Annotated in this window: 110 protein-coding genes, 5 tRNA genes and 2 pseudogenes (2 of these 117 running past the window's edge); 70 read left to right on the forward strand and 47 right to left on the reverse strand. The window is 62.7% G+C overall.

All coding sequences use genetic code 11. The annotated features are described in order from the left end of the window. The 3 genes in view from secD to IM737_RS01395 are tightly spaced (at most 8 nt apart) and all read left to right on the forward strand, a layout consistent with a single transcriptional unit that may run on beyond the window. On the forward strand, positions 1-607 hold the final stretch of the coding sequence (secD, locus tag IM737_RS01385) for a protein translocase subunit SecD (protein ID WP_236897753.1). 1,943 nt of this gene lie to the left of the window's left edge; the window shows 607 of its 2,550 coding nt (coding positions 1,944-2,550); its start codon lies beyond the left edge, outside the window; its stop codon occupies positions 605-607. An 8-nt stretch (positions 608-615) separates the two neighbouring features. After that, the gene (locus tag IM737_RS01390) at positions 616-1,005 is read left to right on the forward strand and encodes an Mth938-like domain-containing protein (RefSeq protein WP_236897755.1); all 390 of its coding nucleotides are present in this window, start codon (positions 616-618) and stop codon (positions 1,003-1,005) included. After that, positions 1,006-1,851: a phytoene/squalene synthase family protein gene (locus IM737_RS01395; RefSeq protein WP_236897757.1), complete on the forward strand. Its 846-nt coding sequence runs from the start codon at positions 1,006-1,008 to the stop codon at positions 1,849-1,851. Here IM737_RS01395 and IM737_RS01400 read toward each other — a convergent pair. From IM737_RS01400 to IM737_RS01425, 6 genes are all read right to left on the reverse strand, one after another. Further along, positions 1,848-2,297: a YiiD C-terminal domain-containing protein gene (locus IM737_RS01400; protein WP_236897759.1), complete on the reverse strand. Its 450-nt coding sequence runs from the start codon at positions 2,295-2,297 to the stop codon at positions 1,848-1,850. The two genes, IM737_RS01395 and IM737_RS01400, sit on opposite strands and share 4 nt — an antisense overlap. After that, the gene (gene trmFO / locus IM737_RS01405; protein WP_236897761.1) at positions 2,294-3,676 is read right to left on the reverse strand and encodes a methylenetetrahydrofolate--tRNA-(uracil(54)-C(5))-methyltransferase (FADH(2)-oxidizing) TrmFO; all 1,383 of its coding nucleotides are present in this window, start codon (positions 3,674-3,676) and stop codon (positions 2,294-2,296) included. The genes IM737_RS01400 and trmFO overlap by 4 nt, the downstream gene beginning before the upstream one ends. Before the next feature lie 194 nt (positions 3,677-3,870). Further along, positions 3,871-4,020 (reverse strand): DUF1127 domain-containing protein, encoded by a 150-nt coding sequence (locus IM737_RS01410; RefSeq protein WP_074797262.1) that lies wholly within the window; start codon positions 4,018-4,020, stop codon positions 3,871-3,873. A 198-nt stretch (positions 4,021-4,218) separates the two neighbouring features. Further along, entirely contained in the window at positions 4,219-4,371 is a 153-nt protein-coding gene (locus IM737_RS01415; protein ID WP_236897763.1) for a hypothetical protein, read from the reverse strand. Between the two features lie 557 nt (positions 4,372-4,928). After that, complete coding sequence (uvrA, locus tag IM737_RS01420) at positions 4,929-7,826, reverse strand: excinuclease ABC subunit UvrA (RefSeq protein ID WP_236897765.1); 2,898 nt, start codon at positions 7,824-7,826, stop codon at positions 4,929-4,931. A 219-nt stretch (positions 7,827-8,045) separates the two neighbouring features. Further along, on the reverse strand, positions 8,046-8,690 hold the full coding sequence (locus IM737_RS01425; RefSeq protein ID WP_236897766.1) for a LysE family translocator: 645 nt from the start codon (positions 8,688-8,690) through the stop codon (positions 8,046-8,048). Positions 8,691-9,011: 321 nt separating this feature from the next. On the opposite strand from IM737_RS01425, the gene ssb reads away from it, so the two are divergent. Continuing rightward, entirely contained in the window at positions 9,012-9,542 is a 531-nt protein-coding gene (gene ssb / locus IM737_RS01430) for a single-stranded DNA-binding protein (RefSeq protein WP_236897767.1), read from the forward strand. Between the two features lie 185 nt (positions 9,543-9,727). Here the strand turns inward: ssb and IM737_RS01435 are convergent, their stop codons facing one another. The 4 genes from IM737_RS01435 to IM737_RS01450 all read right to left on the reverse strand — a co-directional run bounded on the left by IM737_RS01435 (position 9,728) and on the right by IM737_RS01450 (position 15,319). Beyond that, positions 9,728-10,765 carry a GGDEF domain-containing protein gene (locus IM737_RS01435; protein ID WP_236897768.1) on the reverse strand — a complete coding sequence of 346 codons (1,038 nt, stop codon included), beginning with the start codon at positions 10,763-10,765 and terminating at the stop codon, positions 9,728-9,730. Between the two features lie 415 nt (positions 10,766-11,180). Beyond that, a complete protein-coding gene (locus IM737_RS01440; protein WP_236897769.1) occupies positions 11,181-11,708 on the reverse strand; it encodes a hypothetical protein in 528 nt (175 codons plus the stop codon). Positions 11,709-11,888: 180 nt separating this feature from the next. After that, positions 11,889-14,288, reverse strand: coding sequence for an efflux RND transporter permease subunit (locus IM737_RS01445; RefSeq protein ID WP_236897770.1), 2,400 nt, complete (start codon positions 14,286-14,288; stop codon positions 11,889-11,891). A gap of 149 nt (positions 14,289-14,437) precedes the next feature. Next, a complete protein-coding gene (locus tag IM737_RS01450; protein WP_236897771.1) occupies positions 14,438-15,319 on the reverse strand; it encodes an NAD(P)H-binding protein in 882 nt (293 codons plus the stop codon). 149 nt (positions 15,320-15,468) lie between these two features. Between IM737_RS01450 and IM737_RS01455 the strand changes: the two genes are divergently transcribed. Continuing rightward, a complete protein-coding gene (locus IM737_RS01455) occupies positions 15,469-15,873 on the forward strand; it encodes a winged helix-turn-helix transcriptional regulator (protein ID WP_236897772.1) in 405 nt (134 codons plus the stop codon). Between the two features lie 21 nt (positions 15,874-15,894). Here IM737_RS01455 and IM737_RS01460 read toward each other — a convergent pair whose 3' ends face one another. Beyond that, complete coding sequence (locus tag IM737_RS01460) at positions 15,895-16,368, reverse strand: SRPBCC family protein (RefSeq protein ID WP_236897774.1); 474 nt, start codon at positions 16,366-16,368, stop codon at positions 15,895-15,897. Then, entirely contained in the window at positions 16,365-16,703 is a 339-nt protein-coding gene (locus tag IM737_RS01465) for an ArsR/SmtB family transcription factor (protein ID WP_236897775.1), read from the reverse strand. The genes IM737_RS01460 and IM737_RS01465 overlap by 4 nt, the downstream gene beginning before the upstream one ends. A gap of 108 nt (positions 16,704-16,811) precedes the next feature. Between IM737_RS01465 and IM737_RS01470 the strand changes: the two genes are divergently transcribed. Continuing rightward, complete coding sequence (locus IM737_RS01470; RefSeq protein WP_236897776.1) at positions 16,812-17,177, forward strand: bleomycin resistance protein; 366 nt, start codon at positions 16,812-16,814, stop codon at positions 17,175-17,177. A gap of 88 nt (positions 17,178-17,265) precedes the next feature. Then, on the forward strand, positions 17,266-20,031 hold the full coding sequence (gyrA, locus tag IM737_RS01475; protein ID WP_442874158.1) for a DNA gyrase subunit A: 2,766 nt from the start codon (positions 17,266-17,268) through the stop codon (positions 20,029-20,031). A 32-nt stretch (positions 20,032-20,063) separates the two neighbouring features. Here gyrA and IM737_RS01480 read toward each other — a convergent pair whose 3' ends face one another. Then, positions 20,064-20,561, reverse strand: a complete 498-nt coding sequence (locus IM737_RS01480; RefSeq protein WP_236897777.1) for a DUF805 domain-containing protein — start codon at positions 20,559-20,561, stop codon at positions 20,064-20,066. A 160-nt stretch (positions 20,562-20,721) separates the two neighbouring features. Between IM737_RS01480 and IM737_RS01485 the strand changes: the two genes are divergently transcribed. The 11 genes from IM737_RS01485 (at position 20,722) to map (ending at position 30,341) form a co-directional block, all read left to right on the forward strand. Continuing rightward, positions 20,722-21,339, forward strand: coding sequence for a LysE family translocator (locus tag IM737_RS01485; RefSeq protein WP_236897778.1), 618 nt, complete (start codon positions 20,722-20,724; stop codon positions 21,337-21,339). A gap of 114 nt (positions 21,340-21,453) precedes the next feature. Beyond that, on the forward strand, positions 21,454-21,948 hold the full coding sequence (gene coaD, locus IM737_RS01490) for a pantetheine-phosphate adenylyltransferase (protein WP_236897779.1): 495 nt from the start codon (positions 21,454-21,456) through the stop codon (positions 21,946-21,948). Next, positions 21,945-22,532, forward strand: a complete 588-nt coding sequence (locus tag IM737_RS01495; RefSeq protein WP_236897781.1) for a peptidylprolyl isomerase — start codon at positions 21,945-21,947, stop codon at positions 22,530-22,532. The genes coaD and IM737_RS01495 overlap by 4 nt, the downstream gene beginning before the upstream one ends. Before the next feature lie 204 nt (positions 22,533-22,736). Beyond that, the gene (locus IM737_RS01500; RefSeq protein WP_236897783.1) at positions 22,737-23,216 is read left to right on the forward strand and encodes a peptidylprolyl isomerase; all 480 of its coding nucleotides are present in this window, start codon (positions 22,737-22,739) and stop codon (positions 23,214-23,216) included. 129 nt (positions 23,217-23,345) lie between these two features. After that, a complete protein-coding gene (locus tag IM737_RS01505) occupies positions 23,346-23,738 on the forward strand; it encodes a hypothetical protein (RefSeq protein WP_236897784.1) in 393 nt (130 codons plus the stop codon). 101 nt (positions 23,739-23,839) lie between these two features. Continuing rightward, complete coding sequence (locus tag IM737_RS01510; protein WP_236899833.1) at positions 23,840-24,289, forward strand: DMT family transporter; 450 nt, start codon at positions 23,840-23,842, stop codon at positions 24,287-24,289. 100 nt (positions 24,290-24,389) lie between these two features. Beyond that, positions 24,390-25,475 carry a tRNA preQ1(34) S-adenosylmethionine ribosyltransferase-isomerase QueA gene (gene queA / locus IM737_RS01515; protein WP_236897785.1) on the forward strand — a complete coding sequence of 362 codons (1,086 nt, stop codon included), beginning with the start codon at positions 24,390-24,392 and terminating at the stop codon, positions 25,473-25,475. 43 nt (positions 25,476-25,518) lie between these two features. Further along, the gene (locus IM737_RS01520) at positions 25,519-26,748 is read left to right on the forward strand and encodes an MFS transporter (protein WP_236897786.1); all 1,230 of its coding nucleotides are present in this window, start codon (positions 25,519-25,521) and stop codon (positions 26,746-26,748) included. A 51-nt stretch (positions 26,749-26,799) separates the two neighbouring features. Continuing rightward, complete coding sequence (gene tgt, locus IM737_RS01525) at positions 26,800-27,939, forward strand: tRNA guanosine(34) transglycosylase Tgt (protein ID WP_236897787.1); 1,140 nt, start codon at positions 26,800-26,802, stop codon at positions 27,937-27,939. Between the two features lie 10 nt (positions 27,940-27,949). After that, on the forward strand, positions 27,950-29,581 hold the full coding sequence (gene pgi / locus IM737_RS01530; RefSeq protein WP_236897788.1) for a glucose-6-phosphate isomerase: 1,632 nt from the start codon (positions 27,950-27,952) through the stop codon (positions 29,579-29,581). 4 nt (positions 29,582-29,585) lie between these two features. Continuing rightward, positions 29,586-30,341 (forward strand): type I methionyl aminopeptidase, encoded by a 756-nt coding sequence (map, locus tag IM737_RS01535; protein WP_236897789.1) that lies wholly within the window; start codon positions 29,586-29,588, stop codon positions 30,339-30,341. A gap of 105 nt (positions 30,342-30,446) precedes the next feature. On the opposite strand, the gene IM737_RS01540 is transcribed toward map, so the two are convergent. From IM737_RS01540 to IM737_RS01550, 3 genes are all read right to left on the reverse strand, one after another. Continuing rightward, positions 30,447-30,974: a hypothetical protein gene (locus IM737_RS01540; RefSeq protein WP_236897791.1), complete on the reverse strand. Its 528-nt coding sequence runs from the start codon at positions 30,972-30,974 to the stop codon at positions 30,447-30,449. 31 nt (positions 30,975-31,005) lie between these two features. Continuing rightward, positions 31,006-31,080 (reverse strand) — tRNA-Lys (locus tag IM737_RS01545). 77 nt (positions 31,081-31,157) lie between these two features. After that, the gene (locus IM737_RS01550) at positions 31,158-31,946 is read right to left on the reverse strand and encodes a hypothetical protein (RefSeq protein WP_236897792.1); all 789 of its coding nucleotides are present in this window, start codon (positions 31,944-31,946) and stop codon (positions 31,158-31,160) included. Between the two features lie 145 nt (positions 31,947-32,091). Here IM737_RS01550 and glmU point away from each other — a divergent pair, with 145 nt between their 5' ends. Together glmU and glmS are read left to right on the forward strand one after the other, a co-directional pair. Then, positions 32,092-33,444: a bifunctional UDP-N-acetylglucosamine diphosphorylase/glucosamine-1-phosphate N-acetyltransferase GlmU gene (glmU, locus tag IM737_RS01555; RefSeq protein WP_236897793.1), complete on the forward strand. Its 1,353-nt coding sequence runs from the start codon at positions 32,092-32,094 to the stop codon at positions 33,442-33,444. A gap of 1 nt (position 33,445) precedes the next feature. After that, complete coding sequence (glmS, locus tag IM737_RS01560) at positions 33,446-35,272, forward strand: glutamine--fructose-6-phosphate transaminase (isomerizing) (protein WP_236897794.1); 1,827 nt, start codon at positions 33,446-33,448, stop codon at positions 35,270-35,272. 39 nt (positions 35,273-35,311) lie between these two features. Here glmS and recG read toward each other — a convergent pair whose 3' ends face one another. Beyond that, complete coding sequence (recG, locus tag IM737_RS01565) at positions 35,312-37,420, reverse strand: ATP-dependent DNA helicase RecG (protein ID WP_236897795.1); 2,109 nt, start codon at positions 37,418-37,420, stop codon at positions 35,312-35,314. A 143-nt stretch (positions 37,421-37,563) separates the two neighbouring features. Between recG and IM737_RS01570 the strand changes: the two genes are divergently transcribed. The 3 genes from IM737_RS01570 to IM737_RS01580 all read left to right on the forward strand — a co-directional run bounded on the left by IM737_RS01570 (position 37,564) and on the right by IM737_RS01580 (position 42,252). Further along, on the forward strand, positions 37,564-37,842 hold the full coding sequence (locus IM737_RS01570) for an FAD assembly factor SdhE (RefSeq protein WP_236897796.1): 279 nt from the start codon (positions 37,564-37,566) through the stop codon (positions 37,840-37,842). Continuing rightward, entirely contained in the window at positions 37,839-41,324 is a 3,486-nt protein-coding gene (mfd, locus tag IM737_RS01575) for a transcription-repair coupling factor (protein ID WP_236897797.1), read from the forward strand. Before IM737_RS01570 ends, mfd begins: the two co-directional genes overlap by 4 nt. A 145-nt stretch (positions 41,325-41,469) precedes the next feature. Next, a complete protein-coding gene (locus IM737_RS01580; protein ID WP_236897798.1) occupies positions 41,470-42,252 on the forward strand; it encodes an invasion associated locus B family protein in 783 nt (260 codons plus the stop codon). Positions 42,253-42,317: 65 nt separating this feature from the next. On the opposite strand, the gene IM737_RS01585 is transcribed toward IM737_RS01580, so the two are convergent. From IM737_RS01585 to IM737_RS01595, 3 genes are read right to left on the reverse strand one after another with little or no spacing between them, the layout of a single operon-like run. Then, entirely contained in the window at positions 42,318-43,481 is a 1,164-nt protein-coding gene (locus IM737_RS01585) for an FAD-dependent monooxygenase (protein ID WP_236897800.1), read from the reverse strand. Continuing rightward, positions 43,478-43,948, reverse strand: a complete 471-nt coding sequence (locus tag IM737_RS01590) for a DUF6691 family protein (protein WP_236897801.1) — start codon at positions 43,946-43,948, stop codon at positions 43,478-43,480. The genes IM737_RS01585 and IM737_RS01590 overlap by 4 nt, the downstream gene beginning before the upstream one ends. Further along, positions 43,948-44,400 (reverse strand): YeeE/YedE family protein, encoded by a 453-nt coding sequence (locus tag IM737_RS01595; protein WP_236897802.1) that lies wholly within the window; start codon positions 44,398-44,400, stop codon positions 43,948-43,950. Before IM737_RS01595 ends, IM737_RS01590 begins: the two co-directional genes overlap by 1 nt. Between IM737_RS01595 and IM737_RS01600 the strand changes: the two genes are divergently transcribed. The 10 genes from IM737_RS01600 (at position 44,387) to IM737_RS01645 (ending at position 50,818) form a co-directional block, all read left to right on the forward strand. Beyond that, the gene (locus tag IM737_RS01600) at positions 44,387-44,608 is read left to right on the forward strand and encodes a hypothetical protein (protein WP_236897803.1); all 222 of its coding nucleotides are present in this window, start codon (positions 44,387-44,389) and stop codon (positions 44,606-44,608) included. The genes IM737_RS01595 and IM737_RS01600 overlap by 14 nt on opposite strands. Then, complete coding sequence (locus IM737_RS01605) at positions 44,601-45,512, forward strand: TerC family protein (RefSeq protein WP_336886227.1); 912 nt, start codon at positions 44,601-44,603, stop codon at positions 45,510-45,512. Before IM737_RS01600 ends, IM737_RS01605 begins: the two co-directional genes overlap by 8 nt. 9 nt (positions 45,513-45,521) lie before the next feature. Then, complete coding sequence (locus IM737_RS01610) at positions 45,522-46,493, forward strand: quinone oxidoreductase family protein (RefSeq protein ID WP_236897804.1); 972 nt, start codon at positions 45,522-45,524, stop codon at positions 46,491-46,493. A 206-nt stretch (positions 46,494-46,699) separates the two neighbouring features. Beyond that, positions 46,700-46,789: transfer RNA gene (locus IM737_RS01615), tRNA-Ser, on the forward strand. A gap of 53 nt (positions 46,790-46,842) precedes the next feature. Further along, positions 46,843-47,709, forward strand: a complete 867-nt coding sequence (locus IM737_RS01620; protein WP_236897805.1) for a PhzF family phenazine biosynthesis protein — start codon at positions 46,843-46,845, stop codon at positions 47,707-47,709. A gap of 82 nt (positions 47,710-47,791) precedes the next feature. After that, complete coding sequence (locus IM737_RS01625; RefSeq protein ID WP_236897806.1) at positions 47,792-48,025, forward strand: hypothetical protein; 234 nt, start codon at positions 47,792-47,794, stop codon at positions 48,023-48,025. Between the two features lie 119 nt (positions 48,026-48,144). Further along, a complete protein-coding gene (locus IM737_RS01630; protein ID WP_236897807.1) occupies positions 48,145-48,321 on the forward strand; it encodes a hypothetical protein in 177 nt (58 codons plus the stop codon). 261 nt (positions 48,322-48,582) lie between these two features. Continuing rightward, positions 48,583-49,161 (forward strand): 5-oxoprolinase subunit B family protein, encoded by a 579-nt coding sequence (locus tag IM737_RS01635; RefSeq protein ID WP_236897808.1) that lies wholly within the window; start codon positions 48,583-48,585, stop codon positions 49,159-49,161. Further along, entirely contained in the window at positions 49,158-50,060 is a 903-nt protein-coding gene (locus IM737_RS01640) for a biotin-dependent carboxyltransferase family protein (protein WP_236897810.1), read from the forward strand. The genes IM737_RS01635 and IM737_RS01640 overlap by 4 nt, the downstream gene beginning before the upstream one ends. Beyond that, positions 50,057-50,818, forward strand: a complete 762-nt coding sequence (locus tag IM737_RS01645; protein ID WP_236897812.1) for a 5-oxoprolinase subunit PxpA — start codon at positions 50,057-50,059, stop codon at positions 50,816-50,818. Before IM737_RS01640 ends, IM737_RS01645 begins: the two co-directional genes overlap by 4 nt. A gap of 244 nt (positions 50,819-51,062) precedes the next feature. Here IM737_RS01645 and IM737_RS01650 read toward each other — a convergent pair whose 3' ends face one another. The 5 genes from IM737_RS01650 to IM737_RS01670 all read right to left on the reverse strand — a co-directional run bounded on the left by IM737_RS01650 (position 51,063) and on the right by IM737_RS01670 (position 56,267). Further along, positions 51,063-51,818: an ABC transporter ATP-binding protein gene (locus IM737_RS01650; RefSeq protein ID WP_236899834.1), complete on the reverse strand. Its 756-nt coding sequence runs from the start codon at positions 51,816-51,818 to the stop codon at positions 51,063-51,065. Positions 51,819-51,832: 14 nt separating this feature from the next. After that, on the reverse strand, positions 51,833-52,597 hold the full coding sequence (locus tag IM737_RS01655) for an ABC transporter ATP-binding protein (RefSeq protein ID WP_236897814.1): 765 nt from the start codon (positions 52,595-52,597) through the stop codon (positions 51,833-51,835). A gap of 9 nt (positions 52,598-52,606) precedes the next feature. Further along, complete coding sequence (locus IM737_RS01660; protein WP_236897816.1) at positions 52,607-53,746, reverse strand: branched-chain amino acid ABC transporter permease; 1,140 nt, start codon at positions 53,744-53,746, stop codon at positions 52,607-52,609. 1 nt (position 53,747) lies between these two features. Then, positions 53,748-54,779: a branched-chain amino acid ABC transporter permease gene (locus IM737_RS01665; protein WP_236897818.1), complete on the reverse strand. Its 1,032-nt coding sequence runs from the start codon at positions 54,777-54,779 to the stop codon at positions 53,748-53,750. 132 nt (positions 54,780-54,911) lie between these two features. Then, on the reverse strand, positions 54,912-56,267 hold the full coding sequence (locus IM737_RS01670) for a substrate-binding protein (protein ID WP_236897820.1): 1,356 nt from the start codon (positions 56,265-56,267) through the stop codon (positions 54,912-54,914). Between the two features lie 179 nt (positions 56,268-56,446). On the opposite strand from IM737_RS01670, the gene IM737_RS01675 reads away from it, so the two are divergent. From IM737_RS01675 to IM737_RS01690, 4 genes are read left to right on the forward strand one after another with little or no spacing between them, the layout of a single operon-like run. Then, positions 56,447-58,069, forward strand: coding sequence for an XRE family transcriptional regulator (locus IM737_RS01675; protein WP_236897822.1), 1,623 nt, complete (start codon positions 56,447-56,449; stop codon positions 58,067-58,069). A 59-nt stretch (positions 58,070-58,128) separates the two neighbouring features. Beyond that, on the forward strand, positions 58,129-58,512 hold the full coding sequence (locus IM737_RS01680) for a response regulator transcription factor (RefSeq protein ID WP_236897824.1): 384 nt from the start codon (positions 58,129-58,131) through the stop codon (positions 58,510-58,512). Next, positions 58,496-58,723, forward strand: coding sequence for a hypothetical protein (locus IM737_RS01685; protein WP_236897826.1), 228 nt, complete (start codon positions 58,496-58,498; stop codon positions 58,721-58,723). Before IM737_RS01680 ends, IM737_RS01685 begins: the two co-directional genes overlap by 17 nt. Next, positions 58,723-61,425: a sensor histidine kinase gene (locus tag IM737_RS01690; RefSeq protein WP_236897828.1), complete on the forward strand. Its 2,703-nt coding sequence runs from the start codon at positions 58,723-58,725 to the stop codon at positions 61,423-61,425. The genes IM737_RS01685 and IM737_RS01690 overlap by 1 nt, the downstream gene beginning before the upstream one ends. Here IM737_RS01690 and IM737_RS01695 read toward each other — a convergent pair whose 3' ends face one another. Beyond that, entirely contained in the window at positions 61,426-62,247 is an 822-nt protein-coding gene (locus tag IM737_RS01695; RefSeq protein ID WP_236897829.1) for an ion channel, read from the reverse strand. It abuts the gene before it with no gap. An 80-nt stretch (positions 62,248-62,327) separates the two neighbouring features. Between IM737_RS01695 and IM737_RS01700 the strand changes: the two genes are divergently transcribed. Further along, the gene (locus IM737_RS01700; RefSeq protein WP_236897830.1) at positions 62,328-62,828 is read left to right on the forward strand and encodes a DUF1993 domain-containing protein; all 501 of its coding nucleotides are present in this window, start codon (positions 62,328-62,330) and stop codon (positions 62,826-62,828) included. Between the two features lie 174 nt (positions 62,829-63,002). Here the strand turns inward: IM737_RS01700 and IM737_RS01705 are convergent, their stop codons facing one another. The 3 genes from IM737_RS01705 to parE all read right to left on the reverse strand — a co-directional run bounded on the left by IM737_RS01705 (position 63,003) and on the right by parE (position 68,293). Beyond that, complete coding sequence (locus tag IM737_RS01705; RefSeq protein WP_236897831.1) at positions 63,003-64,079, reverse strand: GGDEF domain-containing protein; 1,077 nt, start codon at positions 64,077-64,079, stop codon at positions 63,003-63,005. 147 nt (positions 64,080-64,226) lie between these two features. After that, positions 64,227-65,759, reverse strand: a complete 1,533-nt coding sequence (locus IM737_RS01710; RefSeq protein ID WP_236897832.1) for a DEAD/DEAH box helicase — start codon at positions 65,757-65,759, stop codon at positions 64,227-64,229. Positions 65,760-66,271: 512 nt separating this feature from the next. After that, positions 66,272-68,293, reverse strand: a complete 2,022-nt coding sequence (gene parE, locus IM737_RS01715; protein ID WP_236897833.1) for a DNA topoisomerase IV subunit B — start codon at positions 68,291-68,293, stop codon at positions 66,272-66,274. Between the two features lie 213 nt (positions 68,294-68,506). Here parE and IM737_RS01720 point away from each other — a divergent pair, with 213 nt between their 5' ends. The 6 genes from IM737_RS01720 to IM737_RS01745 all read left to right on the forward strand — a co-directional run bounded on the left by IM737_RS01720 (position 68,507) and on the right by IM737_RS01745 (position 72,978). Next, positions 68,507-68,935 (forward strand): hypothetical protein, encoded by a 429-nt coding sequence (locus IM737_RS01720; protein ID WP_236897834.1) that lies wholly within the window; start codon positions 68,507-68,509, stop codon positions 68,933-68,935. A gap of 29 nt (positions 68,936-68,964) precedes the next feature. Continuing rightward, on the forward strand, positions 68,965-69,285 hold the full coding sequence (locus tag IM737_RS01725) for a hypothetical protein (RefSeq protein ID WP_236897836.1): 321 nt from the start codon (positions 68,965-68,967) through the stop codon (positions 69,283-69,285). Positions 69,286-69,415: 130 nt separating this feature from the next. Continuing rightward, a complete protein-coding gene (locus IM737_RS01730; RefSeq protein WP_236897838.1) occupies positions 69,416-69,586 on the forward strand; it encodes a hypothetical protein in 171 nt (56 codons plus the stop codon). Positions 69,587-69,847: 261 nt separating this feature from the next. After that, entirely contained in the window at positions 69,848-71,368 is a 1,521-nt protein-coding gene (locus IM737_RS01735) for an ATP-binding cassette domain-containing protein (RefSeq protein WP_236897840.1), read from the forward strand. A gap of 132 nt (positions 71,369-71,500) precedes the next feature. Continuing rightward, positions 71,501-72,148 carry a PilZ domain-containing protein gene (locus tag IM737_RS01740; RefSeq protein ID WP_236897842.1) on the forward strand — a complete coding sequence of 216 codons (648 nt, stop codon included), beginning with the start codon at positions 71,501-71,503 and terminating at the stop codon, positions 72,146-72,148. Between the two features lie 137 nt (positions 72,149-72,285). Continuing rightward, positions 72,286-72,978, forward strand: coding sequence for a PilZ domain-containing protein (locus IM737_RS01745; protein ID WP_236897844.1), 693 nt, complete (start codon positions 72,286-72,288; stop codon positions 72,976-72,978). An 87-nt stretch (positions 72,979-73,065) separates the two neighbouring features. Here IM737_RS01745 and glnA read toward each other — a convergent pair whose 3' ends face one another. Next, complete coding sequence (glnA, locus tag IM737_RS01750) at positions 73,066-74,475, reverse strand: type I glutamate--ammonia ligase (protein WP_236897847.1); 1,410 nt, start codon at positions 74,473-74,475, stop codon at positions 73,066-73,068. A gap of 65 nt (positions 74,476-74,540) precedes the next feature. After that, entirely contained in the window at positions 74,541-74,879 is a 339-nt protein-coding gene (locus IM737_RS01755) for a P-II family nitrogen regulator (protein ID WP_035079039.1), read from the reverse strand. Positions 74,880-75,097: 218 nt separating this feature from the next. On the opposite strand from IM737_RS01755, the gene IM737_RS01760 reads away from it, so the two are divergent. Continuing rightward, a complete protein-coding gene (locus tag IM737_RS01760; RefSeq protein WP_236897848.1) occupies positions 75,098-75,454 on the forward strand; it encodes a nuclear transport factor 2 family protein in 357 nt (118 codons plus the stop codon). Between the two features lie 103 nt (positions 75,455-75,557). Here IM737_RS01760 and IM737_RS01765 read toward each other — a convergent pair whose 3' ends face one another. Further along, the gene (locus IM737_RS01765; protein WP_236897849.1) at positions 75,558-76,472 is read right to left on the reverse strand and encodes a DUF2971 domain-containing protein; all 915 of its coding nucleotides are present in this window, start codon (positions 76,470-76,472) and stop codon (positions 75,558-75,560) included. Positions 76,473-76,752: 280 nt separating this feature from the next. On the opposite strand from IM737_RS01765, the gene IM737_RS01770 reads away from it, so the two are divergent. The 3 genes from IM737_RS01770 to IM737_RS01780 all read left to right on the forward strand — a co-directional run bounded on the left by IM737_RS01770 (position 76,753) and on the right by IM737_RS01780 (position 80,033). Further along, a tRNA-Leu gene (locus IM737_RS01770) sits at positions 76,753-76,837 on the forward strand. 45 nt (positions 76,838-76,882) lie between these two features. Then, positions 76,883-78,262 carry a trigger factor gene (tig, locus tag IM737_RS01775; protein ID WP_236897850.1) on the forward strand — a complete coding sequence of 460 codons (1,380 nt, stop codon included), beginning with the start codon at positions 76,883-76,885 and terminating at the stop codon, positions 78,260-78,262. A gap of 298 nt (positions 78,263-78,560) precedes the next feature. Beyond that, the gene (locus IM737_RS01780; RefSeq protein ID WP_236897851.1) at positions 78,561-80,033 is read left to right on the forward strand and encodes an NAD(P)H-hydrate epimerase; all 1,473 of its coding nucleotides are present in this window, start codon (positions 78,561-78,563) and stop codon (positions 80,031-80,033) included. On the opposite strand, the gene IM737_RS01785 is transcribed toward IM737_RS01780, so the two are convergent. Then, the gene (locus IM737_RS01785) at positions 80,030-81,286 is read right to left on the reverse strand and encodes a cytochrome P450 (RefSeq protein WP_236897852.1); all 1,257 of its coding nucleotides are present in this window, start codon (positions 81,284-81,286) and stop codon (positions 80,030-80,032) included. The two genes, IM737_RS01780 and IM737_RS01785, sit on opposite strands and share 4 nt — an antisense overlap. Before the next feature lie 118 nt (positions 81,287-81,404). Here IM737_RS01785 and IM737_RS01790 point away from each other — a divergent pair, with 118 nt between their 5' ends. The 3 genes from IM737_RS01790 (at position 81,405) to clpX (ending at position 83,965) form a co-directional block, all read left to right on the forward strand. Next, positions 81,405-81,647, forward strand: a complete 243-nt coding sequence (locus IM737_RS01790; RefSeq protein ID WP_236897854.1) for a hypothetical protein — start codon at positions 81,405-81,407, stop codon at positions 81,645-81,647. A 238-nt stretch (positions 81,648-81,885) separates the two neighbouring features. Next, positions 81,886-82,515 carry an ATP-dependent Clp protease proteolytic subunit gene (locus IM737_RS01795; protein ID WP_236899835.1) on the forward strand — a complete coding sequence of 210 codons (630 nt, stop codon included), beginning with the start codon at positions 81,886-81,888 and terminating at the stop codon, positions 82,513-82,515. 172 nt (positions 82,516-82,687) lie between these two features. Next, a complete protein-coding gene (clpX, locus tag IM737_RS01800; RefSeq protein WP_236897855.1) occupies positions 82,688-83,965 on the forward strand; it encodes an ATP-dependent Clp protease ATP-binding subunit ClpX in 1,278 nt (425 codons plus the stop codon). Positions 83,966-84,223: 258 nt separating this feature from the next. On the opposite strand, the pseudogene IM737_RS01805 reads toward clpX, so the two are convergent. Further along, positions 84,224-84,348 (reverse strand): annotated as a pseudogene (locus IM737_RS01805) (citrate/2-methylcitrate synthase); the annotation flags it as partial. A 54-nt stretch (positions 84,349-84,402) separates the two neighbouring features. Between IM737_RS01805 and IM737_RS01810 the strand changes: the two are divergent. Further along, positions 84,403-84,810, forward strand: coding sequence for a DUF1801 domain-containing protein (locus IM737_RS01810; protein WP_236897857.1), 408 nt, complete (start codon positions 84,403-84,405; stop codon positions 84,808-84,810). A gap of 3 nt (positions 84,811-84,813) precedes the next feature. Here the strand turns inward: IM737_RS01810 and IM737_RS01815 are convergent, their stop codons facing one another. After that, positions 84,814-85,893 (reverse strand): citrate synthase/methylcitrate synthase, encoded by a 1,080-nt coding sequence (locus IM737_RS01815; RefSeq protein WP_236897859.1) that lies wholly within the window; start codon positions 85,891-85,893, stop codon positions 84,814-84,816. A gap of 83 nt (positions 85,894-85,976) precedes the next feature. Between IM737_RS01815 and IM737_RS01820 the strand changes: the two genes are divergently transcribed. Continuing rightward, positions 85,977-87,155: a citrate/2-methylcitrate synthase gene (locus IM737_RS01820; protein WP_236897861.1), complete on the forward strand. Its 1,179-nt coding sequence runs from the start codon at positions 85,977-85,979 to the stop codon at positions 87,153-87,155. On the opposite strand, the gene IM737_RS01825 is transcribed toward IM737_RS01820, so the two are convergent. Further along, on the reverse strand, positions 87,101-88,141 hold the full coding sequence (locus IM737_RS01825) for an ornithine cyclodeaminase (protein ID WP_236897863.1): 1,041 nt from the start codon (positions 88,139-88,141) through the stop codon (positions 87,101-87,103). The two genes, IM737_RS01820 and IM737_RS01825, sit on opposite strands and share 55 nt — an antisense overlap. Positions 88,142-88,152: 11 nt before the next feature. After that, a complete protein-coding gene (rocF, locus tag IM737_RS01830; protein ID WP_236897864.1) occupies positions 88,153-89,127 on the reverse strand; it encodes an arginase in 975 nt (324 codons plus the stop codon). A gap of 114 nt (positions 89,128-89,241) precedes the next feature. Here rocF and IM737_RS01835 point away from each other — a divergent pair, with 114 nt between their 5' ends. The 7 genes from IM737_RS01835 to IM737_RS01865 all read left to right on the forward strand — a co-directional run bounded on the left by IM737_RS01835 (position 89,242) and on the right by IM737_RS01865 (position 95,677). Further along, the gene (locus tag IM737_RS01835) at positions 89,242-89,673 is read left to right on the forward strand and encodes an Lrp/AsnC family transcriptional regulator (RefSeq protein ID WP_236897865.1); all 432 of its coding nucleotides are present in this window, start codon (positions 89,242-89,244) and stop codon (positions 89,671-89,673) included. A gap of 381 nt (positions 89,674-90,054) precedes the next feature. Next, on the forward strand, positions 90,055-92,493 hold the full coding sequence (lon, locus tag IM737_RS01840) for an endopeptidase La (RefSeq protein ID WP_236897866.1): 2,439 nt from the start codon (positions 90,055-90,057) through the stop codon (positions 92,491-92,493). 148 nt (positions 92,494-92,641) lie between these two features. After that, entirely contained in the window at positions 92,642-93,343 is a 702-nt protein-coding gene (locus IM737_RS01845; protein ID WP_236897867.1) for a C13 family peptidase, read from the forward strand. Positions 93,344-93,473: 130 nt separating this feature from the next. After that, a complete protein-coding gene (gene tet, locus IM737_RS01850; RefSeq protein ID WP_236897868.1) occupies positions 93,474-94,673 on the forward strand; it encodes a Tet(A)/Tet(B)/Tet(C) family tetracycline efflux MFS transporter in 1,200 nt (399 codons plus the stop codon). A 207-nt stretch (positions 94,674-94,880) separates the two neighbouring features. Further along, positions 94,881-95,153 (forward strand): HU family DNA-binding protein, encoded by a 273-nt coding sequence (locus IM737_RS01855; RefSeq protein WP_236897869.1) that lies wholly within the window; start codon positions 94,881-94,883, stop codon positions 95,151-95,153. A gap of 129 nt (positions 95,154-95,282) precedes the next feature. Continuing rightward, positions 95,283-95,358 (forward strand) — tRNA-Val (locus IM737_RS01860). Positions 95,359-95,600: 242 nt separating this feature from the next. After that, positions 95,601-95,677, forward strand: a tRNA-Asp gene (locus tag IM737_RS01865). A 482-nt stretch (positions 95,678-96,159) separates the two neighbouring features. On the opposite strand, the gene IM737_RS01870 is transcribed toward IM737_RS01865, so the two are convergent. Genes IM737_RS01870 through IM737_RS01910 form a run of 9 tightly spaced genes read right to left on the reverse strand, consistent with a single transcriptional unit; the run spans position 96,160 to position 104,822 of the window. Then, positions 96,160-97,098, reverse strand: coding sequence for an ABC transporter substrate-binding protein (locus IM737_RS01870; protein WP_236897870.1), 939 nt, complete (start codon positions 97,096-97,098; stop codon positions 96,160-96,162). A gap of 10 nt (positions 97,099-97,108) precedes the next feature. Continuing rightward, positions 97,109-98,059, reverse strand: coding sequence for a sucrase ferredoxin (locus IM737_RS01875; RefSeq protein WP_236897872.1), 951 nt, complete (start codon positions 98,057-98,059; stop codon positions 97,109-97,111). Positions 98,060-98,062: 3 nt separating this feature from the next. After that, positions 98,063-99,034, reverse strand: coding sequence for an ABC transporter substrate-binding protein (locus tag IM737_RS01880; protein WP_236897873.1), 972 nt, complete (start codon positions 99,032-99,034; stop codon positions 98,063-98,065). 40 nt (positions 99,035-99,074) lie between these two features. Then, positions 99,075-100,061 carry an ABC transporter substrate-binding protein gene (locus tag IM737_RS01885; RefSeq protein ID WP_236897875.1) on the reverse strand — a complete coding sequence of 329 codons (987 nt, stop codon included), beginning with the start codon at positions 100,059-100,061 and terminating at the stop codon, positions 99,075-99,077. Between the two features lie 12 nt (positions 100,062-100,073). Further along, positions 100,074-101,141 carry a FecCD family ABC transporter permease gene (locus IM737_RS01890; protein WP_236897877.1) on the reverse strand — a complete coding sequence of 356 codons (1,068 nt, stop codon included), beginning with the start codon at positions 101,139-101,141 and terminating at the stop codon, positions 100,074-100,076. After that, on the reverse strand, positions 101,141-102,163 hold the full coding sequence (locus IM737_RS01895) for a FecCD family ABC transporter permease (protein ID WP_236897879.1): 1,023 nt from the start codon (positions 102,161-102,163) through the stop codon (positions 101,141-101,143). Before IM737_RS01895 ends, IM737_RS01890 begins: the two co-directional genes overlap by 1 nt. After that, positions 102,160-102,966: an ABC transporter ATP-binding protein gene (locus IM737_RS01900; protein WP_236897881.1), complete on the reverse strand. Its 807-nt coding sequence runs from the start codon at positions 102,964-102,966 to the stop codon at positions 102,160-102,162. The genes IM737_RS01895 and IM737_RS01900 overlap by 4 nt, the downstream gene beginning before the upstream one ends. Before the next feature lie 16 nt (positions 102,967-102,982). Next, positions 102,983-103,891, reverse strand: coding sequence for an ABC transporter substrate-binding protein (locus IM737_RS01905; RefSeq protein ID WP_236897883.1), 909 nt, complete (start codon positions 103,889-103,891; stop codon positions 102,983-102,985). Between the two features lie 22 nt (positions 103,892-103,913). Then, positions 103,914-104,822, reverse strand: a complete 909-nt coding sequence (locus IM737_RS01910) for an ABC transporter substrate-binding protein (protein ID WP_236897885.1) — start codon at positions 104,820-104,822, stop codon at positions 103,914-103,916. A gap of 127 nt (positions 104,823-104,949) precedes the next feature. On the opposite strand from IM737_RS01910, the gene IM737_RS01915 reads away from it, so the two are divergent. From IM737_RS01915 to IM737_RS01925, 3 genes are read left to right on the forward strand one after another with little or no spacing between them, the layout of a single operon-like run. Continuing rightward, complete coding sequence (locus IM737_RS01915; protein ID WP_236897887.1) at positions 104,950-105,972, forward strand: FecCD family ABC transporter permease; 1,023 nt, start codon at positions 104,950-104,952, stop codon at positions 105,970-105,972. Beyond that, positions 105,969-107,009 carry a FecCD family ABC transporter permease gene (locus IM737_RS01920; protein ID WP_236897888.1) on the forward strand — a complete coding sequence of 347 codons (1,041 nt, stop codon included), beginning with the start codon at positions 105,969-105,971 and terminating at the stop codon, positions 107,007-107,009. Before IM737_RS01915 ends, IM737_RS01920 begins: the two co-directional genes overlap by 4 nt. Next, entirely contained in the window at positions 107,002-107,805 is an 804-nt protein-coding gene (locus tag IM737_RS01925) for an ABC transporter ATP-binding protein (protein WP_236897889.1), read from the forward strand. The genes IM737_RS01920 and IM737_RS01925 overlap by 8 nt, the downstream gene beginning before the upstream one ends. Here the strand turns inward: IM737_RS01925 and IM737_RS01930 are convergent. Next, positions 107,744-108,055: pseudogene (locus IM737_RS01930) on the reverse strand (ATP-binding cassette domain-containing protein); the annotation flags it as partial. The gene IM737_RS01925 and the pseudogene IM737_RS01930 sit on opposite strands and share 62 nt — an antisense overlap. 169 nt (positions 108,056-108,224) lie before the next feature. Here IM737_RS01930 and msrA point away from each other — a divergent pair. From msrA to IM737_RS01965, 7 genes are all read left to right on the forward strand, one after another. Then, a complete protein-coding gene (msrA, locus tag IM737_RS01935; RefSeq protein ID WP_236897890.1) occupies positions 108,225-108,956 on the forward strand; it encodes a peptide-methionine (S)-S-oxide reductase MsrA in 732 nt (243 codons plus the stop codon). Positions 108,957-109,214: 258 nt separating this feature from the next. Then, positions 109,215-109,760: an outer membrane protein gene (locus IM737_RS01940; RefSeq protein WP_236897891.1), complete on the forward strand. Its 546-nt coding sequence runs from the start codon at positions 109,215-109,217 to the stop codon at positions 109,758-109,760. A gap of 312 nt (positions 109,761-110,072) precedes the next feature. Beyond that, entirely contained in the window at positions 110,073-110,648 is a 576-nt protein-coding gene (locus tag IM737_RS01945) for an outer membrane protein (protein WP_236897892.1), read from the forward strand. A 401-nt stretch (positions 110,649-111,049) separates the two neighbouring features. Then, complete coding sequence (locus IM737_RS01950) at positions 111,050-111,415, forward strand: NADH-quinone oxidoreductase subunit A (protein WP_236897893.1); 366 nt, start codon at positions 111,050-111,052, stop codon at positions 111,413-111,415. Then, a complete protein-coding gene (locus tag IM737_RS01955; protein ID WP_236897894.1) occupies positions 111,406-111,984 on the forward strand; it encodes a NuoB/complex I 20 kDa subunit family protein in 579 nt (192 codons plus the stop codon). The genes IM737_RS01950 and IM737_RS01955 overlap by 10 nt, the downstream gene beginning before the upstream one ends. Before the next feature lie 12 nt (positions 111,985-111,996). Further along, positions 111,997-112,614, forward strand: a complete 618-nt coding sequence (locus tag IM737_RS01960; RefSeq protein ID WP_236897896.1) for an NADH-quinone oxidoreductase subunit C — start codon at positions 111,997-111,999, stop codon at positions 112,612-112,614. After that, positions 112,611-113,267 carry the 5' portion of an NADH-quinone oxidoreductase subunit D gene (locus IM737_RS01965; protein ID WP_236897898.1) on the forward strand. It continues 540 nt past the right edge of the window, so 657 of the gene's 1,197 nt are visible here — the first part of the coding sequence; its start codon is at positions 112,611-112,613; the stop codon falls past the right edge of the window. Before IM737_RS01960 ends, IM737_RS01965 begins: the two co-directional genes overlap by 4 nt.

The following is a 113,267-nucleotide window of genomic DNA, read 5'->3' on the forward strand; positions in this document are numbered from 1 at the left end:
TCTGGCGACCGAAAACTACACCGTTCGCAGCACCGAGGCTGTCAGCGGCACGGTGTCGGGCGAGTTGGCCTGGAAGGGCACGATTGCCGTTCTCGTCGCCCTGGGTGCCATCCTGATCTACATCTGGTTCCGTTTCGAATGGCAATTCGCCCTGGCGGCGATCGTGACGACCTCGCACGATATCATCATGACCATCGGCCTGTTCTCGATAACCGGGCTGGAGTTCAACCTGACATCGATCGCGGCTGTGCTGACTCTTGTGGGTCTGTCGCTGAACGAAACCGTCGTGGTGTCGGATCGCGTTCGAGAGAATCTGCGCAAGCATCGAAAGATGCCACTGCCTGAGCTCATCGACCTGTCGATCAACCAGACCATCGTGCGCACGTCGTTGACGCAATTTACCGTGTTCCTAGCCCTCATCCCGCTGGTGCTGTTCGGTGGCGAAGTTATCCGCAGCTTCACCATCGCCATGACATTCGGTTCGCTGGTCGGCATGTACTCGTCGATCATCATCAACGGCCCGATTCTGATCAATTTCGGCCTCAAGTCGAAGGCCGAGGACAAGGATGTTCCGGCCACCAAGACGGCTGACGGCGCCTCGGTCTGAGGCGCCGCATGACCAGCAACGACACCGGCCATTTCCCACAGCAGGTCGGCATCGACGCCTACGGCAATAGCGGCTTCCGCTTTGCCGAAATGTCGCATCGCGGCTCATTGCTGTGCCTGCCCACGGGCATGCATGCCTGGGCTGTGACGACACCGACCGAGATCACGCTGGAAAGTCTGGCCCCGGTTATTGCCGCCGCCGCTGATATCGACGTGCTGATGGTCGGGCTGGGCCATGACATCATTGGGCTCACACGCGACGTCCGGGAGGCGTTGCGGGCCAACGGGATCATCGTCGAAGCGATCACCACCGGCAGTGCCGTGCGGACCTACAATGTGCTGCTGGCAGAGCAGCGCGCGGTTGCCGCAGCGCTGATCGCGGTCGAGCGGGTTCGCTAGATGGCTGCCGAGAGTTTTGCCCATGCCGCCGAAGCCCTGCGCAAGGGCGACCGTGACCGCTACCTGTCGACCCTGGTGCTGAAGGGCGACGATCGCGACGCCGTCACCGCGCTCTATGCCTTCAATGCAGATGTCGCCTCGATCCGCGAGCGCGTCTCCGATCCGGCACCGGGCGAAATCCGCTTGCAATGGTGGAGCGACGCCCTGGACGGCGAGGGTCACGGCGTGGTGCGCCAGAATCCAGTGGCCGACGCGCTGCTCGATACCGTCGCGCGCTACAATATCCCGGCCGGCACCCTGCATCGCCTGATCGCCGCTCGCCGTTTCGATCTTTACGACGACCCGATGCCCGACCTCGAAACCTTCGAGGGCTATGCCGGCGAGACCACCTCGACGCTCTACCAACTGGCAGCAATGATCCTCAATGACGGGACTCAGGTGGAAACCGGCGATGCGGCAGGCCATCTTGGTGTCGCCCATGCCATGATTGGTCACATCAGGGCATTCGGCTATGTCTCCTCCCAAGGCCGTATCATGCTGCCCTGGTCGATTATGGCGGCCAACGGGGTGGTCGAGGGTAACATTTTTTCGGGACAGGCCAGCGAGGGGGTGGTCGAGGCCCTCGGGCAGGTCGCCGATCTGGCAGCCAGCCATCTGGCGAAAGCCGAATCCGCAATCGCCGCGCTCCCGGGCAAGCTCAGGCCGGCCTTCGCACCTATCGCAGTGCTGAAAGCACAACTGGCGCTCTATAAGGCGCGATCCTCCGGCCCCTTTGCCGTGGCGCCTGATGATGCCGACTGGCGCAAGATCGCCCGGCTGGCCTGGTGGACCTGGCGCAACCGCTAGGCGTGCGGCTCGGCAATGGTGACGAACTCTCCGGTTAGCCGCGCGGCCACCTGGCCGGCAAAGCTAAGCTCGGCAACGACAGTCAGGCGTGCCTTGCCACGGCGCGTGAGCATGTGGAGGAAGGCGGGCCAGTTTGCCTCATCTAGACGAGCGATGGCGGTGAAATCCCCCGCTATCGGAGCCAGGTAGTCGATCTGGCTGCGATGGATCACCAACTGGCAGGCAATCGCCTCCTGGTCCAGCCGCAGATGCAGCGCCGACCAGGCCGCAAGCACGCCCAGCGTCGAGACGCTGCCGCCGAAGGCGGTACCGTGGACGTTGATGTTGGGGCCGAGCGGCGCCGACAGTTCGACATGTCCCGGCGCCGAGGAAACGACCCGCACGGCCATGGCCCGCGACAGCGGGATATGGTCGTGCAGATAAGTTTCCAGCGCCGCCGGTGTCACGCCCAGGCCTGCAGGTCTTCGAGCGCGCGCGAGGTGATGGCGCGGCGCTTGGCGATGGTCTTGTCATTGCCGCGCCAGCGCGCGACGCCTTCGGGCCTGACGATCGCCACTTCCGGAAACAGTCCGAAATTGACGTTCATCGGCTGGAAGCTGCGCGCGCCGCTATAGCCCTCGGCTTCGATATGGCCGCCGGTGATGTGGGCCACCAGCGCACCGAGTGCGGTGGTGATCGGCGGTGTGACCAGCGTTTCGCCCCGCGCGTCCGCTGCAGCGAGGCGACCGGTGATCAGACCGATTGCGGCGCTCTCGACATAGCCCTCGACGCCGGTGACCTGGCCGGCAAAGCGGATGCGGGGATCGGCTTTCAGCTTGAGATCAGCCCCCAACACCTTGGGCGAGTTGATGAAGGTGTTGCGATGCAGCCCGCCAAGGCGGGCGAATTGTGCGTTCTCCAGTCCGGGGATCATGCGGAAGATGTCGGCCTGGATGCCGTAGCGCATTTTGGTCTGGAAGCCGACCATGTTCCACAGCGTGCCCAGCGCATTGTCCTGCCGGAGCTGCACGATGGCGTAGCATTTGACCGTTGGATTGCGAGGATTGGTCAGGCCCACCGGCTTCATCGGGCCGTGGCGCAGGGTCTCGACGCCGCGCTCCGCCATGACTTCGATGGGCAGGCAGCCGTCGAAGTAGGGGACGTGTTCCCAATCCTTGAATTCATGCAGCGGCGCGGTCTTTAGGGCCTCGACGAAGGCAAAATACTGGTCCTTGTCCATCGGACAGTTCAGATAGTCGGCGCCTGTGCCGCCCGGGCCGGCCTTGTCGTAGCGCGACTGGGCCCAGACGACGTCCATGTTGATGCTGTCCTTGTGGACGATCGGGGCGATGGCGTCGAAGAAGGCGAGGGCATCTTCGCCGGTCTTGGCCAGAATCGCTTCGGCCAAAGCAGGGGAGGTCAGCGGGCCGCTGGCGATGATGACGTTCTGCCAGTCCTGCGGCGGCCAGCCCGCGATCTCTTCGCGGATGACGGTGATATTGGCGTGATTATGGATGGCGCGGGTCACCTCGGCGGAGAAGCCGTGGCGATCCACGGCCAGCGCACCGCCGGCGGGCAGCTTGTGCAAATCGGCGGCGCGCATGATCAGCGAATTGCGGCGGCGCATTTCTTCGTGCAGCAGACCGACGGCATTCTGTTCGTGGTCGTCGGAGCGGAAGCTGTTGGAGCAGACCAGTTCGGCGAAGCTGTCGGTGCTATGCGCATCGGTGGCTTTGACGCCGCGCATTTCGTGGACAATGACCTTGGCGCCGGCTTCGGCGGCCTGCCACGCGGCCTCGGACCCGGCGAGTCCGCCGCCAATGATATGAATGGGTTGGTTTTGCATTGCTGGCAGATAGCAAGTGCCATAGGGCAACGCAACTGAAGAGGGGTTCAGGCTATCACGCGCTCAAGCTGTGGGGATAAGTTGTTGGCAATATGTGGCTTTGTGCACGTCTTGGGCAGAAAAGCAAAACAGCCGCATCTCGGAGAGAAGCGGCTGTTCGAAATGCTTGGGATGTAAGTTCAGTCGGGCAGAACTTACAGACCAGCAGCATGATCGCGGGCAATGCGATTGATGTCGGTACGCGAGATGCCGAGATCGTTCAGCTGACGATTGTCGAGAGCGGCGAGCTCACGAACGGTCTGCTGATAAGCTGCCCACTTCTTGAAAGTCTTGCGGATGTCCATTTGAAGTCTCCTTTTCGTTTACGAGCTTATATTTAGAGCAGTGCCGCCTAGATGAGCAGTGGGAGATTGGTCAAACGAGCTATGCGGTTTCTGCGGGGCTTTAACCAGGCTCGTTCATCTCTGGTTAAGCCATCCGGCAAAGCTAAGGCCGCCGGGTGGCGATCCGGCGGCCTCGGCAATTGCAGCGCGATGGGCGTGTCAGCGATCAAACAGCGACAGCGTCATCTTCCCGAAGTCGGGGCCGGAAATCCCCAGCAGATCGGCATCACGGGTCGGTGGCACGTTCATTCCCCGCGGCGTCTTCTTGATATCAACCAGGCGTCTCACACGCCAGACGGCACGCACGAACATCAGCGTAGTCCCTTCAGGCTGTTAACGGCGCTGCGAAGATGGGGTGATTTGAGCAGTAGCACCATGCCGCTAACGTCAATCGCTTTATGCGCAGGATGCATGGCGTTTTCACGATATCGTCGCATATCGGCCATTTGGGTGAGCGGAAGCGCCGCCTGTGATGCGGTTGTCGATGATGGGCTCATGCCAAGATGGCGGACCCCGAGACGGTTTTCGCCTCTGGTTAATTAGAGAATGAGACGGAAGCCGCCTCGGGGTGCCGGTTTTTGGAACGTTTCCGGCGGCGGGAGGTCATAGCCTCTCACGGCCGAAACGCGAACCTGTGGGTCAGACGAAGACCACACCCAGCTCACCCCGCCACTGTTCGCCTGCAGGCCGCCGCGTGGGGTGATGTGGAGGAGTGTACGGGAGGATTTGGCGGTGGGGAGAAGATGGATAAGTTAGGGCTCCGAGTGTGTCGCCCACCCCCCTCCCAACCTCCCCCTTGATGGCGGAGGATTGGGAGGGGGTGTGACTGGCCCGGATATGGCCCCCGTCACACCCAGTCGCGTCGAACGCTACTCCGCCGCCCGCGTCGCGAACATCGGTCGCCTTGCCATCACTTCCTTGAGATAGTGTCCGGTATGCGAGCGCGGGTTGGCTGCGACATCTTCCGGCGTACCGACAGCCACGATCTCGCCACCGCCGTCACCGCCCTCGGGGCCAAGATCGATGATCCAATCGGCGGTTTTGATCACCTCAAGATTGTGCTCGATGACGACGACGGTGTTACCGCCATCGACCAGTTCATGCAGCACCTCGAGCAGCTTGGCCACGTCGTGGAAATGCAGGCCCGTCGTCGGCTCGTCGAGCATGTAGAGTGTACGCCCGGTGGCGCGCTTGCTCAGCTCCTTGGAGAGCTTCACGCGCTGCGCCTCGCCGCCTGACAGCGTCGTAGCCGGCTGCCCAACCTTGACATAGCCCAGGCCCACACGCTGCAAGGTCGCGAACTTGTCGCGGATAACGGGCACGGCCGAGAAGAAATCGACACCCTCATCGATGGTCATGTCGAGAATGTCGGAGATAGATTTGCCCTTGAACTGCACTTCCAGCGTTTCGCGATTGTAGCGCTTGCCCTTGCAGACGTCGCAGGTGACGTAGACGTCGGGAAGAAAGTGCATCTCGATCTTGAGGACGCCATCGCCCTCGCACTTCTCGCAGCGACCGCCCTTGACGTTGAAGCTGAAACGGCCCGGGCCGTAGCCGCGCGTCTTGGCCTCCGGCAGGCCGGCAAACCACTCGCGCAGCGGCGTGAAGGCGCCGGTATAGGTTGCCGGATTGGAGCGCGGCGTGCGGCCGATCGGCGACTGGTCGATATCGATGACCTTGTCGAGGAATTCGAGCCCGGTCAGCGACTCGTGCGGGGCCGGGACGACGCGGGCACCATTCAGGCGACGGGCAATGGCCTGGTACATGGTGTCGATCATCAGCGTCGACTTGCCGCCGCCCGAAACGCCAGTGATGGCGACAAACAGCCCGAGCGGCACATCGACCGAGACATTCTTGAGATTGTTGCCGGTGGCGCCCTTCACAGAAAGCGCCTTGCCCGTCTTGCCCTCGCGGCGTTCGGCCGGCATGGCAATGCCCATACGGCCGGAGAGATATTTGCCGGTCAACGAGTCGGGGTGGTTGAGAATGTCCTGTGGCGTACCCTCGGCGACGATATGGCCGCCATGCACGCCAGCCCCCGGACCGATATCGACCACATAGTCGGCGGTCATAATGGCATCTTCGTCATGCTCGACCACGATCACCGTATTGCCGATGTCGCGCAGCCGCTGCAGCGTATCGAGCAGGCGGGCATTGTCGCGCTGGTGCAGGCCGATGGACGGCTCGTCGAGCACATAGAGCACGCCGGTCAGTCCCGAGCCGATCTGGCTGGCCAGCCGGATACGCTGGCTTTCGCCGCCCGACAGGGTGCCGGAATTGCGGGCCATGGTGAGATAGTCGAGGCCGACGTCGATGAGGAAGCGCAGGCGCTCGTTGATTTCCTTGAGGATGCGTTCGCCGATGGTCATCTGGTTCGGCGTCAGCTTGGCCGGCAGCGCTTCGAACCACGCCAGCGACGCGCGGATCGACTTCTCGGTGACCTGTCCGACATGCAGCCCGTCGATCTTCACCGCCAGCGATTCCGGCTTCAGCCGATAGCCGCCACAGGCCACGCAGGGCTTGGCCGACATGAACTTTTCGATCTCTTCGCGCATGCCAGCGCTCTCGGTTTCCTTGTAGCGGCGCTCAAGGTTGCCGATGACGCCCTCGAATGGCTTGGTGGTCTTGTACTGCCGCAGGCCATCGTCATAGACGAAGTTCACCGGCGTCTTACCGGTGCCGTAGAGCACGGCGTGCTGCACCTCGAAGGGGAGGTCGCTCCAGGCGGTACCGGTAGATGCACCATACTGCTTCACCACCGCCTGCAAGGTCTGCAGGTAATAGGGCGCTGATGTCTTGGACCAGGGCAGGATGGCGCCGTCACGGATCGAGAGGGTCGCATCGGGCACGATCTGGTCTGGATCGATCTTCTGCTCGGTGCCCAGACCATCGCAGACCGGGCAGGCGCCGAAGGGGTTGTTGAACGAAAACAGCCGCGGCTCGATCTCGGCAATGGTGAAGCCGGACACCGGGCAGGCGAACTTCTCCGAGAAGGTGATCTGGCGCGGCGTGCCATCCTCGTTCTTCTCGTCGGCGAATTCGATCAGCGCGATGCCTTCGGCCAGCTTCAGCGCCGTTTCGAAGCTTTCGGCCAGGCGGCCGGAAATATCTGGGCCGACGACGATGCGATCGACCACCACTTCGATATCGTGCTTGAGCTTCTTGTCTAGGGCAGGGGCATCCTCGATCTCATGATACTCGCCATCGATCTTGACGCGCTGAAAGCCCTTGCGCATCAGGTCGGCCAGTTCTTTCTTGTACTCGCCCTTGCGGCCACGCGCGATCGGCGCCAGCAGGTAGATGCGGGTCTCGGCCGGCAGTTCAAGGGTCTTGTCGACCATCTGGCTGACAGTCTGACTTTCGATGGGCAGGCCCGTGGCCGGCGAATAGGGCACGCCGACGCGGGCGAACAGCAAGCGCAAATAGTCGTAAATCTCGGTGACGGTGCCAACCGTCGAGCGCGGATTGCGCGAGGTGGTCTTCTGCTCGATGGAGATAGCGGGCGAGAGGCCCTCGATATGCTCGACATCGGGCTTCTGCATCATTTCGAGGAACTGGCGGGCATAGGCCGACAGCGACTCGACGTAGCGGCGCTGCCCCTCGGCATAGATGGTGTCGAAGGCGAGCGAGGATTTGCCCGAGCCGCTGAGGCCGGTCATGACGATGAGGCTGTCGCGCGGCAGCGTGATGTCGATGCCCTTGAGATTGTGCTCGCGGGCGCCGCGCACGATCAGTTCACGGTTCTGGCTGGGCTTTGGCGTCTTCATCATATCAGTCCATGGCTCGGTGCGCCCGATGGCGGCACGGCGGCAGAAAGTGCAGATTGCATAAGGGCTGGAGGCTCACACAAATAGGTCGGGCGAGCCCTTGCCGCAAGCAGGCCACGCGCATGGCCGCCCGGCGCTCGTGTCACCTTAGCGTGTCCGCCCGCCATTTCCAAAACACCAAACGCGCTTTGGAACATAAGTGGAACAATGCAGATTCGGTCAAGGGCCGACATGCTGGGTGATCCCGTGCCAGGCGGTGAACAGAGCCGCCGCGATGAACAATGCCCCAGCGCCTCGACCGATCCAAATGGTCGCCTGTGGGTTACCGATCAGCGCGTCGCGGCCTTTGCCAGCGGCCAGCGCCAGGCCGCCATAGATGACGAACTGCATGGTAACAGTCATGATGCCCATCACCAGCGCCTGCGACCAGATCGGTCCATATTCCGGGCGGATGAATTGGGGGAAGACGGCCAGCACAAAGAGATAGGCTTTTGGATTGAGCAGGCAGGTGACCAGCCCCTGGCGGAAGGCGACCCAGTCGGAACGGCTCTTGGTCTGGCCGATGCTGTCGACGGTGATGGAACTGCGCAACAGCGTCCAGCCGATCCAGGCCATATAGGCGGCTCCAACAAGGATCATCGCCTGGAACAGCATGGTGGGCAGCTGCGTCAGCACGCCCACAGCGATGGCGCCGAACAGGGTATGCACCGCGCCGCCCAGCATGATGCCGCCGACTGCGGCGAAGCCCGCCCGGCGGCCACCCGTCAGCGCGTTGGCGATGACGAAGAACATGTCCATGCCGGGCACAACGATGATGCCGAACAGCAGCACGAGATAGATCCACAATGCTTCGCTATAGCCCATACGTTCCGGTTCCTCGCGTGTACCGATGCTGTCGACCAGCCCTGCTGACAGGCGATGTCAGTAGAACCTGACGGGATCGTGATTGACACAGAACATAACATGAACATACAGTGGGTGACTTGAAGGCGCTGGCCGGCTTCTTAGGTGTTCAAAACGTGCTGATCCAACGCGCGCCCGGGTTCGGGACAGGCTAAGATGGGGCATCTCGACAAGGCCAATGCAAATGGTCCGCGCTGTGGGCGGGCAGGGGTCTTGCGCAACCGTAAGTAAGCGTCCCGCGACCCAAGGCAGACCGGGACTGAATCGAAAGGAATTTTCGCCATGGCAGGCAGTGTGAACAAGGTCATCCTGGTGGGCAATCTCGGGGCTGATCCCGAAGTGCGCAACCTTCCCAGCGGCGGCAAGGTGGTCAATCTCTCGATCGCCACCTCCGAAAACTGGAAAGACAAGAATACCGGCGAGCGCCGTGAAAAGACCGAGTGGCACCGTGTGGTGATCTTCTCGGAAGGGCTGGCACGGGTGGCCGAAAGCTATCTCAAGAAAGGTAGCAAGGTTTATCTGGAAGGGCAGTTGCAGACGCGCAAATGGCAGGATCAGTCCGGCCAGGACAAATACTCTACCGAGATCGTCCTGCAGGGGTTCAACTCCAACATGACGCTGCTCGACGGTCGCGGCGAGGGGCAGGGCGGCGGCGATAGCGACGGCGGCTTCCGCGGTGTCGATAATGGCGGTGGCGGCGGTTTCCGCGGCGCTCGCGACAATGGCGGTGGCGGCAATGGCGGCGGCCAGCGTCCCCGCGCCAACGCCCCGGCCTTCGAGCCCGGCGGCATGGACGACGATATCCCGTTCTAGGGAGTGGAAGAAGCGGGTCGCGAAAGCGGCCCGTTTGTTTGTGGAGGTTACGCTTCTTGCCACGCCCTCGTGGTTCGAGGCTCGCACCTCACCATGAGGACTACTGATACTCCGAACTATCAACAGCCCTCATGGTGAGGTGCGCTTCTTCAGCGCCTCGAAACCATGAGGGCGTGGCAATCAACCTAGGCCGACCGGAATACCCGGCTCGTGTTCCGCCCAGCGCCCTTGGCGGCGTATAGTGCCATGTCGGCCCGGCGGAACAGATCTTCGGACGTCCCGCCCGTGTTGTGGGCGACGCCAACTGAGGCGCCCAGCTCTATGCGGTGGCCGCCGTGCACCAGCGGTCGACCGATGGCATCGACGATAGTCTCGGCGAGCGTTTCGACATCGGACGGCATCAATCCGGCACCGGTCAGCACCGCGAATTCGTCGCCGCCGATGCGCGCCACCAGTTCGACATTGCCGCAGCACTGGGTCAGCCGCATCGCGGCCTCCTTGAGACACTCGTCGCCCAGGGCATGGCCATGCGTGTCGTTGACTTGCTTGAAGCCATCGAGGTCGATCAGCAGCAGGCCGCTGATGGCGCGGCCACGTAGCCGGCCATCGAGATCATCCAGATGGTTCTGGAACTGGCTGCGATTGGCGAGGCCTGTCATCACGTCGTTCTCGGCCAGGTAGCGAGTGCGATCCGCCAGCAGTTTTTCCTCGGTAATGTCCTGCTTCATGCCAAAAATGCGTACGGCTACGCCGTTCTCCGCCTCCACCGCCCCGGTCAGCCGCATCCAGCGGCGCTTGCCCTTGGTGGTGACGATCTCGGCGATGACGCTGAAATCGGTACAGGTGGCGATGGCGTGCGCGCGCGCCGCTTCCATGGCAATGCGGGATTGCTGCGCATAGCAGGCAAGGGTCGTTTGGCGGTCGATAGCGGAGCCGCGCGGGATTTCGAACAGGTCATAGACGCCATTGGTCCAAGTCAGGCTGCCGTCTGACAGATCGCATTCCCAGATGCCGATCTTGGCCGTGGCAGAGGCCCGGTCGAATTGCCGGCGCAGGTAGTCCGAGCGCGCCGCGTTCTGCGCAAGCCTGGATGACAAGCGGGCAATCGTCGAGCGGCTGGTGACATCGATGGCCAATGCGGCCAGTCGATGGGCCATGGCGGCGCTGCGCGAGCGCCGGTCGGCCAGGCTCAGCAGCAGCGGCGCGCCGTCGCTGCCCACCATCGGAATACCTGCATAAAATCGGGGTGAGTTTGGGGAGGGATCGTCGATGGCTGTGTCGGCGATGACGAGCGGTACTTGCTCCGCAACGGCCTTTGTCTGCCATTTGGACAGGTCCCAGTCTGAACCGCACGAAGCCACCAGGTGCTTACGGTCAGCGCTGTGCCGGGTAATCGCGGCGCTATCCACGCCGAGCAGTCGGCGCAGTCGGTCCAGCCCCGCCCAAGCAGGACTAGTCGCCGGGTTTTCGGCCGTGACCGGAACAGCACTGACCGTATTAATACCGAGGCTGCTCAAAACCGAAACTCGTGGTTGGCATCCCGGTTACGCTATCGCGCCCGCAGTTAACACTTTGTGTTTCCACAAAAAACAAGCGGACTGCCGCAGCCGTCCGCTAAAAACGTTTACGGCGCGCACGTTACTTGCTGAACGGCACTTCGGCGCGCAGGCTGTCGCCGCTGGCGATATAGACGACCTCGAAAACCACGCCGATAGCGTTGTTGTTGAGGCTGATCTGGGCGGAGATGTTCATCTCCTTGCCTTCTTCGTCCTTGTCGCGCTCGCGCAGGTTGAACACCAGGCCGCCGCCGCGCTTCTGACCCACGGCGAGGCCGGTGAAGGTCGCATTGGAGCTCATCGCGGCCTCGTAGCGGCCGCTGGCTTCGATATAGGCCATCGTTCCGGCAACCGACAGCTGCGTGCCCGCCAGGGTGCAGCGGCCGTTATAGTTCACCTTGTCCTGGTTGCCCTGGCTGAGCGTCAGCCGGCAAACCACGGTTTCGGAATTGGCGCCCACCAGCGTGCCGCGACCGCGCCACTCGCCGATATAGGATTGCAGCAGAGCGACTTCTGCCGGACCGGCGAAAGCCGGGGCGGTGGCCGCGCCACCAGTCAAGAGCAGACCTGCCAGCGCAATGGCGCGCGACAGGGGTGCGAAATAGGTCATTGCACTAAGCCTCCAGTAAAATCATGCCCCCCAGCAAATCCGATATCGTAATTCGATATCAAATCCATTTGGTTGCACAGCAACCATCTCGACAATGTGAACCGGAACACGCCGATTCACCGCAGAATCAGTCCCATCCATGTAAGCGGGCGCCGAGGCGCCTCGCAAGCAGGTGATCGATCAGGTCGCCCGCGGATCGGGGTGGCCGCCCTCGGTGCCGCCGTCGCCTGTCTGCGTGTCGCCCGTCGGATCGTCCGGCGTCGAATCGTGGTCGGCCGTACGCACCCGGATCCTGGCCAGCGGTTCGAAAAACTTGCCACCGGCCGCCAGCAGGGCCGGCAGGATGAACAGATCGCCGATAACGGCAAAGCCAAGGGTGGAAACGAACAGGGTACCGAACAAAGCCACCTGCGGCAGTTCGGAGAAGGTGACAATGATCACGCCCGAACAGAGGATGATAGTCGTGGCGACGATGGCGCCACCTATTCGGTCCAGGGTGTGCTTGACCGCCTCCATATGCGGCCGCCCCTCCTCGCGCCGCGAATGCAGATAGTGCGACAGGAAGTGGACCGTGTCGTCGACCGCGATACCAAAGGCGATGGTCAGCGCGATCACGGTGGTCAGTTGCAGTCCCTGACCGCTGAGGTAAAGCCACGCTATGGTGCCGAGCACTGGGAAGAGGTTGGGAATCGCCGAAGCCAGCGCCACCCGGAAGGACTGGAAGGCAAAGCCGATCAGGCCAATATTGAGCAGCACCGAAATCGTCAGGTCGAGCTGCAGGCCATAGACGATCTGGTCGGTCGCGAAGGTCGTGAGGATGCGGAAGCCGCCCACTTCAGCACCATCGATCCCTGCCGCCCGCATCTCTGCGGTGACATTCTCGACGAGCAGCTTGAGGTCTTCACTGTCGATGACGGTCGGCATGAAGCCAGTGACCAGCGCCTGGCTGCCATCGTCGGTGACGAAGCGCTTGCGCATGAACGGCCCTACAGCATCGAACACCTCTTCGCGGGTGAAGCCGCTCTCAGTGTAGTTGGTCAGCGCCGCCGCCGAGATGACTTTGTTCTCACCCAGATGCGACTCGAGGATGTCGTGCACCTTGCGGATGGTCTCGAAATCGGTCGGGCCGACATTGGGGTCGTTCTCGACCAGCGGCACGCGAATATAGATTGGCGCCACGCCGCCCACGCCGGAATCGATCTCCTCAGCCGCTGTCAGCGCTGTCGAGTCCTTGGCCACAAAATCCTCGAACGAGAAGTGCGGCTTGATCAGCAGGTAGGGCACAAACAGGGTGATAGTGACGGCGATGGCCAGCACCGACAGGGCCCGGCCGAAGCGGCTGGCGATGAACCAGGCCAGCGGCAGCGGTGCGGTCAGCACCAGGCTGGAGCGCTTGGGTGGCTTGAAGCCGAGACGAATGGCCAGCTTGAGCAGCAGCGGCAGGAACGTCATCAGGCAGACGAACAGCAGGAATGTGCCGATAGAGCCGGCCATCGAGAATTCACGCACACCTTGCCCAGGCGTCAGCCAGAGCGAGGCAAAGCTCACCAGCGTTGTCAGCATGGTGAGGGCGGCGGCAGGACCGACAAGCTTTACCGTGGCGTCGACCGCCTTGTTGGGCTCCATCCCGTCGCGCCAATAAGCCAGCCAGTTGAAGATAAAGAACATTGCTTCGGCAAAGGAAATCACCAGCACCAGCGTGGTCACGATGATGGTCAGGAACGAGAACGAGCCGAAGAACAGCAGGACCATCCCCATCGCCCACATCACCGCCAGGAACGGCGTAGCCGCCACGAGCAGGGCGCCGGTCAGCGAGCGGAGGGCCAGCAGCGCGATGATGGCGCCGAGGCCAAAGCCCCAGACGGTGAACTTGACCTGATCGTCGACCGCCGCATTCAGCATTTCGGAGGTCCATACCGGCGGGCCGGTCAGCTCGATGCTGACATCGGCGCTCTGGTAGGGCGCGATGGTGTCGCGCAGGCTGGCGATCATCGTCTTGGTGCCCTGTTCCTTCACCAGCTCCTGGTTGGGGAACATGATCAGCACCACGCCCGACAAATCCGGCGTGATGAGATTGCGCATCATCGGATCGTTCTGCTGTAGATCCGTCAGCGCCAGGGCCACCTGGGCGAAGTCGGTCATGCCTTCCGGCACGGCAGGCACCGAGCCGCCAGCGCCATCCGGCTTGCGCAAGGTGAACGGCGACATGGTGCCGACCGCGAACTCGTTGAGCTCCAGGTCGAAGGCAAGTTCGCGGATTTTCTCCAGCGTTTCCGGGTTGGTCAGCGTCGGCGACGTTACCAGCAGGTAGATGTCGTTTTCGAATGTTCCGAAGGTCTCGGCCAGTTTCTCGTATGCGTCGTAATGCTCACCGGAATGGGCATAGACCCGCAGCAGGTCACCATCGACATTGGCCTTGGGAATTTGCGTGAAGCACAGGATCGAAAAGGCAAGAACCGCGAGGGCTACGGCGCGCGGAAAACGCAGGGTGGTGAGGCCGATATATTCAAGGCCAAAGCCGATCGACCGATCATAGGCAAAACGCGACCAAGCACGCTGAAAGAAAGAACCACCAGACACTGCGACCCGACTCCGCGAATACGGCGACAAATTGGCGCGATTTCTACGGGTTTGTGAAGATCAGGTCCAGCGGTTGCAGGCGTTCCGATGCGTTTGTGGCAATATTGCCGGTATGTTTGGCTCCGTGCCGAAACACGGAGCCAATATCGTCATGCGCCCAGAGCGGCGCGGTTCTCGGTCAGGAAGTCGGCCAGCGTCTGTGGCTTGCGGCCCGAGAAGCGCTCGACGGTATCGGTGACGACACCATGGAAGCCAAGCACCGCGTCGACCTGGAACGCCACCAGCGCCGCCGCAAATCCTTCGGGCAGGCCCGCGCCAACCAGGCCCGCCGTCAGTTCGGGTGGGGTGATGGCGATGCTGTTGACCGGCTTGCCGGTGAGCTGCGAATAGAGCGCCGCGCGCTCGACATTGGTGACGGCGGCCGGACCGGTGACGTCCTCGATGGACTTGCCTTCTGCAGTGAGGAGAGCGCCGGCAGCAGTGCGCGCGGCGTCGGCACGGGTCACATAGGCGGTGCCACGATCGCCAATCAGGCCGAACAGCTGGCCTGTTGCGATCTCGTGCGCCGCGCCCATGAGATTGTTCTCGGCATACATGTGATCGCGCAGGATCGTAAAATCCAGCCCGCTTTGGGCTAGCGCCACCTCGGTCCAGTAATGCTCGATGCCAAGGCCCGCATCGGCATTGGGGCGGGCCGCCGGGGCGGAGGTGTAGACGATGTGCTTGACGCCGGCAGCTTTCGCCGCGGCGATGGCTGCCGTCTGCTGGGCAACGCGCTTGCCGATCCCATCGGTGCTGATGATCAGCACGCGGTCGACACCGGCGAAGGCGGCGGGCAGGCTTGCTGCATCGTCGAAATCAACCTTGCGCACAGTCACGCCGCGAGCGGCCAGATCGGCCAGCTTGGCTGGGTCGCGCGTGCCGGCGATGAGCTTAGTGGCCCCGCGTGCCAGCAGTTCCTCGACGGCGATGCGGCCGAAATTGCCGCCAGCGCCGGTAACCAGCAGGGTCTGATCCTTAAATGAAGCCATGACGAACTCTCCTATTGTTGCGCCGACCTCTCCTTGCAACAGATGCCGATGGAGAGTAAGTATCGAACGGAGAGTGCTATCTAGTCGAGCCCGCCGGCTTGCGAAAGGAGGCACTTTCGCCGCGTAACGTCACCTTGAGGTAACCGCCTATGTTGTCCATGTCCGAGGAAGCCGCCGTCTATGTCGAGCGCTGGAACAGTGCGCCCCAGGGCAATGTTGGCAACTGCCCGGTTCGCGGCGTGCTCGACAAGATCAGCGACAAATGGAGCATGCTGCTGGTGATGACGCTGGCCGGTGGCCCCAAGCGCTTCAACCAGTTGCGCCGGGAAGTCCCCGACATCTCGCAGAAAATGCTGACCCAGACCCTGCGCGACCTGCAGCGCGACGGCATGGTCGCGCGCCGCGTCTTCGACACCAAGCCCCCCTCGGTGGAATACCGTCTGACGCCCATGGGCGAATCCATCATCGTGCCGTTTGGTCATCTGATCCAGTGGGCCAGCGAGAACCATCAAACTATTGGGGCATCGCGCGTGGAGTTCGACGCGCCGGTTTGACCGGCCTTTTTGGGGTCGAACTCACCCCAGTTTCAGCCGATCCACAGTCTGCGTCCAGCCGCCCTCGATGCCCATGTCGAACCATTCCTTCGCCTTGGCGTCGCTGACATGGGGCGGGACCTCCAGGCGACAGACCATTTCCGTGCCTTCGGGCACGGCGTTGAACTCCAGTGTCACCAGTAGCGCGTCGTGCAGGCCCATCGACAGGTCGGGCCAGCCGCCGACCGCGCCGAAATTGAACACCAGTCGCCGGGGCGGCTCGATTTCGCGATAAATGCCGCCGGTGACATAGGATTTGTCTTCGCGCTCGACCATCAGCAGGCGCCAGGCGCCGCCGACGCGCAGGTCGACCTCGGGCTCCTGTTCGTCCGCCATGCCGGGATTGAAGAACCAGCCGAGCTGCTTGGGATCGGTCCAGGCGGCAAAGACGGCCTCGGGCGGCACCGGATAGGTCCGGGTCAGGGTGAAGCCGCGCTTCTGCATGGGCATATTCATTGTTCGTCTCCTTTGCTCTGCCGCATCGCTTCCAGGTGTTCACCCAATCGGTCGAAGCGTTCGCCGAAGAACTGGCGGTATTGATCGATCCATTGGTCGGCCACCTGCAGCGGCGCGACGTCCAGCCGACAGGGCCGGAACTGCGCCGTCCGCTCCTTGACCACCAGCCCGGCTTCCTCGAGCACCTTGAGATGTCGTGAGATCGTCGGCAGCGTTGTCTTGAACGGCTCGGCTAACTCGTTGACCGTGGCCGGGCCCGCGGTCAGCCGCATCAGGATGGCGCGGCGGGTCGGGTCGGCGAGGGCGGCGAAAGTAGTGGTCAGTTGATCTTGCATAATTGCTCAATGACGTAATTACGTATATATGCAATTAACGAGGTTGACTGGGGTTGTCAACCGGCAGGAGCGACTGCAAGTTTCACACTGCTGGAGATCGAGACAGAGATGACGGATCATGCGACGCCCAACCTTCCATCGCGCGATTTTGCGGTCACAGCGGCGTTCTATGCTGCGCTGGGATTTCGGGAGAGCTGGCGCGACGAGGGGTGGATGATCCTGCAGCGCGGGACCATTCAGCTCGAATTCTTTGCGTTCCCTGACCTCGATCCGGCCACCAGCAGCTTCGGCTCTTGCCTGCGGCTGGACAATCTCGACCAATTCTACGCCGCTTGCGTGGCTGCAGGCATACCTGAGACGCGAGAGGGCTGGCCGCGGTTACACTCACCTAAGACCGAAGCATGGGGCGGCCGCGTCGCCGCTTTGATCGATCCCGATTGCAGCTTGCTGCGGCTGATCCAGAACCCGTCCTAACTCTCCACAGCCTTGCTGTCCGGAAATTAGCAATTCCACCCGGAATCGCCTACATATCGAGCAGTTCGAACAACCAAGAATCACCCCAGTGACCGATACGCCTGACAACGGAACCGGCGCTCTGCCGCCATCCGACATTTCGCTGATTTCCATCACCGACGAAATGCGGAAGTCCTATCTCGATTATGCGATGAGCGTGATCGTGAGCCGAGCGCTGCCCGACGTGCGCGATGGCCTCAAGCCGGTGCACCGGCGTATTCTGTTCTCGATGAGCGAGAATGGCTACGAGTACAACAAGCCGTTCCGCAAGTCGGCGCGCGTGGTCGGCGACGTGATCGGTAAGTACCACCCGCATGGCGACAGCGCGGTTTACATGGCCTTGGTGCGTATGGCCCAGGACTTTTCGATGGGCGAGCTGCTGGTCGAAGGCCAAGGCAATTTCGGTTCGGTCGACGGCGATATGCCGGCGGCCATGCGTTATACCGAAGTGCGCATGCAGAAGATTACCAATTCCATGCTCGACGATCTCGACAAGGATACGGTGGATTTCCGCGACAACTATGACGGCTCCGAACACGAGCCGACGGTCATGCCGGCGCGCTTCCCCAACATGTTGGTCAATGGCGGCGGCGGTATCGCCGTGGGCATGGCGACCAACATCCCGACGCACAACCTGAGCGAGACGATCGACGCAGCCTTGCTGATGCTCGACAATCCGTCGGTGTTGACCGAGGAATTGCTCGAAGTCCTGCCCGGCCCCGATTTCCCGACGGGCGGCATCATTCTGGGCCGTCATGGCATCCGCTCAGCCTACGAGACCGGCCGCGGTTCCGTGCTGGTGCGTGGTCGGGTGGCGGTGGAAGAAATCCGCAAGGAGCGCGAGGCGCTCATCATCACCGAGCTGCCCTACCAAGTGAATAAGGCGGCGATGGTCGAAAAGATCGCCGAGCTGGTGCGCGAGAAGCGCATCGAAGGCATCGCCGACATGCGCGACGAGTCCTCCCGCGAGGGCATGCGCGTCGTCATCGAGATCAAGCGCGACGCGCTGGCCGATGTGGTGCTCAACCAGCTTTACCGCTTCACGGCGCTGCAATCGTCCTTCGGCTGCAATTTCGTGGCCCTCAATGGCGGCAAGCCGCAGTTGATGAACCTGCGCGAGATACTCGGCGCCTTCATCGATTTCCGTCACGAAGTGGTTACGCGGCGGGCTCGGTTCCTGCTGAACAAGGCCCGCGATCGCGCCCATATCCTGGTGGGTCTGGCCGTGGCCGTCGCCAATATCGACGAGGTCATCGCGCTGATCCGCACCGCGCCCGATCCGGCGACGGCGCGCGAGCAGTTGATGACCCGCCGCTGGCCAGCGCAGGACGTGGCACCACTGATCGCCCTGATCGACGATCCGCGCCACCGCATCAACGAAGACGGCACGTTCAACCTGTCCGAGGAACAGGCCCGCGCCATTCTCGAGCTGCGTCTGGCGCGCCTGACTGCGCTGGGTCGCGATGAAATCGGCGAAGAGCTCAATGGCCTCGGCGCCGAGATCGAGGACTATCTCGAAATCCTGCGCAGCCGCGAGCGCGTGGTCGAGATCATTCGCAACGAGTTGCTCGAGATCAAGGAACAGTTCGGCACACCGCGCCGCACCGAGATTTCCGATGTGGCTGGCGATTTCGAGGACGAGGACCTGATTGCCCGCGAAGACATGGTCGTGACCGTGTCGCACGAGGGCTACATTAAGCGCGTGCCGCTCTCGACCTACCGGGCGCAGAATCGCGGTGGCAAGGGCCGCTCGGGCATGGCGACGCGCGAGGAAGACTTCGTCACGCGGCTGTTCGTGGCCAATACGCATACGCCGGTGTTGTTCTTCACCGATCGCGGCATTGCCTACAAGCTCAAGGTCTGGCGCCTGCCGCTGGCCCAGGCCAATGCGCGCGGCAAGGCGCTGATCAATATCCTGCCGCTGGAGCAGGGCGAACGGCTGACCACCATCATGCCGATGCCCGAGGACGAAGCCAGCTGGGCCAGCCTCGACATCATGTTTGCCACGACGCGCGGCACCGTGCGCCGCAACTCGCTGGCCGACTTCGTCGAAGTGCGCCAGAACGGCAAGATCGCCATGAAGCTCGATGAGGGCGACCAGATCGTCGGCGTCGACACCGCGACTGTCAATGACGACGTGCTGCTGACCACCGCACTCGGCCAGGCGATCCGCTTCCGCACCGACGACGTTCGCCTGTTCAAGGGCCGCGATTCCATGGGCGTGCGCGGAATTCAGCTGGCCGAAGGCGACGTGGTTATTTCGATGGCCGTGATCAACCACTCCGACGCCACCGCAGAAGAACGTGCGGCCTATCTAAAGATGAGCCGTGCCGTGCGGGGCGAAGGCGCCGAGGAAGAGACTGGTTCGGACGAAGGCGACGTGGTCGCCGGTGACCTGCCGCAGGACCGCTATGCCCAGCTCGGCGCGACCGAGCAGTTTATCCTCACCATCTCGGAAAACGGCTACGGCAAGCGCACCTCCAGCCACGAATACCGCATCACCGGTCGAGGCGGCAAAGGCATCGTCGCCATGGCGGTCAACAAGCGCAACGGCAACCTGGTCGCCAGCTTCCCCGTGGAAGATACCGACCAGATCATGCTGATCAGCGATGGCGGCCAGACCATCCGCCTGCCGGTCGGTGGCGACAAGCCGATCCGCATCGTCTCGCGCGGCAGTCAGGGCGTTATCGTCTTTGACACGGCCGAGGACGAGAAGGTGGTTTCGGTGGAACACATCAGCGAGCCGGAAGGCGACGACGATCTGCCGGAGGCACCTGAGGCCCCAGCAGTGCCTGACGCACCGGTCACTGAGTAAGAAGAAGGGGCGCTGCGGCGCCCCTTACCTTTTTAGATGAACCTGCCTGTCGCGGGGCCAAGGGAATAGGCCGACGCCTGTGGCCGTGCGGCGGCATTGCCCATTCGGATATCGCGCGGAATTGTCGAGCGGCGGGGTGCGACTGGCGTCTTGTAGCGCGGCTCGTACGTGCTGGGCGCGGGACCGTCGTAGTAATTGGTGCCCGCCTCGGAGGCGCAACAGGCCCAATAGAGCAGCACCAATCCGCCCAGCGGCACGAAATGCAGCAGGTACCAGGCGCCGGACTTCCCGATATCGTGCAGGCGCCGCACCTGCACCGTGAGGCCCGGCACGATGTGCGCGAAGAGCGCAAACAAGGTCAGCGGCGCAGACAGGTGCTCGGGGTCTGAATAGCCGCCCATCCTGTAGTCGGCATAGATAGCTACGGCGAAAAGGGCGTAGCTGACAACGAAGAACATCCAATACTGCAAGCGCGTGCTGCGCCCAGAAAACTCGAAGTAGCGCAGCATGCCATCGAAGTATGAGCGCATCCGCGGCCCCGGTCAGGATGTGTCGACGCCAATCAATAGCCGCTAAGGCGTGTGCGTTCAGTGCGCGCAAACGATACAAGTTTAGCGATGCGGTACTGATCGTCTTTCCCTTGCCTTTGGCCGCAGGCGGTGGCTTGCTTGGTGTCCAAGGAGTCCCGCCATGATCGATCCTGTCATCATTGTCCCTTACCTGCTCGCCTGCCTGCTCTTTGCGGTCATCCCCGGGCCATCGGTCTCAGTCGTCATTGCCAACTCGCTTGCTGGCGGAACCAAGGCGGGTCTCTTCACCATTCTGGGGACAGCGCTGAGCATGATCTCGATGGTGTTTGTCGTCGCCATCGGCCTCGAAGCGGTGATGACCTTCGTCTCGGGCGCCTTTGAAATCATCAAGCTGATCGGCGCCGCCTATCTCATCTGGATCGGCTGGAAAATGTTCCGCTCCTCTGGTCGTCTCGATATGGCTGCGGGCGACCGCCTGCCCATCGGGCGCTACATCTGGCAGGGCGCGCTGACGAACTGGTCCAACCCAAAAACGCTACTGTTTCTGAGCGCTTTCCTGCCGCAGTTCATCGATCTGAGCCGGCCCGCCTTCGGACAGATCATGACCCTCGGTATCATCTGTCTGGTCGTCGCCGCCTGCAGCGACAGTGTCTATGCCCTTGCCGCCGGTCAGGCTCGCCACCTGCTGACCGCAGCGCGCGTGCGCATGGTCAACCGCGTCTCGGGCGTGATCCTGATGATCGGCGGCGTCTGGCTAGCGCTGCAGAAGCGCGCCTGAGGGGCGATACGCAACGAGGCGGTTACCGGTCGCACGCATGATCGTCTCCCCGCGAACCTTGCCAGCAATCCCCTCGCATGACAAAACCGCGTTCAACAACAAGGGGAGGGCGGCATGGGCAGATTGGTGGGCTTCTATCCTGGATCGTTCGATCCGCTGACCAACGGCCATCTCGACGTCATCGAGCGGGCCTGCAAGCTGGTCGACACGCTGGTTGTCGCCGTCGGCATCAATGCCGGAAAGAAGACGCCGCTGTTTGCCCATGACGATCGCCTGGCGATTCTCGATCAGGTGCTGGGCCCGGTGGGCAAGCGTACCGATACCGAGTTCAAGATCGTCGACTTCAGCGGCTTGATGGTCACGGCGGCGCGCGAGCACGGCGCCAGGTTGATCATCCGCGGCCTGCGCGACACCACCGACTACAACTACGAAATGCAGATGGTGGGCATGAACGCGCAGATGGCGCCCGACCTGCAGACCGTCTTCCTGCCCTCCAGTCCGCCCGTGCGGCATATCTCGGCCACATTGGTGCGCCAGATCGCCGAGATGGGCGGCGATATTTCCGCCTTCGTCCCGCAAATCGTTCTCAAGGCTCTGAAATCCAAATGAACGCTATTACCCGTCGCCTGTTCGGCGCCCTCGTCATCGGCGCCGCTGCGCTGACCGCTGCCCCGGCCTTCGCCCAGACCGGTACGCCGCATCTGATCCTGACGCTCGAAGACGGCGTGGTCGATATCGAGTTGCTGCCTGCACTGGCGCCCAAGCATGTCGAGCGCGTCATCGCGCTGACTGAGCAGGGCGCCTATGACGGCGTGGTCTTCCACCGCGTCATCGATGGCTTCATGGCCCAGACTGGCGACGTCAAGTTCGGCAAGTCGGGTAGCGCAGACTTCAACCTGGCCAATGCTGGCATGGGCGGTTCCGATCTTCCCGACGTCCCCGCCGAATTCAACGCCGAGAGCTTCCAGCGCGGCGTGCTCGGTGCTGCCCGGTCACAGGATCCCAACTCGTTCAATTCGCAGTTCTTCATCACCACCGCCGAAGCCAGCTTCCTCGATGGCCAGTACACCGTATTCGGCAAGGTCGTGAGCGGTATGGAATTCGTCGATGCGCTCGAGAAGGGCCCGCAGAGCGCCAACGGCGCCGTGGCCAATCCGGATCAGATCGTTTCGGCGAAGATCGAATACAAGTAGGCTTGCGCCACGCCCTCGTGGTTCGAGGCTCGCGAAGAGCTCGCACCTCACCATGAGGGCTACTGGAACACTGCATCACGAGTAGCCCTCATGGTGAGGTGCGCCTATTGGCGCCTCGAACCACGAGGGCGTGTCCGGACCTTGCACCGCCAGCCCAATGGCCTTACATCCGGGCCACAAATTCCCAACCAGAAAGCACGACACATGGCTGATTACGCCGATCCCGAGAACACCCTCGTCATCGAAACCACCAAGGGCAAGGTCGTCATCGCCATGCGCCCGGACCTGGCGCCCGAGCACGTCGCCCACATCAAGAAGCTGGCGCGCGAAGGCTTCTACGACAATATCGTGTTCCACCGCGTGATCGAGGGCTTCATGGCCCAGACCGGTTGCCCCGATGGCCGTGGCACCGGCGGTTCGAAGTATCCGGACCTCAAGGCCGAATTCAACGCCGAGCCCCACGTGCGCGGCACCGCCTCGATGGCCCGCGCTCAGAGCCCGAATTCGGCCAACTCGCAGTTCTTCATCTGCTTCGGCGATGCGCCCTTCCTCAACAAGCAGTACACTGTGTGGGGCAAGGTCATCGAAGGCATGGAGAACGTCGACCAGATCAAGCGCGGCGAGCCGGTGATCAATCCGGACAAGATGCTGTCGGTCAAAGTTGCCGCCGATATCGCTGCCTGACCTTTGCTTTCGTGGGGCGGCCGGCAGGCCGCTCCACAGTCTATCGGCCGCGACCTAGTTCACCGACCATTCATTGGCACTCTGCTTGAAGGCGCCATCTGATCATTCAACGGCGTTCGGGAGAGATTGATGAAGGCCATTTCGCGCGGTATCGCGGCAGTCGCAGCAGTTTTGGTCATGGCGACGGGCGCACAGGCCAGCGAGGGGCTGATGTGCGAAGGCAAGGGCGCGACGGTTGATGTCGCGCTCGGTCGGCTCGTTATCGTGGGCGTCTTGGGCGCCTATGTCGAGGTTGGCGGCAACAGCTACTCCACCGGTCCGGAACGCGGCGAAGGCATCCCCATCATCACCGGCCAGGCCTTCGGTGATGACGATGGCATCAAGATCGACTTTGTCGATTCCAACGTCGAGGAAATCCTGGTCAAGGTCCGCCTGACCTATACCGGCAACGAAGACGAGCCGCTGGCCGGCACCGTCACGGCCGGTGACGTCACAGCCGACATTGCCTGCATGGCAGGCTGACCAGCGATTTACGCTGATGCCGGAATCGGATTTTAGTGCGCGCCACTTCAATCCGGCGCGTTGCTTCCAGCGTCGCGGCACAATCAGGTTATTTGATGAAAATGGATGCAGTGCTCTCTGCGCTGATGGGCATCGTTGCCGGTGCCTGCATTGCCACGCAGGCCCCAATCAATGCGCAGCTCGGGCGCAATCTCGGCGTGCCCATCGCGGCGGCCGGCGTCTCGTTCGTGGCTGGCGCAATACTGCTGTGGGCCATAGCCTTCATTTATAGCCATGTTACCACGACGCCGATCAATTTCGGTGCGCCCGCGCCCTGGACCTTCGTTGCGGGCGGCGTCCTAGGCGCTTTCTATGTGTTCTCGAACATCACTCTGACTCCGATGATAGGGGCCGCTGCCGTCATGGCCCTGTCCGTCGCCGGACAGTTGGTCGGCGGCCTGTTGCTCGACAAGATCGGCTTCATGGGCATGGCTGTCCGCGAAATCTCGGTCGGTCGGATAGCCGGCGCCGTCCTGCTGGTGGTCGGCGCCCTGATGATCCGGATGCTGTAGCGGGACATTCCTGCAACACTGAAATTATCCCGCGCCGCTGTCGCAGCGCCGGGCGCGCTGCGAGATTTCGCCATTGACCAGTCAATGCTAGGGACGGCGCATGCGCGTTTCCGACTTCGACTTCGACCTGCCCGAAAAACTCATCGCCCTGCACCCCGCCGAGCCGCGTGATTCCGCACGCTTGCTGGTGGTGGACCCTGCCGTCGGGCTGGCCGATCGTCACATCCCCGATCTGCTCTGGCTGCTCAAGCCCGGCGATGTGCTTGTCGTAAACGACACCCGCGTGCTGCCCGCCGAATTGCGCGGCACCCGCATTCGGGGCGAGAACCGCGCCAATGTCTCGTTCAACCTGCACAAGCGCGTCGATGCCCATACCTGGCGGGCCTTTGCGCGACCGGCCAAGAAACTGGCGCTGCTCGACCAGCTCGAGCTGGGCAACGGCCAGGCCGACGCACTGACGGCCCGCATTGCGGGCAAGGGCGAGACGGGCGAGGTGACGCTGGAATTTGACCTCGGTGGCGCCCAGCTCGACGAAGCGATCAAATCGCACGGCGCCATGCCGCTGCCGCCCTATATCGGTGCCAAGCGCGCCGTCGAGGAGCGCGACAAGGTCGACTACCAGACGGTCTACGCCGCCGAAGACGGGGCAGTCGCCGCGCCGACCGCTGGGCTGCATTTTACCGAAACGCTGCTGCAGCAGCTCAGCGACAAAGGCGTCACCATTGAGCGGGTGACTCTGCATGTGGGGGCAGGGACCTTCCTGCCGATGAAGGTGGACGATACCGACGACCACGTCATGCATGCCGAATGGGGTGAGATCGACCAGGCCACGGTCGAGCGCATCCACGCCAAGAAGGCCCTCGGCGGCCGGGTCGTCGCGGTGGGAACCACAAGTCTCCGCCTGCTCGAAACCGCCTCCCGCAAGACCGGCACGCTGCAACCGTTCAGCGGCGATACCGACATTTTCATCACCCCCGGCTTCCGCTTCGCCACGGTCGACGTGCTGATGACGAATTTCCACCTGCCCAAGTCGACCCTGTTCATGCTGGTCAGCGCCTTTGCCGGATTCGACGTGATGAAGGCGGCCTATGCGCATGCGATCGCCGACGGGTACCGGTTCTACTCGTATGGGGATTCGTCTCTGCTGTTGCGCGCGCAGCACGAGCAGGAGGATGAGGGGCTATAGCAGGCTGGTATCCGCACCGGGCTGAACGGGTATTGGGGAAGACATGTCGACGGCATTCAATCGCCTGGTTCGCCATCCGGGCTTTGTCTCACTCTGGATAGCCGACGGCCTGTCGAACTTCGGGACATTCGCCTTTACCCTGGCCCTGCAGCTCTTGTTGATCGAAACCATGCAGGCCGATCCCCTGGAAATCGGCTGGGTGCGCTCGGCCCAATGGCTGCCCTCGCTGCTGTTCGGGTTGGCGGCAGGCGTGATAGTCGACCGCATCCGGCGCCGGTCGTTGCTCATTGCGACCGACATCGCCAGTTGCTGCTTGCTGCTGTTGATTGCAGGGCTGGGATTTGCAGGCTCGCTGACCCCGCTGCTGCTCGCGGCGCTAGTCTTTCTCCTCGGTACCGCGGCGGTCCTGCAGGGCGGCGCCCACCAGTCCTTCACCGCTGACCTGCTACCACCAAACCTGCTGGCTGCCGGGAACGTCAAGCTCAGCCAGACCTATACACTGGCCCAGACCCTGGGGCCCTTTGTCGGCGGGCTGATCGTACGGCTGGCCGGCGCGCCTTTCGCCATGCTGGTCAACGCCGCGACCTATGGCGCATCGGCCCTGCTCATTGGGCGCATTCCCGATGCTGGCACTGCGCCAAAGGCCGAGAAGCGGTCTATCCTGTCCGACCTGCGCGAAGGGATTGCCTGGGTCTATACCCACCGTTTCCTCGCGCCCTATGCGCTGTGCCTCCACCTCTGGTTCGTTGGCAACAGCATTGCCGGCACAGTCTTTGTCTTCCACGCCACCAGTCTGGGCCTGGATGCCGCCGCCGTCGGACTGACCCTGGCCTGCGCCGGTGTCGCCGGACTTCTCGGGGCCGCCCTGGCTGAGCGGACGGCGCGGAAATTCGGCATCGGCGTGGCCATTCTGGCCGCGGACTTCGTTACGGGCTTTGCCTGGTTGCTGGCTGGGCTGGCGTCGCCGGACACGGCAATCTACCTGCTCTGCCTGGCACAGTCGGTTTTCGGTTTCGGTCTTGGTCTGCGCGGTCCGCTGGAAATGAGCTGGCGCAACGCGGTCACCCCGTCGCGCCTGCGTGGACGGATGAACACGACGATCCGCTCGATCAATTGGGGCCTGATCGCCGTGGCGGCGCCTTTCGGCGGCTGGGTGGCGCTACAATTCGGCAACAGCACCGCGCTGGTCTTGGCCGGCGCAATCATGTTGGCGACAGGAACAGCATTGCTGCTGTCGCGCTTCCGGTCCGCGACACTGCCCGCGGAGGTCTGAGGTGATTTCGGACCCTTCCTTCCTTGCTTTCAACCCGCTATGACGCGCGCCATGAACGCTCCGACCAAACTCGTCACCTTCACCCTTTCGGCCACCGATGGCATGGCGCGGCGCGGCCGCATCGACACGCCGCGCGGCGACATCCAGACTCCGGCCTTCATGCCGGTGGGCACGGCCGGCACGGTCAAGGCCATGTATCCCGAGCAGGTCCGCGAGACCGGCGCCGATATCCTGCTCGGCAATACCTATCACCTGATGCTGCGTCCCGGTGCGGAACGTGTCGCGTCGCAGGGCGGATTGCATGACTTCATGGATTGGCAGCGGCCGATCCTGACCGATAGCGGTGGCTTCCAGGTCATGTCGCTGGCCCAGCTGCGCAAGCTGACCGAAAGGGGCGTGACCTTCCGCAGCCATATCGATGGCTCCAGCCATGAGCTGACGCCCGAGCGTTCGATCGAAATCCAGACGCTGCTCGACAGCGACATCATCATGCAGCTCGACGAGTGCCTGAAGCTGCCGGCCGAATACAAGGAAATGGAGCGCGCCATGGAGCTGTCGCTCCGCTGGGCCGATCGCTCCAAGACCGCGTTCAACAACCAGCTCAACCGCGCTTTGTTCGGCATCGTGCAGGGCGGCGACAATCCTGAATTGCGCGCCCGCTCGGCGCAGGGGCTCAAGTCCATCGGCTTTGACGGTTATGCTGTTGGTGGCCTTGCTGTGGGCGAGCCGCAGGACGTCATGTTCAAGGTGATCGAGGAGATCACCCCGGAACTGCCGACCGACCGTCCGCGCTACCTGATGGGCGTCGGCAAGCCGGACGATATCCTCGGCGCCATCGGTCGTGGCATCGACATGTTCGATTGCGTGCATCCGACCCGCGCCGGTCGCCACGGCCACGTCTATACCCGCTTCGGCGTCATCAACCTGAAGAATGCCCGGCATAGGGATGATCACAGGCCGATCGACGAAGCCTCACCCAACCCCAATTGCCGGCGGTGGAGCCGGGCCTACCTCCATCACCTCGTTAAGACAGAAGAGATTTTGGGTGCGATGATCCTTTCCCAGATCAACCTCGCCTATTATCAAGAGCTGGTTCAGGGCTGCCGCGCGGCGATCGAAGGCGGCCGGTTCACCGATTTTGCGGCAGAGACGCGTGCGGCATGGGCCGCGGGCGACCTGCCTGTGCTGTAAGGAAAAGCTGATGGCTAAAGGCTCCGCTCTCAACTCGCTGATGAAGCATCGCAAGCGTCTTGCCGACGTGACGATGCGCGAGCAGTTCGCCATCGATCCGAACCGCTTCAAGCGCTATTCGGCAACGGGCGCCGGCATCCTGCTCGACTATTCCAAGAACCGGATCGATGAAGACGTGATGGCGGCCCTGTTCGACTTGGCGCGTGCTGCCGGGGTCGAGGAACGGCGCGACCAGATGTGCGAAGGCGATCATATCAACATCACCGAAGACCGGGCTGTCATGCACATGGCGCTGCGCTACCAGGGCGACAAGCCGGTGCCGGTCGATGGCAAGGACGTGATGCCAGACGTGCGCGGTGTGCTCGCTGCCATCGAGACCTATACTAACGCCATCCGCTCGGGCGAAATCCGCGGTCATGGCGGCGAGCAGTTCACCGACGTGGTCAATATCGGCATCGGCGGCTCCGATCTCGGCCCGGCCATGGTGACGCTGGCGCTCGAGCCCTATACCCGTGCCGACCTGCGCGCCCACTACGTCTCCAACGTCGATGGCGCCCACATCCACGACATCCTCAAGCGCCTCGATCCCAAGAAGACGCTGTTCATTGTCGCGTCCAAGACCTTCACCACCGACGAGACCATGACCAACGCCAATTCGGCGCGCGAATGGATCGCCGACACGATCGGTGAAGACGCCGTGCCGAACCACTTTGCCGCCGTTTCCACCAATATTCCGGCCTGCGCCAAGTTCGGCATCCGCGAAGACCGCATTTTCGGCTTTTGGGACTGGGTCGGCGGCCGCTATTCGGTTTGGTCCGCTATCGGCCTGCCGATCGCGCTGGCCGTTGGCTACGACAATTTCCTCGGCTTCCTGAGGGGTGCCGACGCCATGGACCGTCACTTCCTGACGGCGCCGCTGGAAGACAATCTCCCGGTCATCATGGCCGTGCTCGGTGTCTGGTATCGCAACGCCTGGGGTTTCTCGACCCATGCCGTGCTGCCCTACGACCAGCGCCTCAGCCGCTTCGCCGCCTACCTGCAGCAGCAGGATATGGAGTCGAACGGCAAGTCGGTGACGCTATCGGGCAAGCCGGTCGGCTGGTCCACCGGCCCCATCGTCTGGGGCGAGCCCGGCACCAATGGCCAGCACGCCTTCTACCAGCTGATCCATCAGGGCACCGACGTCATCCCTGCCGATTTCCTCATCGCCGCCAAGCCGCATGAATCGCTGCCACCGCACCACGACAAGCTGGTCGCCAACGTGCTGGCCCAGTCCGAGGCGCTGATGCTGGGCAAGACCAAGACCGAGGTCGTGGAAGAGCTCAAGGCGCAGGGTCTCGACAAGGCCAGGATCAAGGAACTCACCCCGCACAAGATGTTCCCCGGCAACCGTCCGTCCAACACGCTGTTCTATGAGCAGCTGACCCCAGAGACGCTTGGCTCGCTGGTCGCGCTTTACGAGCACAAGGTGTTCACCCAGGGCGTGATCTGGAACGTCAATTCCTATGACCAGTGGGGCGTCGAACTGGGCAAGCAACTCGCCAAGGCGCTGCTGCCAAAAGTATCAGGCGAACAGAGCGGGGAGGGGCATGACAGCTCTACCCAGGGCCTGCTGGCCTATTACCTCGCGAACAAGGCCTGATCGCTTGACGATTACTACCGAAGAACAGCTCGAAAAGCTCAAGGCCATTGGCCGCATCTGCGCCATCACCCGCGACGCCATGGCCTCGGCCATGCGTCCGGGCATGACCACGCAAGAATTGGACGAGATAGGCGCAAGATTGCTGGCAGAAAACGGCGCACTTTCTGCCCCGATCGTCACCTACGATTTCCCCGGCGCCACCTGCATCTCGGTCAACGAGGAAATCGCCCACGGCATCCCCGGTCCCCGCGTGCTGCGTGAAGGCGATCTCGTCAATATCGACGTGTCGGCCGTCAAGGATGGCGTCTATGCCGACTGCGGCTCATCCTTCGTTCTGGGCGAAGCCGACAAGCGCCTCGTCGCCCTCTGCCGCGATGGCAAGAAGGCCATGTGGACCGGGATTGCCGCCGTGAAAGCCGGGGCACCCCTTGCCGACATCGGCGACGCCATCGGAAAATTTGCCAAGAAGGGCGGCTACACGCTGATCCGCAACCTCGCCAGCCACGGTGTCGGCGATAGCCTGCACGACGAGCCCGGCGAAATCGCCACCTGGCCCGACAAATCCGAACGCCGCCGGATGACCAATGGCCTGGTCTTCACCATCGAGCCCTTCCTGTCGCTCGGCGGCAAGATGGCCGATCAGAAGTCGGATGACGACGAATGGACGCTTGTGGCCCGGCCGCCCGCACCATGCGTGCAGTATGAGCATACGGTGGTGGCGACGCCGCGCGGCGCGGTGGTGGTGACGCTGGCGGCGTGAATGCCCCACTTACCTCGCCCCTCCGGGGAGAGGTCGGCGCGCAGCGCCGGGTGAGGGGCCTTTAGACGGGTCGACCTCTCCCCGGAGGGGCGAGGTAAGGAAGCGCTACAACCACACCAGCAGCATCGGCCCCAGCAACACCATGGCCACGGCGACCGCAAACCTCAGGTTGCCCAACCGGCGCAGGTTCTGCACGCTGAGCACTGTCGACAGCACCAGAAATGCTCCCAGCGCGATGAAGACCGGCGTCATCGGTTGCAGCGCCAGTGCTACATTCTCGGTCAGTTGCAGGTAGATCATGTGCCCCGCCACAAATCCGAGCAGGGCGGTGATGACCACGGTCACGGCCTTTGACGTGATCAGCAGTGCCATGTCGATGGTATGGCTGAACAGCACCAGCGCCAGCCCGGTTGCGGTGACATGTGCCGCTGCCAGCGCCGGCAGCAGGCGGTTATCGGCCAGCAGCGGCAGCATTTCCGGAGGCGCGTTCAGCGGCAGCGAGCCGATCATCGGCAGGTCGGCGCCGTACTGCGCCAGCAGCAGGATAGAATAGAGCATCGCTAGCGTGCTGACGGTGAACACCAGCGCGGTGGCCACCAGCACCTTGAGCAGATCGACGAAATCCTGGGACACGACAGCAGCCATCCGAACTGGGGAAGAAATTTGGTATGCCGGGAGGGGGTCGAACCCTCGACCATTCGATTAAAAGTCGAATGCTCTACCACTGAGCTACCGGCACGCACCAAACTGACGCTGCTGGCGTCGCGGCGGAACATAGCCACGTTGCCCCCGCTGTCAACCGCAATTGCGCCATGCTCAATAGCTGAGCGGCGTTCCGGTAAACGGCATGGGCATGCACGAAATCGAAATGCGCTCCAGCCGAGCGCACAGCGCGGTGGCTTCGGAGAGCTGGGTGATCGGGCCGACCACGATGCGCTTGTCGTCGGTGTTGGCCTCGTCGGTCAGCAATGGCGCCAGACCGAAGAGCAACGGCCCAAGCTTCATCGACAGGTCGCGCCAGGATTCGGGCGCCTGTTCGAACGATACCGTCGGTCCCAGTGCGATGCCGAACGCCGCCTCGTTGGGAATTGCTGCGGTCGTCGTCTGGTCGACGGGAGCGGGCAGGGCCTGTTCGCCCGGCAGCGGGGGCAGGGCCTCAGCCATAGGCTGCTGCCGGATCGACACCGATCCGCCATCGGCGTCATAGCTCAGCGTCTCGCCTTCGCCGATCGAGGCGGTCAGCGACGACCGGTCGATGGCTGCGTCATCGGGCAGGGCCTCGAGCAGCGTCGGAATGCTGACCTCCAGCGCGCCGACGCGGCGGACAACCTCATTGCCCTGCTGTTCCTCCAAGGCAAAGCGCGTCGCCAGCACGCTGTTCTCGCGCTTGAGCTGCAGCGTCTCGTCGCGCAGATCGGCCACTTGCTGGCGCAACTGATCGAGCGAAGCACCCTCGATGCGCGTCTTGTGCAGGCCTCCGAGAATGCCGGCCGGCAGGGCGGCCGATACGTTGGCGCCCATCATCGCGAGGCCGCCGACAACCAGCGCAACAATGCCCCAGGTGGTCACGTCCGATTGCCGGAACTGTTCCGATGCCTTGGCCAATGCGAAATACCTCGAAGACGCGCAATCGAATCAGGCATTGCGCATAGAATAACCATGGCGCTGCGATTAGCTGTTCGCCAACTCTTGCATGCCATAAATCTGTGAAAATGCGCGGCAATAGAAGGCGCGGACCGGAGAAGCCTCTATGACGGAACTATTGTCGATCATCCTCGCCGCGGGTGAAGGAACCCGCATGCGGTCGGCAACTCCGAAAGTTCTGCATCGCGTCGGCGGCCTTCCGATGGTTGGTCACGTGATGCGAACCGCACTCAAATCGGGCTCGACCGATATCTGCGTCGTGGTCGGCCCCAACCACGAAGCCGTGCAGGCCGAGGTAGTTCGCCACGGTCCCAGGACCCGTATCTTCAGCCAACTAGAGCGCCTCGGCACGGGCCATGCCGTCCGTCAGGCGCGCGAAGCCTTCGCCGCTGCATCAGGCAATATCGTGGTGCTTTATGCCGATAACCCGCTGGTTTCCAGCGGTACCGTGGATGCGATCACCGCCAGGCTCGACGACGGCGCCGATATTGTGGTTGTCGGCTACCGCCCAGCTGACCCCACCAATCTTGGCCGGCTGCTGACGCAGGACGGTCGCCTTCTCGCCATTCGCGAGCATCGCGACGCGACTGAGGAAGAGCGCAAGATCGGGCTCGCCAATTCCGGCATCATCGGCTTCCGGGCCGAAGCGCTGAACAGCATCATCGACCGCATCGGCAACGCCAATGCCAAGGGCGAATACTATCTCACCGACGCGGTCGAACTCGCCAATAGCGACGGCCGTCGCGTCGAGTTCATCGAGGCCGATCCGGGTGAGGTCATGGGTGTCGATGACCGGATGCGCCTGGCCGCCGCTGAGGCTCAGTTCCAGTCCCTGCGCCGCGACGACTTCATGAAAGCCGGCGTGACGCTCAAGGATCCGTCCAGCGTCTGGTTTTCCTACGACACCGAGATCGGCCGCGACGTCACCATCTTCCCCAACGTCGTCTTCGGCGCTGGCGTCAAGATCGGCGACAATGTCGAAATCCGCGCTTTCTGCGACATCGAGGATGCCGTTATCGGCGAAGGCTCGACCATCGGCCCCTTCGCCCGCATTCGCGGTGGCGCCGAGCTGGGACCGGACGTGCATCTGGGCAATTTCGTCGAGGTCAAGAAATCGCGGATCGGCGCCGGCACCAAGGCCGGCCATCTGAGCTATCTCGGCGACGCCGACATCGGCAGCAAGACCAATATCGGCGCCGGCACCATCACCTGCAATTATGATGGCGTGAACAAAGACAAGACAATCATCGGCGACAATGTCTTCATCGGGTCGAACGCCTCGCTCGTCGCGCCGCTGACGATCGGCAATGGCGCCTATACTGCATCGGGCAGCGTGATCACCGAAGACGTGCCGCCCGACGCCGTGGCCTTCGGCCGCGCGCGCCAGGAAAACAAGCTGGGCTATGCGCCCAAACTCCGCGAGAAGGCTCTCGCCAAAAAAGCAGCCAAGGGGAAATAGCATGTGCGGCATTGTTGGCATCGTCGGCAGCGAACCGGTTGCAATCCGTCTGGTGGATGCGCTCAAGCGCCTCGAATATCGCGGCTATGACAGCGCGGGCGTCGCCACGCTGGAAGACGGCGACATTTCCCGCCGCCGCGCCGAGGGCAAGCTGGGCAATCTCGCCACCAAGCTGAATATGGAGCCGCTGGCCGGCCGCATCGGCATCGGCCACACCCGTTGGGCCACCCACGGCGCGCCGACCGAGCAGAACGCCCACCCGCACGCGACCGATCGCGTTGCTGTAGTCCACAACGGCATCATCGAAAACTACCGCGAAATGCTGGCCGACCTCGCCAAGGACGGCTACCTGCCCAAGACGCAGACCGACACTGAGTCCGTCGCGCTGTGGGTCAGCCGTGAACTCGCCAACGGCGCCGATCCCGAGTTGGCCGTCGCCCGTACCCTGAAGAAGCTGCGCGGCGCCTTCGCGCTGGCCTTCCTGTTCAAGGGCGAAGAAAGCCTGCTGATCGCAGCCCGCCACGGCGCGCCGCTCGCTGTCGGCTACGGTACGACGGAAATGTATCTGGGCTCCGACGCTATGGCGCTGGCCCCCTTCACCTCACGCCTGACCTATCTCGAAGATGGAGACTGGGCCGTCATTACACCCAAGGGCGTCACCATTCGCGACGGCAAGGATGCCATCGTGCAGCGCGAACTGCAGATTTCGCAGGCTTCGGCGCTGATGGTGGACAAGGGCAACCACCGCCATTTCATGGCCAAGGAAATCTACGAGCAGCCCGAGACCATCTCGCATACGCTCAGCCACTATGTGGATATGGGCGCCGAGAAAGTCGCTATCCGCGAGACCTTGCCCTTCGACTTTGCCGACCTCAGCCGCCTGACCATGAGCGCCTGCGGCACGGCCTACTATGCTGGTGCCGTCGCCAAGTATTGGTTCGAGCGCTACGCGCGCCTGCCGGTCGACCTCGACGTGGCCAGTGAGTTCCGCTATCGCGAGCCGCCCATGGAAAGGGGCGGGCTGTCGCTGTTCATCTCGCAATCGGGTGAAACTGCCGATACCCTGGCGGCCCTGCGCTATACGGCGAGCCAGGGCCAGCACGTGGCGTCGCTCGTCAATACCGTCGAATCGACCATTGCGCGCGAATCCGGCGTTGTCTTCCCGATCCTGTGCGGCCCCGAGATCGGCGTTGCCTCCACCAAGGCCTTCACGGCGCAACTGACGTCGCTGGCCAGCCTTGCTATCGCGGCGGGCCGGGCGCGCGGCGCCATCAGCGCAGAGCGCGAGACTGAGATGGTCCGCGCCCTGATCGGACTGCCAACGGCGGTCTCCGAAGCTCTGGGCAAAGAGGACCAGATCATCGACATCGCCAAGCGTCTCAGCAAGGCCAAGGACGTGCTTTACCTCGGTCGTGGGCCGATGTTCCCCATCGCCATGGAAGGCGCGCTGAAACTCAAGGAAATCAGCTACATCCACGCCGAGGGTTATGCGGCAGGTGAGCTCAAGCACGGCCCGATCGCCCTGGTCGACGAGGACATGCCTGTTATCGTCGTCGCGCCGTCTGACGAATTGGTCGAAAAGACCCTCAGCAACATGCAGGAAGTCGCGGCGCGCGGCGGCAAGATCATCCTGATCACCGATGCCGAAGGGGCGGAAACGGTGGGCCATGGTATCGCCGATATCATCATCATCCCGCATGTGGATAGCTTCGTGGCGCCAATTCTGGCGACGATCCCTGTGCAGCTGCTGGCTTACCATACGGCGGTGTTCATGGGCACGGATGTGGATCAGCCGCGGAATCTGGCGAAGTCGGTGACGGTGGAGTAGGGCGCTTTCTCACCTCTCCCCCAAGGGAGAGGTGAAGGGCTACCCCGCCCTGATCAGCGGGATCGCCAAGTCCTTCCGGAACAGATACAGCGCCGTCCGCGCTGCCTCGCCGTCGTCACCCGTAAGCCCGGGATTCCGCAACAACAGCCCCTTGGCCTCGTCATGCGCATAGTCCAGCAGGTGCCGATGCACGTCGGGCACGGCGAGCCGATATCCCGGCATGCCCGATTGCCGCGTACCCAGCACATCACCCTGGCCGCGCAGTTCCAGATCGCGCTCGGCAATCTCGAAGCCATCTTCGGTTGATTTGATCGTCTCCAGCCGCGCCTTGGCTGTCTCGCTCAACGGATCCTTGTAAAGCAGCAGGCATGCCGAGCGCTGCGAGCCACGACCGACGCGGCCGCGCAACTGGTGCAACTGGGCCAGCCCGAAGCGCTCGGCATGCTCGATGATCATGATCGAGGCATTGGGCACGTCGACGCCGACTTCGATGACCGTCGTCGCCACCAGCAGCTTGAGTTCATCCGCCGCAAACCGCTGCATCACCTCCTGTTTGGCAGCCGCACTCATGCGGCCATGCACCAGCGCGACCTGGTCGCCGAACACCTCCCTGAGCTGGGCGAACCGATCCTCGGCGGCAACGACCTCCAAATGCTCGCTTTCCTCGACCAGCGGGCACACCCAGAAGGCTTGTGCGCCCTCGGCCAGGCGCGCCTGCAGGCGGGATACCACCCGGGCATACTCCCCAATGGAAATCACTGCCGTATCGATCGGCTGCCGCCCGCGCGGTTTTTCCCGGAGGATGCTCACCGCCATGTCGCCGAAATGGGTCAGCACCAGCGTGCGCGGGATCGGCGTCGCCGTCATCACCAGGAGGTCCGTGTGCTTGCCCTTGTCCGACAGTGCCAGCCGCTGATGCACGCCGAAGCGATGCTGCTCGTCTACCACGGTCAGCCCAAGATCGTGAAACTCGACGCCCGACTGGAACAGCGCGTGCGTGCCGACGACAATAGTGGTCTCGCCGCTGGCAATGCCCGCAAGCTTGGCACGCCGCTCTGCCGCCGGCATCTTGCCCGTCAGCAACTCGCAGCCGAGGCCCGCAGCGTCGCAGAGCGGTTTCAGCGTCTTGAAATGCTGCGCGGCCAGCAACTCCGTCGGTGCCATCATCGCCGATTGCGCGCCACTTTCGGCCATTGCAGCCATCGCCATCAGCGCCACCACCGTCTTGCCCGCCCCGACATCACCTTGCAGCAACCGTGACATCCGGTCGGGCGAAGCCAGGTCAGCGCGGATTTCGTCCACCGCCAGTTGCTGGCCCTCGGTCAGTGAAAACGGTAGTGCCACCGTTACGCGTTGCGTGACTTCGCCGGTAAATGTCCGCGCGATGCCCCGCGCCGCCACCATTGTCGAGCGGATCAGTTGCAGCGTCAGTTGCCCGGCGAAATACTCGTCATAGGCCAGCCGCATGCGGGCAGGGGACCACAACTGTGCTTCATCCGGATTCTCAGGCAGATGCACCGCCCGCATGGCCTCGGCAAAGCTCGGCCACTTCCGCTCGGCCATCGTCCCGCCGTCGATCCATTCCGGAATGTCCGGCAGGCTTTCGATCACCTGCCGCACCAGCTTGGCCAGCGCCTTCGAACTCAGCCCCTGCGTCAGCGGATAGACCGGCTCGACCAGCGGCAGCGTCGCGAACTTGTCGGGCTCGACCACATAGTCAGGGTGGGTGATCTGTTTTTCGCCATTGAAGAAGCCGATCTGCCCGGAGACAAACCGCTCCTCGCCCAACGGCAACAGCTTCTCCACCCAGCCACCCTGGCTGCCGAAATAGACGAGGCTGACATCGCCGGTCTCGTCATGGGCAAAGACCCGGTGCGGCACCTGCGGACGTCCGCGCGGCGGCGGCTGGTGGCGATCGATGTGAAGTTTCAGCGTCACGATCTGGTTGAGATAGGCCTCGGCAATGCCGACCTGCCGGCGCCGATCGACGACGCCCGACGGCATGTGCATCAGAATATCGAGCGCCATCGCCTCCTGACCCTCGGGCGCGCCGAAGTACCGCGTCAGCAGCGCAGCCAGCTTGTCGCCGACACCCTTGATCGAGTGCAGCGAACGAAACAGCGGCGAGAGGCTTTCGGGACGGGACACGATTCGATTGGGCTCCTCGGAACGGCGAAACTAGCGGCCCGCCGCAACCGCGTCACCCCTTCGGCATTGAAGGCTGACAAGCCCCAACATTCCGCGTAAACACTTCCACCAATCAACCACCATTCAGGATCATGGCGCGTCAAATGACTGCCGGTGAAGACATTGCCATGCGCCGTAAGAAGCTGCGCTACCGCGCCTGGCACCGCGGCACCCGCGAGATGGACCTCGTCCTGGGGCCGTTCGCCGACGCGCATACCGAGCATCTCGACGAAGCCGGCCTCGATCGGCTGGAAGCCCTGATGAGCGAGGAGGATCCGCCGCTGCTGAAGTGGATCATGGGCCAGGAAACCCCGCCCGAACATATCGATCTGGCCTTCCTCGCGGAGGTCATTGCCGATCATCACGCCCGGCTGGCCAAATGAACGAACTCGCGCCGCAGCGCCCGACCCGCACTATTGCTAACGTCCCCGACGGCATGCAGCCGATGGTGCTTGCACGGCTTGTGCAGCAGCGCATCGAGGCGGCTCCGGATGATGCCGCAAGTATCGTGTTCGTTGCCCGCGACGGTCGCCGCCTGCAGCGCATGGCCGATATCCTCACCGCCATGCTGCCGGGCCATACCATCCTGACCCTGCCGGCCTGGGACTGCCTGCCTTACGACCGCGTCTCGCCCAACAATGTCACGATCGCCGCGCGCATGAACACGCTGGCAGCCCTGACATCAGGCGCCAAGGGCGCCGTCGTGCTGACGGCGGTCAATGCACTGATCCAGAAACTGCCACCGCGTGACGTGGTTGAAACCATGTCGTTCTCTGCCGCCACCGGCCGTGTCGTCGATAGCGAGAAGCTGATCGCCTGGGCCGCCAACAACGGCTACCTGCGCGTACCGACAGTACGCGAGAGCGGTGAGTATGCCGTACGCGGCGGGCTGGTCGACCTGTTCCCGGCCAGCGCCGAGGCGCCGTTGCGCTTCGACTTCTTCGGCAGTCAGCTCGAATCGATCCGCACCTTCGATCCGGACAGCCAACGCACCACCGGCACGCTCAAACGCGTCGACCTGACCCCGATGAGCGAGGTCGTGCTGACCGACGCGACCATCAAGCGGTTCCGCCAGAACTACACCGCGACCTTCGGCGGCAACACAGTCGACGACACGCTCTATGCCTCGATCAGCGGCGGCTCGCGCTATTCGGGCACCGAGCATTGGCTGCCCTTCTTCTACGAACACCTCGATACCCTGGCCGACTATGTCGGCGACGCGCCCTTCGTCTTCGACGAACAGGCCGCCGAGGCCTATGCCGACCGCATCACCCAGATCGAGGACTATTACGAGGCGCGCGAAGCGGCACGGCTGGCGCCAACAGTAGCTGGGGCAGGGGCGCCCTATAAGCCGATCAAGCCGGAACTGCTTTACGCCGTTGACCAGCATCCATACGCGCTGGCCGGGGCCTCAGTGGTCCAACTCAGCCAGTTCATAGCGCCGGGCACCAAGGCCGTCGACGATGCGGGTGGCCATATCGCCCCCAGCTTTGCCGCCGAGCGCCAGGCGACCGATACCAACCTGTTCCAGTCCGTGGTCGATCGCCTGCTGGCGGAGCGCCGCGAGGGCCGCCGCGCCGTCGTCGCCTGCTGGAGCACCGGAACTCGTGACCGCATGGTCCAGGTGCTGAAGGACCACGGCCTCACCAATCCGCGTCTCGCCGAAAACTGGCGCGATGCCGAGACCACCAGCGCGTCGACGACGTCGCTCGTCGTGCTGCCGCTCGAAACCGGCTTCGAAACCAAGGACCTGCTGGTCCTGTCCGAGCAAGATATCCTCGGCGAACGTATTCTCCGCCCGCAGCGCAAGAAGAAAGCCTCCGATGCGCTGACAGAGGCGGCCAGCCTCAATGCCGGCGATCTGGTGGTGCATGTCGATCATGGTATCGGTCGCTTCATCGGCCTCAAGGTCATCGAGGCCGGCGGCGCGCCGCATGAATGCGTCGAGCTCGAATATGGCGGCGATACCAAGCTTTACCTGCCGGTCGAAAATATCGAGCTGCTGACCCGCTACGGCACCGATGACGGCAATGTCACCCTCGACAAGCTGGGAGGCGTCGCCTGGCAGGCCAAGAAGGGCCGGCTCAAGAAACGCATCCGCGAAATGGCGGAACAGCTCATCAAGATCGCAGCGGCGCGCCTGCTCACCAAGGCCGACGTCATCGAGATCAACCCGGGCGCCTACGACGAATTCGCCGCGCGTTTCCCCTATGAGGAAACAGAGGACCAGATCGCGGCCATCGAGGCGGTGTTCGACGACATCACATCCGGCCGCGTCATGGACCGGCTGGTTTGCGGTGACGTCGGCTTCGGCAAAACCGAGGTCGCGCTGCGCGCGGCCTTCGCCGTGGCGCTATCGGGGAAGCAGGTTGCGGTCGTCGTGCCGACAACGCTGCTCGCCCGCCAGCACTTCAAGACATTCTCCGAGCGATTCAAGGGCCTGCCGGTTCGCGTCCGCCATGCCTCGCGCATGGTCAGCGCCAACGAGCTCAAGGCCACCAAGGAAGGCCTGGCGGATGGTCAGGTCGACATCGTCGTCGGCACCCATGCGCTCTTGAGCAAGACCATCAAGTTCCGCGATCTGGGCCTGTTGATCATCGACGAAGAGCAGCATTTCGGCGTCGGCCACAAGGAGCGCCTCAAGGAGCTCAAGTCCAACGTCCACGTGCTGACGCTGACGGCCACCCCGATCCCGCGCACCCTGCAACTGGCGCTGACCGGCGTCCGCGACCTCAGCCTCCTGGCAACACCACCGGTCGATCGCCTCGCCATCCGCACCTTCATCTCGCCCTTCGACGCACTCTCTGTGCGCGAGGCTCTGCTGCGCGAAAAATACCGTGGCGGCCAGGCCTTCTATGTCGTGCCGCGCATCAAAGACCAGCACGAGATTGCCGAGTTCCTGAAGGCGCAGGTTCCCGAAGTCAGCTTCGTCGTCGCCAACGGCCAGATGGCGCCGGGCGAACTCGATGATCTGATGAATGCCTTCTACGACAACAAGTTCGACGTGCTGGTGGCCACCACCATCGTCGAATCCGGCCTCGACATTCCCAATGCCAATACGCTGATCGTGCATCGCGCCGATCATTTCGGCCTGGCGCAGCTCTACCAGATCCGTGGCCGTATCGGCCGGGCCAAGGCCCGCGCCTATGCGCTGTTCACAGTGCCGCCCGATCGCAAACTCACCGACACGGCCGAACGCCGCCTCGGTGTCCTGCAGTCGCTCGAAACCCTGGGCGCCGGTTTCCAGCTCGCCAGTCACGACCTCGACATCCGAGGCGCCGGCAACCTGCTCGGCGACGAGCAATCCGGCCATATCCGCGAAGTCGGCTACGAACTCTACCAAGCCATGCTCGAAGAGGCTGTCGCCAACCTCAAGACCGGCGATGACGATTACGAGGACCGCAATGAGTGGTCGCCGCAGATTTCGCTGGGCATGCCGGTGATGATTCCCGAGCACTATATCCCAGATCTGCAACTGCGCATGCAGCTCTATCGCCGCCTGGGCGATCTCACCGATATCAGGGATATCGACGCCGCTGGCGCAGAATTGATCGACCGCTTCGGCCCGTTGCCGGAAGAAGTCGAGGCTCTGCTCAAGGTCATCCTGGTCAAGGCTTTGTGTCGCCAGGCCAATGTCGAAAAGGTCGATGCCGGTCCCAAGGGCGCGGTTATCTCGTTGCGCAACAACGAATATCCCAATCCGGCGGCGCTGGTGCGCTTGGTCAGCGACCCGGCCAACCAGGTTCGGATCAAGCCCGATCAGAAGCTCGTATTCGCCCGCAACTGGCCCACGCCCAATGATCGCCTCAAGGGCGCAGCCGCAATTCTGTCGCGGCTGGCCAAACTGGCCGAAAATGCGGCGTGAGGCACCTGCATCAACCCTGTCCTGCCATAATGCTTTGGCAAGGTGCATCGGTCATGTTATTGCCCGAATTCAGCACTTGAAGGGCAGTTCAATTCTCAAGGTGGCGCCAAGTCACCGGGACCGCCAAAGAAGCCAAGGAAATTCTATGAACTTCAGGAAACCTCTCGTCGCCGGTTTTGCGGTGGCCGCGCTCATGCTGTCCCCGCTGTCGGCCTACGCTCAGGAAGCGACCCCCGCCCCGGAAGCTCCTGCCGCCCAGACGCCGGTTGATCCCGCCGCCCCTGCCGATCCTGCGGCTGCCCCGGTGGATCCCGCGGCGCCCGTCGATCCGGCTGCGCCCGTCGCGACTGCGACCGGCGAGGTCCAGTCGCAGAACTGGCTCAAAGTGTGTGATCCGCTGCCCGATGGGCAGAAGGCTTGCATCATGCGCCAGGTCGTCCTGGCCAATGGTCAGTTCCTCGGTTCGTTCCTGCTGCGCGACGATCCGGGCCAGGAAAGCCGCCTGCTGGCTGTTGCCGCCGTTCCGCTCGGCGTGCTGCTGCCGTTCGGCCTGACCTGGCAGATCGACGGCGCCAAGCCTGTCCGCGTGCCCTATATGCTGTGCGACCCCACCTCCTGCGCCACGCAGCTGGTGATCAATGAGCAGTATGTAAACTCGCTCAAGCGCGGCAGTACGCTCACGCTCACCGCCAAGAACCGCCAGAACCAGGATCTGACCATCGAGATCAACCTGTCCGGCTTCACCGCAACCTATGACGGCGATGCCGCCCTGACCTTTGACGAATTCCGCCAGGAAACTTCGGGCGAGAACGCGCTGGAGCAGGTTCTGCAGGATCGCGCCGAAGAGCTGCGCCGCCAGCTGGGTGGCGAAGCCCCCGCCGATGGCACCACGCCTCCGGCCGATGGCGCCGCGCCTGCTACGCCGTAAGGCATTTGGCAAACTGATATTTGAGAGAGGGGCGCGGGAAACCGCGCCCCATTTTTGTTTGGGCGCTAACGCCCACCCATCCCCAGGGAAAATGCCTGCTTCCGCAGCGCAGGCGCCAGCTTGAGCGCCCACAGGCCGCCGGCACGCAGCGCCTGCGCCGGCACCATCTCGGCCAATAGCGAGCGGAACAGCGCATCCACCATAGTTCCGGTGCGCGCCAGGTCGGCGGCACGCCGCTTCGCGTAGTCGCGACTGACTGCAATCGCCCAGTCCGGCTTGCCCCGATCGACCCCCGCCAGCGTCTCCGCCAGGTCGGCCACGTCGCGCAGGCCAAGATTGAGCCCCTGCGCACCGATGGGCGGAAAGGCATGCGCCGACTCGCCGGTCAGCACAACGCCATCCGCTCCAGCCAGGGGCACCGTCAGCCTACTCAGCGGAAAGACAAAGGCCGGCGTCGCCATGGCGATGTCGCCGAACAGCCGCTGCGACTTCTCCGCAAGTATCGCCAGCAGCCGCTCCGCGCCGCCGCTATAGGCATCACGAAGCACGTCGATGTCGTCGATCCAGACAAGATTGGCCCGGTTGCCGCCTGCCGGCACCAGCGTGAAGGGGCCTTGCGGGTAGTGAAATTCGATGGACGTCCCGCCGATTGACCGGCCGACCTCGAGATCGCAGACCAAGGCCGCCTGGGTGAAGGTCCGCTCCTGCGCAACGATTCCCGCTGAGGCCCGAACCAGCGATTTCTTGCCGTCTGCCCCCACAAGCAATGGCGCGGTCAGGACCGTTCCATCCGCGAGCTCAACCTGCCAGTGATCATCCACCGGCGCCGTTGCGACTGCCCCCTCCGAGATGGTCCGCAGATTGGGCAGCGTCGCCGCAGCGGCGTGAAAACGCTCCAGCAGCCGCATGTTGGCAAAGTTCCAGCCAAAGGCCGCTAGACCCGCTTCCTTGGTGTCGAACAGGGTTTCGGGCGCCCGGATCAGCCTGCCGGTCGCATCGATGATACGAATCTGGGTCAGCGCATGGCCCAGGTCTGCCGGCTCGTCGATCAGCCCCGCCTGGCGCAAGTAGTCGACACTGGGCATCATCAGGGCCGAGGTCCGCCGATCCGGCGGCATGGTCGGTGCCAGGTGGATTGTCGACAGTCCGGCCTTGGCAACCGCTATCGCCGCCGCGACGCCCGCCAGTCCACCGCCGACGACGATGGCATCTGCGTCCTGCCTGCTCATTGCGCGTCCGCCAGGCGTTTGGCGTGACCGCTGGGAATGATCACGCTGCCGGCCAGCGAACCGACGAACATGGCGACCAGGAAGATCCAGAGATTGTCGGGCAAGAAGGCGATCAGCGATATCGCCGGCCCGGGGCAGATACCAGCCATGCCCCAGCCGATGCCGAACATTGCCGCGCCACCCACCAGCCGGGCGTCGATCTTCTTGTATTCCGGTTCGTGGAATGCCGTATCGAACAGCGGCGCCTGCCGGCCCTTGCCGATGCGGACGGCGACGAACATGACGATCAGGGCCGAGCCCATGACGAAGGCCAGGCTCGGATCCCAGCCACCATCAGGGATCGCGCCGAAATCGAGAAAGCGCAGCACTTTGAACGGGTCGACCATCTGCGACACGTAGAGACCGGCGCCAAACAGCGCGCCGCTCAGCGCCGCCGTGGCGAGATAGGGAAACTTGAGATTGGCCATCACACCACCCCCGTCACGGTGACGGTGATCACGGCCACCCCGAAAAACACCAGCACGGCCACCAGCGAGCGCAGCGACAGTCGCGCCAGCCCGCAAACGCCATGTCCGGAGGTGCAGCCATTGCCAATCTTGGTGCCGATCCCGGTCAACAGGCCCGCTATCGCCAGCCATACCGGCGTTGGCACGCCCAACGCCGCCGGCGCTTCGACAAGCCGCGCCGGTTCGACGCCACCCATGCCCAAAGCAGGGAAGAGCCTAGCTGCGGCAAAAGCAGCAACGACAAGCGCGACCAGAAACACGACCCGCCAGACCACTGTTTGAGCTGGTGGCAGCAACTGCCCGAAAATACCAGAAATGCCGGCAATGCGGCCATTGCCCAACCACAACACGGCGGTGGCAAGTCCGATCAGGCTGCCACCGATGGTGGCAGTCAGCGGCGTGAACGATTCCATTGGCTCTACTCGCAAAAACTCGATTGGCGTTGACGATATCACCCGCCACAACCCCGAAGCCAGCCATGCAGCGACTGCTTTGTGCTGCCGAACGCCGCAGCCCGAGGAAAACTCTGCCAGCAAGGCTTTCCCGCGCGCCACGCACCGCTTAGATATGCTGTTCGCAAAACTTCAACCAAGACCCGAAAACGGAGCCGATGATGTTTGAAATGCTGGCCGATCCCAATGTCTGGGTCGCCTTCGCCACCCTCACGGTCATGGAAATCGTGCTGGGCATCGACAACATCGTCTTCATCTCGGTGCTGGTGTCGCGCTTGCCGCGGGAACAGGCCGAGTTCGCCCGCAAGCTGGGCATTGCCCTCGCTCTGGTCTTCCGCATTGTCCTGCTGCTGCTGATCAGCGTCATCGTCCAGCTCAAGGACCCTGTCTTCACCCAGTTCGGCCTCGAACTGTCGTGGAAGGATATCATCCTGATCCTGGGCGGCGCCTTCCTGGTCTACAAGGCGACGCACGAAATGCATGCCGCCATCGAGGAGCCTCACGAGGTCGGCCTCAAGGAGGCGGCAAAGGCTGGCCTCCAGGCGATCATCGTGCAGATCGTCATCATCGACATGGTGTTTTCGATCGATTCGATCATCACTGCCGTCGGCATGGTGCCGGCCGAACAGGTGGGCGTGATGATCGCGGCCGTGCTGGTCGCCGTGGCCGTCATGTTCTTCGCCTCGGGTCCGGTCGCCAAATTCGTCGCCGATCACCCCACGACCAAGATGCTGGCTTTGGCCTTCCTGCTGCTGATCGGTACGACTTTGGTGATCGACGGCTTTGCCGGCAGCACCGGCTTCCACGTCGAAAAGGGCTACATCTACGCCGCTATGGCCTTCTCGGTGATCGTCGAAGCGGTCAACATTTTCGCCAAGAGCCGCCGGATTGCCGCCAAGGGTGGCGCCGCGCATCCCAAGATGACGCCCTTTACCGGTGATACCGGCTCAGTCTCAGCTGCCGCCGGCGTCGCTGCCGTCACCGCCAAGAAGCCCGGCAGCAAGGCCACGCCGACCGCGCGCGCCCAGGCCCGGCCCAAATCGGCACCGCGCAAGCCAAGGACGCCCAAGTAGGTGTCCGGTATGACCAAGGCCATCGTTGTAAACCAGACTGGTGGCCCGGAGGTTCTCAGCTACGAGGATTGGCCCCTGGCCAATCCTGGCCCGGGGCAGGTGGCCCTGCGCCAGACGGCGATCGGCCTCAATTTCATCGACACCTACCAGCGCTCGGGTCTTTATCCGCAGCCGATGCCCTTCGTGGCGGGCAATGAAGGGGCAGGGGTCATTACCGCCATCGGCGATGGCGTGACCGATCTCAAGGTGGGCGACCGCGTCGTCTATCAGGGCCAGGTCGGCGCCTACGCCACTGAACGCCTCGCCGCTGCCGAACGCATGGTGCCCATCCCCGACGGCATCGACGACCAGACCGCGGCCGCCATCCTGCTCAAGGGCCTGACCGCATACTATTTGCTGTTCCAGACCTGGCCGGTCGCCAAGGGCGAAACCATCCTCTGGCACGCTGCCGCAGGCGGAACCGGCCTTATCGCCACGCAATGGGCCAAGGCGCTCGGCGCCGACGTGATCGGCACGGCCGGCAGCGATGAAAAGTGTGCCCTGGCCACGGCGCATGGCTGCGACCACGTCATCAACTACAACACCGAAGACTTCGCTGCCCGCGTCCGCGACCTCACCAACGGCCGTGGTGTCGACGTGGTCTATGATGGCGTCGGCAAATCGACCTTCGAGAAGTCACTCGATTGCCTGCGCCCACGCGGCCTGCTGGCCAGCTTCGGCAACGCCTCGGGCGTGCCGAGCCTGCCCGACGTCACGCTGCTGGCCCGCAAGGGCTCGCTCTATGTCACTCGGCCCACGGGCACGCACTATGTCGGCCAGCGCGAAAACCTGCTGGCTGGTGCGAGCGCGCTGTTCAAGGCCGTCCTCGACGGCGCCATCAAGGTCGAGATCGGCCGGACGTTCCCGTTGAGCGAGGCCGCCGATGCCCATCGTGCCCTGGAAGGTCGGGAGACGACCGGGTCAGTGCTGCTGATTCCGTAGTTTTGCCTGATCTCACCCACCCACGGGGTCATTCCTGCGCAGGCGGGAATCTCCGTTTTCTTTACTGGGATAGGCAAACAGAGATTCCCGCCTTCGCGGGAATGATCCGGGGATGGGAGGCGCTGGGTGCCCCTGCGATGAGAACTTCCGACAACCCTCACGCACTCTGGACAGCCCTTCGCTCTCCCGCTAAACGCAATCGCAACGGGTAGATGGCAGAGCGGTTGATTGCTCCGGTCTTGAAAACCGGCGAACGTGAAAGCGTTCCGGGGGTTCGAATCCCTCTCTACCCGCCAAATCCTATCGCCTCTCTCGCCTAAGCTCAGCTCATCCTCGGAAGGTGAAAAGCATGGTCGAACTGGTCGCAGGTCTCATCGATGTCTTTGCCGACACCCCTCTGACCGGCAATCCGCTTGCCGTAGTGCAGGACGCCGACGCGTTGACCGACGAGCAGATGCGTCGGATTGCCGGCGAATTCAATCAGGCCGAGACGACCTTCATCCTCCGCAGCACGCGTGCCGATCGAAAGCTGCGAAGCTTCACGGCAAGTGGCGCAGAAGTGTTCGGCGCCGGACACAACGCGCTCGGCGCCTGGCTCTGGCTGGGCGAGCATGGCGACCTGGGCTCATTGGACAAGGCGCGGACATTTCATCAGGAAATCGGCCCGGAAGTGCTGCCGATTGAGCTGGTATCAATCGACGGTCGTGTCCACGGACGCATGAAGCACGCGCCCTTGCGGCTCGGCGAGCCCCTGGCGGACGTCGCTCCGCTGGCAGCGGCGCTTGGCTTGGAGCCAGGCGATATCCTGTCCGAACCGATACCGCGCCCCGCCGATACCGGGGCCGAGCACCTGATGGTCCGCTTGCGGGATGTCGAATCGGTCGACCTGGCACAGCCCGATGCTGTCGCCCTGCTGGCCGTTCTGCGCGGCACAACCGCGGAAGGCTGCTACGTCTATGCCTTCGACGGCGCCGACAAGGCATATGCTCGATTTTTCAATCCAACCGTTGGCCTCTGGGAAGATTCGGCTACCGGCACCGCCGCCGGCCCCCTTGCCGCCTATCTCGCGGCCAGCGGACATCTGGCCGGCAACGATCTTGCCGTCGAGCAGGGCACGAAGATGGGGCGCCGCAGCATCCTCCGCATTCGGTTGACCCCGGATCCGGAACTGTCCGGCACGGGAATCGTGGTGTTGCGCGGGCTAATCCGCCTTTGATTGGGCCATGACTTGTGGAGGTAGCCTATCCCCTATCAATGGGTTAGGTATGCCGTTCGTTCGACAGAACAGAGAGAACCAAGTGAGCCGCAAGGATTTCGATGTGTCGCGGATGCGGCGCCTCAAGCGTTACGCAGCGCGGTATGGCCTGACCATTCTCACCGATGAGAAGATGAAGGTGCTGGGCACCACGGGCGGGCATGCCATCCGCGATGAGACCTACACCGTGCTGTTCGGGAATGTGCCGAAGCCCTTTTCGGCCAGCCTCGACGATATCGAAAACTGGCTCGAGGCGAACACGGCGGGGGAAGAGTAAGGGACGCTGTCCTTTCTGACAATCGCCCCCAAATGGGCCCGTACGGATTTTCGTTATTTATTCTGTAACGGAATCGTCCAACAATCATCGGTGTAAGGCATACTTGGAGGCGCGTTATTGTGTTCACTCTGATCAACGCCGACGCCGAAGACGACGACGCCGAAATCACTGACCCCCAGGAAATTGCAGAATTGTTCGCTGCCATCGCCGCGGTTGCCATTGAGGCAATCGGTGCGGGGCAGGTGCGGCAGCTATTCGATGCTGTCGTCGAACAGGACGGCAAAGACCCCAACTGAGCTGGACCAACACCGTCCCGGCAGGTCATATCCGGCCGATGCCTTGAGAGGTTTCGGCGCTATCGAACGGTCTTCCGAGCGAGGCAGAGTTCCTCCGCTTATGGACCGGATTGACTGATCCGGGCGGGTCCGACAGGACTAGCCGCATGCTTCAGCCGAGGAGGCTGCATCATCGCTGGTTTGTCCGCTTCCGATACATTTCCCACGCCGACGATCCTTCCGCTCGGCGACAGCGCTCTTCTCGTGCGCTTTGGCACTGCCTTGAGCGATTCCGCGAACCGCGCGGCCATCGCGCTGGCATCGTCCCTCCATCGTCACCCCTTGCCCGGCGTGGCCGAGGTGGTGCCGAACCTGGTCTCGGTGCTGCTGCGCTACGATCCGCTGACATCGTCGCCGTCGGCCATATCAGGAGAGCTGCGCCTGCGGCTTTTCGGTCTCGACAGTGCCGCAGTTACCGGCACGGCATGGACCGTGCCCGTGATCTTCGATGGCCCCGACCTCGATGAGGTCGCGGCGCTGCTGGGCGTCACCGTCCGCGCCCTCATCACTGCGCATAACGCGGCACCCTTACGGGTGCTGGCCACCGGTTTCGCACCCGGCTTCGTCTATTGCGGCCTCCATCCCAGCGAACTGGTCGTCCCCCGCCGCACGACCGTCCGACCTCCGGTGCCGGCCGGCAGCGTCCTGTTCGCGGCCGGCCAGACAGCCATCACCGCCACCGAAATGCCAACCGGCTGGCATATCCTGGGTCGAACCAAGTTCGCCAACTTCGACCCCACCGCCATGCCGCCGACCCGGATGTTGGCCGGCGACACCATCCGTTTCGAGGTGGCCGGGTGAGTGCCATCCTCGCGATAAACCGGGCAGGTCCGCTGACCACGGTGCAGGATGACGGTCGCTTTGGCATGCTGTCGCACGGGGTCAGCGCCTCCGGCCCCATGGATCTCGCCGCCTTCGCCTGGGCCGGTGCAGCAGCCGGTGGTGGGCGCGGCGGTATCGAGATCACCATGGCCGGCGTCGAGCTGACCCTGACAAGCGGCGACTGCCATATCGGCTGGGCCGGCGGTGATTTTGCCATCGCGATCAACGGCAAGCGTAAGGACTGGCCCGGATCAGCCAGGCTCAAGGCGGGCTACAGCCTCGCCATAACACCCGGCCGCTGGGGCAACTACGGCTATCTCCGTTTCGATCGCGATATCGCCGTGCCGGAGGTGATGGGCAGCATCGCCACCAGCACCCGTGCTCGGCTCGGCGGCCTGTCCGGCCGGGCCCTGCAGGTCGGTGACCTCATCGAGCTGACAGGCGGCGCCGGCTCGCCTCAGCTCGCTCCACCGCCGCCCGAACCCGCGACCGGCCCCATCCGCATCATCTGGGGGTTGCACGCCGATCTTTTTGCTCCCGCCCAGCGCCAGCACTTCCTCGACGCCGCGTTCGTCGTCTCCCGCCAGCTCGACCGCATGGGCGCGCGGCTGGACGACAAAGCCGGCGTCTTCGCCGACACAACCATTCTCTCGCTCGCTTCCGACGCCATCGTCCCCGGCGATATCCAGATCCTCGGCGATGGCACGCCCATCGTGCTGCTGCGCGATCACCAGCCGACTGGCGGCTATCCGCGCATCGGCACCATCATCACCGCCGACCTCGATCGCTTTGCGCAGCTGCGGCCGGGGACCGCAGTTGCCTTCGAGCCGGTGACCGTGGAACATGCGCATCAGCTGTTGCGGAGCCGCCGGACATGACGTCGATCGACCTCAACGCCGATCTCGGCGAGGGCATGGGGACCGATGAGGACCTGCTCGACATCGTCTCGAGCGCCTCGATCGCCTGCGGCGGCCACGCGGGCGATGCGCCCACGATCCGGCACATCCTCAAATTCTGCAAGGCGCGCGGCGTGCGGGCAGGGGCCCATCCCGGCTATGCCGATCCCAAGCGCTTCGGTCGCTTCCGCGTCGTCATGCCACTCGATCAGTTACTCGGTCAGATCCGCGCCCAGCTTTTCCTCGTCCGCTTCATCGCCGACGAGGTCGGTGTCCCGCTGGCCTATGTCAAACTGCACGGCGCCCTCGCCAATCAGACCGCCGAGGAGCTGGCCTTCGCCGTCGGTATCTTCGCCACCATCCAGGCTATGGACCCAAAAATGGCTGTACTGGCGCTCGACAACAGCCAGCAGGTGCGCGCCGCCAAGGCCGTCGGTATGCCGCTGATCCGCGAGGCCTATGCCGACCGGGCCTACACAGCGGAAGGGTTGCTGGTGCCGCGCAGCCAGGACGGCGCGGTCATCCATGATGTCGACACGGTCATCGCACGCTGCCTGCGGTTGGCAAGGTCGGGGGAGCTGGTCGCCATCGACGGCACCGTGCTCAAATCCTCCGCCCGCTCGATCTGCCTGCACGGCGATACGCCTGGCGCCGTCGACCTGGCCCGCGAAGTACGCGATGCGCTGGAGGGCGAAGGGATTGCGATAGCGGCGGATACGCCGGAGCTGCCGGAGGCATAGGTGCCACGCCCTCTTGGTTCGAGGCGCTGAAGAAGCGCACCTCACCATGAAGGCTTTTGATGTACCGTGTTCACCGTAGCCCTCATGGTGAGGTGCGAGCCCTTGCGAGCCTCGAACCACGAGGGCATGGCATGGAGGCGAAGCACAAATCATACCCTGGGCCTCTCGTTGGGAGAGGTGAGATCGGCGGAATGCCTTGTTCCGAGAGGCCCAGGGTAGGGCGGACCGGTCTTGCGACCGGAAACTAGATGGCCAGGTACTCGTGCCGCAGTTCGGCATTGTCGAGCACTTCCTTGGCCGTACCGGCAAAGGCGACTTCACCGGTGTCGAGGATGACCGCCCGGTCGGCCAGCTTCAGCGCTGCCACGGCGTTTTGCTCGACGATGATGGTGGTGATGCCGAGCGGCTTGATCGAATGCAAAATGCGCTCGATCTCGTGCACGATAACCGGCGCCAGCCCCTCATAGGGCTCGTCAAGCAGCAGCAGCTTGAGGTCACGCGCCAGCGCGCGGGCAATTGCCAGCATTTGCTGCTCGCCGCCCGAAAGCGTCACGCCTTCCTGCTTGCGCCGTTCCGCCAGCCGGGGGAAACTTTGATAAATCTGCTCGAGGCTCCAGCCATTGCCTGGCGCCACCTTGGCGAGCGTCAGGTTTTCCTCGACCGTGAGGCCCGAGATGATGCGCCGATCCTCCGGCACCAACTGGATGCCGGCGCGGGCGGCCTCAAAGCTCTTCATCTGGTGGATGGGCTTGCCATCGAGCCAGATTTCGCCCTGTCGCATCTGGGGATCGTCCGTGCGGGCGATGGTGCGCAGCGTCGATGTCTTACCGGCACCGTTGCGGCCGAGCAGCGCCAGGATTTCCCCCTTGCGCACGTCGAGCGATACGCCCTGCACGATGTAGCTCTCGCCGTAGTAGGCGTGCATGTCGCGGACGGAGAAGAACGGCCGCGTCGTCTCGACACTTGCGGCCTGGCTGTTGGTGAGAATTTGGGTTTCCATGGCGATTGCGCTCATCAATGGGTCCCTCCGAGATAGGCTTCCTGCACCTTTGGATTGCCGCGGACCTGGTCGGGCGTACCATCGGCGATGATCCGGCCCTGCGCCAGCACCGAAATCTTGTCGGCCAGCGAGAACACCACATGCATGTCATGCTCGATGATCACCTTGGTCATGCCGCGGCTCTTGATCTTCTTGAGCAGCTCGATGGTGGTGTTGGTGTCGTGCCGGCTCATGCCAGCCGTCGGCTCGTCGAGCAGCAGCAGGCGCGGATGCTGAATCAGGCACATGGCCAGCTCCATCCGCCGTTTGTCCCCGCGGCTCAGGCTGCCCGCCGTCATGTCCTGGCTGCTGCGCATGCCGACGTCTTCCAGCATATCCTCGGCTTCCTGGCGGATGGCCGTCTCGCTCTCCAGCGAGCGCAGCATGTTGAGCTTGAACGCTCCGTCACGCTTGGCGAGGGCCGGGATCATCACATTATACAACACCGAAAGATCGGCGAAGATTTCCGGCGTCTGGAACACGCGGGCAATGCCAAGCTGGTTGATCTCGAAGGGCTTGCGACCGGTCAGGATCGCCCCATCGAACACCACAGTACCGCTGGTCGGGGCCAGCTTGCCGATGATGACATTGAGCAAGGTCGACTTGCCCGCGCCATTGGGGCCGATGATGGCGTGGGTCTGGCCCTCTTCCACCTGCAGGTCGATATCGGCCAGGGCATGCAGCCCCCCGAAGCGCTTGTGGACATCGGCAACGTGCAGGACGACATTGGGTGTGGTCATGGTGGCGTCCTATTCAGCAGGTTGCGGTTGGGGCGAGGCCTTGCCCGGATTGGTCGGACGGCGATTGAACAGGTGGGCAATGCGTCGCACGCCCTCCATGACGCCGCCGGGCAGGAACATGACGATCAGCACGAACACCAGGCCCAGGGTCAGGAACCAGCCTTCGCCCACAAATTTGGAGCTGATGACAACGGCTGCGTGATCGAAGCCATCGGGCAGGAAATCCCAGAAGCGGGCAAGGATGGTCTCGTTGATCGAGGAAAAGATATTCTCGAAATACTTGATCAGCCAGGCGCCGATCACCGGACCCACCAGCGTACCGGCACCACCAAGGATGGTCATCAGCACCACTTCGCCCGAGGCCGTCCACTGCATGCGCTCGGCACCGGCCAGCGGATCGGTGATGGCCAGCAGTCCACCCGCCAGCCCCGCATACATGCCGGAGATGACGAAGGCCGCCAGTGTATAGGGCCTGGTGTTGAAGCCGGTATAGTTCATGCGCGTCTGGTTGGACTTGATGCCCTTGAGCATCATGCCGAAGGGCGAGCCGGTAATGCGCTGGGCGATGAAGAAGGCGACGATCAGGAAGCCGGCGCAGAAATAGAAGCCGGCATAGCCACCGAGCGATTGTCCAAACAGGGTTGGCGAGGGCAGGCCCGGTGCCGCTGCCGAGAACATCCGATCGACATAGCGCGGATCCTGAAGCGTGAGCTGCAGCCCGGTCTCGCCATTGGTAATCGGCGTCAGCACCGAATAGGCCAGATTGTAGCACATCTGGGCGAATGCCAGTGTCAGGATGGAGAAGTAGATGCCCGAGCGGCGCAGGCTTACATAGCCGATCAGCAGTGCGAACAGCCCCGAGATGACAACGGCGAAGATCATCGCGGGCAGGGCATCCATGCTCAACAGCTTGAACGACCAGACCGCAGCATAGGAGCCGACGCCGAAGAACGCGGCATGGCCAAAGCTCAGATAGCCGGTGAGACCGAAGAGGATATTGAACCCAACCGCAAAGATCGCAAAGATCGTGAAGCGGTTGAGCAGGTCCGGATAGGCCGCGCCGAACGGTTGCAGCCAGATCGGCATGGCGAGCACAGCGAGGGAGAAGCCGAGGAACAGGAAGAGGTCTTTGCGCGGCATGGCCAGCATATCAGGCCTCCATCACGCCGCGGCGGCCAAGCAGACCACGCGGGCGAACCAGTAGAATGATGACGGCGACGAGATAGATGATGATCTGGTCGATGCCGGGGACGATCGCCTTGACCTGCGTCATTGAGGCAAAGGACTGCAGGATGCCGAGCAGGAAGCCTGCGGCCACGGCGCCGGGCAGCGAGCCCATGCCACCAACGACCACCACCACGAAGCTCAGCACCAGGAAGTCCATGCCGACATGGTAGTTCGGCGGCAGGAGTGGCGTGTACATTACGCCCGCGAGGCCGGCGACCACGGCGGCCAGCCCGAACATGATGGTGAAGCGTCGGTCGATATTGATGCCGAGCAGTCCGACCGTCTCACGATCGGCCATGCCGGCGCGAACCACCATGCCGAAGGTCGTAAACTGCAGGAAAGCGAAGACGCCACCGATGATGACGGCCGCAAAGAGGAAGTAGACCAGCCGCCAGATGGGGTAGGTGATGATGTTGGCCTGCATGCCCAGCCAGGCACCGATATCGGCCGCGCCGCGCAGGTCTTCCGGCATCGGCTGCGGGATCGGATTGGGTCCGAAGACCGACTTAATGATTTCCTGCGCCACGATGGCAAGACCAAAAGTCACAAGAATCTGTTCGGCATGCGGGCGTTTGTAGAAGTGCTTGATGATGCCGCGCTCGAGCGCGATGCCGATCACCAGCATGACCGGAATGGTGAGGATGATCGAGAACGGCACCGAGTAGTTGACCAGCACCGCACCGAAATCGCCAAACCAGGCCTGCACCAGCGGCGCCCGCACTTCCAGTGGCTGCCCCCAGGGTGAAAGCTGGGTGGGATCGATGGTCACGGTCTCCAGCGTCAGGATCTGCCGGAACAGCACGGCGCAGAATGATCCGAGCATGAACAGCGCGCCATGCGCGAAATTGACCACGCCCAGCGTGCCGAACACCAATGTCAGCCCAAGCGCGATCAGCGCATAAGCGCTTCCCTTGTCGAGGCCGTTGAGAAACTGCAGAAAGATGACTTCGAACATCGTGTGCTCCGATCGAGCCTCAATCGTCCAGCGGCCCCATGATAGACCTGTCGAACCACAAGGCGTGGCGCGTCAGCCGGTAATGAGGCCTGCTGGGAAAAGGCCCGCCCCGTAACGGGGCGGGCACAAGCATCAGCACATCGGTGCAGGTTCTGCCGGCCCGAGCTCGCCGCCAAAGATCGATGGATCGTAGGCCACCTTGTCGCGCGGGATTTCCTCGACGATGCTGAGCACGTCGTACTCGCTCGTTGGGTTCTCGTTACCCTGCACGACAAGCACGTTCTTGATGCACTGGTGGTCCTCGGCGCGATAGAGCGTCGGGCCATTGCCCATGCCGTCGAACTCGTGGCCTTCCAGCGCCTTAATCACTTCTGGCGGATAGAAGGTGCCGGCGCGCTCGCAGGCATCGGCATAGAGCAGGGCCTGCACGTAGGCGGTGTGGGCCGCCTGCGACGGCGGGGCACCGTAGGCTGCGCCGAACGACTTGGTGAAGGCGATCGTCCCTGGATCCTGCAGGTTCCAGTGCCAGTTGGAGGTGCCGTAGATACCCTTGATATTGGCGCCGGCGCCCTTGGCCATCAGTTCGGAGAACAGCGGTACGACGATCTGGAAGTCCTTGCCGTTAGCCTGGCGGTCGCGCATGCCGAACTGCACAGCCTGGGTCAGCGAGTTGACCATGTCGTTGCCGTAGTGGTTGAGGATCAGCACGTCGGCGCCCGAATTCAGCACCGGCGTCAGGAACTGGCTGAAGTCGCCGGCGCCGAGCGGCGTACGGACGGCTTGGACAGTCGACCAGCCGAGAGCCTCGGTAGCGGCCTTCATCGACTCTTCCTGGGTCCAGCCCCAGGTATAGTCTGCCGTCAGGTGGTAGGCCTTGCGATCGGCGCCATAGGCACCGACGATCGCCGGCGCCAGGCCGATACCCGACTGGTAGGCGTTGAAGAAATGGCGGAAGCCGTAACGCTTCTTGTCTTTGCCGGTCGTGTCGTTGGAATGGGTCAGACCCGCCATGAAGATGACGCCCATTTCCTGGCACAGGCCCTGAACGGCGATGGCTTCGGCCGAGGACGAACCGCCGGACACCATGATGGCGCCGTCGCGTTCGATCATACGGGTTGCGCCGGCGCGGGCCACGTCGGCCTTGGTCTGGCTATCCGAGGTCACGAAAGCGACCTTCTTGCCCAGGATGCCGTTGCCTTTGAGGGCACTCGGGCTCAGCACGTTGATCAGCCCGCCATCGCCTTCGCCGTTGAGATGCTTTACGGCCAGCTCATACGCCTTCTGCTCGTCCGCACCTTCTTCGGCATAGGCGCCGGTCAGCGGCAGGTTGAGACCGAAGGTAACGGTGTCGCCGGTAGGGTTGTTGCAGAATTCCTGGGCCCAGGCGCCCTTGGTGAACATGAGGGGCGCAACGCCCGTGCCAATAATGCCGGCCATGCCGGTCTGCAGCACCCGACGGCGGCTAAGGCCACGCTTCAAAAGTGTCATCAATTTCCTCCTTTTGGCGCGGGGCGACCGATGCATAGCCAGCAGCTCACCGCACCGCGATATTTCCACTGCTAGAAAACGACAGCAATAGTCCGTTGTAATTACAGCGATATTCTGTAAATTGTTGTTCTGAATTGTCGTAACATCAGTCAAGATGTTGACAAAGGGGAGGGTCGTGCATGCGCGCGCCAATCGGCTTTCGCATCAGCAACAGGCGGAAATCGCTGAAGATTTCCCAGGCGGCTCTCGCCAGGAGCCTGGGCATTTCGGCCAGTTATCTCAACCTTATCGAGAACAACAAACGCGATATCGGCGGCTCCCTCCTCAACCGGGTGGCTGCCCAACTGGCCATCGACATCGATGAACTGGCAGGTCGCAGCGAGCAAAAGCTGCTGCAGGACCTCGAAGAGGCCTTTGCCGACCCCATGGTCGAGTCGTTGCCGTTCCGCCCCGACGAGCGGCGCGAACTGGTCGCACAATACCCAGCCAGCGCTGCCGCCCTGGCCCGCATGCATCGCGCCTATGCCGGCGCTATTTCCAACGCCGATGCTTACGCCGATCGCCTGCGCTCGGACCCGTTGCTGAGCCAGTTGCTGCATCAAATTCTCTCGGGCGTAACCGCGATCCGTTCCAGCGCCGAAATCCTGGAGTACACCACCGATCTCGACGACGCCGAGCGCCAGCGCTTTCTCGCTGCCATCGGCCGCGAGACCCGTACGCTGTCCGATGTAGCGCGCAATCTCATCGGTCAGTTCGATACGTCCAGTCAGATCAGGCGCAGTGTCTCGCCCGCGCGCGAGATCGACGATCTCATTATCGAGCGCGAGAACCACTTCGCTTCCCTCGAAGACGTCGCCGACCGTTTGCGGCAAGACATCCAGCATACTGGGCCATTTGGGGTGGCAACACTGACCGACGTGCTGGAGCGGGACTTCGATGTAACCGTGCGTATCGGCGGCCCGCCCGATGAGGCGGACTTCCCCGGCCAGTACCGTTTCGACCCGCTTACACGCCAGATCTGGTTCCAGGGTGCCACGACCCTGGCGACGCGCCAGTTCCAGCTGGCCCGCCTCTATGGCGAGCTGGCAGCGGCTGATGCCATCGCCAGCACGCTCGAAAGCGCCGTCCTGTCGACCCCCACCGCCCGCCGGCTGGCGTCTCGCGCTGTCGGATCCTACCTCGCCGGAGCAATAGTGTTCCCCTATTCCCGCTTCCTGGCCGATGCCGAAGGCGCCGCCTATGACATCGATCATCTGCGCCAAACCTACCACGCCAGCTTCGAACAGGTGGCCCATCGCCTCGTCACCCTGCGCCGGCCGGGGGAGGAGGGCATACCCTTCGGCTTCCTGCGCTCCGACCCTGCCGGACGCCTGACCAAGCATTTCCCGCTGCCGGGCCTGCTGCTGCCCAATAGCGGCCACGCCTGCCCGCTCTGGGCCATCTACGGCGCCTTCCGCACCCCAGACGTCCCGTTGCGCCAGGTCGTCCGCTTCTCCGACGGCTCGCGCTACCTGTTTCTCGCCCGCACGGTGCAGCGCCGCACGTCCTCCTTCCGCGAACCGGCAGCGGCGGTATCGGTGATGCTGGCCTGCGATGTGCTCCACGCCGATCGCACCATCTATGGCTCCGGCCTCGACCTCTCCGATCAATCCGCCGACATTCCCGTCGGTCCGAGCTGTCGCCTCTGCACCCGCCGCGACTGCGCCAGTCGTCAGGAGGAGACCCTGTCGCCCGGAGGCGGCCAGTCCCGCACACGCGGTCCGCTGCTGCCATCAGCAATACCGCTTGGCGATCCCGCATGATTGCGCTTTAGTGTGCAGACATTCGCAGTGGGGAGACTGCGGATGTTTCAGGGGGGATTTTGACAATCGACATTCTCATTGCCGAGGATGAACCGAGTATTCTCGAATCGCTCGATTTCATCTTGCGGCGCGCTGGCTGGAACGTCAGTTCGGTGACCGATGGCGACGCTGTGCTTGGCGCCGTGCAGCGCCTGCATCCGCGCATGGTGGTGCTCGATATCATGCTGCCCAAGCGCAGTGGTTTCGACGTGCTCAAGCAGATCCGTGCCAATGCAGATCTGCGGTCCATGCCGGTGCTGATCCTGACCGCAAAGGGCCAGCAGCAGGACCGACGTACCGCCGAGGAACTGGGCGCAGACGGCTTCGTCACCAAGCCCTATGCCAATGCGGATGTGGTCGGGGCGGTGCGTCAACTGCTGGGCGAAAATGGCGGACCGGCGTAAGCTCGAAGCCGGCATGGCGGTTCTGACCATCTTCGGCGCGCTGCTGCTGCTGCCGCCGCTGGTCTACGTCTTCAACCAGCCGATCAGCCATCTGGGCGTGCCGCAGATCGTCATCTACCTTTTTGCGGTGTGGCTGTTGCTCATCATCGCCACGGCGCTGCTGACCCGCGCCTTGCCACGCGAAGACTCGTCCGCGGCGGAGGACGACTGATGCTCTCGGCCGATTTTGTCATCGCCACAGCCGTCGGTTATGTTTGCCTCCTGTTCGTGCTGGCCTATTTCGGCGATCGCCGCGCCCGCGCCAACAAGAAGTCGTTCCTGCATTCCCCCTGGGTGTATACGCTCTCCATCTCGGTCTACTGCACCAGCTGGACCTTCTATGGCGCCGTCGGCAACGCTGCGCGCAGTGGCCTCGAATTCCTGACCATCTATCTGGGGCCGACGCTGGTTTTCGTCGGCTGGTGGTTCCTGCTGCGCCGCCTGGTTCGCATCAGCCACAACCAGCGCCTCACGTCGGTTGCTGACCTTCTGTCCTCGCGCTTCGGCAAGTCCAACCGGCTGGCGGTACTCGTCACCTGCATCGCGGTGATCGGCATCGCGCCGTATATCGCGCTCCAGCTCAAGGCCGTGACGTCGTCCATCCAGGCCGTCGCGGGCTCGTCCGAGTTCGGGCAGGGCAGCCTTGCCGGTATCGACGATGTCGGCCTGGCCTTTGGCATTGCTGCCGGCATGGCGCTGTTCACCATCCTCTTTGGCACTCGCCACGTCGACGCCAAGGAGCAGCATCACGGCGTCGTCGCCGCCATTGCCTTCGAGGCCGTGGTGAAGCTGACTGCCTTGGTCGCCGTGGGCATCTTCGTCGTCTATGTCGGCGGCGGCTTCGAAGCCATCTTCAGCCGCGCCGCCGAGATGGGCGTCAGTACCCCAACGGCCAATAGCTTCGACGACCGCTGGCTGACTACGTTGGCGCTGTCGGTCGCCGCTATCGTCTGCCTGCCGCGCCAGTTCCAGGTGACGGTGGTGGAGAATTCCGACGAGAACCATCTGCGCACCGCTGGTTGGGCGTTCCCGGCCTACATGCTGTTGATGAGCCTGTTCATCCTGCCCATAGCCATGTTCGGGCTCACCTCAATGCCGGCGGGCTCCAATCCCGACATGTTCGCGTTGACCCTGCCCATTTCGCAGGGCCAGGACGCATTGGCGCTGTTCGCCTTCATCGGTGGCTTCTCCTCAGCGACGTCGATGATCATCCTCGAATCCATCGCGCTCTCGATCATGGTCTCCAACCACATCATCATGCCGCTGGTGTTGCGCTACAGCGCTGTGGGGCCGAGTGGCGACGGGCAGGGGGTCAGCCGCCTGCTGCTGGTGGCACGGCGCTTCTCCATCGTGCTCATCCTGTCACTGGGCTTCTTCTACTTCTTCTTCACCCGCGACTCGAACGCCCTGGCTCCGATCGGGCTGATCTCCTTCACCGCCATCGCGCAGTTCTTCCCCGTTGTTCTCGCCGCCCTGTTCTGGCGCGATGCGTCGCTCAAGGCTGCCACGGCGGCTATCGCGGCCGGCTTCGTCGTCTGGGTCTGGTGCAGCTTCCTGCCCAGTTTCGAATCCGTGTCACCGCAAGTCTCCCTGCTGCTGCGCGAAGGCCCATGGGGCATCGGCTGGCTGCGCCCGCAGGCCCTGTTCGGCCTTGAAGGTCTCGACCCGCTCACCCACGCAGCGGTCTGGAGCCTCACGATCAATGTCGCCACCCTGACGATCGTCTCGCTCTTCACCACCCAATCTGCCCTTGAACGCATCCAGGCCACCCTGTTCGTCGACGTCTTCCGCCAGGGCTCTGCCCCTCAGGGCAATTTCGTCCGAGGTTCAGCGACGGCCAATGACCTGTTCTTCGTTGCCGAACGCGTGCTCGGCGAACGGCGCGCCGCCGCCATCTTCGAGACGGCGGCGCGCGAGAGTGGCGTCGATCCGGATATGCTGGAGCCCTCGTCCGAATTCATCGGCAAGCTGGAACGCGAGCTCGCCGGCTCCATCGGTGCGGCCTCGGCGCATGTTATGCTGTCCAAGGTGGTCTCGGGCAGCGACGTGTCGCTGGAAGAGGTCATGCAGATGGCCGAGGAGAACCAGCAGGTCATCGAATACTCCCAACAGCTCGAAAAGACCTCGGCAGAACTGCGTTCCACTGCCCAGAAGCTGGAGGATGCCAATGCCCAACTGCGCGAGCTCGACAGCCAGAAGGACGAGTTCCTCAGCCAGGTGAGCCACGAAGTGCGCACCCCGATGACCTCCATCCGCTCCTTCTCGGAAATTCTGCTCGATCCGGGCGACATCGACGAGGGCCAGAAGCAGCATTTCGTCTCGACCATCCATCAGGAAAGCCTGCGCCTCACCAAGCTGCTCGACGAAATCCTCGATCTCTCCGCGCTGGAACGCGGCGAGCGAACCTGGGACAATGTCCCCATCGATGCCGAGGCGGCCCTGGACCGTGCCCTGCGCGTCTGCGACGGCATGCTGCGCCAGCGCGGCATGCGGGTCGAACTCGGCGAACGTGCCCCGGCCACTATGGTTGAGGGCGATGCCGACCGGCTCTGCCAGGTCTTCATCAACCTCGTCTCGAACGCCGTGAAATACAACGATGCCGAGGCACCGGTGTTGCGAGTGACCTCTTCGGTCAAGTCAGGCAACTACGTCGTTGATATCGCAGACAATGGCCCCGGCATTCCCAAGGCCGAGCGCAAGCTGATCTTCGAAAAGTTCGCCCGTGGGCAGCATGGCGCGGTGGAGCAAAGCGGGGCGGGCCTGGGACTGGCCATATCCCGCCAGATCGTCGCGCGGATGAGTGGTTCGCTGGACCTCGTGCCAGGCCCGCTGCCCGGCGCCTGCTTCAGGGTGCGGCTAGATGTGATGCCGTAACTAGTGGTTTCCGTGATCGGGAATGTTCAAAACATGCCCACAGGCCTTGCAGTGCACGGCGTCCGGGTCATGCTTCTGCAACCCGCATTGCGGACAGGGGAAATGCACTTTGTTTGGCCGAAAGATCGATTGTGCTAGCCGCACGAACAGCGAAATGCCGATGATCATGATGACGATCGACGCGAGCTTCCCCCAGGTGCCGGGCAGGGTGATATCGCCGAAACCCGTCGTGGTCACTGTGGCGACCGTGAAGTAGAGCGCGTCTATATAGCCATCGATACTCGGCTCCTCGCCGCGGTTGGCGAAGGCCGTATAGACGAAGCCCGTCACCACGAAGAGAAACACCAGCAGGTTGATGACCGCTTGGACAGCTTCCTGGTAGGCGCCCAGCCCGCGTTTTTTGAGCGGGCGCCAGAAGCCGCTGGTCCGCGTCAGGGTCCACAGCCTTAGGATGCGCAGGAAGCCAAGGCTGACCAGCCAGGTCGGCGCCAACAGCGTCGCCAGAATGAAGATGTCGACGATAACGGGCATCTGCTTGAGCCAGCGCATGATGTCCGTCGAGGCCAGCGCACGCGCCACCAGGTCTGCTGCCAGCAGCGCTGCGATCGAGTAGTCGATCCACAGGAACGCCTCGTTCTCGCGCAGCAGCGGTGTCGCGATGAAGAACGCGATGATGGCCAGGTCGACGACCAGCACCGAGAACTGGAAGCGTTGCGCGCCGGGCGATTGGCTATGGTAGAGCAAGCGAAGGGTGGAGCGCAGCCTCCGGAAGCCGCTTGGCCTATTGTCTGTCCTCATCGGCTTGTCTTGCTTGGTGGCCATACCGAACTCGCTTGTCAGCCTACAATTGCTGGCGCAAAAGACAGTTCCCGTTCGGGAAGCCACAATCAAGGTATTACCAGATGACCATATCCGTTTACGGCATGACCGTGCCCGTCTTCACGCGCATGCTGACCAACCTGTTGGCCTGCATGGACAAGGCCGAAGCCACCGCCGCCGAGCGCAAGTTTGACACCCTGGTTCTATCCAATGCCCGCCTCTCACCCGACATGATCCCGTTCCGTGGTCAGATCCTGATTGCCACCGATCACGTCAAGGGCTGCGTTTCGCGCCTGGCCGGCAAGGCCGTTCCCTCATGGCCCGATACCGAAGAGACCTTCCCCGAACTCCGCGCCCGCATTCAGAAGGCGCTCGATCTGCTGGCCACAGTCACGCCGGAAGAGCTCGAAGGCGGCGATACCAGGCAAGTGACGCTCAAGATCGGCGGCAACGATGTCACGATGACCGGACTGGACTACCTGACCCAGCGCGCCCTGCCGAATTTCTTCTTTCACGTCACCACCGCCTACGCGATCCTGCGCCACAACGGCGTACCGGTCGGCAAGCGTGATTATATCGGTTGATCGCCATTCGCACTGCCGGGGTGAGGTGAATTCGGACGCGTCACCCTCGATCGTCACCCTCGGGCTTGACCCGAGGGCTCTACACTTGCTGAGCGGCGGACGAAGTACAGTGCCCTCGGGGCAAGCCCGAGGGTGACGTCCGTTGGGTGGGGAACTGTACCGGAAAGATGCAGCCTAAGCCGCGGTCGCCCCGGCAGCAACCGCCGCAGCCTGGGCCAGAATATTGGCCAGGTCGACCTCGTTGATCACCCGGTTGCGGCCGGCATGCTTGGCAGCATAGAGGCAGCGGTCGGCGCGTTCGATCAGCGAGGCGGCAGTATCGGAAGTACGGAATGCGGCGACTCCGAACGAAGCGGTGATCCGGCCCAGCTTTTCGTTGGTCGAACGCTTGAGCAGTTCCTTTGCCTGGATCGCCTTGCGGATATTCTCCGCCACGATCACAGCGCCTTCCATATCGGTCTGCGGCAGGATGGCTACGAATTCCTCGCCGCCATAGCGCGCCGCCAGGTCCTTGCCCTTGATATTGGACTTGAGCGTCATCGCCACCAGACGCAGCACCTGGTCGCCGGTCTGGTGGCCATAGGTGTCGTTGAAATTCTTGAAATGATCGATATCGATCAGCATCAGGCAAAGTGGCTCGTTGGTGGCACTGGCCTCGGAGATCGCCTTCTCCATGCCTTCGTCGAAGCTCTTTCGATTGGCGATCTTGGTCAGCGGGTCGAGCATGGATTCGCGCCGGACGTCGTCCAGGTCGCGCTGCAGCGAGGCGATGTCGTCGCGCGACGCTTCCAGCTTCTGTTCAAGCGAGCGGTTGGTTTCCTGCATGCGCCGGGTTTCGGCCAGCAGCCTGTCGGCCAGGGATTTCATCGCCGCCGGCGAGATCTCGCGGTCCAGATCGCCGCTGGCCGACTGCAGCGACCCGGAATAGGCGTTGGCCGTCGTCATCGCGGTGTCGATGGCCTCATGCACCGCCTCGATACGGGCATGCATGCGCTCCGACACGTTGTTCATCCGGTCATTGACGTCGGACTTCAGGAACTCGTTATAGAGCGTTTCCGCCAAGTTCATGGACGGCGCGTCGCCGTTGCGGAAAATGGCGTTGATACGATTGTTCAGCGTCGGGTTGACACCGGTCGCGTAGGTATAGAGCAGCTCATAAAATTGCGGATAGGGCGGAATCCCACTGCGCTTCAGCAGGTCAAATGCCGAGTTGGCGTAACCAAGCGCTCGTTTGAATTCCTGTTCCGACAATGGTTCCCTCGCGCGTCGTTGCGCCAGAATCGGTTTCGCAGTATCCCGCGCCCCCGAGTGATCGTCGATAAGTACCGCGCAGGTGTTAATGAACACAACTGCGTTGCCGCAATAAAGCTACGGCTTACACAGTGATTTTGCTTAACTTTAGCTCGCGATGCGCGTGGGGCGCAGCAGAAATGCCGGGATCGGTCCTTCGCTGCCGAAGGGTGACTTGTCGTCGCTATTGTCGTCTGCTTCAGCACTTGCAGCAGGCCGCCGACTGCGTCCCCGCTGCGGTCGGGCTTCGCCTTCCGGACGAGCCTCGTTGCGCGGTGTCCTGGCTTGCGCCGGCGCTTCCTCCGCAGCGGCTGCTGCCGCTTCGGCGGCGGCCCGTGTGCGCGGTGCGCGCTGCGTGCGTGCGGGCTTGGCCTCTGCCGCCTCGACTGCAGGTGCTGCCTCGGCAACGTCTGCAGCAGCGGGGCGCGTCCGGGCACCACCGCGACGCGATCGCGCGGGGCGGGCAGGGCGCTCCTCGCCATCCTCGGTGGAGACCGCAGCGGTTGGGGCGGTCGACGTCTCAAGATAGTCGATCGGCTTCTGCGTCAGTTTCAGGATGGCGTCCAGATGCTTGCCATCGGCGGGGGCCACCAGCGTATAGGCAACACCGGAACGACCCGCGCGGCCGGTGCGGCCGATGCGGTGGACATAGTCCTCAGCGTGTACGGGTACGTCGAAGTTGAACACGTGGCTCACGGCAGGAATATCGAGCCCACGCGCCGCCACGTCGCTGGCGACCAGCAGGGTCAGCCGGTTGTTCTTGAATGCATCGAGCGTCTCCGTGCGACTCTTCTGGTCCATGTCGCCATGCAGGGCGCCGGCCGAAAAGCCATGACGCTCCAGCGACTTGGCGAGCGTCGCCACTTCGCGCTTGCGGTTGCAGAAGATGATCGCGTTAGTCAGGCCGGTCGCGCCGCGAATATGGTCGCGCAACGCCGCGCGCTTTTCTTCCGGCTTGGACGACACCTTGATCAGCTTCTGGTCGATCGTGTCGGCGGTCGATGCAGCGCGGGAAACCTGCACCATAACCGGATCCTTGAGGAACTTCTTGGTGAGCTTCTCGATCTGGCTGTCCATCGTCGCCGAGAACAGCATGGTCTGGCGGCGGGGCGGCAGGCGCGAGCAGATCTTCTCGATATCGTCGATGAAGCCCATGTCGAGCATGCGGTCGGCTTCGTCGATGACGAGGATTTCGACGCCATTCAGCATAATTTTGCCGCGGTCGATCTGGTCGAGCAACCGGCCCGGCGTTGCAATCAGCACGTCGACGCCGCGATCAAGCTTCTTATTCTGGTCTTCGAACGACACGCCGCCGATGATCAGCGCCATCGTCAGCCGGTGGTTCTTGCCATACTTCTCGAAATTCTCGCTGACCTGCGCGGCGAGTTCGCGCGTCGGTTCGAGAATGAGAGTGCGCGGCATGCGGGCGCGGGCGCGGCCATTTTCCAGCAGCGTCAGCATCGGCAGCACGAACGACGCCGTCTTGCCGGTGCCGGTCTGGGCAATGCCGATCAGGTCTTTCTTCTGCAGCAGGTGCGGGATGGCCTGCGCCTGAATTTCGGTTGGCTTGGTGTAGCCCGCTGCGAGGACCGCATCGGTTACTTTGGTTGAGAGGCCAAGCCCGGAAAAATCGTCAGTCAAATTGGGTAATCCACATCAGAGGCGTAGCCCGGGGCCTTGTCCAGTCCGAGACATTCGAACGGTGCGCCGGGGTGTTCAGTCGGGAAGGACCGCAAAGAGTGCGAACGCGTTCACGACTGGGCGGCCACTGGACGGGATGCAGCGAGTGCAGGTACGCGGAGTGGCCCTGAGGCACCTTGGCAAAGGCGGGTGATGTCAAGATGACAAACCGTCAAGCCAGAAATGCTCCAGCGGCGCGGACCATAGCGCAAAGGCCTTGTCTGTCAACGGGTTTGCGCGGGTGGGGGTTAATCGGCAAGGTCTTTATACGTCACAGGGGCGTCAGTCGACTACCCTCCCCCTTTTTGTGGGGAGAGAAACGGATAGGACTTAGCCCTTGCTAAGTCCGTAGATCGAGCAGGAAGGGGGTATCTCTCCGCAAGTCCGGCGTTCGTGGCCCACACCCCCACCCTTGATCCCTCCCCGCAAGGCGGAGGGTGTCGACTGACGGTCCGGCACAACTCAAGGCGCCCTCAGATATCCAGATCCGTCACAAACTGCGCGTTCTCCTGGATGAAGTCGAACCGTGCTTCTGGCTTGGTGCCCATCAGCCGATCCACGCTGATCCGCGTGGCATCGAGATCGTCCCGCACCTTGACCTGCAGCAAGGTCCGCGACTTCGGCGACATCGTCGTCTCGCGCAGATGCGCGAACGGCATCTCGCCCAGGCCTTTGAACCGGGTCATGTCCACCTTGCCCTTGCCGGTGAACTCGGTTGCCAGCAACTCTTCCTTATGCGCGTCATCGCGGGCATAGAGCGTTTTGGCCCCCTGCGACATGCGATAGAGCGGCGGCAAGGCCAGGTAGAGATGCCCGCCATCGATCAGCTTGGGCATCTCCTGGAAGAAGAAGGTGATCAGCAGCGACGCGATATGGGCGCCATCCACGTCGGCGTCGGTCATGATGATGATTTTGTCGTAGCGCAGGTCATCTTCGCGATAGCGGTCGCGTGTGCCGCAGCCTAGCGCCTGGATCAGGTCCGAGATCAGCTGGCTCGCCTGCATCTTCTCGCGGCTGGCGCCCGCCACGTTCAGAATCTTGCCGCGCAGCGGCAAAACGGCCTGGCTCTGGCGATTGCGCGCCTGCTTGGCCGAACCTCCTGCCGAGTCACCCTCGACGATGAACAGCTCCGCCCCTTGCGCTGCCGTCTGCGTACAGTCAGCCAACTTGCCGGGCAGCCGCAGTTTGCGCGTGGCGCTAGCCCGGTCGATTTCCTTTTCCTTGCGCCTGCGCAAGCGCTCCTCGGCCCGCTCGATGGCCCAATCCATCAGCTTGCCCGCCTGGTTGGGCGAGGCCGCGAGCCAATGGTCGAAGGCGTCGCGCAGGGCGGTGTCGACGATGCGCGTTGCCTCGCCGGAGGCCAGCTTGTCCTTGGTCTGGCCGACGAATTCGGGCTCGCGCACAAAGACCGACAGCATGGCGCTGCAATGGGCGAACACGTCCTCGGCGGTCAGGATCGCCGCCTGCTTGTTCTTGGTCAGCTCGGCATAGTTCTTGAGCCCGCGCAGCAGAGCCGTCCGCAAGCCGGCTTCATGCGTGCCGCCGTCGGGCGTCGGCACGGTATTGCAGTAGGACGACACGCCGCCGTCGCCCAGCGTCCAGGCGACGGCCCATTCGACCGCGCCATGGGTGCCCGGCTTGCCGTGGCTACCGGCGAACAGCTCGTCGACGATCCGCGTCTCGCCCTCGATGCGGGCGTTCATGAAATCGCGCAGGCCATCAGGGTAGTGGAACACTGCCTTGGCCGGCACATCCGGCTTGCTCAGCTCTTCGTCGCAGCTCCAGCGCAGTTCGACGCCGCCGAAGAGGTAAGCCTTGGCCCGCGTCATGCGGAACAGGCGCTCGGCCACGAAATGCGCCTGCTCGCCAAAGATTTGCGGGTCGGGATGGAAGCGTGTCGTCGTCCCGCGTCGGTTGTTCACCCGGCCCAGATGCTCGATCTCGCCCTGTGGCTTGCCACGGGAAAACCGTAAGCGGTGGAGCTGCTGCTCGCGCGCCACCTCGACAACCATGTCGTCGGACAGCGCATTGACCACCGAAACACCGACGCCATGCAGGCCGCCCGAGGTTTCGTAGGCCTTGGAGTCGAACTTGCCGCCGGCATGCAGCACGGTGTGGACGATCTCGAGCGTCGACCGCCCGGGATATTTGGGATGGTTCTCGACCGGAATGCCGCGGCCGTTATCGGTCACGGTGATGTAGCCATCGGTGCCCAGATGCACCTCGATACGGGTCGCGTGGCCGGCAATGGCCTCGTCCATCGAATTGTCGATGACTTCGGCAAACAAGTGATGCAGCGCATTGGCGTCGGTGCCGCCGATATACATGCCCGGCCGCCGGCGCACCGGCTCCAGGCCTTCAAGCACCTCGATATCGGCAGCTGAGTAGGAGCCCGGCCCCGAGACAGGGGAGGCCTTTGGCGCAGGTCGCGCCGGCTCCGGCGTCACGCGCTCGGGTTCATCTCCACCGCCAAATAGGTCTTCAGCTTGCGACATGCACGTCCCGTCTCTGCCGCCCGAATCAGGCGTTTCCGCTTTGTACTATACCTCAGGCCAAACCATGCACGCGGCGCGACCCGATTGACGCCAGTGCTTTCCCCACAAAACCTGAACCCCGGATGAATGGCGGGTTCCGGTTCGGTTCAAGCGTCGGGAGCGATACCTGTGCCTCTTGGGGGCTGCTTCATCGATCTACTTAGGAGATTTGCCATGACCCCGATCCATACCATTGCCCGTGTCGCCGTGGTTGCCCTTACCCTCGGCGCCGCTTCGGTCTCATCAATGCCTGCTGCCTTTGCGCAGGACTCCATTGGCGGCTTCAGCCTGCAGGTGCCCGGTAACCAGGGCCAGGAAACCCAGCGCTCACAGACCTTCGGTCAGGGCAATCAGGACGATTTCCAATTTCGCTGCCTCACCAATCGCGAAGTCCGCCGCGGCATTGCGGCCTACGGCTTCACCCGCGTCGAAATCTCGCGCGAGCTGAACCGCCAGCGGGTCGAGGTGCGCGCTGTCTATCGCAACTGGCTCTATTCGATGCGCGTTGACAAATGCAGTGGCGAAGTCAGCCGCATCAGGGCCATTCGCCCGGCTTTCGGCAATGGAGGCGGTTTCGGGCTGCATTTCAACTTCGGCAACTGATGCCTGAGGGCGTCGCAAGGAGAAGAGCAATGACGAGGTTCGCAGCTGTCCTGATGACGGCAATGCTACTGGTGGGCGGCCTCGCGGCGCCCGCCCAAGCGCAGGGGTTCGGCATCTTCTTCGGCGACGAACCCTCGGATTTCTTCGCGCCCGAACACCTCATCTGCATGACCGACCACCAGATCCGCGAAACCGTCGCGGGTCTGGGCTACAGCAACATTGCTCTCAATGTTCCTAAAGAGAGCAACATCCAGGTTCGCGCAACCAAGGGCGGCTGGGTCTATCTGCTCGATTTCAACTTCTGCACTGGTGAGATCGAAGGTCGGCAACGCCTGCGCCAGGCAGGCTAAGTCGCCCGATAGGAACAAAACCGTCCCAAGATCGGGCGCGCGGTTTACGTTCCGTTTGCTTCTTGAAAGCACTTTCTTAAACGTGCGCTGGTAGAACAAACGTCATACGGTTTTTGTCTGGAGTTGCCGTATGCGGGCCATCAGGGATCTTCGTTCTGCGTATCAGAACCCGGCTGGTTCGGTTGCTATCGGTGTTTGGCCGCATGCCGGGTTTTCAGGTATTGCGTACCGGCTGGCCAAGCTCTCCGTCCCGCGTATTGGGGCGCTGTTTCTGGTTTCTACCCTGTTTTATCTGGTCTGATCGGCAGCGAATTGATTTTCGCGGCCGGCAAGGCTATTGATCCAACCGGTCCAGTCGCCAGCGAAGAGGAGGGCCCGATGACATTTCAGTTCGAGCACCGTTCGCGTGGCCCCGTTTACGCCCTGTGGCAGCAGCTGCAGGGCTGACCGGTAAGGGTTCGGACGCATTTCGCGATTTCCCATTCTGGTTTGCCCTTCGTGGCGGTCATTGACCGCCGTCTGATGGCTTTTGGCGCATAGGCGCCGCACCAGTGAGACTAAAATGGGTTCGATCAGCCTTCGCAATGCCGGCCTTGTGGCCACCGACACGCTCTTCTCCAACCTCAATTTCGTTGTATCGGACGGCGACCGCGTCGGCCTCGTCGCCGGCAACGGCCGCGGCAAGACCACTTTGCTGCGTGCCATGGCGGGGCAGGGCGAGCTGACCTCAGGCGATATCGTCCGCTCCCGTGGCCTGCAGGTCGGCTATGTCGAGCAGGACATGCCACCCGCAAGCATGTCGCTGACGCTCTATGAGGCTGTGCTTGAGGCCCTGCCGGTCGCCGACCGCGAAACCGATAGCTGGCGTGTCGATGTCGTGCTGGACGAATTCGAAACCCCGGACGCCATGCGGCATCGCCCGCTCAACCAGCTCAGCGGCGGTTGGCAGCGCATCGCGCTGATCGCCCGCTGCTGGGTGCTACAACCGGATGCTCTGCTGCTGGACGAGCCGACCAACCATCTTGACCTCGGCAAGCTCTATCAACTCGAGAACTGGCTCAACCAGGCAGCCCGCAACATCCCCGTGGTCATCGCCAGCCACGATCGGCATTTCCTCGATGCCACCACCAATCGCACCCTGTTCCTGCGGCCCGATACCAGCCACTATTTTGCTTTGCCCTACAGCAAGGCCCGCATTGCCCTGGCGGAGGCTGACGAATTCGCCGAAGCCAAGCGCGAAAAGGACCTCAAGGAGGTCAGTCGCCTGCGCAAGCAGGCCGCCAAGCTCACCAATATCGGCATAAACTCTGGCAGCGACCTCCTCGTCGTAAAGTCGAAATACCTCCGCGAGCGCGCCGAGAAGATCGAAACCGCCGTTCTGTCCCTGCACAAGGAGCGCAGCGGCGAAATTCGTCTTGGCAATAGCGGCGCGCAGGCCAAGGTGATGGTGGCCATCGAGAATGTCGATGTCACCACCCCGCCTGGCGAAAAACTGTTCCGCATCGAGAAGCTGCATATCTTCCAGGGCGACCGACTGGTCATCCTTGGGCGCAATGGCACGGGCAAGTCCCAGTTCATGGGGCTGGTCCACCGCGCCATGACGGGCTCGGAGACTCCGGGTGTCCGCGCCAGTCCGCAGGTCGTGCCCGGCTATGTCGACCAGGCCATGAGCTTCCTGCCCAACAGGCGCTCGCCAATCGACTACATCACCGGTCAGTTCGACAAGGGTGACCAGCGCAGCATGGCTCTGCTGGCTGCCGCCGGCTTTCCGTTGGAGAAACAGGATCGGCGGATCGCCGAACTCTCCTTTGGCCAGCGGGCCCGCCTGGGCCTTCTGGCTTTGCGTCTACTCGAACCGAACTTCTACCTGCTCGACGAGCCGACTAACCACGTCGACATCCCCGGCCAGGAGCGCCTGGAGGACGAAATCCTGGCGCATGGCGCGACCTGTATCCTGGTCTCGCACGACCGCAGTTTTGTCCGTGGCCTGGGTAGTCGGTTTTTCTTGATCGAGGGCAAGCGACTCAAGGAGATCGATGGTCCTGAGCCGTTCTTCGAGGCGATGGCGTTGGAAGGTAATTAGTCCGGAAAGATACGGATACAGAACCAGTTCAACCCGTCTGGAAATCGCTGCCGATGCCGATAAATGGGAAAAGTCTTTAAGGAGTTTTCCCTATCTTTCATTCGCAACGGGAACGAATGGGGAATGGGGCCCATGTCGCTGGATGCAGACGGGGCCACAACTCCGTCGCGCTCACATTACGACTGGCACGATGTGCGATTTATCGGCGCCGTTGCCGGTCGCTATGCCTTGCCCGATCGCAAGGACGGGCCGGACGGCAAGGTGGCGGTCTATGCCTGTCGCCTGTGCTCCATCTCGACTCGCCTGGCCGTTGTGGTCGGACCGATGGTCGGCGCCGAGGGCGAGATCGTCACGGCCCATTTCGATGAGTTCGGCATTCTGCGCGGTCGCATCGTCCGCCGCCTGCCATCTGGCTTTGTGCTTGAACTGATGCTGAGCCCGGCCGAACGAAACAAGCTTGGCGGCAAGATCGTCTGGCGCAAGAAGCATGTCCACGAACAGATGCCCGACAAACGCGAGCACAAGCGCATCCTGCCGCGCGACCCCAGGACCATTATCACCCTGGCCGACGGCGCGACGGTGCCGTGCTTCGTCATCGATATCTCCCAGTCGGGGGTCGCTGTCTCCGCCCAGGTATGGCCCGACCTTGGCACTCCCATGGCGGTTGGCAAACTCGTGGGCCGCGTGGTGCGCATGCTCGAAGTTGGCTTTGCCTTGCAATTCCTGCAGGTCCAGCCATTGGACCAGCTCGAAATCATGATGGCGCCACCGACGCTATAGAGGCTCCGCATTTACCCGTAGTTCACGCTGAATTCTTGTTTTGCGGGCAATTGAATCGAGATCTGGCAAATATCAACAGCTGCTACACCGCAGCGAACTAGCCTGATCCGATGTTTTTGAGTGTTTGAGGGGTACTCATGACTTTGAACAGCGCCGTCGACGACAATCTGCATGTTGGCGCCGTCACCGGCCGCTATGTGCTTGGCAATCGCAGCAGCCTGCGCGGCGTCAACGTCTTTGCCTGCCGCCTGCGTTCTGTGTCGCCGACATCCTTTGTTGCCGCGGCCCCAGTGGTCGGCAAGGTTGGCGACGTGATCACCGCATCCTTCGGACCCTTCGGCACGCTGCATGGCCGCATTACCAGGCATGTCGTCGACGGCTTCGTCGTCGACGTCGATGCCGACACCAGCAAGCGTAACGAGCTTTCCGCCCGCATCGATGCCTTCCGGGATCGCATCTGGACCGGCGTTGCCGACAAGCGGGCCGAAAAGCGCTTCATGCCGGGCGATCCGCGCTCGGTCGTCATCCTGGCCGATGGCAGCGTGCAACCTTGCCTGATCGTCGACTATTCCGCCTCCGGCGCCGCCGTCTCTGCCGAACTCGACCCCGCCATCGGTCAGACGCTGACCGTCGGCCAGGTTGCCGGCACGGTGGTCCGCCTGTTCGACGTCGGCTTTGCCGTGCACTTCGACAATCCGCAGCGCGGCGACGACATCGAGGATCTGCTGGCAGCCCCCGATGAATGGAGCGAGGCTGTTGCGGTGCTCAAGGCCAGGCACATCGACACCGACGAAGGCGAGCTGAACGATCTGACCGACTACGGCTACTGAGCGCTCACCCGGCCATCGTGGCTCAAAGCGCCAGCCAAACAAAAGGGCCCCTTGCGGGGCCCTTCGTCATTTCATCACCACTGACCCTTAGGCCGAGTAGTACATCTCGTATTCCACCGGATGCGGGGTGTGCTCGAACTTGATGACTTCCGTCATCTTCAGCTCGATATAGCTGTCGATCTGGTCGTTATCGAACACACCGCCAGCCAGCAGGTATTCGCGATCCTTGTCGAGGCTTTCGAGCGCTTCACGCAGCGAACCGCAAACGGTCGGGATCTGCTTGAGTTCTTCCTTCGGCAGCTCGTACAGATCCTTGTCCATCGGCTCGCCGGGGTGGATCTTGTTCTTGATGCCGTCGAGGCCAGCCATCAGCATGGCAGCGAAGGCCAGGTACGGGTTTGCCAGCGGATCGGGGAAGCGGATCTCGACGCGCTTCGCCTTGGGCGAAATGCCGTGCGGGATACGGCAGGAAGCCGAACGGTTGCGAGCCGAATAGGCCAGCAGCACCGGTGCTTCGAAGCCGGGGACCAGGCGCTTGTAGCTGTTGGTCGTCGGGTTCGAGAAGGCGTTGATCGACTTGGCATGCTTGATGATGCCGCCGATATAGTAGAGTGCGTCCATCGACAGGCCGGCATACTGGTCGCCGGCAAACAGCGGCTTGCCGTCCTTCCAGATCGACTGATGGCAGTGCATGCCCGAGCCGTTATCGCCATAGACAGGCTTCGGCATGAAGGTTGCGGTCTTACCATAGGCATTGGCGACCTGCTGGATCACGTACTTGTAGATCTGGACCGAGTCAGCGGCCTTGATGATCGGGCAGAACTTGATGCCGAGTTCGTGCTGGGCCGAAGCCACTTCGTGGTGGTGCTTTTCGATCGGCACGCCCATTTCGCCCATTGCGGCGAGCATCTCGCCACGCATGTCCTGGGCGGTGTCCAGCGGCGGAACCGGGAAGTAGCCCTTCTTGATCGCGATATGGTGGCCGTTATTGCCGGCCTCGTATTCGGTGTCGTTGTTGGTCGGCAGTTCCGACGAGTCGACCGAGAAACCAACCTTGTAGGTCGTGTTCGAGTAGCGGACGTCGTCGAAGATGAAGAATTCGGGCTCGGGTCCGAAATAGACGCTGTCGCCGATCCCGAGTTCCTTCACATACGCTTCGGCCTTCTTGGCCGTGGTGCGCGGATCGCGGCTATAGGGCTGGTAGGTCAGCGGCTCGAGAATGTCGCAGTTGATGGCTAGGGTGGACGCGCCGAAGAAGGGGTCCATGTAGGCCGAGTCCGGATCGGGCATCAGCACCATGTCGGACTCGTTAATGGCCTTCCAGCCGGCGATCGAGGAGCCGTCGAACATCGTGCCTTCTTCGAAGATGTCTTCGTCGATCATGGTCTGATCGAAGGTCACATGCTGCAGCTTGCCGCGCATGTCGGTAAAGCGCAGGTCGACATACTTGATGTTCTCGTCCTTGATGCGCTTGAGAATATCGGCTGCTGTGGTCATTCAATTACCCCTGTTAAATTAGGATGCTTGTTGTTCGATGCGGCACGAAGCGGTCGGGCAGGGCCCTAGAGCGCGTCGTCGCCGAATTCTCCGGTACGGATGCGGATCGCCTGCTCGATCGAGTAGACGAAGATCTTGCCGTCGCCAATGCGACCGGTTTGCGCGGCATTGCGGATCGCCTCGATGGCCTTTTCCGCCAGCTCGTCGGGGCACACGACCTCGACTTTCACCTTGGGCAGAAAATCCACGACATATTCGGCGCCGCGATACAGTTCGGTATGGCCCTTCTGGCGACCAAAGCCCTTGGCTTCGGTCACGGTGATGCCCTGCAGGCCAACTTCCTGAAGCGCCTCTTTGACTTCGTCGAGCTTGAACGGCTTTACGATAGCCTCGATTTTTTTCATTTGAGCCTCCACTAGCCGCAAGCGGCGGATACCGCAGCCTCGTATGCACGGGGTGTGCCACGCGTGGCGACGATAAAAAAATGCTTGTGCAACGAATAGCTTACTGCAATTGCCTCATGCAATGATTGGCCGTGCTCGACATAGCTATGGTCAAAACAGTATCACCATGCACAAGATTTGTGCAGCAGTTCAGTGGCCTTGGGAGCGACTGCAAAACAATGACCAGAATGACGCCAGAGCAATGCGTTGAGCTGCAATTCGAGGCCTATAACAAGCGCGACCTGCCGCTGTTTCTCTCAGCCTTTGCCGACAACATACGCAGCTTTCGCCTCCCGAACATGACCCCGCTATTGGTCGGCAGAGAAGCCTATGGCCACTTCTACGCCACCCAGCGCTTCATCCATGAAGGCCTGCGGGCTGAACTGGTCAACCGCATGGTGGTCGGCAACACGGTCATCGATCACGAACTGATCCATGGCCTCGACGAGCAGCCGATCGAGACCGCTGTAATGTTCGTGGTGGAGCAAGGGCTAATCACCACGGTGTTTGCCATTCCGGCCAAATCACCCTCCTAGTTACTCAACTGCTCACGTGGCACTGGCGCACCTCGAACTCGCAATGAGGAAGGCTGAATGAGCGATCCCCTCCTGGCGAGGAAATTGACGCGCAATAGTTGTGCTATCGCCGTAGAGGCGCGTCCATTATCGACACTGGAACGAGCGTTGGAACCTTGGCCTCTAGTAACAGCCTTGCTCCTGCCAGCGCCACGTCAGTGTGGTCGCCTGGTCCGACGATGAGGCCGCTGATGGGCAACAGGCCTTTACGGAAACGCAGCAGGTAATAAGGCCGAGGGCCCATAGGTGACTCGTCAAATTCTACGGGGATGTTCGCGCTGGTCAGATCGGGAAGGGTAACGACTAGGCGGTATTCTTGCTCTGCCTCAAATGCAGGATGCTTAAACTGAACCATGCAGTAGTGCAGTTGTGAGGCTGCCATTCCGATGAGATCGCGTCGCTCGGAAAGGGTGATAGTCTTGTCCTGGGCGAGCTCCTTGGCTTTGGCGTAGAGCCGAGCGAGCAAGTTATCAACGATCCTTGCCTGAGAAACCTGATCGTAGATCACCTTAATGATGGCTGGATAGACTAGTTCGTCTGCAGGCACTTGGTAGGCCAACTGATTCATCAGCTCTTGCGGCTCAAAGGCGACCGAGAAGGCCTGAACGCCTTTGCCATAATCTCTGAACTGATTTAGCAACTCTCCGTGGCCGCTCATGCAAAAGACGGCCAAGCGGTCGCTGATACTATATTTTGTGGCCTCTCGAACAACGCGTCGAGCCAGGGCCAGGTCTCTACCTATTGGCCAATCCTTGGTGAAGACCTTCAGTCTCTCCCAGATCAAGTCGGCTCCGTAACGAACCTCGGTCTTGTCGTTGAGGAACAGACTGTCGGTTAGCCGAATTGTTCGTTCAGAGACGATTTTGATGAGGCCGAAAGTGTTGGTGTAATGGAAAAGCTGAGCGGGGTAGAAAATCCGCTCACCTAGCGCCTCATGGGTTGCTTGATTTTTCATCATGTCGAATGGATCTGGGCGCATAAAATTCTCGCTGCAGGCACTGCGAAACTCGCACTGGCCTCTTCAAAATACAACGCCTGACAAAGACTTCTTTACATCATCAGCCGAGATGTGTGCGTCGGCTACGGCAATGCTTGCGCATGGCTCGCCCGATGCCCTTCGATTGCTCAGACCGATCCGGCCACGGCTTTGCCTTGGTCAAATACCGCACTAGCCATTCGCGCCAAATCCCCAATCCAGCCTTTGACGGGCTTTCCATCTTCATATAGATGCATCGCCAACCCGGCCAGCGGGTACCCTTGCGGGTGTGGCGGAATTGGTAGACGCACTGGATTTAGGTTCCAGCGCCGCAAGGCGTGGAGGTTCGAGTCCTCTCACCCGCACCACAATCAGTACCTGGCCGCACGTCAATGATTACGGGATAAAACCGAATGCAGGTTACCGAAACCCTCAATGAAGGCCTGAAGCGCAAGCTGAGCGTTACTATTCCGGCCGCCGACCTCAATACGCGCCTGGGCGCCAAGCTCGAAGAGCTCAAGGGTCAGGCCAACATCAAGGGCTTCCGTCCCGGCAAGGTGCCGCTGGCCCACATCAAGAAGATGTTTGGTCGCTCGGCCATGTCCGAAGTGATGACCGACGCGATCAACGCGACCGTCTCGGACACCCTGGATGGCCGCAAGGAACGCGCCGCTGCCCAGCCCAAGGTCGATCTGCCCGACGATCAGGCCGTCATCAATGACGTTCTCGACGGCAAGGCCGACCTGGCATTCGAAGTCGAATACGAAATCCTGCCGCCCGTCGCTCTGATGGACCTCAAGGGTGTTCCGCTGGTCAAGCCAGTGATCGACATCACCGACGAGGAAGTCACCGCCGAAGTGAACCGCGTTTTTGCACAGAACCGTGGGTACACCGACAAGGGTGACGACGGCGTCGTCGAAACCGGCGACCGTCTCGGCCTGTCTTTCGTCGGCAAGATTAAGGGCAAGCCGTTCGATGGCGGCACGTCCGATCACGCTCACCTGACCGTTGGTTCGGGCGAGTTCATCCCGGGCTTCGAAGAGCAGCTCGTCGGCATGAAGAAGGGCGAGACCCGCGAAATCCAGGTGACCTTCCCCAAGGATTACCAGAGCGAAGAGCTGGCCGGTAAGAAGGCCGACTTCGAAGTGACGGTCCTGCACGTCGATGGCCCCAACCAGGGCGAGCTGAACGACGAGTTTGCCCAGCGCCTTGGCGTCGAAAACGTCGAAGCCATGCGCGCCGCCGTCAAGACCCAGATGGAAGCTGCACTCACCTCCATGAGCCGCCAGCACCTCAAGCGCCAGATTCTCGACGCGCTCGACGAAGGCCACAAGTTCGACGTTCCGGCCCAGCTGGTCGAAGCTGAATTCGCCACCATCTGGAGCCGCGTCCAGCACGAGGTCGAAAGCCACGGTCGGTCCTTCGAAGACGAAGGCACCACCGAGGCAGACGCTCGCGAGCAGTACCGCAAGATCGCCGAGCGCCGCGTGCGCCTGGGCCTGGTCGTCGCCGAAATCGGCAACCAGAACGAAGTCAACGTCACCGAGGAAGAGCACCAACAGGCGCTCATCGCCGAGGTCCGTCGCTTCCCCGGCCAGGAACAGCAGGTCTACGACTACTACCGCAAGAATCCGCAGGCCCTCGCCGGCCTCCGCGCTCCGGTCTTCGAGAACAAGGTCGTCGACTTCGTCGCCGACCAGGGCAAGATCGAAGAAAAGAAGATGACCCGCGAAGAGCTGGCCAAGCTCATCCAGGCCGACGAAGACGAAGTCCCGGAAGAGCACCACCACTAGGCTTTAGGCCTGCCCTCGGGCTTGACCCGAGGGTCGGCGCAGCGCCGGGTGAGGGGGCCTTCCTTCTGATATTCAAAGCCGCCCAGCAATGGGCGGCTTTTCTTTTTGTGATGTGCCCTGAGCTACCCCAGCCCGCGGTGTCATTCCGGCGAAGGCCGGAATCCATGTCCGGCGATCGCCACCAACTCGGAATCCGGGTTGATATGCGGACCTGGATCCCGGCCTTCGCCGGGATGACATCGCGGTTTGGACAAAATCCGGATACAGACACAACGCATCCGCCCACAGAGACCACCCGATGACCACCGCCCACGCCGACATCCTCCTCACCCCCCGCCAGATGGCCGAGGCAGATCGCCTAGCCGTCCAGTCCGGCGTCAAGTCGCTCAGGCTGATGGAGGCCGCCGGCAAGGCCGTCGCCGAGGCCGTGATCGAGCGCTACTACCAGCGCTCGGTGCTAGTCCTCTGCGGCCCCGGCAACAATGGCGGCGACGGCTTCGTGGTAGCGCGCCTCCTCAAGCAGAAGGGCTGGCCCGTCCAGCTCCGCCTGATCGGTGACCGGGCTGCGCTGAAGGGCGATGCCGCCGCCATGGCCGACCTCTGGACGGCCAAGGTCGCCCCGCCCACTGCCAAGGACATCGAAGACGCCGACCTGATCATCGACGCCTTGCTTGGCGCCGGTCTCGACCGTGACGTCGATGGCGCTTTCGCCGAGGTCATCACTGCGGTCAACGCCAGCACCCGCCCGGTTGTCAGCATCGACGTCCCCAGTGGCCTCGACGGCGCCACCGGCCTCGAACGCGGCCCCACCATGATCGCTGACATGACGGTCACCTTCTTCCGCCTCAAGCCCGGCCATCTGCTGCAACCCGGCCGCGACCGCTGCGGCGAGGTCGTGCTGGCCGAAATCGGTATTCCTGCGACCGTCCTCGACACCATCGCTGCCCGGGCCTGGCAGAACACGCCCAGTCTCTGGGCCATCCCTGACGCCGGCAATGAGAGCAACAAGTTCCACCGCGGTCACGTCGTCGTCGTCTCCGGCGGTCCGCTGCAGACCGGCGCTGCGCGCCTCGCCGCCATGGGCGCCTTTCGCGTGGGGGCAGGGGTCGTGTCCCTGACGGGCTCCGAAGAAGCGCTCCTGGTCCACGCCGCCCACGTCACCGCCGTGATGCTCAAGCCCGCCGAAGACACTGCGGCGCTGGCCGAGCTCCTCACCGACAAGCGCATGAATGCCGTTGTCATCGGCCCCGCCGCCGGCATTGGCTCGGCAACCCGCGACAGCGTTCTCGCGGTCCTCGCCTCCGGCGCCGCCACGGTGCTCGACGCCGATGCACTCACGAGCTTCACCGGCAATGCCGACGCGCTCTACGCCGCGATCAAGTCCCACACTCGCCCGGTCGTCATGACTCCGCATGAAGGCGAGTTCCAGCGCCTGTTCGGCGACGTGCCGGGCGGCAAGCTCGAGAAGGCCCGCTCTGCCGCCGCCCATTCCGGCGCCATGGTCATCCTCAAGGGCAGCGACACCGTCATCGCCAGCCCCGATGGCCGCGCCGCCATCAACGCCAACGCCCCGGCCTGGCTTGGCACAGCCGGCTCAGGCGACGTGCTGGCCGGCATGACCGCCGGCCTGATGGGGCAGGGCATGACCGGCTGGGAAGCCGCCTGCGCCGCCGTCTGGCTCCATGCCGAGGCGGCGAACAGGTTCGGCGGCCCAGGCCTGATCAGCGAGGATTTGCCGCTGTTGGTGCCGGGGGTGCTGGCGAGCCTCTAGCGCCAACTCACCATCAGCCGCTCCAGCCCATGAAAGTGGTACACATCATTGTACTGCGGCGCCTCGGCCAGCCGCAGCTTCGGCAGTCGCCTGAACAGCTCGCTGAACGCCACCTGCAGCTCGATCCGCGCCAGCGGCGCCCCGATGCAGAAGTGAATCCCGGCCCCAAAACTCACATTGGCCCCATCCGTGCGGAACGGATCGAACGTATTGGCATTGGCAAACCGCTTCGGATCGCGATTGGCGGCCCCCAGCATCAACCCCACCACATCGCCCTTGCGCAGCTTTAGCCCCTCATATTCGAGATCGCTCAACGCATAGCGCGTGAACAGATGCAGCGGCGCATCAAAGCGCAGGCACTCCTCAACCGTGGCCTCAGTCTGCTCATCACTCGAAAACAGCGTCGCCGGATCGAGCCCGCTTTCGAGGATCGACTTCACCCCATTGCCGGTCGTGTGCACCGTTGCCTCATGTCCCGCATTGAGCAGCAGGATGGCCGTTGACATCACCTCGTCGTCGCTGAGCACATCGCCGTTGCGATCCGAGGTCAGCATATGGCTCAGCAGATCCTCGCGCGGCTGCTTCCGGCGCTCCGCAATCGCCTCGCGTAGATAGCCCATGAATTCTGCCGCGGCAGAATCGGCATCGAGCTCGGTCTCGTGGCTCACCCCGAACATATACATGGCCACCATCCGGTTCGACCACGCCAGCAGCTTGGGCGCACTCTCTGCCGGCAGGCCGATCATCTCTGCGATAATGATCGCCGGGATCGGCGCCGCGAGGGCCTTGATCAGGTCGACGCTGTCCTGCCCCTCGAAGCCATCGATCATCTCGTTGGCCAGTTTGACGATGCGGGGCCGCAACTGCTCCACATGCCGTGACACGAAAGCCCGGTTCACCAGCGTCCGCAACCTTGTATGCCCCGGTGGCTCGAGGTTGAGCAGCGAATGCTGTTCGGTCAGGTCAAACGCCGCCGTATGCGCCTTGGGCTCAGGCATGCCCAGTTCTTCGCGCGTCGCCACATGCAGGATTTCCCGCCCGAAGCGCTTGTCGCGGAGCAGGGCGCTCACATCCCTGAAGCCGGCAAAGCACCAGTGCCCATATTCCTCCCAGAAGAAGGTCGGGTTGGTCGCGTGCAGCCGGTCATAGAAGGCGTAGGGACTCTGGAAAAACACCGGATCGCGTGGATTGGCGCTGGCGCGGCGATGGTCGGGGACGTCGGTGATCGGCTTGAGCTGGAGTATGGCGGCCATGGAAATCAAAGTCTTGGAGGGAGGAGACGACCTTACGATGTCGCCGCCCGGAAGCAAGCGCCTTGCTCCTGCCGAAAAAATCGCTAGTGCAGGGGACAACAGTTTTTCGGAGCCTGCCATGAGCGACCAGACCAGCGACCTGACCCTGACCCAGGCCATCGACAACATTTACACCTCGATCAAGAACAACAACGAAGAGCTGGACGCGCACATCGCCGCCCTCAAGGCCGCGATGGCCAAAGAAGGCGCCAAGGAAGCCGTGTTCGAGCCTGCCAAGCTGGCCCAGTCCAACCGCCAGGGCCGCAAGATCATGCAGTCCTATTTTAAGAAGAAGGGCGTGGCGGTCAGCTTCTCGGCCTAAGCCGCCATTCACCCTTCCGTCACATCGCCGGCCTCCGCTATTGAAGCCCGCCCCATTGCCGCCTATCTGTGCCTTTACCCGCCCTTAAGGCGGCGTAGTCTGGTATCGACCGTCGCGTCGATTCGAATTCAGGCATGATCCCCGGACCCCCGATGTCCGAGTTCGGGAAGGGATCGTGTTCCAACCTAAGCTGAACGCCAGCCCGGTCCGCGACCCGGCACGGCAAAAGGGGCATCACATGCGGGATCCGCACGATATCTACATGAACACGCTCGTTCCGATGGTGGTGGAGCAATCCAACCGCGGCGAACGCGCCTTCGACATCTATTCGCGCCTGCTGCGCGAGCGCATCATTTTCGTCACCGGCGTGGTCGAGGACAACATGGCCTCGCTCATCGTGGCGCAGCTGCTGTTCCTCGAATCGGAAAACCCGAAAAAGGAAATTGCGCTCTACATCAATTCGCCTGGCGGCGTTGTGACAGCTGGCCTCAGCATCTACGACACAATGCAGTTCATCCGCCCTGCGGTTGCAACCATGGTCATGGGCCAGGCTGCGTCGATGGGTTCGCTGCTGCTTGCGGCTGGCGAAAAGGGCATGCGTACCTCGCTGCCGAACTCGCGCATTATGGTCCACCAGCCGTCCGGCGGCTATCAGGGTCAGGTCACTGACATCCTGATTCATGCCAAGGAAGTCGAGGGCTTGAAGCGTCGTCTTAATCAGATTTATGAGAAGCACACCGGCCGCACCTACGAGGAAGTGGAGCGTGCTCTCGAGCGCGACAACTTCCTGTCGCCCGAGGAAGCCAAGACCTTCGGCATCATCGACACGATCCACGAAAAGCGTGCAGTGCCGGACGCGGCCAGCTGATTGCGTCCCATTAAGCACATTGCAGATGCGCCGTGGACTGTGATGTCCACGCAATTGCACCTAGCCGCATCGGTCTTTAGGATCGGTGCGGCTTAGACTTTCTTTAGGCTCGAGCGTTACCGTCACCGATAACGCGCGATTTTGGGGGCGCTCTGCCCCCGGGAGTGACAGGATGTCCAAAGAGACAACGAACGGCGAAACCTCAAAGAACACGCTTTACTGCTCGTTCTGCGGGAAATCCCAGCATGAGGTTCGCAAGCTGATCGCCGGTCCGACCGTGTTCATCTGTGATGAATGCGTCGAGCTGTGCATGGACATCATCCGCGAAGAGAACAAGACCTCGATGGTCAAGTCCTCCGATGGCGTGCCGACACCAGCCGATATCTGCAAGGTGCTCGACGACTACGTCATCGGCCAGTACCGCGCCAAGCGCGTGCTGTCCGTGGCCGTCCACAACCACTACAAGCGCCTGCATCACGCGACCAAGAACCAGGACGTTGAGCTTTCCAAGTCCAACATCCTGCTGATCGGTCCCACTGGTTCGGGCAAGACCCTGCTGGCGCAGACGCTGGCCCGCATTCTGGATGTGCCGTTCACGATGGCCGATGCCACCACGCTCACCGAAGCCGGCTATGTCGGCGAGGACGTGGAAAACATCATCCTCAAGCTGCTGCAGTCCGCCGACTACAATGTCGAAAAGGCCCAGCGCGGCATCGTCTATATCGACGAAGTCGACAAGATCAGCCGCAAGTCCGACAACCCGTCCATCACCCGCGACGTTTCGGGTGAAGGCGTGCAGCAGGCTTTGCTCAAGATCATGGAAGGCACCGTGGCTTCAGTTCCGCCCCAGGGCGGCCGCAAGCATCCGCAGCAGGAATTCCTGCAGGTGGATACGACCAACATCCTGTTCATCTGCGGCGGCGCCTTTGCCGGGCTCGAAAAGATCATCTCGGCACGCGGCGAAGGCTCGGGCATCGGCTTTGCCGCCACCGTTAAGGACCCCAATGACCGTCGCGTTGGTCAGGTTCTCGCCGATGTCGCCCCCGAGGACTTGGTCCGTTTCGGCCTGATCCCGGAATTCATCGGCCGTCTGCCGGTGCTGGCGACTCTGGAAGACCTGGACATCCCGGCGCTGATCGAAATCCTGTCGGCCCCCAAGAATGCCCTCGTTCGCCAGTACCAGCGCCTGTTCCAGATGGAAGAGGTCGAGTTGACCTTCCACGAGGACGCCCTCAAGGCGATCGCCGAGAAGGCCATCGAGCGCAAGACCGGCGCCCGCGGCCTCCGCTCGATCATGGAAGCCATCCTGCTCGACACCATGTACGACCTGCCATCGCTCGAAGGCGTCGAGGAAGTGGTGATCTCGGAAGAAGTGGTGAAGGGCAAGGACGTCCGTCCGCTCTACATCTACTCCGAGCGCAAGAAGGACGAAACGCCCGCAACGGCGTGAGTTTTAGGCGATAGAATCTAAAGCGCCGGGCGATGAGCCCGGCGCTTTTGTTTGGTCACGATGTATCCACACCTACGATGTCATCCCGGCGAAGGCCGGGATCCATATCCGCATGTCGCCCCCAATGCAGCGCTAGAGAAGGCTGCCGGACATGGATTCCAGCCTTCGCCGGAATGACCCGGTGTGAGGGAAAACAACGTCACCTATCCATCGTACCGCCTTGAACTTGATCCTAGGGTCGCCAGCGGCCCGCGGATCATAGACCGACATCGACCGGATTAGCCGTAGATCCATCGCCTGCTCTCGTGTGTGGCAATCCACCCACCAACTCGCCCAATTGCGAACACGCAGGTGAACGCCTCGCGCGGGAAGCCCAGCGCTTCCTTTGCGGAAAAGGTCGTTTCGTCATATCGATGACGGACGAGAAGGAGGGCGTAATGACGCAAGGACCTGTCGGCAAGCCGGTGACCATCGACGACTACAACGCCCTCCAGCTTCCCGACGATCGGGCCATCTGCGAGCGGCTCCGTCAGGTGATCGATGACAGCCTGCACGATGCCGAGAGCAAGATCTGGCATGCCCATCCGGTGTGGTTCCTGGCCGGAAATCCGGTCGTGGGCTACAGCAAGCTCAAGTCCTGCGTGCGTCTGCTGTTCTGGAGCGGGCAATCCTTCGAGGTCGCCGGCCTTTCGCCCGAAGGTACCTTCAAGGCCGCCGAAAGGCGCTACACTGTCGTGGACCAGATTGATGTCGAGCAACTGCAGGCCTGGCTCGGGCAAGCCAGGCTGATCCAGTGGGATTACAAGAACATCATGAAAAAGCGGCGGCTGGACCGCATCAGCTAAAGGTCAGGCCGCCACCTGCGGCACCGGACCCACATACACCGACATTGGCCGGATCAGCCGACCATCCATCGCCTGTTCTCGTGCGTGGGCAATCCATCCACCAACCCGCCCCATGGCGAACACGCAGGTGAATGCCTCGCGCGGGAAGCCCAGCGCCTCCAGCAGCAGGGCGGTGTAGAACTCGACGTTGGTATCGAGCGGCCGGTCAGGCTTCTTGCGCTTGAGCAGGTCCAGCGCCGCAGCCTCGACGGCTTCGGCCAGAGCCAACCGGGCTGGGTCGATTGCCCCTGAACTCGCCAGCACCCGGACAGCACCCTTCAGCGCATCGGCACGGGGATCGCGCACGCGATAGACGCGGTGACCGAACCCCATCAGACGTTCGCCATTGGCCAAGGCGCTCTCCAGCCAAGCGAGTGCATTGGCGGGCGTTCCGGCCGCGTCGAGCATATCCAGCACAGGTCCAGGCGCACCGCCATGCAGCGGCCCCTTGAGGGCGCTGAGAGCGGCCAGAACGGAGGAAGTCAAGCCGGCCTGGGTCGAGGCGACGACCCGCGCCGCAAAAGTCGAGGCGTTGAGGCCATGATCGGCAACCGTCACGAGGTAGCGATCCAGGGCAGAAACCTGCTGCGCGCTCGGCATGGTCCCGCTCATCATGCGGAGTGAGTCGGCCGCATGGGAAAGTGCTGCGTTTGGTGTGATCGGAGTGAGTCCGACCTTGAGCCTCAACAGGGCAGTCGTAAATACGGCTGGGGCAGCAACAAGCCGTAGCGCCGCATCGCGACCCTGACCATCGTCCAGCCGCGCCAGCAGCGCCCGCATCCCATCCACCGGGGGCAGGACGACCAGCGCGGGGTCCGTCTGCGCCACGTGAGCAAACACCTCCACACGGGCCCGCCCCAGTGCCGCCCGCAGTCCCTTTGTGTCAAAGAACCCGTCGAACAGCAGGTCGAGCACATCCTCGTAGCTATTGTGGACGACCAGTTCGTCCAGCGACACCCCGCGCACGATCAGCCGGCCATTCTTGCCATCGACATCCGAAAGCACGGTTTCGGCGGCAACGACGTCTTCGAGACCAGACTTCATCTTGTTCTCCTATCTCTGTTGTCGCCTAGGGTATGGATCAATAGATTGACGTCAATCTTGACCAATTGGATCAATGTCTGACCATGGACTGGTTGACCGCCTCGGAGGCCCTGTCGCTGCTCGGCACCCAGCCGCAGACGCTCTACGCCAATGTCAGCCGCGGTCGCATCAAGGCGAAGCGCGACCCCTCAGACAGCCGCAAGAGTCTCTATCGTGGCGACGACGTCAGGCGTCTGGCGCAGCGGGCTGTCGGGCGTCGCCGGCAGGACGTGGTGGCTGCCCAGGCCATGCAATGGGGCGATCCGGTGCTGCGCACCAGCATTTCGACAGTCGCTGATGGCCGACTGCTCTATCGCGGCCGGGACGCCTGCGAGTTGGCAGACACTGCTACTCTGGAGGATGTCGCCGCGCTGCTCTGGCAGGCGCCCTGCGAGCTGCCGGCTAAGGCCGTCAGTCGCGATGGACACAGTCTGCTCGGCGCGTTTGTTGCGCTGGCGCGGCGCGCTGCCGAGACAACGCCTGTTACGCGCTCGTCCTCAGGCCTGACGCGCGACGCCAATCTGATTCTCGCCACGATTGCCTCTGCATTGGCAGGCGATGCCGTGTCGAACGAGCCGCTGCACCTGCGGCTCGCCAGACACTGGGCCCGGCCCGCCGCCGCCGACATCATTCGTCGGGCGCTGGTTCTCCTGGCCGACCACGAACTCAATGCCTCGACCTTTGCGGCGCGCGTCACGGTCTCGACCGGCGCGTCAGTGTGGTCGGGCACTCTGGCGGGCCTCGCGGCCCTCAACGGTCCGCGCCATGGCCTCGCTTCGCGCGCTGTGACGGCGCTTGCTGAGGATGTCGGACACTCGGCTGGATCGGCGGAGATCGCCTTGCTCGATTGGCTGGGCGAGGGCCGCCACGTGCCGGGAATGGGCCACCAGCTCTACCCCGAGGGGGACGTGCGCGCGATGGCGCTACTGGCCCGGTTCACGCCACCGCGCCACTTCATCGCCCTCCGGGCCGCAGCCGAAACCATCACCGGCGACACCGCGAACGTCGATTTCGCTCTCGCTGCGCTCGTGGCGGCCCATGACCTGCCCAGCGACGCGCCCCTGACGCTGTTCGCTCTGGCCCGCTGCGTCGGCTGGCTCGCCCACATGCTCGAACAGCTCGCCAGCGGCCAGATCATCCGGCCGCGGGCGCAGTATGTGGGGTTGGGTCAGGCCAGTTCCCGAACCTTGGCCGTGACCGGGGCGCCGATCAGCTCCCCATAGAGGTTCTTCGGATCAGCCACATCCGGCACCAGATCCACCAGCTTCCGTCGATTTGCCGTCAAATCATGCACCAGGCGCAGTGCCGAGAAATCCTCGATAGCAAAGCCCACTGAGTCGAAAACCGTAATGTCCTCGTTACTGGTCCGGCCATCCTTGACCCCAGCCAGCACTTCCCACAGCTCCGCCACCGGATAGTCCGCCGCCGCCTGCTGGATTTCGCCCTCAACGCGCGTCTGTGGTGTGAACTCAACGAAATACTTGCCGACCTCGAGGATATCCCGATCCAGCTCGGTCTTGCCGGGGCAATCGCCGCCGATTGCATTGATATGCGTCCCCGGGCTCAGCATCTCGGCGCTGACCACGGTAACCTTGCCCTTCACAGCGGTGCAGACCGTCACGATATCGGCGCCGGCAACCGCCGCTTCGACCGAAGCCGACCGCACCAGCTTCATCCCGAAGCCGGCGGCATTGGCCATGAACTTGTCGACCGCCAGACCATCGGGGTCGTAGACCCGGATTTCCTCAATCCCCATGATCGCCTGGAACGCCAGCGCCTGGAATTCCGACTGCGCCCCGGCGCCAACAAGCGCCATAACCTTGCTGTCCGGCCGCGCCAGCACCGATGCCGCAAAGGCCGAAGTCGCCGCCGTCCGCAGCGCCGTCAGCAGCGTCATCTCGCTGATCAGCTGCGGGTAGCCCGTCGCCACATCGGCCAGCACGCCGAAAGCCGTAACCGTCAGCTTACCGGTCTTGGGGTTGGCCGGGTGTCCGTTGACATATTTGAACGTGTAAAGCTGCCCATCCGAAGTGGGCATCAACTCGATCACGCCGTCGCGTGAGTGGCTGGCCACGCGAGCGGATTTCTCGAATGCGCTCCAGCGTGAAAAGTCGGACCGGATATAGTCGGCCAGTTGGGTAAGAAAGCCCTTTGTGCCGGTGGACCGGACTAGCCTCCTCATGTCTTCGACCCCGATGAATTGCGTCATTTCAGGCGCTCCTAGATGCTTGTTACGTCGGTGTTGATATCCATGCGCGCGGTCTGCCGCGGCATGATCTGGCGGCCGAACAGGCTCGCCGCCAGGTCGACCAGCAGTCGGGCGCTCATGCCCGCGTGGTCGAGGTAGGGATTGAGCTCGACGATATCGAGCGAGCCCATATGGCCGCAGTCATGGATCATCTCCATCACCAGATGCGCCTCGCGAAACGTCAGCCCACCCGCCACCGGCGTGCCGGCGCCCGGCGCGATCGAGGGATCGACCGCGTCCACATCTAGGCTCACATGCAGGTGCCCGCCCACGGCTTCCACCTTGGCCAACACCTCGCGCATCAGCGCGACGACGCCCATTTCGTCGATACGGCGCATGTCGATCACCTCGACGCCGCGCCGTTCCAGCAACTGCCGCTCGGGCCGGTCGATCGACCGTGCCCCGAAGATCGTCACATTGCGTGGATCGACCTTGCCGCGCCAAGCGCCCTCATATTCCGGCCCGAAGTCCGGCTCGCCGCACAGCAGAGCCAGCGGCATGCCATGGATATTGCCGGTCTCCGAGGTCGCCGGCGTATTGAAATCGCCATGCGCATCGACCCACAGCACAAACAGCGGCTTGCCAATCGCCGCACAGTGCCGTGCCACGCCCGAGATCGTGCCCATGCTGAGCGAGTGGTCACCACCGACAAACGCCGGCAGGCGACCCGCCTGCATCGACACCCAGGCCCGCTCGCTGCTCTGGCGGGCAATGGCCAGCACCTCAGCCTTGCGCTCATCCGACAGCCGCCACGGCGTGCCGCCCGCCGGACGTCGGTCCCAGGCGATGTCGCCATGGTCCGTCGCCGCGTAGCCCAGCGTCACCAGAGTCTCGATCAGTCCGGCAACCCGCATGGCATCCGGCCCCATGCCGCTACCGCGGCAGGACGCACCGGCATCGCTGGGGATGCCGAACAGATCGATGGCTTGGGCGGCGTCATGGCTCATTGAACGGTCCTCGTTGTTGAGAGGAGTGTGCCCAAAGCCTGCATGTACGAATAGCCGGAATAGTGCTACATATGCGCAGCCAATCGCACATTATGATAAGCGAGTTCGCGCAAAATGATCCTCGACGATCTCGACTACCGTCTCATCGCACTGCTGCGCACCAACGCCCGCACCCCGGTCAACAAGCTGGCGCTCGACCTTGGCGTGTCGCGCGCCACCGCCAAGGCCCGGATCGATCGCCTGGTCGCTAGCGGCGCCATAGCCGGCTTCACAGTCGTCATGGCCGCGGCGCCCAGCCAGGGCATCCGCGCCATCACCATGGTCGAAGTCGATGGCAAGCACGAAGCCAGCGTCATGAAGCGCCTGCTCGCCATGCCGGAGATCCGCCAGCTCCACAACACCAACGGCCGCTGGGACATGGTGGCGGAGCTGGAGGCGCCTGATGTGGAAGCCTTCGATGATCTGCTGCGCCAGATCAGGCAGATCGACGGGATAGCCTCAACCGATACGAGCATTTTGCTCAAGGCTAGGCGCTCGGTTGGTTGATCACGAATGTCGTCCCAACCTCGATCGTCACCCTCGGGCTTGACCCGAGGGCTCTATACTTTGCCGCGAGCGAGATGCCTCACGATATTCAAGTGCAGAGCCCTCGGGTCAAGCCCGAGGGTGACGGGCGGTGGGTGGGGCGACATAGTGGCACCCTCCCCACATCCACCCTGCATCCAAGCCACAGCCCTGTTCCTGCCCGCTCGCACATATCTCCTGTGCAGTCACAGATTAACCGTCATATTTCGGTAAAGGTTGACTTGCGGCGCTCATAGGCGAACCTATTTATTAACCGGAATCAGCCCAGCCTTTACCTTCTGGAGCTGTCTATACGGGCGCGCACCTCTCCCTTCCTCCCGCGCGCCCCGGAAAGGATACGAGATGACGGACGTCAATCCCACGGGCGGCGACGCTAGCCGGGACCGGGTGTACCCAGTTCTCCCGCTGCGCGATATCGTCGTTTTCCCCGGCATGATCGTGCCGCTGTTCGTCGGCCGTGAGAAATCGGTCAAGGCGCTCGAAGAGGTCATGCGCGACGACAAGCATATCCTGGTCGTGACCCAGAAGAATGCGCAGGATGATGATCCGGCGCCGGACCAGATCTATGCAACGGGCACCATCGCCACCGTGCTGCAGCTGCTCAAGCTTCCAGATGGTACCGTCAAGGTGCTGGTGGAAGGCCTGAGCCGGGCCACCATCGATCGCTATCTGCAGACCGTCGATTACTTCGAGGCCGAAGCCTCCGTGCTCCCAGAGCCGGTTGAAGACGCTACCGAGATCGAGGCCTTGTCGCGTTCGGCTACCACCGAGTTCGAGAGCTATGTGAAGCTCAACAAGAAAATATCGGCTGAGGTTGTCGCTGCCGTCGGGCAGATCGAGAACCATTCCAAGCTCGCCGACACCATTGCCAGCCATCTGGTCATCAAGATCAACGAGAAGGAAGATCTGCTCTCGACCGTTTCGGTTGCCGAGCGCTTCCAGAAGATTCTTGGCCTGATGGAAGGCGAAATCGGCGTCCTGCAGGTGGAAAAGCGCATCCGCTCCCGCGTCAAGCGGCAGATGGAGAAGACGCAGCGCGAGTACTACCTCAACGAGCAGATGAAGGCGATCCAGAAGGAATTGGGCGACGGCGAAGAGGGCTCCAACGAGATCGCCGAGATCGAGGAGCGCATCGCCAAGACCAAGCTGTCCAAGGAAGCCAAGACCAAGGCCGAGGCCGAGCTCAAGAAGCTCAAGTCCATGAGCCCGATGTCGGCCGAAGCCACGGTCGTGCGCAACTATCTCGACACGCTGCTCGGCCTGCCTTGGGGCAAGAAGAGTAAGGTCAAGCGTGACCTGGTCCTCGCCGAAAAGGTACTGGACGAGGATCACTATGGCCTCGAGAAGGTCAAGGAACGCATCCTCGAGTATCTGGCTGTGCAGGGCCGTACCGGCACCCTCAAGGGTCCGATCCTCTGCCTCGTCGGTCCTCCGGGCGTCGGCAAGACCTCGCTGGGCAAGTCGATCGCCAAGGCGACCGGCCGCGAATTCGTGCGCATGGCGCTCGGCGGCGTCCGTGACGAAGCCGAAATCCGTGGCCACCGCCGCACCTATATCGGCTCCATGCCCGGCAAGGTCATCCAGTCGCTCAAGAAGGTCGGCAAGTCCAACCCGCTCTTCCTGCTCGACGAAATCGACAAGATGGGCCAGGACTTCCGCGGCGATCCGTCCTCGGCACTGCTGGAAGTGCTCGATCCCGAGCAGAACCACACCTTTGCCGATCACTATCTCGAAGTGGATTATGACCTCTCCGACGTGATGTTCGTCACCACGTCCAACACGCTCAACATCCCCGGCCCGCTGATGGACCGCATGGAGATCATTCGCCTGTCCGGTTATACCGAGCAGGAGAAGCACGCGATCGCCAAGCAGCACCTGATCCCGGAGACGCTCAAGGAAAACGGCCTTGCCCATGGCGAGTTCGAGCTTTCCGACGCGATGCTGACCGCCTTGATCCAGCGCTACACCCGTGAAGCGGGCGTGCGTAACCTCAAGCGCGAAATCGGCAAGCTGATGCGCAAGGCCGTGACCGAGATCGTCAAGACCAAGGTCAAGACTGTCGTTATCGACGAAGAGAAGCTGACCAAGTATCTCGGCGCCGACATCTACAAGCATGGCGAGATCGAAGCCGAAGCACAGGTCGGCCTGGTGACGGGCCTGGCCTGGACCTCGGTTGGTGGCGAGCTGCTGACCATCGAAGGCGTGATGACGCCGGGCAAGGGTCGTATGACCGTGACCGGCAACATCAAGGAAGTGATGAAGGAATCGCTGACTGCCGCGACCGCCTATGTGCGCTCACGCTCCATCGACTTCGGCATCAAGCCGCCAATGTTCGATACGCGCGACATCCATGTCCATCTCCCCGAAGGCGCCACCCCAAAGGATGGTCCGTCGGCCGGTATCGGGCTGGCCACTGCTATCGTCTCGGTCATGACCGGCATCCCCGTCCGCAACGATGTGGCCATGACCGGCGAGATCACGCTGCGGGGCAGGGTGCTGCCGATCGGCGGCCTCAAGGAGAAGCTGCTCGCAGCCCTCCGCGGCGGCATCAAGACGGTGCTGATCCCCGAGGAGAATGTCCGCGATCTCGCCGAGATCCCTGACATCGTCAAGGAAGGCATGGAAATCGTGCCGGTCAGCCGCATGGACCAGGTTATCGAGCGTGCTCTGGTGCGCAAGCCCGAGCCGATCGAGTGGAACTTCGAGGAAGCCACTCCTGCCGTATCGACGACTGTCGAGACAGCTCCAGCCGACGATGCAACGGCCGGCCTGCCGCACTGAGCGAATGGGCTGTGAATGATGACGGCGGTCCCAAGGGGCCGCCGTTTTCGTTTGCCCACCTGGCCCGTGGTTTGAGCCGTATCGCGTCGCCCTTGTCAGCCCTTATCGCACTGGCGATAGTGCAGCACCGAGCTGAGAACCGTCCCAGATGCGCAAACTCTGTTTCGCCGCCCTGCTGCTGCTCTGCGCCAATGCTCCGGCACTGGCCATCGAGTGGCACGCCCTGTTCCTGGCCGGAGACGACTCAATAGAGAACTTCGACAATGGACGTCGTGACCTCAGCGCGTTGCTGGACGAGATCGGAGATATCGAGGCCATTCAGGTAACCTCGTCTCGTCGCGTGGCCCGGCGCGAGGATATCGTCTTTGCCGATGAAGACGGTGTCGAGCAGGCCTTCGGTGGCCTGCAGGCCAGTAAGGGGCAGGGCTGCCTCATCCACCTGACCTCGCATGGCAACGAAGACGGGCTTTACCTGGCGCACGCGGCCACGCTCGACCCCGATCATTTCGCCCGGCTCGTCGACCGCGCCTGCGGCAAGTACCCAACGGTGATTCTGGTCTCGGCCTGCTATTCTGGCGTGTTCATCACCGACCAGCTCGAAGGCCCCAATCGCATCATTCTGACGGCTGCTCGCGACGATCGGCCGTCCTTCGGCTGCTCCTCAGACACCCGCTACACCTACTGGGATGCGTGTCTCCTCGAAAACATTGAGGCGGGTGCGCTCTGGCGCGATGTTTACGACAGGGTCAGGTCCTGCGTCCGCCGTGAGGAACGCGAGATTGGCGCCGATGCCTCCGAGCCGCAGGCCTTCTTCGGCGCCAAAGCCGGTGATTGGGCGGTGGTATTCTGAGCAAGGCGCATTCGACGCCGTCTCCTGTCGAATTCTGTCAGCACGATCCGTCATAGGGGTGCCGGGCTTGTAACGCGCCCGTGAACACCCTACGTCCCGGTGCCGGCTGGCGGCGCAACAGGAGCACTCCTTGAACAAGGCCCTCGTCGTCATTCTCGCCGCCGTCACGCTCGATGCCATCGGCATCGGCTTGATCTTCCCGATTCTGCCGGCTTTGCTGCGCGACGTCGGCCACCTCAGCGAGGTCGCGACACTGCTCGGCATCATGTTGGCGCTCTATTCGGCCTGCCAGTTCCTGTTTTCGCCAATCCTGGGCGTGCTGAGCGATCGCTTTGGCCGCCGTCCGGTCCTGCTGGTGTCACTGGCCGGGGCGGCGATCGATTATCTGGTCATGGCGTTCGCACCTGAACTCTGGATGCTGGTGCTTGGACGCGCCATTTCGGGCATCACCAGCGCCAATATGGCGGTCGCGACGGCCTACATCACCGACATTTCGACTGAAGAAGAGCGCGCCAAGCGCTTCGGCCTGTTCCACGCCATGTTCGGCATTGGCTTCATCATCGGTCCGGTGCTGGGCGGTATCCTCGGCGATATCTGGGTGCGCGCGCCGTTCATCGCGGCTGCCCTGCTGAACGGTGTCAACTTCGCCCTGGCCCTATTCGTGCTGCCGGAGTCGCGCAAGAACACGGCGGGCGCGACGTTTACCTGGGACACGCTCAACCCGTTCAAGCCGCTCAAATGGGCGCTCACCTTCACCGCGCTGATTCCGCTGATGGCCATCTTCTTCATCATGAATTTCGTCGGCACCATGTACGGCACGATGTGGGCCCTGTTCAGCGAAGACGCGTTCCAGTGGAATGGCCTGATGATCGGCCTGTCGCTGGGAGCCTTCGGCGTCTTCCATGCCGGCGCCCAGGCCTTCCTCACCGGTCCCGCTGTGGCCCGGCTCGGCGAGCGGTGGGCCTTGATCGTCGGCATGGCCTGCGAGCTGACAGCTCTGGCCATCATGGGCATAGCGACCCAAGGCTGGATCCTGTTCGCCCTGGCGCCGCTGTTTGCCTTGGGCGGCATCGGCATGCCGGCCCTCCAATCCTACACCACTACGCAGGTCGGCCCTGACAAGCAGGGCCAATTGCAGGGTGTTCTGGCCAGCCTGGTTAGCCTGGCATCGATCTTCGGACCGCTGTTTTTCAGCTTCACCTACTTCGCTATCCGCGGCACGTGGCCGGGCCTCATTTGGGTCGTCGGGGCCGGAATCTATCTCCTGGCGCTGCCGCTGATGCTCGGTATCCGCCGCAGGCCCGCGAGCATTCCTACGGCTGGCGAATAAGCGCCGCGGGCGCAGGAAAGCCCGGAAAACCGGGAAAAATGCGGAAACCGGACTTGTCGGGACGATATTTCCGGTCCATTAACAGCTTTGCACAGCCCGGCCTCGTAAGAAGCCCGGAAATCCTTGCGTTTCACGCAGAATCGACCAAGGGTTGCCGCGGTTTAAGGCTTCGCCGCGAGGGCGGGCAATTCACTGTGAGGAAACGCTATGAACAAGAACGATCTGGTTGGCGTCGTTGCCGACAAAGCGACGATCACCAAGGCACAGGCCGCTGAAGCGGTTGACGCAGTGTTCGAGGCCATCACCGGCTCGCTGAAGTCCGGCGAAGAAGTCCGTCTCGTTGGCTTCGGCACTTTCGCCGTTTCGGCCCGCAAGGCCTCGACTGGCCGCAATCCGGCCACTGGCGCCGAAATTCAGATCCCGGCCTCCAACCAGGCCAAGTTCAAGCCCGGCAAGGGCCTGAAGGACGCGATCAACTAATACCGGTCCAAAAGACCGGCATGGTGATCGGCCCCGAGCGCTTTGCGCCGGGGCCATTTCATTTGCGGGTTGACGATGGCGGGCGGGGCCCTTAATCAGGGCCACCTTGCATCGGGCCATCGGCCCTGCGGGCGATTAGCTCAGTTGGTAGAGCGCTTCGTTTACACCGAAGATGTCGGCGGTTCGAGCCCGTCATCGCCCACCATTCTCCCATACCCACCAATTGGCCGCATATTTGCTCAACGTGCTGTGTCACATCGAGTGGTGTGCGATTCTCTTCCACCACATCAGCTTTTGGCTGCTAGCGGCTGAGTTCACCTAGCTTTTCCACAGTGACGGCCTGCCTTCTTCAAAATGTCGCAACAATCGCCGTTTGCTCGCTTGACTTGCCCATAGGCGCTCGGTAAACGGACCCCACGTTGCGCGGACGACCTGTTCGCCGTCGCTGCGGGAGTAGCTCAGTTGGTTAGAGCGCCGGCCTGTCACGCCGGAGGTCGCGGGTTCGAGCCCCGTCTCTCGCGCCACCCTTCCCAGGGTTTGCGCATATCGGTCCCAATGAGTTTCAACTTTTTCGCTGACCGAGCTTCAACGTCTTGAAGTCGTTTGTTCTCTTCCCAAAAGTTTGCGCCCCCTCTTGCGTGCTTCGTCGGCTGCGCTGACGGCGACTGCAGCTTTCGGTTCTGATTCGATGGTATTGATCTTCTTGGCGGCCGTAGACTCTAGGGACGCGCCGCTGGCATTGGCCTCGACCACTCCAGTGCGCGAATGTCCATCAATCTACAGGTTTCGCAAGGCCCAATAGCTCAAGGTGCAGCTCACCAAAGTCGCTGACGGGCATATCCTTGGAATAGGCCACAGGCACGCGTGGGCAACCGTCCTTCTTGCCGGAACGAATCCCTACCAAGTCTCCGTGCGGCCCGCCGCGCCAACTTTGCGGATGGCCTTGTAAGGATCACCGGGCGCCGTTGCAGCAAGCGGTCTGGGCAGTAACTCCGTTCTTGAACAATCAGTTGGCCGGGGTCGCAGTGAGCGCGATCATCGAATAGGCCAGCATACCCAGGGCGCCATAGGAGGTGACAAAAGTCTCGTCACGCGGGATGGCGATGACGCGACCATTCTGGCAGGCGGTAAGGAAGCTGCAGAAGCCGGGGACCGCCGCTTCGAGCTGGTCATAGGCATCCTGTGCAGTCTCGCCCTGCTCGGCCCGGTAGGTCACAAGCACGAGGTCGGCATCCATCTGCGGCAGCATTTCCGGGCTGAAATCGGCATACTGGCCATAGGGCACGTCCTTGACAGCGTCGGGCATGTCAAAGCCGGCTTCGTCCAGCACGCGGCCCAACGCGGCGAAGTGCCGGTACGACCGCACCTGACCCTCGACGGCGGCGATGACATTGACCGAGATGGCCGGCGTATCGACGACCGCCTTGAGCTGGGCCAGTTGCTGCTCATAGCGCACCTTGAGCAGGGCCAGGTTGTGCTCGGTCCCGGTGATCTCGGCCAAACGGTCATAGAGGGCGAATTTGTCCGAGAGGTTGAAGTCCAGCAGGATGGTTGGCGCGATGCTGGCGAAAAGCTCCGGGTCTTGGTTGGTGGAGAGCACGATCAGGTCCGGTTCGACAGCTGCGACAGCCTCCGGATCGATCTCGGTGCCGGTGCCGACAAAGGTGATATCGGCCGTATCGAAATCGACGCCGGTCATCATCTTGGACGAGCGCATGAAGGGCTGAGTACCCTCACCATTGGAGCGGCCATGACTGCCCACCGGAACCACTCCGAGCTCGATTAGCGGCACGGAAAAGAAGAGGTCCTGCAGGGATACGATGCGCTGTGGATCGGCGGGAATTTCCACGACGCGACCCGCATCGTCGGTGACTGTGCGGGTGTCTTGGGCGAAGGCGGGGACGACGAGGGCAAGGATGGCGGCAGCGGCAAGGAAGTCACGCATAGGCATTTACTCAGGATAGTTGTTGCGGGGCGTTGGTCACCGGCTGTGCGCCAGCTGGGGGATGGGCATGCACATCATCCATGCACCAGCGCAGCACATCGTCCCCGCCGTCTTGGGCGACGGTAGAACAATTGCCCTGCACCCGGAATGACTGGGCGTGCATGTTGATGGAAAGGCGCGTCGCGCCGATTGCGGCGCCCAGGGTGATCTCCATGCCCTCGGCCGGGTCATCGAGGGGCCCCACCGCATCAAGGATGACGTCGGCAGGCGCATAGCCATGGTTCTCGGCCCAGCGCATGGCGGCCAGTTCGGCCACCTGCAACGGTTCGGGCTGATTGGTGCGGCCCTTGTAGGCGGGGAGATAGAGAGAACCCTGTTCGAGGGCAACAAGAAATGCCGGGACTTGCTCGGCGGTCATGCGGCCATAGCGCTGCCGGGCGGGCATTACGACGAGCGAAGCGGCGAAGCGGCAGCCCCCTATATGGGTGGCCTGAACAATGTTGACGCGCGTGGGATCGGCCTGGGCGGTCAGGGCCTTGTAGGTTGAAAAACCGTAGCGCGCGCAACAGGCGTCGCGGCGGCTGTCGGTACAGCAGAGGATGGTTGGGCGTGCGTCCTCAGTCCCGGTGAACACCGTGCCGGCAACGTAGGCTCGGATGGCGCAGATCAGGTCTGCCTCATCGGGGAAGTCGGCGAACACGTTCTCCGGCAAGGCATGCAGGGTTGGGAGGTTCCCTGCAGCTTCGACCTTGTCCACCAGCGCCACATGCAGGCCCTTCTGCGCGGCATCGTGCAACGCCTCGGTCAAGGCGGGGCTCATATCCACCGATTCCCATCTCGGGGTACGCCACTTGCCGCGTGGCCAGGCCAGCATGAGGATGCGCTGCGGCGCATCCCCAAGGCCTTCCAGCGGTTCGCCGCGCTCCCGGCACAGATCGGTGCAGAAGACGTGCTTGCCCATGACCTATTCTGCGAACGGTGTGAAGGACCGGCCAGCGACATGGGTCTCCACCAGGTCAAGGGCGAGTTCGAGCCCGGTCATGGTCGAACCGAAGGTTGGGCCGGGCAGCAACACGACCTGGCCGTTCTGGCAGGCCGTCAATGCCTGGCACCAGCCGGGCGCAAAGGTCTCATAGGCGGCAAAGACCGCTTCGGGGGTGGCGTCCGGCTGCTGGCGGTAGAAGCCGAAGATGAAGTCGGCATCGAGGTCCTGGATCAGCTCGGCACTCCAGGAGGCCTGGTTCTCACTGAGGGCTGCAACGGCCGCAGGCTGGGCAAAGCCGAGGTCGGACAGCAGCTGGGAAATGGCGCCAAGCCCGGTGCGATAGACCCAGAGTTCCTCGCCGGCCGGGAACATGAAGGTCATGGTCGCAGAGATGGCAGAGGTGTCACCGATGTAGGCCTTGGTGCGCGCGACATTGTCGAGATAGCGCGCATAGCGCGTCTCGAAATCGCCGGTCTTGCCGCTGACATCGGCCAGTGCCTTGAGGGTTTCGATGAGCCCCAGCGCGCCATTGTCGATGACCAGCGTCGGGGCGATCGTCTGCAACTGTTCGATCACTGCAGCATCGGTATAGGTGCCACCGATGATCAGGTCTGGCTGCAGCGCCGCGATCGCCTCGACATCCAGTTCATTGAAGCCGCCGACATATTCGATATCGGTATTCGCATAGTCGATGCCCAGCGTGTCCATGCCACCGCGCATGAAAAAGTTGCCGTCAGCATCTATGCGGCCCGCAGACCCGACAACTGGGGCGCCCAGTTCATAGAGCGGCAGGGCGACGATCTGGTCGTTGAGCGCCACGATGCGCTGCGGCGCGACCGGGATATCGAAGGTGCCATTGGCTGCGGTGAAGGAGCGGGTTTCCTGTGCGAAGGCGGGAGATGCGATAGCGGCCACTAGCGCGAGGGCGACGACGAGGTGCTTGAATTTCATCATGATTTCCGCGGATTTGGAGGCTTTAGAATGGTGGAGGCTATTGCCGGGCGTCCGGCACCACGGTTGTGGAATCTCCATCGGAAGCGGCTTCCAGCATGGGAACGAGCGTTTCCAGCACGACGGGAATGGAGAGCAGGGACACGCGGGCCATGGCGGCGACCGGCAGGTTTCCGAGGAAGACTTCGCCGCCGGATTTGCTGGCCTTGAAGAAACCGCGACCGGGTTCCGCCAGAACTTCGGCGACCAGATCGTCGGTGACGTAGTAGACGATGACATCCGCATCGATCACTTCAAGCTGCTCGGGAGACAGCTCGAGCCAGAACTCGCTCGGGTCGGCCAGGTCGGCCATGGCGGGGGTCTGTGAAAAACCCATTTCGTAGAGGAACTTGGCGCGAACGTCGTAACTGGAATAGGCCCAGGGTGCGCCATCGGTGATGCCACCCAGAACGGCCGTCTTGTCCGCCCAGTCCGGGTGGGCGGCAGCGATATCGGCCAGTTGGGTGCCGATAGCCTCGATCCTGCGCTCGGCCTCGGCCTCTTCGCCGACCGCGCGGCCAACCATGCGGGCGCGATCCTCCCAGGACAGGCCGTAGTCGCTAGAACCTTCCGGCACGGCCACCACCGGTGCAATGAGGCTCAATTTGTCATAGGCGGCCTGGTCGATGCCGGAATAGAGCGCAATAATGACATCGGGCTCGGTGGCGGCAATCGCCTCGAAGTCGAGATCATCACTGAGCAGCAGCGGTTCGGTCGTTAGCAGCGGGGCGGCCCAAGGTCCCGCAGTGTGCTCGAACCCGTCCATCGGCCGCCACTGGCGCACTGTCACCGGCGACACGCCGACGGCGAGCAGGTTGTCGATGCCGGCATAGTCGATGCTGGCGACGCGTTCTGGTTTGGCCGGAATGACCGTGGTGCCGAACTTGTGCTCGATGGTGAGCGGGAATTCCTGCGCCAATGCGGGCAGGGCCAGCAAGAGCGTGATGGCACTGGCGGCAAGCCAGGCGCGGATGGCCGTTTGGGACATGGGACACTCCAATCAATGAGAACCGGTGGCGCGGCTGCGCACCAGTAGAAGGACGAAGACGGGGACGCCGATCAGCGATGTGAGGATGCCGGCAGGGATCTGGATGGGGGCAAAGGCGGCACGGCCGACGAGGTCGGCCAGGCCAACCAGCAGCGCACCGAGCAGGGCGGTCAGCACAAGATGCAGGCCCATCCCGGCAGGCGCGAGCCGCTTGGCGGCATGTGGCGCGATCAGGCCGACAAAGCCGAGCGGACCCACAACCGAGGTGGCTATGGCGGCAAAGCCCACGGCAATGGCCAATTGCAGGTTGCGGACCAGTGCGACCGGCGCGCCCAGCCCAGTGGCCGCCGCCTCGCCGAAGCGCATGGCGCTCATGGCGCGGCTGAGCAGCATCAGTGACGCAAACAACACGGCGCTCCAGCTGCCCAACGTCCAGACATCGCCCCAGCTTGCCGCATTGACCGAGCCGGCCAGCCAGGCGAGAGCCGCCATGGCGCGATCGATTTCGCCATAGGTCAGAAGGATTGATGTCAGCGAGGAGATGAAGGCCGATAGCCCGATACCCATCAGGATAAAGCGGATGGTGCTGCCGCCCTGGCGTGTGTAGGAAAGCGCACGGATGGCGATAGCCACCAGGATTGATCCAACGAACGCGATCCAGGGCCGCAGGCCTGAGTTCAGCTCCGGGAACAGGACGGTGAGGGTGACGACTGCCAGCGCGGCGCCCTGGCTGATTCCGACCAGGGATGGATCGGCAAGGCTGTTGCGCGTGGCATTCTGCAACACACCGCCGGACAGTGCCATCATTGCCCCGACCAGGGCAGCACAGATGGTCCGCGGAAAGCGGAACTCCCAAACGACATTGTCGATCGCCTGGCTGATGGTGACACCGCGCAAGGTCTGCCAGATTTCGTCGAGGGCCACCCCATAACTGCCGGTCGACAGGCTTACGCAGGATACCGCAATTGGGCCAACGAGCAGCGACAGGGCAACGACGATGCCGCGTACCGGCAGACGAAGAGCAATGCGCTCTCGTGGGCTGCGCAGCACCACCTGGCGCGGGACACCGTTGGCGGACATCAGCGGGTCCTCCGGCGCACCAGGTGGACGAAGAGCGGCGCGCCGACGAGCGCGGTTATGATGCCGGTGGATAGTTCACGCGGCGGAATTGCCACCCGGGCCACGATGTCGACCGACACCAGATATGCGGCGCCAACCAAGGCCGAATACGGCACGATCCAACGATAGTCCGAGCCGACATAGAGACGGACGACATGAGGAATGACGAGACCGATGAAGCCGAGCGGGCCGGCCAACGCCACCGCGCCGGCCGTGAGGACCACGACAACAGCGAGCAACTGCGCCTTCAGCATGCCGGTCTGGACACCGAGCCCCCGGGCGACTTCGTCGCCCATCGCCAGAACGGTGACACGAGGCGCCAGCACTATGCCCGCCACCAGAGCGACCAGCATGGGCGGACCGACATACCACAGCAAGGCAAGGTCGCGGCCTGCCAGTGTGCCGGTCAGCCAGACGCGCAGGTTTTCGAACGTGTCCTGGTTAAGCAGATGAATGAGCGAGATAATGGTGCCAAGGAACGCGCTGACCGCAGCACCGGCCAGGGTCATGCTGAGCGGGGTGGCACCACCCGGCACCATGCGGGAAATGAAGAAGACGGTCACCGCAGCAGCGAGAGCGCCCGCCATGGCAACCCACGGCGTGGCCGCCATGGCGGAAAAACCGAAAACCGAATGGGCGACAACCACCGCAAAGGCGGCGCCGGCAGTCAGACCGAGCAGGCCCGGATCGGCCAGCGGATTGCGCGTCACTCCCTGCATCAGTGCACCTGCCAGTGACAGGCTGGCACCCACGACCACGGCCAAAACAGCGCGCGGCAGGCGCAGGTTCAGAACGATAACGTGGTTGAAGATTTCGGGGTTGAACCGTGTCAGTGCCTCTATGACCGTGCCGATCGGCAACGGCTTGGCCCCCACCGCGATGTGCAGGAGGAAGACCCCGACCAGGAAGGCGAGCAGTGCCGGGACACCGCTCCAGGCGCGAATGCGGTGCTGAGCCGCCACGGGCGCGGCGCTCGTGCTCACTGCACGACCTCGGCGACCCGACGGCGGGCGCCGAAGGGCACGCAGACCAGGCGCCCGCTGCTGGGATCACGCAGCACATTTGCGTCAAGATCGAAGATCTGTTTCAGGCGATCAGCCGTGAAGATATCATCCGGCCGGCCCGAGGCGACGATCTCGCCCTCCTTCATCATCACCAGATGATCCGCATAGGCAGCGGCGAGACTCAGCTCGTGCAGAACAATGACCAGGGTGCGCCCGCGCTCATGGGCAAGGCCTGTGAGCAAATCCATGAGATCGACCTGCACCTTGAGGTCCAGGAAAGTGGTGGGTTCGTCGAGCAGGATGAGGTCGGTTTCCTGCGCCAGGACCATCGCGACCCAGCAGCGCTGCCGCTGCCCGCCGGACAGCGTGTCAACGGCACGGTCGGCAAAATCGGTGATGCCGGCCGTGGCCATCGCTCCATTGACCGCGTCCTCGTCCTTCTGCGTCCACTGCCGCAGTAGCGATTGATGCGGAAAGCGTCCCTGCGTCACCAGTTCGCGGACCGTCAGCCCCTCTGGCGCAATGGGGCCCTGTGGCAGCAGCCCAAGGCTTGCGGCAACGGCTCGCGTGTTCAGCGTGTGGATGTCCTTGCCATCGAGCAGCACGTTGCCGCGTGACGGCTTGAGAATGCGGGCCATGGTCTTGAGCAGGGTCGACTTACCGCAGCCATTTGGTCCGATCAGGATGGTGACCTGGCCGTCGACAATGGCCAGATCGATCTCGTCGAGGACGGTGACATTGGCGTAGCCGGCAGCGAGACCGATAGTTTCGAGCCGGCTCATGCCATCGTATCCCCGCCTATCGGGTGGATGGGAGGCCGTATATGGCCTCGATGTCGTCGAGCAGCAGGTTGCCCGCGATAATGCCGCCGGCCGTATTCCAGACGGCATCGGACACTTCGCGGACTTTGCCGGCCCTAACTACGGCGAGGTTTTGCCAGAGCGGGTCGGCCAGCCAATCGGCTTCCTGTGTGTCGCCCTCGCCATTGCCCGTTTCGTAGGTGAAGTAGATCAGGCGATCGCCCTCGAATTCGGGAATACGTTCCTTGGTGATCTCCTCGGCGAATTCGTCCTTGTCCTGCGTAGCGGGACGATGGAAACCGAGTTGGGCCAGGATCAGACCGGAAAAACTGTCCTTGAACATGATGCGGGTCTGGGCCGCCATGAAGCGGGCGATGGAGATCTTCTCGTCCAGCGACGGGCCCAGCGCTGCGCTCAACGCTCCGACGCGCGCGTCGAAGGCGTCAAGTGCTGCCTGGCCTTCTGCTCCCTTGGCGATGGCGTCGGTATAGAGCGCCATGTTGATCTTCCAGTCGCCGCGCAGGCGCTCGGAAATCACGGTCGGGGCAATGGCCGAAAGCTGCTCGTAGATGGCCTCGTGGCGTTGCTTGTTGCCCAAAATCAAGTCGGGCTCGAGGGAGACCAGTACCTCCAGATTGACCGCCGACTCCACACCCAGAACAGTCACCTCGGCCATGTCGGCGGCAATGTGATCGTACCAGGGGTCGCCCAGCCAGGACTTGACGGCGCCAACCGGCGTGACGCCGATCGCCAGCAGGGCCTCGGTGCCTTCATTGGTCAACACCACGATGCGCTGCGGATTGTCAGGCACGTCCGTAACACCCATAGCATGGGTGATTTCACGGGCCATGGCGGTGCCCGAGAGCAGCATGGCGAGGGTGGAGGCGGCGACGATCGTTCGGATCATGGGCGTTGTCCCTTGTTGGTGATTAGCGGGTGGAAGCGAGACCATAGGCGGCCTCGATATCGTCGAGCAGCGTGTTGGCGGCGAACACACCGCCAGCCGCGACCCAGATGGCATCATCGACGCGAAGAGCATTACCGGCCTTGACGGCATCAAGGTTCTGCCAGAGCGGGTCATCAAGCCAGTCGGCCAGATTGGCCTCGGCCTCGGTGTCATTGGGATCTGGCGAGAAGTAGAAGATTCGATCGGCGGCCAGCTCGGGAATGCGTTCCTTGGTCAGATCCTCGGCAAACTCGTCCTTGTCCTGTGCAGCAGGACGGGAGAGTCCGACGGCGCTGATGACGACGCCGGGGAAGGAGTCCTTGAAATACATGCGCGTGCGTGCCGGCGAGATGCGGACCAGCGAGATGGTGTCGCCTGCCTTGTCGCCCAGGGCGTCGTGAATGGCAGCGGCGCGGGCGTCGAAAGCCGCGATGGCGGCCTGGCCTTCATCGGTCTTTCCGACGGCGTCGGCATAGACCGTGAGATTCTCCTGCCAGACCGCGCCAAGGGTTTCGGTGAGGACAGTCGGGGCAATTGCCGAGAGCTGCTCGTAAATCTTCTCCTGGCGCACCTTACTGCCCAGGATCAGGTCCGGTTCCAGGGTGGCGATCAGTTCAAGGTTCGGCTCACCCTCGGTGCCGAGCAGGGTTACCCCACCCATCTGCGGCATCAGGTAGTCATACCAGGGATTGCCCTTCCAGCTTTCCACGGCGCCCACCGGTGTGACCCCGACAGCCAGCAGCGCCTCGGTGCCTTCATTGGTCAGCACCACGATGCGCTGCGGATTGTCAGGCACATCGGCAACACCCATGGCATGGGTCACGTCGCGGGCCACGGCGGTGCCCGAGAGCAGCATGGCGAGGCTGGAGGCGGCGATGATCGTGCGGATCACGGGCGTTTCCTTAGAGTTGGAGTGAGGCCGTCAGGAGGCCGAACAAAACTTGACAATCCGGCTCTTAAATCGGATGGCTTCTCACCAGAATTTAACCTGACTGTCAATATCAGCAATTGGTGCCATCTTGACCGCGATAGCTGCAACCTATGATCGCGGAGCGCGGCGACGCATCGGCCGGGGCTCGGTCTATGCCGCCCTTGTCGTTGGGCTTGGAGCGGCGATGCTGATCAGCCTCACCCTGGGCTACAAGCTCTATTCGCTGGCCGAAGTCTGGAAAGCGCTCTTTGCCCATGATGGTTCTGAAACCGCCACGGTGATTGCCGGCCTCAGGCTGCCGCGTGCATTGATCGCGCCGCTGTCTGGGGCCGCCTTGGGCATGGCGGGCGTGATGGTGCAGACCCTGGCGCGCAACCGTATTGCGTCTCCCGATACGCTGGGCCTCAACGCCGGGGCCTCGCTGGCTGTCGTACTGGCGACGGTGGTGTTTGGGGTGCAGTCGCTGGTCGGCCTGTCGCTGGCCGCGGCCACAGGTGCCCTGTTGACCAGCGTCGTGGTGTTCGGTTTAGCGGCGGGGGCGGGCGGGCTGTCGCCGCTCAAGATCGTGCTGGTGGGCGTAACCTTTGCCAGCCTGGCCCATGCGGTGGTGGAGATCGTCCTCACAAGCAATGAAGCGCAGCTGCAGCAATTGCTGTTCTGGCTCTCTGGCGCCTTTGTCGACCGGCCGATCAGCCTGTTTTTCAACGGCCTGCCGGTGGTAGTGGCCGGGGCGGCGCTGGCCTTCGTGTTGACGACGGCGCTCGACGCCATGCAGGCCGATGACTCGACCGCTGCCAGCCTCGGGGTGCCCCTCGTGGCGGTGCGGGGGCTGGCCTTTCTCTCCGTATCGCTGCTGACCGGGGCGGCAGTGTCAATGGCCGGACCCGTAGCCTTCGTCGGCCTCGTCGTGCCCCATATCGCGCGCCGCCTCGTGGGTTTGCGTCATGGGCACCAATTAGCGGCGGCGGCGCTGAGCGGGGCGATCTATGCGACCCTCGCCGACGTTGCAGCGCGCTTCGTCATCTATCCGGTGGAGGCACCAGTGGGCGCAATCACCGCAGTCGTCGGGGCTGCGGCCCTGCTGGCCCTGTTGATGCGGAGGTTGGCATGACTGACGTCGCCCTTCCTCCGCGCCCGGCAGTCGTCCGCACAACTGCAACCGTGCTGGCCGTCGCGGGCATCTTCGCGCTGCTGGTCCTCGCCGGTGTCGGCTTCGGCTCGACCTGGATCCCGCTGGAAACCGTGGCCAGCGTGCTGCTGGGAGGCGGAGAAAGGACCGACAAGCTCGTGGTGCTGCAGTTGCGCCTGCCGCGCGTGGCAGCAGCCGCCCTGGCCGCCGGCGCAATTGCCTATGCAGGCTATCTCTTGCAGCGCATCACCCGCAACGAGCTGGCTTCGCCCGGCGTGCTCGGTGTGGTCGACGGCGCAGCGCTGGGTGTCGTGCTGTTCATGGCAATCTTTGTCGGCGAATCCAATTCGCTGACCGTGTCGGTGGCCTGGCAGCCGCTCGCTGCCGCGATTGGGGCCATTGCCGCCATTTGCCTGGTCTTCCTGCTTTCGGGCCGACAGGCCTCCTCGGCCATTCGCCTCCTGCTGTTCGGCATTGCCGTGGCGGCCGTATGCAAGGCGCTGACCACGATCTTCATGCTGATCGGGCCGATCTACCAGGCTTCGCAGGCGGCGCGCTGGCTCGCCGGGGCGGTCAACACCATCAACTGGACCGAAATCCAGCTCATGTTGGCCGTGCTCGTGCCGGTGGGGATCGTCGCGGCCATCGCGGCGCGGCAGCTGCCACCCGCCGATCTCGATGATACCTCCTCGCGGAGTATCGGTCTCAACCTGCCGGTCTATCGTATCTTCATCTTCTTCCTCGCCGCATTGCTGACCGCAGGCGCAGTGGCCTTTGTCGGCGGAGTGAGCTTCATCGGCCTCTTGGCGCCGCATCTGGCGCGTTTGTTGGTCGGGCGGGCGCGAGCTGCCGGGATCATCGTCTCGATCCTATTGGGCGCCATCATCCTGGTCGGCGCCGACCTGCTCGTCCGCGTGGCGTTTGCACCGCTCGAAGTGCCGGCGGGGACGGTGACCGCCGTGATCGGCGCCCCCTATTTTCTCTTCCTCCTCATGCGCAAGGACAAGACCAATGGATGAGCAGCTTGCCAGCCGCATCGAGGTCAAAGCTCTGACCCTTGCCTATGGCAGCGATGTGGTGCTGGACGCGCTGAGCCTCCCCATTCCCAAGGGACAGATTACAGTGCTGGCCGGGCCCAATGGTTGCGGGAAGTCGACCTTGCTGCGCGCCATCAGGCGGCTGCATGCGCCGCAATCGGGACAGGTGCTGCTCGACGCCGAGGACATCTCAAAATTCAACGGCAAGGCGCTGGGTCGCAGGATCGGCCTCCTCGCGCAAAGCCCCAGTGCGCCGCCGGACATGACGGTGGAAGAACTGGTGCGCTTGGGACGCTATCCCCATCAGGCCATGCTGCAACCCTGGAGTGCGGGCGACGATGCGGCGGTCGCTGCAGCCATGGCGGGAACCGGCGTTGATACGATGCGGCAGCGGCGCATCGGCTCACTCTCGGGTGGGCAGTTGCAGCGCGCCTGGATCGCCATGGTGCTGGCGCAGGAGACCGACACGATCTGCCTCGATGAGCCGGTCAATCACCTCGATATGGCCCATCAGCTTGATTGCCTCGACCTGGTGACCCGGCTCAACAGGGAGCAGGGGCGCACAATTGTCCTAGTGCTGCACGATCTCAACCTTGCCGCGCGCTATGCAGACCAACTGGTCTTCGTCGCCAACGGCAAGGTGCGCGAGCGCGGCGCTCCGGAAGCGATGATGCGCTCAGACCTCATTGCCGAAGTCTTCAGTGTCGATGCCGAGATTATCCTTGACCCGGTGCACCAGCGACCCATCTGCATTCCCCATCGAAGGCACAGGTCATAGGCGGTGGCGCGGATTCTACAATTCGACCGGCATCCATGAACACCACATGGTCCGTGACGCGCCGGACAAAGCCCATGTCATGAGTGACGATCATGGTCTTTCCGACCTCGGCCAGTGGTATCATTGTCTCCAGCACCTCCTTGACCGTCAAGTGCCGAAGTCGGATGGTCGAACAGCATACCTTCGGATCCATGCAAATGGCGCGCACAATGGCCACGCGCTGCCGTTGCCCGTCGGACGACTGGCCGGGTCATTTTTGCGCCGGTGGTGCGGGGTCGGACAACGCCTCTCGTGCCACCCGTTCCACATTGCTCAAGACGGTGTCGGTTCATTTCGCCGTGAAACGGCTGATCTGACGTAACCTTGGGAGCATATAGAGCGAACTGACGAGCAGATTGCTCAAACCAAGGTTCGCTCTCATGTCTATTTCCCGCACTATTGCTATACGCCGTCCGCTGGCCCGGCGCGCCGCACTGGCCTCCCTGCTTATCCTGCCCGCACTGGCCTTCGCGCTATGGAATCAGCCCATCACTGCGCAGGAAGCGCCGGTTGTCATTCCTGCACCGACCAAAGCCTTCTCGGAAACCGGCACCACCGCCACAGCGGTTTTCGCCGGCGGCTGTTTCTGGGGCGTGCAGGGCGTATTTCAGCACGTCAAGGGCGTGACCCGCGCGGTCTCTGGATATTCTGGCGGCGCCGCCGAAACCGCGACCTATGAGCTGACCGGCAGCGGCACCACCGGCCATGCCGAGGCCGTCGAAGTGACCTATGACCCATCGGTTGTGAGCTATGGCGAGCTGTTGCAGATCTACTTTTCGGTCGCCCACAACCCAACGCAGCTGAACTATCAGGGGCCAGATCGCGGCACGCAGTATCGTTCGACCATTTTCCCGGTGACTCCGGAGCAGGGTGAGTACGCAGAGGCCTACATTGCTGAGCTCGACGCGGCCGACCTGTTTGAAGGACCGATCGTTACGACAATCGAGCCCTTCCAGGCCTTCTACGCAGCTGAGCAATATCATCAGGACTTCCTGACCCTCAACCCGACCTGGCCCTACATCGTGGTCCATGACCTGCCCAAGATCGCTGCGTTGAAAGCAATTTTTCCCGACGCCTATCGCGACGAACCGGTGCTCGTTGGCGCCCTGTAGCGGGCAAAGGCTTGCACAGGCGGGCCGACTGACGCCCGCCTGTGACACATCTGCAACGCTCGACTGGTGCCCTATTTTCGCCCCCTGAGGGACCGGTTTTCGCCGGCTCACTCCAGCAAACGTGGCATGTCGGCTATTTCCGAAGCCCGGCTTTATCGGGTCGCCTACGGGGAATCGCCTCAACGACCCTGACCGGAACCGCCACACAATCCCGGCGTTTCCAGCTCAGACGGTCCACTAGTAGTAAGGAGAACGGCGATGAGCATGTTCAACAAACTGGCGCTATCGGCGCTTGCCACAACTCTGACCATGGGGACCGCGTTCGCGGCGGACCTGATCACCGTGCCGACCAGCACGCCCGTCGAGATGCCCGTCTATGAGGAGCCGGGTTTTGATTGGAGCGGCTTCTATGCGGGTTTCTACGGTGAGGCACAATCCAGCGCGGTAGGCGGAACCCAGTACGGTCTGGGTATCCAGGCAGGCGTGAATGCCCAGTTCGATTTTTACCTCCTCGGTGCAGAAGTGGCCGTGCATGGCCTGACCGGCGATGTTGGCAACACCAGCTATGGCCAGATTCTTGGCCGCGCCGGCCTGGTCGTTACCGATGATGTACTGGTCTATGCCGCTGGCGGTTACGGCATCGACCTGGGCCTACCGGATGAGCAGGACGCGCTGCTCGGCGGTGGCATCGAAGTGGCCGTAACTGATAACATCTCGATTGAGGCGCAGTATCTCCACGCCTTCCCTCTCACCGGCGGTAATGCCAAGGACCAGGTGACCGTGGGCGCAAACTTCCACTTCTAGAAATCGAATCGCCGACCAGGAGAACGGCCTCGCTCGCGGGGCCGTTTTTTTGTTTCCTGCGCCGCCACAATCGCTTGACGGCACGACTCGGTCAGGTCCAGATTGCGACACCTCGTCGCCCCTTTTGAGGGACCGATTAGTGGCATTTGTATCAAACTGGGCCAAAATCGCGGCATTGGTGCAACACCAGCCCCGGAATGGTCACCTAACGTTATCCGCACTGCCTAATTTGCGTAACTGAAGGGTTGTCACGCGCGTTGAGGTGATGCATCTAGTCGGTCGACTACGGTTAACTCTATGGGAGTGCAAGATATGTTTGTACGTTCGCTTTCTCTCGGTGTGGCTGCTGCCGCGCTGCTCGCCGGTGGTGCTCAGGCTGCTGACCTGATCATCCCAACGACCCCCGTTCCGATCTACGAAGCTGCCGGCTTCGATTGGGAAGGTCTCTATGCTGGTGTGCGTCTCGGCGGCCAGTTCGTCGGCACCGCTGCTTATGGCGGCATTGCTGCTGGTCCGGCCATCACCGGTGGTGTTATCGGTGGCGCCGTCGGCGTGAACTTCGTTCCGGCCGACCCGTTCCTGGTCGGTGTTGAAGTCACTGGCGACTACATCTGGTTCAACGGCTTCTCGACCGGCGAATTCTTCGCCAACCTGCGCGCAGGTGCCATCGTAACCGACCAGGTTCTCGTTTACGCCCTGGGCGGCGTTGGCGTTCAGTCGACCGGCGGCGCAAGCAACAGCATCTACCAGCTCGGTGGTGGTGTTGAATTCGCAGTGACCGACGCGATCACCGTTCGCGGTGAAATCGTTGGCCAGGGCGACTTCACCGGTGGCGACGACTTCTTCGAAGCCGCCAAGGCCACCGTCGGCGTGTTCTACCACTTCTAAGATTTGCAATCGGGCAGGGCGGTAAACCGCCCTCTCGACCCAGCGTCTTGCAAACCCAATTCGGCGAACCACAGTAGTGGTTCGCCGTTTTGGTTCAAAGGGCTCCGCCATGGCGGAGCCTTTTTGTTTTGTACCGATTGATTCTGCCTCCGCTCGCCATTTCTGGAGCAACGTTTTCGGCGCAACGGCTTGCCCTGAAAATCCCCGATGCAGCACGGCCATTCTCGCTTATGGCAACTTCTATATATGATGATTTTGCTCATATTTTCTTTCCCTTGAAACCGGATAGCCAAAGGTCTAAGCCCAAGCCATCAACTGTCGTGTCGGTTCGCTCGCCCCAATTGCCTGTAGAACTCTCGCGGCGCCGGTCGCCCGGACCGGTCTAGAACACAGGCTGCCGCATGACTGATTTGCTCAGCGAATATCTGCCAATTGTCCTTTTCATCGGCCTTTCGGCCGTTATCGGACTGGCTCTGCTGGTTGTTCCATTTCTCGTCGCCGTGAAGAACCCGGACCCCGAAAAGGTCTCGGCCTTCGAAGCCGGTTTTGATGCCTTTGACGATGCCCGCATGAAGTTCGACGTGCGATTCTATCTTGTGTCGATTCTCTTCATCATCTTCGACCTTGAAGTGGCATTTCTCTTCCCCTGGGCTGTGGCCTTCCGCGATGTCGGCTGGTTCGGATTCTGGTCGATGATGATCTTCTTGGGCGTGCTGACGGTTGGCTTTATCTACGAGTGGCGGAAGGGGGCTTTGGAATGGGATTGAGCGACACCAATACGCTGGTCGCGCCACACCCCACGGGTATGATCGATCCGCGTACCAACAAGGCCGCCGGCGCCGCCGATCCGTTCTTCACCGACGTGACCGACGAACTGGCTGACAAGGGTTTCCTCGTCTCTACCGTCTCGCAGTTGGTGAACTGGGCGCGTACCGGTTCGCTGATGTGGATGCAGACAGGCCTTGCCTGTTGCGCCGTCGAGATGATGCAGATGTCGATGCCGCGCTACGATATCGAGCGGTTCGGCACCGCGCCGCGCGCTTCGCCGCGCCAGTCGGACGTGCTGATCGTCGCCGGCACGCTGACCAACAAGATGGCGCCGGCGCTGCGCAAGGTCTACGACCAGATGCCCGAGCCCCGCTATGTCATCTCCATGGGCAGCTGTGCCAATGGTGGCGGCTACTACCATTATTCTTACTCGGTCGTGCGCGGATGTGACCGCGTGCTGCCGGTGGATGTCTATGTCCCCGGCTGCCCCCCGACCGCCGAAGCGCTTCTCTACGGCATCTTGTTGCTGCAAAAGAAGATCCGCCGCACCGGCACCATAGAACGATAGGGATCGCTCATTATGGATGATGCCATCCAGGTTGATCCGCTTGTGGACCTTGGCCAGCACATTGCTGGCGCTCTGGGCGCTGCGGTTATTTCCCAGGAAGTCGCTTTCGGCGAACTGACCATGACCGTGGAACGCGATTCGATCGTTTCCGTGGCGACCTTCTTGCGCGACGATCCGAAATGCCGGTTCATCGCTTTCGTCGACGTTTGCGGCGCCGATTACCCAGAGCGCGATGAGCGTTTCGATGTGGTCTACCATTTCATGAGTCCGCACCTGAACCAGCGTGTCCGCGTCAAGCTCTCGGCTGATGACGTGAACCCAGTGCCAAGCATCACCGGCGTCTTCCGTGGCGCCGACTGGTTCGAGCGCGAGACCTATGACCTCTACGGTGTACTGTTCTCCGGCCACGCCGACCTGCGCCGTATCCTGACCGACTACGGCTTTGATGGCCATCCGCTGCGCAAGGACTTCCCGGTCACCGGCTTCGTCCAGGTTCGCTACGATGAAGAGCGCAAGCGGGTCGTTTATGAGCCCGTGCGGCTGATGCAGGAATTCCGCACCTTTGACTATTTGTCGCCTTGGGAGGGTACTGACTACGTGCTGCCCGGTGACGAGAAGGCGAAACAATGAGCGTCGCTGAAGCAAACGTCCGCAACTTCACGATCAATTTTGGTCCGGTCCACCCGTCTGCCCACGGTGTGCTGCGTCTGATTCTCGAGCTCGACGGTGAAATCGTCGAGCGTGTCGATCCGCATATCGGCTTGCTGCATCGTGGCACGGAGAAGCTGATCGAGTCCAAGACCTATCTTCAGGCCATGCCCTATTTCGATCGTCTCGACTATGTCGCGCCGATGAATCAGGAGCATGCTTTCTGCCTCGCCGCAGAGAAGTTGCTGGGCATTAGTGTGCCGCGCCGTGGCCAACTGATTCGCGTCCTCTACTGCGAAATCGGGCGTCTGCTGGCGCACCTGATGAACGTGACCACCCAGGCCATGGACGTCGGCGCGCTCACCCCGCCTCTGTGGGGTTTCGAGCAGCGCGAAAAGCTGATGATCTTCTACGAGCGCGCTTCTGGCTCCCGTATGCACGCGGCCTATTTCCGCCCGGGCGGTGTCCATCAGGACCTTCCGCAGGCGCTGATCGACGACATCGAGACCTTTTGCGAGACGTTCCCGAAGGCCCTGGCTGACATTGACAGCCTGCTGACCGAGAACCGCATCTTCAAGCAGCGTAACGTCGATATTGGCGTGGTGAAGCTGGAAGACGCCTGGAACATGGGTTTT

It is taken from the genome of Devosia sp. SL43 (assembly GCF_021729885.1).
Taxonomy (GTDB): Bacteria; Pseudomonadota; Alphaproteobacteria; order Rhizobiales; family Devosiaceae; genus Devosia.

Bases quoted from the DNA above. Each gene is read 5' to 3' on its own strand.
- IM737_RS01390 (WP_236897755.1), top strand. From the start codon at position 616: ATGACCAGCAACGACACCGGCCATTTCCCACAGCAGGTCGGCATCGAC.
- IM737_RS01395 (WP_236897757.1), top strand. From the start codon at position 1,006: ATGGCTGCCGAGAGTTTTGCCCATGCCGCCGAAGCCCTGCGCAAGGGC.
- trmFO (WP_236897761.1), bottom strand. From the start codon at position 3,676: ATGCAAAACCAACCCATTCATATCATTGGCGGCGGACTCGCCGGGTCC.
- IM737_RS01410 (WP_074797262.1), bottom strand. From the start codon at position 4,020: ATGGACATCCGCAAGACTTTCAAGAAGTGGGCAGCTTATCAGCAGACC.
- IM737_RS01415 (WP_236897763.1), bottom strand. From the start codon at position 4,371: ATGTTCGTGCGTGCCGTCTGGCGTGTGAGACGCCTGGTTGATATCAAG.
- uvrA (WP_236897765.1), bottom strand. From the start codon at position 7,826: ATGAAGACGCCAAAGCCCAGCCAGAACCGTGAACTGATCGTGCGCGGC.
- IM737_RS01425 (WP_236897766.1), bottom strand. From the start codon at position 8,690: ATGGGCTATAGCGAAGCATTGTGGATCTATCTCGTGCTGCTGTTCGGC.
- ssb (WP_236897767.1), top strand. From the start codon at position 9,012: ATGGCAGGCAGTGTGAACAAGGTCATCCTGGTGGGCAATCTCGGGGCT.
- IM737_RS01435 (WP_236897768.1), bottom strand. From the start codon at position 10,765: ATGGTGGGCAGCGACGGCGCGCCGCTGCTGCTGAGCCTGGCCGACCGG.
- IM737_RS01440 (WP_236897769.1), bottom strand. From the start codon at position 11,708: ATGACCTATTTCGCACCCCTGTCGCGCGCCATTGCGCTGGCAGGTCTG.
- IM737_RS01450 (WP_236897771.1), bottom strand. From the start codon at position 15,319: ATGGCTTCATTTAAGGATCAGACCCTGCTGGTTACCGGCGCTGGCGGC.
- IM737_RS01455 (WP_236897772.1), top strand. From the start codon at position 15,469: ATGTTGTCCATGTCCGAGGAAGCCGCCGTCTATGTCGAGCGCTGGAAC.
- IM737_RS01460 (WP_236897774.1), bottom strand. From the start codon at position 16,368: ATGAATATGCCCATGCAGAAGCGCGGCTTCACCCTGACCCGGACCTAT.
- IM737_RS01465 (WP_236897775.1), bottom strand. From the start codon at position 16,703: ATGCAAGATCAACTGACCACTACTTTCGCCGCCCTCGCCGACCCGACC.
- IM737_RS01470 (WP_236897776.1), top strand. From the start codon at position 16,812: ATGACGGATCATGCGACGCCCAACCTTCCATCGCGCGATTTTGCGGTC.
- IM737_RS01480 (WP_236897777.1), bottom strand. From the start codon at position 20,561: ATGCGCTCATACTTCGATGGCATGCTGCGCTACTTCGAGTTTTCTGGG.
- IM737_RS01485 (WP_236897778.1), top strand. From the start codon at position 20,722: ATGATCGATCCTGTCATCATTGTCCCTTACCTGCTCGCCTGCCTGCTC.
- coaD (WP_236897779.1), top strand. From the start codon at position 21,454: ATGGGCAGATTGGTGGGCTTCTATCCTGGATCGTTCGATCCGCTGACC.
- IM737_RS01495 (WP_236897781.1), top strand. From the start codon at position 21,945: ATGAACGCTATTACCCGTCGCCTGTTCGGCGCCCTCGTCATCGGCGCC.
- IM737_RS01500 (WP_236897783.1), top strand. From the start codon at position 22,737: ATGGCTGATTACGCCGATCCCGAGAACACCCTCGTCATCGAAACCACC.
- IM737_RS01505 (WP_236897784.1), top strand. From the start codon at position 23,346: ATGAAGGCCATTTCGCGCGGTATCGCGGCAGTCGCAGCAGTTTTGGTC.
- IM737_RS01510 (WP_236899833.1), top strand. From the start codon at position 23,840: ATGGATGCAGTGCTCTCTGCGCTGATGGGCATCGTTGCCGGTGCCTGC.
- queA (WP_236897785.1), top strand. From the start codon at position 24,390: ATGCGCGTTTCCGACTTCGACTTCGACCTGCCCGAAAAACTCATCGCC.
- IM737_RS01520 (WP_236897786.1), top strand. From the start codon at position 25,519: ATGTCGACGGCATTCAATCGCCTGGTTCGCCATCCGGGCTTTGTCTCA.
- tgt (WP_236897787.1), top strand. From the start codon at position 26,800: ATGAACGCTCCGACCAAACTCGTCACCTTCACCCTTTCGGCCACCGAT.
- pgi (WP_236897788.1), top strand. From the start codon at position 27,950: ATGGCTAAAGGCTCCGCTCTCAACTCGCTGATGAAGCATCGCAAGCGT.
- glmU (WP_236897793.1), top strand. From the start codon at position 32,092: ATGACGGAACTATTGTCGATCATCCTCGCCGCGGGTGAAGGAACCCGC.
- glmS (WP_236897794.1), top strand. From the start codon at position 33,446: ATGTGCGGCATTGTTGGCATCGTCGGCAGCGAACCGGTTGCAATCCGT.
- IM737_RS01570 (WP_236897796.1), top strand. From the start codon at position 37,564: ATGACTGCCGGTGAAGACATTGCCATGCGCCGTAAGAAGCTGCGCTAC.
- mfd (WP_236897797.1), top strand. From the start codon at position 37,839: ATGAACGAACTCGCGCCGCAGCGCCCGACCCGCACTATTGCTAACGTC.
- IM737_RS01580 (WP_236897798.1), top strand. From the start codon at position 41,470: ATGAACTTCAGGAAACCTCTCGTCGCCGGTTTTGCGGTGGCCGCGCTC.
- IM737_RS01585 (WP_236897800.1), bottom strand. From the start codon at position 43,481: ATGAGCAGGCAGGACGCAGATGCCATCGTCGTCGGCGGTGGACTGGCG.
- IM737_RS01590 (WP_236897801.1), bottom strand. From the start codon at position 43,948: ATGGCCAATCTCAAGTTTCCCTATCTCGCCACGGCGGCGCTGAGCGGC.
- IM737_RS01595 (WP_236897802.1), bottom strand. From the start codon at position 44,400: ATGGAATCGTTCACGCCGCTGACTGCCACCATCGGTGGCAGCCTGATC.
- IM737_RS01605 (WP_336886227.1), top strand. From the start codon at position 44,601: ATGTTTGAAATGCTGGCCGATCCCAATGTCTGGGTCGCCTTCGCCACC.
- IM737_RS01610 (WP_236897804.1), top strand. From the start codon at position 45,522: ATGACCAAGGCCATCGTTGTAAACCAGACTGGTGGCCCGGAGGTTCTC.
- IM737_RS01620 (WP_236897805.1), top strand. From the start codon at position 46,843: ATGGTCGAACTGGTCGCAGGTCTCATCGATGTCTTTGCCGACACCCCT.
- IM737_RS01645 (WP_236897812.1), top strand. From the start codon at position 50,057: ATGACGTCGATCGACCTCAACGCCGATCTCGGCGAGGGCATGGGGACC.
- IM737_RS01650 (WP_236899834.1), bottom strand. From the start codon at position 51,818: ATGGAAACCCAAATTCTCACCAACAGCCAGGCCGCAAGTGTCGAGACG.
- IM737_RS01655 (WP_236897814.1), bottom strand. From the start codon at position 52,597: ATGACCACACCCAATGTCGTCCTGCACGTTGCCGATGTCCACAAGCGC.
- IM737_RS01660 (WP_236897816.1), bottom strand. From the start codon at position 53,746: ATGCTGGCCATGCCGCGCAAAGACCTCTTCCTGTTCCTCGGCTTCTCC.
- IM737_RS01665 (WP_236897818.1), bottom strand. From the start codon at position 54,779: ATGTTCGAAGTCATCTTTCTGCAGTTTCTCAACGGCCTCGACAAGGGA.
- IM737_RS01670 (WP_236897820.1), bottom strand. From the start codon at position 56,267: ATGACACTTTTGAAGCGTGGCCTTAGCCGCCGTCGGGTGCTGCAGACC.
- IM737_RS01675 (WP_236897822.1), top strand. From the start codon at position 56,447: ATGCGCGCGCCAATCGGCTTTCGCATCAGCAACAGGCGGAAATCGCTG.
- IM737_RS01685 (WP_236897826.1), top strand. From the start codon at position 58,496: ATGGCGGACCGGCGTAAGCTCGAAGCCGGCATGGCGGTTCTGACCATC.
- IM737_RS01690 (WP_236897828.1), top strand. From the start codon at position 58,723: ATGCTCTCGGCCGATTTTGTCATCGCCACAGCCGTCGGTTATGTTTGC.
- IM737_RS01695 (WP_236897829.1), bottom strand. From the start codon at position 62,247: ATGGCCACCAAGCAAGACAAGCCGATGAGGACAGACAATAGGCCAAGC.
- IM737_RS01700 (WP_236897830.1), top strand. From the start codon at position 62,328: ATGACCATATCCGTTTACGGCATGACCGTGCCCGTCTTCACGCGCATG.
- parE (WP_236897833.1), bottom strand. From the start codon at position 68,293: ATGTCGCAAGCTGAAGACCTATTTGGCGGTGGAGATGAACCCGAGCGC.
- IM737_RS01720 (WP_236897834.1), top strand. From the start codon at position 68,507: ATGACCCCGATCCATACCATTGCCCGTGTCGCCGTGGTTGCCCTTACC.
- IM737_RS01725 (WP_236897836.1), top strand. From the start codon at position 68,965: ATGACGAGGTTCGCAGCTGTCCTGATGACGGCAATGCTACTGGTGGGC.
- IM737_RS01730 (WP_236897838.1), top strand. From the start codon at position 69,416: ATGCGGGCCATCAGGGATCTTCGTTCTGCGTATCAGAACCCGGCTGGT.
- IM737_RS01735 (WP_236897840.1), top strand. From the start codon at position 69,848: ATGGGTTCGATCAGCCTTCGCAATGCCGGCCTTGTGGCCACCGACACG.
- IM737_RS01740 (WP_236897842.1), top strand. From the start codon at position 71,501: ATGTCGCTGGATGCAGACGGGGCCACAACTCCGTCGCGCTCACATTAC.
- IM737_RS01745 (WP_236897844.1), top strand. From the start codon at position 72,286: ATGACTTTGAACAGCGCCGTCGACGACAATCTGCATGTTGGCGCCGTC.
- glnA (WP_236897847.1), bottom strand. From the start codon at position 74,475: ATGACCACAGCAGCCGATATTCTCAAGCGCATCAAGGACGAGAACATC.
- IM737_RS01755 (WP_035079039.1), bottom strand. From the start codon at position 74,879: ATGAAAAAAATCGAGGCTATCGTAAAGCCGTTCAAGCTCGACGAAGTC.
- IM737_RS01760 (WP_236897848.1), top strand. From the start codon at position 75,098: ATGACCAGAATGACGCCAGAGCAATGCGTTGAGCTGCAATTCGAGGCC.
- IM737_RS01765 (WP_236897849.1), bottom strand. From the start codon at position 76,472: ATGCGCCCAGATCCATTCGACATGATGAAAAATCAAGCAACCCATGAG.
- tig (WP_236897850.1), top strand. From the start codon at position 76,883: ATGCAGGTTACCGAAACCCTCAATGAAGGCCTGAAGCGCAAGCTGAGC.
- IM737_RS01780 (WP_236897851.1), top strand. From the start codon at position 78,561: ATGACCACCGCCCACGCCGACATCCTCCTCACCCCCCGCCAGATGGCC.
- IM737_RS01785 (WP_236897852.1), bottom strand. From the start codon at position 81,286: ATGGCCGCCATACTCCAGCTCAAGCCGATCACCGACGTCCCCGACCAT.
- IM737_RS01790 (WP_236897854.1), top strand. From the start codon at position 81,405: ATGAGCGACCAGACCAGCGACCTGACCCTGACCCAGGCCATCGACAAC.
- IM737_RS01795 (WP_236899835.1), top strand. From the start codon at position 81,886: ATGCGGGATCCGCACGATATCTACATGAACACGCTCGTTCCGATGGTG.
- clpX (WP_236897855.1), top strand. From the start codon at position 82,688: ATGTCCAAAGAGACAACGAACGGCGAAACCTCAAAGAACACGCTTTAC.
- IM737_RS01810 (WP_236897857.1), top strand. From the start codon at position 84,403: ATGACGCAAGGACCTGTCGGCAAGCCGGTGACCATCGACGACTACAAC.
- IM737_RS01815 (WP_236897859.1), bottom strand. From the start codon at position 85,893: ATGAAGTCTGGTCTCGAAGACGTCGTTGCCGCCGAAACCGTGCTTTCG.
- IM737_RS01820 (WP_236897861.1), top strand. From the start codon at position 85,977: ATGGACTGGTTGACCGCCTCGGAGGCCCTGTCGCTGCTCGGCACCCAG.
- IM737_RS01825 (WP_236897863.1), bottom strand. From the start codon at position 88,141: ATGACGCAATTCATCGGGGTCGAAGACATGAGGAGGCTAGTCCGGTCC.
- rocF (WP_236897864.1), bottom strand. From the start codon at position 89,127: ATGAGCCATGACGCCGCCCAAGCCATCGATCTGTTCGGCATCCCCAGC.
- IM737_RS01835 (WP_236897865.1), top strand. From the start codon at position 89,242: ATGATCCTCGACGATCTCGACTACCGTCTCATCGCACTGCTGCGCACC.
- lon (WP_236897866.1), top strand. From the start codon at position 90,055: ATGACGGACGTCAATCCCACGGGCGGCGACGCTAGCCGGGACCGGGTG.
- IM737_RS01845 (WP_236897867.1), top strand. From the start codon at position 92,642: ATGCGCAAACTCTGTTTCGCCGCCCTGCTGCTGCTCTGCGCCAATGCT.
- IM737_RS01855 (WP_236897869.1), top strand. From the start codon at position 94,881: ATGAACAAGAACGATCTGGTTGGCGTCGTTGCCGACAAAGCGACGATC.
- IM737_RS01870 (WP_236897870.1), bottom strand. From the start codon at position 97,098: ATGCGTGACTTCCTTGCCGCTGCCGCCATCCTTGCCCTCGTCGTCCCC.
- IM737_RS01875 (WP_236897872.1), bottom strand. From the start codon at position 98,059: ATGGGCAAGCACGTCTTCTGCACCGATCTGTGCCGGGAGCGCGGCGAA.
- IM737_RS01880 (WP_236897873.1), bottom strand. From the start codon at position 99,034: ATGAAATTCAAGCACCTCGTCGTCGCCCTCGCGCTAGTGGCCGCTATC.
- IM737_RS01885 (WP_236897875.1), bottom strand. From the start codon at position 100,061: ATGTCCCAAACGGCCATCCGCGCCTGGCTTGCCGCCAGTGCCATCACG.
- IM737_RS01890 (WP_236897877.1), bottom strand. From the start codon at position 101,141: ATGTCCGCCAACGGTGTCCCGCGCCAGGTGGTGCTGCGCAGCCCACGA.
- IM737_RS01900 (WP_236897881.1), bottom strand. From the start codon at position 102,966: ATGAGCCGGCTCGAAACTATCGGTCTCGCTGCCGGCTACGCCAATGTC.
- IM737_RS01905 (WP_236897883.1), bottom strand. From the start codon at position 103,891: ATGATCCGAACGATCGTCGCCGCCTCCACCCTCGCCATGCTGCTCTCG.
- IM737_RS01920 (WP_236897888.1), top strand. From the start codon at position 105,969: ATGACTGACGTCGCCCTTCCTCCGCGCCCGGCAGTCGTCCGCACAACT.
- IM737_RS01925 (WP_236897889.1), top strand. From the start codon at position 107,002: ATGGATGAGCAGCTTGCCAGCCGCATCGAGGTCAAAGCTCTGACCCTT.
- msrA (WP_236897890.1), top strand. From the start codon at position 108,225: ATGTCTATTTCCCGCACTATTGCTATACGCCGTCCGCTGGCCCGGCGC.
- IM737_RS01940 (WP_236897891.1), top strand. From the start codon at position 109,215: ATGAGCATGTTCAACAAACTGGCGCTATCGGCGCTTGCCACAACTCTG.
- IM737_RS01945 (WP_236897892.1), top strand. From the start codon at position 110,073: ATGTTTGTACGTTCGCTTTCTCTCGGTGTGGCTGCTGCCGCGCTGCTC.
- IM737_RS01950 (WP_236897893.1), top strand. From the start codon at position 111,050: ATGACTGATTTGCTCAGCGAATATCTGCCAATTGTCCTTTTCATCGGC.
- IM737_RS01955 (WP_236897894.1), top strand. From the start codon at position 111,406: ATGGGATTGAGCGACACCAATACGCTGGTCGCGCCACACCCCACGGGT.
- IM737_RS01960 (WP_236897896.1), top strand. From the start codon at position 111,997: ATGGATGATGCCATCCAGGTTGATCCGCTTGTGGACCTTGGCCAGCAC.